The organism is Methanothermobacter sp. (assembly GCF_030055425.1).
In the GTDB taxonomy this organism is placed as follows: domain Archaea; phylum Methanobacteriota; class Methanobacteria; order Methanobacteriales; family Methanothermobacteraceae; genus Methanothermobacter.
Genome location: NZ_JASFYE010000002.1, coordinates 113,672 through 229,014, shown reverse-complemented (window position 1 = coordinate 229,014; position 115,343 = coordinate 113,672). Strand labels below are relative to the sequence as shown.

The 115,343-nt window shown below is 48.4% G+C and carries 107 protein-coding genes, 2 tRNA genes and 1 pseudogene (2 of these 110 running past the window's edge); 46 read left to right on the top strand and 64 right to left on the bottom strand.

All coding sequences use genetic code 11. From position 1 onward, the window contains the following. The 5 genes from QFX39_RS03495 to QFX39_RS03475 all read left to right on the top strand — a co-directional run. A protein-coding gene (locus QFX39_RS03495) for a translation initiation factor IF-6 (protein WP_300477534.1) crosses the window boundary here: on the top strand, nucleotides 1-425 show its 3' portion. 244 nt of this gene lie to the left of the window's left edge; only the last 425 of its 669 coding nucleotides appear in the window; its start codon lies beyond the left edge, outside the window; the stop codon is at nucleotides 423-425. Between the two features lie 3 nt (nucleotides 426-428). Next, nucleotides 429-659 carry a 50S ribosomal protein L18Ae gene (gene rpl18a, locus QFX39_RS03490; RefSeq protein WP_300477532.1) on the top strand — a complete coding sequence of 77 codons (231 nt, stop codon included), beginning with the start codon at nucleotides 429-431 and terminating at the stop codon, nucleotides 657-659. 4 nt (nucleotides 660-663) lie between these two features. Then, complete coding sequence (gene pfdA / locus QFX39_RS03485; RefSeq protein ID WP_300477530.1) at nucleotides 664-1,089, top strand: prefoldin subunit alpha; 426 nt, start codon at nucleotides 664-666, stop codon at nucleotides 1,087-1,089. Beyond that, complete coding sequence (gene ftsY / locus QFX39_RS03480; protein WP_300477528.1) at nucleotides 1,090-2,172, top strand: signal recognition particle-docking protein FtsY; 1,083 nt, start codon at nucleotides 1,090-1,092, stop codon at nucleotides 2,170-2,172. It begins immediately after the preceding gene. 106 nt (nucleotides 2,173-2,278) lie between these two features. Beyond that, a complete protein-coding gene (locus tag QFX39_RS03475; protein ID WP_300477525.1) occupies nucleotides 2,279-3,553 on the top strand; it encodes a GAF domain-containing protein in 1,275 nt (424 codons plus the stop codon). Nucleotides 3,554-3,601: 48 nt separating this feature from the next. Here QFX39_RS03475 and dmpI read toward each other — a convergent pair whose 3' ends face one another. After that, complete coding sequence (gene dmpI, locus QFX39_RS03470; protein ID WP_237778936.1) at nucleotides 3,602-3,787, bottom strand: 4-oxalocrotonate tautomerase DmpI; 186 nt, start codon at nucleotides 3,785-3,787, stop codon at nucleotides 3,602-3,604. 90 nt (nucleotides 3,788-3,877) lie between these two features. Here dmpI and QFX39_RS03465 point away from each other — a divergent pair, with 90 nt between their 5' ends. Beyond that, the gene (locus QFX39_RS03465; protein WP_300477523.1) at nucleotides 3,878-4,330 is read left to right on the top strand and encodes a deoxyuridine 5'-triphosphate nucleotidohydrolase; all 453 of its coding nucleotides are present in this window, start codon (nucleotides 3,878-3,880) and stop codon (nucleotides 4,328-4,330) included. A 5-nt stretch (nucleotides 4,331-4,335) separates the two neighbouring features. On the opposite strand, the gene acs is transcribed toward QFX39_RS03465, so the two are convergent. Beyond that, entirely contained in the window at nucleotides 4,336-6,297 is a 1,962-nt protein-coding gene (gene acs / locus QFX39_RS03460) for an acetate--CoA ligase (protein ID WP_300477521.1), read from the bottom strand. Nucleotides 6,298-6,366: 69 nt separating this feature from the next. Here acs and QFX39_RS03455 point away from each other — a divergent pair, with 69 nt between their 5' ends. Then, complete coding sequence (locus tag QFX39_RS03455) at nucleotides 6,367-7,935, top strand: thiamine pyrophosphate-binding protein (RefSeq protein WP_300477519.1); 1,569 nt, start codon at nucleotides 6,367-6,369, stop codon at nucleotides 7,933-7,935. Nucleotides 7,936-8,000: 65 nt separating this feature from the next. On the opposite strand, the gene QFX39_RS03450 is transcribed toward QFX39_RS03455, so the two are convergent. Continuing rightward, nucleotides 8,001-9,158 (bottom strand): alanine--glyoxylate aminotransferase family protein, encoded by a 1,158-nt coding sequence (locus QFX39_RS03450; RefSeq protein ID WP_300477517.1) that lies wholly within the window; start codon nucleotides 9,156-9,158, stop codon nucleotides 8,001-8,003. Nucleotides 9,159-9,356: 198 nt separating this feature from the next. Between QFX39_RS03450 and QFX39_RS03445 the strand changes: the two genes are divergently transcribed. Together QFX39_RS03445 and QFX39_RS03440 are read left to right on the top strand one after the other, a co-directional pair. Then, nucleotides 9,357-10,055 (top strand): 6-hydroxymethylpterin diphosphokinase MptE-like protein, encoded by a 699-nt coding sequence (locus QFX39_RS03445; protein ID WP_300477516.1) that lies wholly within the window; start codon nucleotides 9,357-9,359, stop codon nucleotides 10,053-10,055. 331 nt (nucleotides 10,056-10,386) lie between these two features. Continuing rightward, nucleotides 10,387-11,511: an ORC1-type DNA replication protein gene (locus QFX39_RS03440; protein WP_300477514.1), complete on the top strand. Its 1,125-nt coding sequence runs from the start codon at nucleotides 10,387-10,389 to the stop codon at nucleotides 11,509-11,511. Here the strand turns inward: QFX39_RS03440 and QFX39_RS03435 are convergent, their stop codons facing one another. Next, on the bottom strand, nucleotides 11,512-11,682 hold the full coding sequence (locus QFX39_RS03435) for a hypothetical protein (protein ID WP_300477513.1): 171 nt from the start codon (nucleotides 11,680-11,682) through the stop codon (nucleotides 11,512-11,514). Nucleotides 11,683-11,805: 123 nt separating this feature from the next. Between QFX39_RS03435 and QFX39_RS03430 the strand changes: the two genes are divergently transcribed. The 14 genes from QFX39_RS03430 to QFX39_RS03365 all read left to right on the top strand — a co-directional run bounded on the left by QFX39_RS03430 (nucleotide 11,806) and on the right by QFX39_RS03365 (nucleotide 24,278). Beyond that, nucleotides 11,806-12,228, top strand: coding sequence for an archease (locus QFX39_RS03430; RefSeq protein ID WP_300477512.1), 423 nt, complete (start codon nucleotides 11,806-11,808; stop codon nucleotides 12,226-12,228). Nucleotides 12,229-12,252: 24 nt separating this feature from the next. Then, complete coding sequence (locus QFX39_RS03425; protein WP_300477577.1) at nucleotides 12,253-13,701, top strand: RtcB family protein; 1,449 nt, start codon at nucleotides 12,253-12,255, stop codon at nucleotides 13,699-13,701. Nucleotides 13,702-13,716: 15 nt separating this feature from the next. Beyond that, nucleotides 13,717-14,502, top strand: coding sequence for an S-methyl-5'-thioadenosine phosphorylase (mtnP, locus tag QFX39_RS03420; protein ID WP_300477511.1), 786 nt, complete (start codon nucleotides 13,717-13,719; stop codon nucleotides 14,500-14,502). Next, the gene (locus QFX39_RS03415) at nucleotides 14,493-15,071 is read left to right on the top strand and encodes a flavodoxin family protein (protein ID WP_300477509.1); all 579 of its coding nucleotides are present in this window, start codon (nucleotides 14,493-14,495) and stop codon (nucleotides 15,069-15,071) included. Before mtnP ends, QFX39_RS03415 begins: the two co-directional genes overlap by 10 nt. A 1-nt stretch (nucleotide 15,072) precedes the next feature. Next, entirely contained in the window at nucleotides 15,073-15,402 is a 330-nt protein-coding gene (locus tag QFX39_RS03410) for a NifB/NifX family molybdenum-iron cluster-binding protein (RefSeq protein ID WP_300477507.1), read from the top strand. Between the two features lie 230 nt (nucleotides 15,403-15,632). Continuing rightward, a complete protein-coding gene (locus QFX39_RS03405) occupies nucleotides 15,633-16,220 on the top strand; it encodes a 30S ribosomal protein S3ae (protein ID WP_013295016.1) in 588 nt (195 codons plus the stop codon). Between the two features lie 19 nt (nucleotides 16,221-16,239). Continuing rightward, nucleotides 16,240-16,923 (top strand): TIGR00297 family protein, encoded by a 684-nt coding sequence (locus tag QFX39_RS03400; RefSeq protein ID WP_300477505.1) that lies wholly within the window; start codon nucleotides 16,240-16,242, stop codon nucleotides 16,921-16,923. 31 nt (nucleotides 16,924-16,954) lie between these two features. Further along, nucleotides 16,955-18,184, top strand: a complete 1,230-nt coding sequence (locus tag QFX39_RS03395; RefSeq protein ID WP_300477504.1) for a 2,3-bisphosphoglycerate-independent phosphoglycerate mutase — start codon at nucleotides 16,955-16,957, stop codon at nucleotides 18,182-18,184. A 1-nt stretch (nucleotide 18,185) separates the two neighbouring features. Beyond that, nucleotides 18,186-19,529 carry a phosphoglucosamine mutase gene (glmM, locus tag QFX39_RS03390; protein ID WP_300477502.1) on the top strand — a complete coding sequence of 448 codons (1,344 nt, stop codon included), beginning with the start codon at nucleotides 18,186-18,188 and terminating at the stop codon, nucleotides 19,527-19,529. Between the two features lie 5 nt (nucleotides 19,530-19,534). Further along, a complete protein-coding gene (gene glmU, locus QFX39_RS03385; RefSeq protein ID WP_300477501.1) occupies nucleotides 19,535-20,800 on the top strand; it encodes a bifunctional sugar-1-phosphate nucleotidylyltransferase/acetyltransferase in 1,266 nt (421 codons plus the stop codon). Nucleotides 20,801-20,840: 40 nt separating this feature from the next. Further along, on the top strand, nucleotides 20,841-21,278 hold the full coding sequence (locus QFX39_RS03380; protein WP_300477576.1) for a gamma carbonic anhydrase family protein: 438 nt from the start codon (nucleotides 20,841-20,843) through the stop codon (nucleotides 21,276-21,278). Nucleotides 21,279-21,325: 47 nt separating this feature from the next. Next, a complete protein-coding gene (gene hisC / locus QFX39_RS03375; RefSeq protein ID WP_300477500.1) occupies nucleotides 21,326-22,426 on the top strand; it encodes a histidinol-phosphate transaminase in 1,101 nt (366 codons plus the stop codon). Between the two features lie 5 nt (nucleotides 22,427-22,431). Beyond that, complete coding sequence (locus tag QFX39_RS03370; protein WP_300477499.1) at nucleotides 22,432-23,127, top strand: anaerobic ribonucleoside-triphosphate reductase activating protein; 696 nt, start codon at nucleotides 22,432-22,434, stop codon at nucleotides 23,125-23,127. 17 nt (nucleotides 23,128-23,144) lie between these two features. After that, the gene (locus tag QFX39_RS03365) at nucleotides 23,145-24,278 is read left to right on the top strand and encodes a tetratricopeptide repeat protein (protein ID WP_300477498.1); all 1,134 of its coding nucleotides are present in this window, start codon (nucleotides 23,145-23,147) and stop codon (nucleotides 24,276-24,278) included. Here QFX39_RS03365 and glmM (QFX39_RS03360) read toward each other — a convergent pair. Beyond that, a complete protein-coding gene (glmM, locus tag QFX39_RS03360; protein WP_300477497.1) occupies nucleotides 24,275-25,681 on the bottom strand; it encodes a phosphoglucosamine mutase in 1,407 nt (468 codons plus the stop codon). The genes QFX39_RS03365 and glmM (QFX39_RS03360) overlap by 4 nt on opposite strands. Before the next feature lie 40 nt (nucleotides 25,682-25,721). Then, nucleotides 25,722-27,125 carry a glycosyltransferase family 39 protein gene (locus QFX39_RS03355; RefSeq protein ID WP_300477496.1) on the bottom strand — a complete coding sequence of 468 codons (1,404 nt, stop codon included), beginning with the start codon at nucleotides 27,123-27,125 and terminating at the stop codon, nucleotides 25,722-25,724. A 47-nt stretch (nucleotides 27,126-27,172) separates the two neighbouring features. On the opposite strand from QFX39_RS03355, the gene QFX39_RS03350 reads away from it, so the two are divergent. Next, a complete protein-coding gene (locus QFX39_RS03350) occupies nucleotides 27,173-27,694 on the top strand; it encodes a carbonic anhydrase (RefSeq protein ID WP_300477494.1) in 522 nt (173 codons plus the stop codon). Nucleotide 27,695: 1 nt separating this feature from the next. Here QFX39_RS03350 and QFX39_RS03345 read toward each other — a convergent pair whose 3' ends face one another. The 6 genes from QFX39_RS03345 to thiC (QFX39_RS03320) all read right to left on the bottom strand — a co-directional run bounded on the left by QFX39_RS03345 (nucleotide 27,696) and on the right by thiC (QFX39_RS03320) (nucleotide 32,724). After that, nucleotides 27,696-28,097 (bottom strand): exodeoxyribonuclease VII large subunit, encoded by a 402-nt coding sequence (locus tag QFX39_RS03345; RefSeq protein WP_300477492.1) that lies wholly within the window; start codon nucleotides 28,095-28,097, stop codon nucleotides 27,696-27,698. 48 nt (nucleotides 28,098-28,145) lie between these two features. Next, nucleotides 28,146-29,801 (bottom strand): ATP-dependent DNA ligase, encoded by a 1,656-nt coding sequence (locus tag QFX39_RS03340; protein WP_300477575.1) that lies wholly within the window; start codon nucleotides 29,799-29,801, stop codon nucleotides 28,146-28,148. 1 nt (nucleotide 29,802) lies between these two features. After that, nucleotides 29,803-30,555, bottom strand: coding sequence for a winged helix-turn-helix domain-containing protein (locus QFX39_RS03335; protein WP_300477491.1), 753 nt, complete (start codon nucleotides 30,553-30,555; stop codon nucleotides 29,803-29,805). Between the two features lie 19 nt (nucleotides 30,556-30,574). Then, the gene (locus QFX39_RS03330; RefSeq protein ID WP_300477490.1) at nucleotides 30,575-31,027 is read right to left on the bottom strand and encodes a ferredoxin-thioredoxin reductase catalytic domain-containing protein; all 453 of its coding nucleotides are present in this window, start codon (nucleotides 31,025-31,027) and stop codon (nucleotides 30,575-30,577) included. Nucleotides 31,028-31,035: 8 nt separating this feature from the next. Next, on the bottom strand, nucleotides 31,036-31,314 hold the full coding sequence (locus QFX39_RS03325) for a glutaredoxin family protein (RefSeq protein ID WP_300477488.1): 279 nt from the start codon (nucleotides 31,312-31,314) through the stop codon (nucleotides 31,036-31,038). A gap of 138 nt (nucleotides 31,315-31,452) precedes the next feature. Further along, nucleotides 31,453-32,724 (bottom strand): phosphomethylpyrimidine synthase, encoded by a 1,272-nt coding sequence (gene thiC, locus QFX39_RS03320; protein ID WP_300477486.1) that lies wholly within the window; start codon nucleotides 32,722-32,724, stop codon nucleotides 31,453-31,455. 46 nt (nucleotides 32,725-32,770) lie between these two features. Here thiC (QFX39_RS03320) and QFX39_RS03315 point away from each other — a divergent pair, with 46 nt between their 5' ends. Then, nucleotides 32,771-33,148 (top strand): CBS domain-containing protein, encoded by a 378-nt coding sequence (locus QFX39_RS03315; protein WP_300477484.1) that lies wholly within the window; start codon nucleotides 32,771-32,773, stop codon nucleotides 33,146-33,148. A gap of 2 nt (nucleotides 33,149-33,150) precedes the next feature. On the opposite strand, the gene QFX39_RS03310 is transcribed toward QFX39_RS03315, so the two are convergent. Beyond that, nucleotides 33,151-33,978: a methanogenesis marker 8 protein gene (locus QFX39_RS03310; RefSeq protein WP_300477482.1), complete on the bottom strand. Its 828-nt coding sequence runs from the start codon at nucleotides 33,976-33,978 to the stop codon at nucleotides 33,151-33,153. A gap of 10 nt (nucleotides 33,979-33,988) precedes the next feature. Next, nucleotides 33,989-34,987 carry a hypothetical protein gene (locus QFX39_RS03305; RefSeq protein WP_300477480.1) on the bottom strand — a complete coding sequence of 333 codons (999 nt, stop codon included), beginning with the start codon at nucleotides 34,985-34,987 and terminating at the stop codon, nucleotides 33,989-33,991. A gap of 139 nt (nucleotides 34,988-35,126) precedes the next feature. On the opposite strand from QFX39_RS03305, the gene QFX39_RS03300 reads away from it, so the two are divergent. From QFX39_RS03300 to QFX39_RS03280, 5 genes are all read left to right on the top strand, one after another. Further along, nucleotides 35,127-35,235, top strand: a tRNA-Met gene (locus QFX39_RS03300). 288 nt (nucleotides 35,236-35,523) lie between these two features. Then, a complete protein-coding gene (locus tag QFX39_RS03295) occupies nucleotides 35,524-36,276 on the top strand; it encodes a HesA/MoeB/ThiF family protein (protein ID WP_300477478.1) in 753 nt (250 codons plus the stop codon). Nucleotides 36,277-36,354: 78 nt separating this feature from the next. Continuing rightward, nucleotides 36,355-37,683 carry a type I glutamate--ammonia ligase gene (glnA, locus tag QFX39_RS03290; RefSeq protein WP_300477477.1) on the top strand — a complete coding sequence of 443 codons (1,329 nt, stop codon included), beginning with the start codon at nucleotides 36,355-36,357 and terminating at the stop codon, nucleotides 37,681-37,683. Nucleotides 37,684-37,745: 62 nt separating this feature from the next. Continuing rightward, complete coding sequence (locus QFX39_RS03285) at nucleotides 37,746-39,428, top strand: DUF128 domain-containing protein (protein ID WP_300477475.1); 1,683 nt, start codon at nucleotides 37,746-37,748, stop codon at nucleotides 39,426-39,428. 96 nt (nucleotides 39,429-39,524) lie between these two features. Then, a complete protein-coding gene (locus tag QFX39_RS03280; RefSeq protein ID WP_238523376.1) occupies nucleotides 39,525-39,809 on the top strand; it encodes a DUF2097 domain-containing protein in 285 nt (94 codons plus the stop codon). 166 nt (nucleotides 39,810-39,975) lie between these two features. On the opposite strand, the gene QFX39_RS03275 is transcribed toward QFX39_RS03280, so the two are convergent. From QFX39_RS03275 to fdhF, 17 genes are all read right to left on the bottom strand, one after another. After that, on the bottom strand, nucleotides 39,976-41,892 hold the full coding sequence (locus QFX39_RS03275; protein WP_300477472.1) for a molybdopterin-dependent oxidoreductase: 1,917 nt from the start codon (nucleotides 41,890-41,892) through the stop codon (nucleotides 39,976-39,978). 10 nt (nucleotides 41,893-41,902) lie between these two features. Beyond that, a complete protein-coding gene (locus QFX39_RS03270) occupies nucleotides 41,903-42,238 on the bottom strand; it encodes a NifB/NifX family molybdenum-iron cluster-binding protein (RefSeq protein ID WP_300477470.1) in 336 nt (111 codons plus the stop codon). Then, a complete protein-coding gene (locus tag QFX39_RS03265; RefSeq protein WP_300477467.1) occupies nucleotides 42,210-43,553 on the bottom strand; it encodes a nitrogenase component 1 in 1,344 nt (447 codons plus the stop codon). The genes QFX39_RS03270 and QFX39_RS03265 overlap by 29 nt, the downstream gene beginning before the upstream one ends. Next, complete coding sequence (gene nifE, locus QFX39_RS03260; RefSeq protein WP_300477466.1) at nucleotides 43,543-44,985, bottom strand: nitrogenase iron-molybdenum cofactor biosynthesis protein NifE; 1,443 nt, start codon at nucleotides 44,983-44,985, stop codon at nucleotides 43,543-43,545. Before nifE ends, QFX39_RS03265 begins: the two co-directional genes overlap by 11 nt. Next, complete coding sequence (locus QFX39_RS03255; protein WP_300477464.1) at nucleotides 44,954-46,333, bottom strand: nitrogenase component 1; 1,380 nt, start codon at nucleotides 46,331-46,333, stop codon at nucleotides 44,954-44,956. Before QFX39_RS03255 ends, nifE begins: the two co-directional genes overlap by 32 nt. Next, nucleotides 46,333-47,745 (bottom strand): nitrogenase subunit alpha, encoded by a 1,413-nt coding sequence (locus QFX39_RS03250; protein ID WP_300477462.1) that lies wholly within the window; start codon nucleotides 47,743-47,745, stop codon nucleotides 46,333-46,335. The genes QFX39_RS03255 and QFX39_RS03250 overlap by 1 nt, the downstream gene beginning before the upstream one ends. A gap of 71 nt (nucleotides 47,746-47,816) precedes the next feature. Further along, the gene (locus QFX39_RS03245) at nucleotides 47,817-48,182 is read right to left on the bottom strand and encodes a P-II family nitrogen regulator (protein ID WP_300477460.1); all 366 of its coding nucleotides are present in this window, start codon (nucleotides 48,180-48,182) and stop codon (nucleotides 47,817-47,819) included. 8 nt (nucleotides 48,183-48,190) lie between these two features. Further along, nucleotides 48,191-48,508, bottom strand: coding sequence for a P-II family nitrogen regulator (locus QFX39_RS03240; RefSeq protein WP_300477458.1), 318 nt, complete (start codon nucleotides 48,506-48,508; stop codon nucleotides 48,191-48,193). A 9-nt stretch (nucleotides 48,509-48,517) separates the two neighbouring features. After that, nucleotides 48,518-49,345 (bottom strand): nitrogenase iron protein, encoded by an 828-nt coding sequence (gene nifH, locus QFX39_RS03235; RefSeq protein ID WP_300477449.1) that lies wholly within the window; start codon nucleotides 49,343-49,345, stop codon nucleotides 48,518-48,520. A 256-nt stretch (nucleotides 49,346-49,601) separates the two neighbouring features. After that, on the bottom strand, nucleotides 49,602-50,900 hold the full coding sequence (locus tag QFX39_RS03230; RefSeq protein WP_300477447.1) for a formylmethanofuran dehydrogenase subunit B: 1,299 nt from the start codon (nucleotides 50,898-50,900) through the stop codon (nucleotides 49,602-49,604). Nucleotides 50,901-50,916: 16 nt separating this feature from the next. Next, nucleotides 50,917-51,729, bottom strand: coding sequence for a tungsten-dependent formylmethanofuran dehydrogenase subunit FwdC (gene fwdC / locus QFX39_RS03225; protein WP_300477445.1), 813 nt, complete (start codon nucleotides 51,727-51,729; stop codon nucleotides 50,917-50,919). Beyond that, on the bottom strand, nucleotides 51,726-53,435 hold the full coding sequence (fwdA, locus tag QFX39_RS03220; protein WP_300477443.1) for a tungsten-dependent formylmethanofuran dehydrogenase subunit FwdA: 1,710 nt from the start codon (nucleotides 53,433-53,435) through the stop codon (nucleotides 51,726-51,728). Before fwdA ends, fwdC begins: the two co-directional genes overlap by 4 nt. A gap of 22 nt (nucleotides 53,436-53,457) precedes the next feature. Continuing rightward, nucleotides 53,458-53,850 (bottom strand): tungsten-dependent formylmethanofuran dehydrogenase subunit FwdD, encoded by a 393-nt coding sequence (gene fwdD, locus QFX39_RS03215; protein ID WP_300477441.1) that lies wholly within the window; start codon nucleotides 53,848-53,850, stop codon nucleotides 53,458-53,460. Next, complete coding sequence (locus QFX39_RS03210; protein ID WP_300477439.1) at nucleotides 53,847-54,095, bottom strand: 4Fe-4S binding protein; 249 nt, start codon at nucleotides 54,093-54,095, stop codon at nucleotides 53,847-53,849. The genes fwdD and QFX39_RS03210 overlap by 4 nt, the downstream gene beginning before the upstream one ends. A 14-nt stretch (nucleotides 54,096-54,109) precedes the next feature. Continuing rightward, complete coding sequence (gene fwdF, locus QFX39_RS03205) at nucleotides 54,110-55,159, bottom strand: tungsten-dependent formylmethanofuran dehydrogenase subunit FwdF (protein WP_300477437.1); 1,050 nt, start codon at nucleotides 55,157-55,159, stop codon at nucleotides 54,110-54,112. Next, nucleotides 55,137-55,613, bottom strand: a complete 477-nt coding sequence (locus QFX39_RS03200; protein WP_300477435.1) for a DUF362 domain-containing protein — start codon at nucleotides 55,611-55,613, stop codon at nucleotides 55,137-55,139. Before QFX39_RS03200 ends, fwdF begins: the two co-directional genes overlap by 23 nt. A 171-nt stretch (nucleotides 55,614-55,784) precedes the next feature. Next, nucleotides 55,785-58,439 (bottom strand): formate dehydrogenase subunit alpha, encoded by a 2,655-nt coding sequence (fdhF, locus tag QFX39_RS03195; RefSeq protein WP_300477434.1) that lies wholly within the window; start codon nucleotides 58,437-58,439, stop codon nucleotides 55,785-55,787. Nucleotides 58,440-58,511: 72 nt separating this feature from the next. Here fdhF and mobB point away from each other — a divergent pair, with 72 nt between their 5' ends. Together mobB and moaA are read left to right on the top strand one after the other, a co-directional pair. Continuing rightward, complete coding sequence (gene mobB, locus QFX39_RS03190) at nucleotides 58,512-59,195, top strand: molybdopterin-guanine dinucleotide biosynthesis protein B (protein WP_300477432.1); 684 nt, start codon at nucleotides 58,512-58,514, stop codon at nucleotides 59,193-59,195. A gap of 14 nt (nucleotides 59,196-59,209) precedes the next feature. Next, entirely contained in the window at nucleotides 59,210-60,127 is a 918-nt protein-coding gene (moaA, locus tag QFX39_RS03185; protein WP_300477431.1) for a GTP 3',8-cyclase MoaA, read from the top strand. On the opposite strand, the gene QFX39_RS03180 is transcribed toward moaA, so the two are convergent. Next, nucleotides 60,118-61,980, bottom strand: a complete 1,863-nt coding sequence (locus QFX39_RS03180) for an NADH-quinone oxidoreductase subunit NuoF (protein ID WP_300477430.1) — start codon at nucleotides 61,978-61,980, stop codon at nucleotides 60,118-60,120. The two genes, moaA and QFX39_RS03180, sit on opposite strands and share 10 nt — an antisense overlap. A 10-nt stretch (nucleotides 61,981-61,990) precedes the next feature. Next, nucleotides 61,991-62,440: an NADH-quinone oxidoreductase subunit NuoE gene (gene nuoE, locus QFX39_RS03175; RefSeq protein WP_300477429.1), complete on the bottom strand. Its 450-nt coding sequence runs from the start codon at nucleotides 62,438-62,440 to the stop codon at nucleotides 61,991-61,993. Nucleotides 62,441-62,569: 129 nt separating this feature from the next. Here nuoE and fdhD point away from each other — a divergent pair, with 129 nt between their 5' ends. Continuing rightward, nucleotides 62,570-63,349: a formate dehydrogenase accessory sulfurtransferase FdhD gene (gene fdhD, locus QFX39_RS03170; RefSeq protein WP_300477428.1), complete on the top strand. Its 780-nt coding sequence runs from the start codon at nucleotides 62,570-62,572 to the stop codon at nucleotides 63,347-63,349. Nucleotides 63,350-63,369: 20 nt separating this feature from the next. Here the strand turns inward: fdhD and hxlB are convergent, their stop codons facing one another. Further along, on the bottom strand, nucleotides 63,370-63,954 hold the full coding sequence (gene hxlB, locus QFX39_RS03165; RefSeq protein ID WP_300477426.1) for a 6-phospho-3-hexuloisomerase: 585 nt from the start codon (nucleotides 63,952-63,954) through the stop codon (nucleotides 63,370-63,372). Between the two features lie 129 nt (nucleotides 63,955-64,083). Between hxlB and QFX39_RS03160 the strand changes: the two genes are divergently transcribed. The 6 genes from QFX39_RS03160 (at nucleotide 64,084) to QFX39_RS03135 (ending at nucleotide 70,762) form a co-directional block, all read left to right on the top strand. Continuing rightward, the gene (locus QFX39_RS03160) at nucleotides 64,084-64,938 is read left to right on the top strand and encodes a LysR family transcriptional regulator (RefSeq protein WP_300477425.1); all 855 of its coding nucleotides are present in this window, start codon (nucleotides 64,084-64,086) and stop codon (nucleotides 64,936-64,938) included. Between the two features lie 72 nt (nucleotides 64,939-65,010). Continuing rightward, complete coding sequence (locus QFX39_RS03155; RefSeq protein ID WP_300477423.1) at nucleotides 65,011-65,940, top strand: carbohydrate kinase family protein; 930 nt, start codon at nucleotides 65,011-65,013, stop codon at nucleotides 65,938-65,940. A gap of 218 nt (nucleotides 65,941-66,158) precedes the next feature. Next, on the top strand, nucleotides 66,159-67,460 hold the full coding sequence (gene thiC, locus QFX39_RS03150; protein WP_300477421.1) for a phosphomethylpyrimidine synthase: 1,302 nt from the start codon (nucleotides 66,159-66,161) through the stop codon (nucleotides 67,458-67,460). Nucleotides 67,461-67,554: 94 nt separating this feature from the next. Beyond that, nucleotides 67,555-69,129 (top strand): lysine--tRNA ligase, encoded by a 1,575-nt coding sequence (lysS, locus tag QFX39_RS03145; RefSeq protein WP_300477419.1) that lies wholly within the window; start codon nucleotides 67,555-67,557, stop codon nucleotides 69,127-69,129. 15 nt (nucleotides 69,130-69,144) lie between these two features. Further along, a complete protein-coding gene (locus tag QFX39_RS03140) occupies nucleotides 69,145-69,654 on the top strand; it encodes a UGSC family (seleno)protein (protein WP_300477418.1) in 510 nt (169 codons plus the stop codon). A 4-nt stretch (nucleotides 69,655-69,658) separates the two neighbouring features. Further along, nucleotides 69,659-70,762, top strand: a complete 1,104-nt coding sequence (locus tag QFX39_RS03135; protein ID WP_300477417.1) for a hypothetical protein — start codon at nucleotides 69,659-69,661, stop codon at nucleotides 70,760-70,762. Between the two features lie 274 nt (nucleotides 70,763-71,036). Here QFX39_RS03135 and nrdD read toward each other — a convergent pair whose 3' ends face one another. From nrdD to QFX39_RS03115, 4 genes are all read right to left on the bottom strand, one after another. Continuing rightward, nucleotides 71,037-73,352: an anaerobic ribonucleoside-triphosphate reductase gene (gene nrdD / locus QFX39_RS03130; RefSeq protein WP_300477415.1), complete on the bottom strand. Its 2,316-nt coding sequence runs from the start codon at nucleotides 73,350-73,352 to the stop codon at nucleotides 71,037-71,039. Between the two features lie 189 nt (nucleotides 73,353-73,541). Then, nucleotides 73,542-74,444, bottom strand: a complete 903-nt coding sequence (locus tag QFX39_RS03125) for a hypothetical protein (protein WP_300477413.1) — start codon at nucleotides 74,442-74,444, stop codon at nucleotides 73,542-73,544. 103 nt (nucleotides 74,445-74,547) lie between these two features. Beyond that, nucleotides 74,548-75,897, bottom strand: a complete 1,350-nt coding sequence (gene purB, locus QFX39_RS03120) for an adenylosuccinate lyase (RefSeq protein ID WP_300477411.1) — start codon at nucleotides 75,895-75,897, stop codon at nucleotides 74,548-74,550. An 11-nt stretch (nucleotides 75,898-75,908) separates the two neighbouring features. Next, nucleotides 75,909-76,067, bottom strand: a complete 159-nt coding sequence (locus QFX39_RS03115) for a preprotein translocase subunit Sec61beta (RefSeq protein ID WP_300477409.1) — start codon at nucleotides 76,065-76,067, stop codon at nucleotides 75,909-75,911. Between the two features lie 123 nt (nucleotides 76,068-76,190). Between QFX39_RS03115 and polC the strand changes: the two genes are divergently transcribed. Continuing rightward, complete coding sequence (gene polC, locus QFX39_RS03110; protein ID WP_300477573.1) at nucleotides 76,191-79,469, top strand: DNA polymerase II large subunit; 3,279 nt, start codon at nucleotides 76,191-76,193, stop codon at nucleotides 79,467-79,469. Here the strand turns inward: polC and QFX39_RS03105 are convergent. After that, nucleotides 79,466-81,838, bottom strand: a complete 2,373-nt coding sequence (locus QFX39_RS03105; RefSeq protein WP_300477406.1) for a heavy metal translocating P-type ATPase — start codon at nucleotides 81,836-81,838, stop codon at nucleotides 79,466-79,468. The genes polC and QFX39_RS03105 overlap by 4 nt on opposite strands. Nucleotides 81,839-81,929: 91 nt before the next feature. Then, nucleotides 81,930-83,138 (bottom strand): amidohydrolase family protein, encoded by a 1,209-nt coding sequence (locus QFX39_RS03100; RefSeq protein WP_300477404.1) that lies wholly within the window; start codon nucleotides 83,136-83,138, stop codon nucleotides 81,930-81,932. A 77-nt stretch (nucleotides 83,139-83,215) separates the two neighbouring features. Here QFX39_RS03100 and QFX39_RS03095 point away from each other — a divergent pair. Together QFX39_RS03095 and QFX39_RS09005 are read left to right on the top strand one after the other, a co-directional pair. After that, nucleotides 83,216-83,407: pseudogene (locus QFX39_RS03095) on the top strand (class III signal peptide-containing protein); the annotation flags it as partial. 152 nt (nucleotides 83,408-83,559) lie between these two features. Continuing rightward, the gene (locus QFX39_RS09005) at nucleotides 83,560-83,799 is read left to right on the top strand and encodes a hypothetical protein (RefSeq protein WP_367185381.1); all 240 of its coding nucleotides are present in this window, start codon (nucleotides 83,560-83,562) and stop codon (nucleotides 83,797-83,799) included. On the opposite strand, the gene QFX39_RS03085 is transcribed toward QFX39_RS09005, so the two are convergent. After that, nucleotides 83,767-84,306 (bottom strand): hypothetical protein, encoded by a 540-nt coding sequence (locus QFX39_RS03085; RefSeq protein ID WP_300477402.1) that lies wholly within the window; start codon nucleotides 84,304-84,306, stop codon nucleotides 83,767-83,769. The two genes, QFX39_RS09005 and QFX39_RS03085, sit on opposite strands and share 33 nt — an antisense overlap. Nucleotides 84,307-84,405: 99 nt before the next feature. Between QFX39_RS03085 and QFX39_RS03080 the strand changes: the two genes are divergently transcribed. Continuing rightward, a complete protein-coding gene (locus tag QFX39_RS03080; protein ID WP_300477400.1) occupies nucleotides 84,406-84,756 on the top strand; it encodes a DUF5518 domain-containing protein in 351 nt (116 codons plus the stop codon). 22 nt (nucleotides 84,757-84,778) lie between these two features. Here QFX39_RS03080 and QFX39_RS03075 read toward each other — a convergent pair whose 3' ends face one another. From QFX39_RS03075 to cfbD, 17 genes are all read right to left on the bottom strand, one after another. After that, nucleotides 84,779-85,183 (bottom strand): DUF126 domain-containing protein, encoded by a 405-nt coding sequence (locus QFX39_RS03075; RefSeq protein WP_300477399.1) that lies wholly within the window; start codon nucleotides 85,181-85,183, stop codon nucleotides 84,779-84,781. 19 nt (nucleotides 85,184-85,202) lie between these two features. Then, nucleotides 85,203-86,450 (bottom strand): tRNA pseudouridine(13) synthase TruD, encoded by a 1,248-nt coding sequence (gene truD / locus QFX39_RS03070; RefSeq protein WP_300477397.1) that lies wholly within the window; start codon nucleotides 86,448-86,450, stop codon nucleotides 85,203-85,205. Nucleotides 86,451-86,496: 46 nt separating this feature from the next. Next, nucleotides 86,497-87,846 carry a coenzyme F390 synthetase gene (gene ftsA / locus QFX39_RS03065; RefSeq protein ID WP_300477395.1) on the bottom strand — a complete coding sequence of 450 codons (1,350 nt, stop codon included), beginning with the start codon at nucleotides 87,844-87,846 and terminating at the stop codon, nucleotides 86,497-86,499. A gap of 71 nt (nucleotides 87,847-87,917) precedes the next feature. Then, nucleotides 87,918-89,642, bottom strand: coding sequence for an ABC transporter ATP-binding protein (locus tag QFX39_RS03060; RefSeq protein WP_300477394.1), 1,725 nt, complete (start codon nucleotides 89,640-89,642; stop codon nucleotides 87,918-87,920). After that, a complete protein-coding gene (locus QFX39_RS03055; RefSeq protein WP_300477393.1) occupies nucleotides 89,643-91,373 on the bottom strand; it encodes an ABC transporter ATP-binding protein in 1,731 nt (576 codons plus the stop codon). A gap of 10 nt (nucleotides 91,374-91,383) precedes the next feature. Next, the gene (locus QFX39_RS03050) at nucleotides 91,384-93,021 is read right to left on the bottom strand and encodes an energy-coupling factor transporter ATPase (protein ID WP_300477392.1); all 1,638 of its coding nucleotides are present in this window, start codon (nucleotides 93,019-93,021) and stop codon (nucleotides 91,384-91,386) included. A 1-nt stretch (nucleotide 93,022) separates the two neighbouring features. Next, nucleotides 93,023-93,808, bottom strand: a complete 786-nt coding sequence (locus QFX39_RS03045) for an energy-coupling factor transporter transmembrane component T (RefSeq protein WP_300477391.1) — start codon at nucleotides 93,806-93,808, stop codon at nucleotides 93,023-93,025. A 53-nt stretch (nucleotides 93,809-93,861) separates the two neighbouring features. Further along, on the bottom strand, nucleotides 93,862-94,401 hold the full coding sequence (locus QFX39_RS03040; RefSeq protein ID WP_300477390.1) for a hypothetical protein: 540 nt from the start codon (nucleotides 94,399-94,401) through the stop codon (nucleotides 93,862-93,864). 17 nt (nucleotides 94,402-94,418) lie between these two features. Beyond that, nucleotides 94,419-95,273: a UbiA prenyltransferase family protein gene (locus tag QFX39_RS03035; RefSeq protein ID WP_300477388.1), complete on the bottom strand. Its 855-nt coding sequence runs from the start codon at nucleotides 95,271-95,273 to the stop codon at nucleotides 94,419-94,421. Then, complete coding sequence (locus QFX39_RS03030; RefSeq protein ID WP_300477571.1) at nucleotides 95,273-96,214, bottom strand: radical SAM protein; 942 nt, start codon at nucleotides 96,212-96,214, stop codon at nucleotides 95,273-95,275. Before QFX39_RS03030 ends, QFX39_RS03035 begins: the two co-directional genes overlap by 1 nt. A gap of 14 nt (nucleotides 96,215-96,228) precedes the next feature. Further along, nucleotides 96,229-97,212 carry a radical SAM protein gene (locus QFX39_RS03025; RefSeq protein WP_300477386.1) on the bottom strand — a complete coding sequence of 328 codons (984 nt, stop codon included), beginning with the start codon at nucleotides 97,210-97,212 and terminating at the stop codon, nucleotides 96,229-96,231. A 373-nt stretch (nucleotides 97,213-97,585) separates the two neighbouring features. After that, nucleotides 97,586-97,657: transfer RNA gene (locus QFX39_RS03020), tRNA-Arg, on the bottom strand. 59 nt (nucleotides 97,658-97,716) lie between these two features. Then, on the bottom strand, nucleotides 97,717-98,109 hold the full coding sequence (locus tag QFX39_RS03015) for a hypothetical protein (protein ID WP_300477385.1): 393 nt from the start codon (nucleotides 98,107-98,109) through the stop codon (nucleotides 97,717-97,719). Next, nucleotides 98,106-99,461 (bottom strand): AIR synthase-related protein, encoded by a 1,356-nt coding sequence (locus QFX39_RS03010; protein ID WP_300477383.1) that lies wholly within the window; start codon nucleotides 99,459-99,461, stop codon nucleotides 98,106-98,108. Before QFX39_RS03010 ends, QFX39_RS03015 begins: the two co-directional genes overlap by 4 nt. Nucleotides 99,462-99,467: 6 nt before the next feature. Then, nucleotides 99,468-100,064: an imidazole glycerol phosphate synthase subunit HisH gene (gene hisH / locus QFX39_RS03005; RefSeq protein WP_300477381.1), complete on the bottom strand. Its 597-nt coding sequence runs from the start codon at nucleotides 100,062-100,064 to the stop codon at nucleotides 99,468-99,470. A 4-nt stretch (nucleotides 100,065-100,068) separates the two neighbouring features. Then, the gene (locus tag QFX39_RS03000; RefSeq protein WP_300477380.1) at nucleotides 100,069-101,073 is read right to left on the bottom strand and encodes a sugar phosphate nucleotidyltransferase; all 1,005 of its coding nucleotides are present in this window, start codon (nucleotides 101,071-101,073) and stop codon (nucleotides 100,069-100,071) included. Further along, the gene (gene cfbD, locus QFX39_RS02995) at nucleotides 101,074-102,153 is read right to left on the bottom strand and encodes a Ni-sirohydrochlorin a,c-diamide reductive cyclase catalytic subunit (protein ID WP_300477379.1); all 1,080 of its coding nucleotides are present in this window, start codon (nucleotides 102,151-102,153) and stop codon (nucleotides 101,074-101,076) included. 133 nt (nucleotides 102,154-102,286) lie between these two features. Between cfbD and sfsA the strand changes: the two genes are divergently transcribed. Further along, nucleotides 102,287-102,985, top strand: coding sequence for a DNA/RNA nuclease SfsA (gene sfsA / locus QFX39_RS02990; protein ID WP_300477378.1), 699 nt, complete (start codon nucleotides 102,287-102,289; stop codon nucleotides 102,983-102,985). 8 nt (nucleotides 102,986-102,993) lie between these two features. Here sfsA and QFX39_RS02985 read toward each other — a convergent pair whose 3' ends face one another. From QFX39_RS02985 to QFX39_RS02970, 4 genes are all read right to left on the bottom strand, one after another. Continuing rightward, nucleotides 102,994-104,004: a potassium channel protein gene (locus tag QFX39_RS02985; protein ID WP_300477377.1), complete on the bottom strand. Its 1,011-nt coding sequence runs from the start codon at nucleotides 104,002-104,004 to the stop codon at nucleotides 102,994-102,996. A 16-nt stretch (nucleotides 104,005-104,020) separates the two neighbouring features. After that, nucleotides 104,021-104,290 carry a hypothetical protein gene (locus QFX39_RS02980; protein ID WP_300477375.1) on the bottom strand — a complete coding sequence of 90 codons (270 nt, stop codon included), beginning with the start codon at nucleotides 104,288-104,290 and terminating at the stop codon, nucleotides 104,021-104,023. A 116-nt stretch (nucleotides 104,291-104,406) separates the two neighbouring features. After that, nucleotides 104,407-107,142 carry a cation-transporting P-type ATPase gene (locus QFX39_RS02975; protein WP_300477374.1) on the bottom strand — a complete coding sequence of 912 codons (2,736 nt, stop codon included), beginning with the start codon at nucleotides 107,140-107,142 and terminating at the stop codon, nucleotides 104,407-104,409. A gap of 137 nt (nucleotides 107,143-107,279) precedes the next feature. After that, nucleotides 107,280-108,470 carry a redox-regulated ATPase YchF gene (locus QFX39_RS02970; protein WP_300477372.1) on the bottom strand — a complete coding sequence of 397 codons (1,191 nt, stop codon included), beginning with the start codon at nucleotides 108,468-108,470 and terminating at the stop codon, nucleotides 107,280-107,282. A 91-nt stretch (nucleotides 108,471-108,561) separates the two neighbouring features. Here QFX39_RS02970 and QFX39_RS02965 point away from each other — a divergent pair, with 91 nt between their 5' ends. Then, complete coding sequence (locus tag QFX39_RS02965; protein WP_300477370.1) at nucleotides 108,562-109,185, top strand: cobalt-precorrin-7 (C(5))-methyltransferase; 624 nt, start codon at nucleotides 108,562-108,564, stop codon at nucleotides 109,183-109,185. Nucleotides 109,186-109,685: 500 nt separating this feature from the next. Further along, the gene (locus QFX39_RS02960) at nucleotides 109,686-113,858 is read left to right on the top strand and encodes an SBBP repeat-containing protein (RefSeq protein ID WP_300477368.1); all 4,173 of its coding nucleotides are present in this window, start codon (nucleotides 109,686-109,688) and stop codon (nucleotides 113,856-113,858) included. A gap of 110 nt (nucleotides 113,859-113,968) precedes the next feature. Here QFX39_RS02960 and QFX39_RS02955 read toward each other — a convergent pair whose 3' ends face one another. Together QFX39_RS02955 and QFX39_RS02950 are read right to left on the bottom strand one after the other, a co-directional pair. After that, nucleotides 113,969-114,994, bottom strand: a complete 1,026-nt coding sequence (locus QFX39_RS02955; RefSeq protein WP_300477366.1) for a H(2)-dependent methylenetetrahydromethanopterin dehydrogenase-related protein — start codon at nucleotides 114,992-114,994, stop codon at nucleotides 113,969-113,971. 260 nt (nucleotides 114,995-115,254) lie between these two features. Then, nucleotides 115,255-115,343, bottom strand: partial view of a TRC40/GET3/ArsA family transport-energizing ATPase gene (locus QFX39_RS02950; protein ID WP_300477364.1) — the end only. It continues 886 nt past the right edge of the window; only the last 89 of its 975 coding nucleotides appear in the window; its start codon lies off the right edge, out of view; the stop codon is at nucleotides 115,255-115,257.

Genomic DNA, 115,343 nt, shown 5'->3' with positions numbered 1-115,343 from the left:
TTATGGCTGCAGGTCTTGAGGTTACCCGCATCCCCGACAGGTTCACAGCAGTTGGTAACCTTGTTCTGGCCAATGATAATGGTGCTGTCGCAAGTCCGCTGCTATCAGAGGATGCCCTGAATGTCATAGGGGATGTTCTTGAGGTTGATGTTAAAGTATCCACAGTTGCAGGCCTCAACATCATAGGATCCCTGGGGGCTGTGACCAACCGCGGAGCACTCCTGCACCCCCACACCTCAGAGGATGAGATGAGGTTTATTGAGGGGGCGTTGGGAGTGGAGGCGGATGTTGGCACCGTCAACCACGGGGTAGCACTGGTAGGTGCCTGCTCAGCAGCCAACTCAAATGGTGTCCTTGTGGGTGAAGAAACCACAGGACCCGAACTTGCAAGGATAGAAGAAGCTTTAGGTTTTCTTGAGGGATGAAAAATGAAAACGAAGATATTTAGGGTTAAAGGAAAGTTCCAGATGGGTGATAAACTTCAGCCATTCACAAAGGAACTCAAGGCAATAAGGGAAGAGGAGATCTACGAAAGACTCTACTCAGAATTCGGAAGTAAACACAGGGTTCCAAGAAGCAAGGTTATGATTGAGGAGATAAAGGAGATATCACCCGAGGAGGTAGAGGACCCGGTGGTCAGGGCGCTGGTCCAGAGGTGATCCCATGGAAGACCAGCAGAAACTTGAGGAGATAGTGAACCAGATCAACATTTACCAGAACCAGGCAGAACTCATCCAGCAGCAGATGGAGGCTGTCCGGGCAACGATCAGTGAACTGGAAATACTTGAAAACACACTGAAGGACATCCAGGAAAAGGAAGGCTCTGAAACCCTTGTACCTGTTGGTGCCGGTTCCTTCATAAAGGCGGAACTCAAGGAGACAAGCGAGGTCATAATGAGTGTCGGTGCTGGTGTTGCCATAAAGAAGAACTTTGAGGACGCCATGAAAACCATCGAGTCACAGAAGAAGGAACTTGAGGCAACACTCCAGAAGATGGGTGAAAACCTCCGTAAGATAACCGACATCATCCTCAAACTATCTCCTCAGGCAGAGGAACTCCTTAAAAGGGTAAGGGGAAGTGAGGAGTAAGTGTTTGAATCTCTGAAGAAAAAATTCACTGAGACAGTTGGGAAGATCACCGAGAAGGTCTCTTCAGGTGCTGAAGCCCCATCTGAGGATGAGAAGGTTTCCCCAGAAGAGGGCGGCCATGAGCCTGTGGCAGCTGCCGAAACCGAGAATACAGAATCTGAGACTCCCATTCCAGAATCAGAGGATGATGAAACTGAAGAACAGAGCGATGAAAAGGGCTCAGGTTTCCTTTCATTTTTCAGGGAAAAGAAAATATCAGAGAAGGACGTTGAGGACGTCCTCTGGGAACTGGAAATGGCCCTCCTTGAAAGTGACGTGGCCCTTGAAGTGGCTGAAAGGATCGTTGAGGAACTCAGGGAGGAGCTGGTTGGTAAGAAGGTTAAGAGGAGTACTGAGATCTCAGACTACACAAGGGAAGCCCTTAAAAAGGCCGTCATGGATGTTCTGAGTGTTGATGGAGTTAAAATCAGAGAACTTGCAGAAAAAAGGAAGCCCCTTGTTATAATGTTTGTGGGTATAAACGGTACAGGTAAGACAACCACCATCGCCAAGGTGGCCAGGTACTTCATGAGGATGGGTCTTGAACCTGTTATGGCTGCAGCAGATACATTCCGTGCAGGGGCGATAGAGCAGATACATGAACACGCAGATAAACTTGGTGTTAAAATTATAAGCCACCGTAAGGGGGCTGACCCTGCTGCAGTGGCCTTCGATGCCGTATCCCATGCGAAGGCCCAGGGTAAGGATGTTGTCCTAATAGACACGGCGGGGCGAATGCAGACAAACGTCAACCTCATGGATGAGATGGCCAAGATAAAGAGGGTTGTGAAGCCTGACCTCATCGTATTTGTTGGTGATGCCCTCACAGGTAACGATGCCATTGAACAGGCCACCAAATTTGATGAAGCCGTGGGCATAGATGCCGTTATACTCACCAAGGCTGATGCCGATGCCCGTGGCGGTGCAGCCCTATCCATCGGTTACATGATCCGTAAGCCCATAATATTCCTAGGTACGGGGCAGGGCTACGATGACATCATGGAATTTCGGCCCGAATGGATGGCCGATCAGCTGTTTACCTGACCTGATTCTCAGTTTACAAGTTATCCTCACATCATCCAAAAATTTTTATACAATGTTATCTATTTTTATACAATGCGATCTCCATTTCCGTGGAGGGGGTTTCCAGATGACTGCAAGGGTACTGCTGGTTGAGGATGAGGCAATAACTGCAATGGACCTCCAGAGGAAACTGGAATTCCAGGGTTACGATGTGACTGGAATCGCACACAGCGGGGAGGCCGCAGTTGAACTTGCAGAGAAACTCCGTCCAGACCTTATTCTCATGGACATAATCCTCAGGGGCCCCATGAGTGGGGTTGAAGCCGCAGAGAGGATAAAGGATCTTGATATACCCGTTGTTTTTCTATCAGCACACTCCGAGGAATCCACGATGGAGAGTGCCAGGGAGGTTCAACCATACGGTTACCTCATAAAGCCATTCGATGAGAAGGAACTCTTTTTCACAATAGAACTGGCCATCCAGAGGCACAGAAGCGAAAGGAAGATAAGAAAACTCAACCGTTCCCTCAGGATGCTCAGTGACTGCAACCAGGCCATAGTCAGGATCAATGATACAGAAGAACTCTTAATGGAAATATGCAGAATCATGGTTGATGTGGGCGGCTACAGAATGGCCTGGATAGGGTTTAAGGAGGATGATGAATTCAGATCCGTCCGGCCGGTTGCAGAGTATGGTTTCCATGAGGGATACCTTGACTCCATACGGGTGAGCTGGGGTGAGGGCAGATACAGTGAGGGACCCACAGGAAGATCCATAAAGGAGGGGAAACCCGTAATCATAAGGGACACAGAGAATGATCCATCATTCGCTCCATGGAGGGATGAGGCCATTGGCAGGGGATACATGTCTGTTATGGGACTTCCCATCAGGGTCATGGACGAAAACATAGGGGCCCTAACCGTTTACTCCTCAGAGAAGGACTCATTCGACCCTGAGGAGGTGGAACTCCTTGCTGAACTTGCAGCTGACATATCCTTCCGCCTTGAATCTGAAAGTGTCCTTGGTGAAATGGAGAAAAGGATATGTGAACTTGAAAGAAATGAGGAGTTGTTGAGGGAAATTTTTGAATCAACCCCTCTGGCCATACTCAACTTCAGGGTTGGAGATGGTATCCATCTTGCTGAACTCAATAGAGCAGCCTCAATCTTAACCGGCCTGGAGACTGCCGGTGGTGAGAGCATTGAGGATGTGCTCAGCGGTCTCCATGAGGATGATTTAAAAGAGATAATCAGGGCAGCTGAGAGGGGTGATGATTCCAGGTGGGAACTTCTTCAGTACCGTAACGGAGATTCTGTGAAGTTTCTGGAATTGAGAACCGTTAAAACCTCAGGGGACACTGTAACGGTATTTTTAATTGATCGTTCTCCAGCTGAAAATTAAAAAATCTTAATTTCTTATCTATCCCCTCATCTGAGAATAAAAAATCTTTCAATCCCTGTCACAGAGGAGTATCCCCCCAACACCAACATCCTCCGGTGGGACCTCCCTTATGAGTACCGTTATTGTTGACTCTGGAAGGCCCATCACCTCACTTGAGACCTCCGTTATGCGTTTTACAAGTTCCCTCTTCTTTTCCCTTGTCAGCTTATTGCAGCTTATCTGAATAACAGGCATGGTACCACCAGATATAACTATGGAGTCTCATCTAATAAGTCTTAAACTGGATGACTTTATATTACATTATCAAACAGAGAGGAATGAGATATGATCGGAGAAAAGGAGTTAATAAGACTTTTTCCGGATTTCAAGGAACTGGTACAGCCGGCTGGGATTGACCTTCGTGTTGATGAGGTTTACCGGCAGGCAGGTCCAGGTTCACTGATTGACGATGAAAAGAATCTACCGCCCCTTGAAAGGCTGGATCCCCCTTTATACACACTGGAACCAGGGAAATCCTATCTTGTGAGTGTTGATAGGAGGATAGAGATACCTGAGGGTTACGCCATGCTTTACCTTCCAAGGTCAACTCTGCTGAGATCCTTTGTATCGGTCCACACCGCAGTTGGGGACCCTGGATTCAGGGGGACGCTCCAGTTCCTTGTCCAGAACTGTGGTGAATATCAGTACAGGATCAAGAGAGGTGAAAGGATAGCTCAGGGAATTGTATTCCCTGTTAAGGGTTCTGGGAGGTACAGTGGAAGCTACCAGGAGGACTGACCGGATTAAATTGTCTGAAGCCTCTCCTCAAGCATCCTCACAGACTCGGGGTTTGAGAGTGTGCTCAGATCACCGGTGTCTTCACCCCTTATAAGGGCCTTTATAACCCTCCTCATTATCTTACCTGAACGTGTTTTTGGCAGGTCCTCAACGAATTCAATGTAACTCGGACTTGCTATTGGCCCTATCTCCCTCCTGACATGCTCCCTCAGAACGCCCTTGAGGCGTGGTACTGGCTTCACGGTGTCCCGGAGTGTCACGAATGCCGCTATCTCCTCACCCTTCAGTATATCCGGTTTTCCGACCACCGCGGCCTCAACAACATCAGGGTGGCTTACAAGGGCCGATTCAACCTCGGCTGTGCTTATCCTGTGACCTGCGACGTTGAGGACATCATCCTCCCTTCCCTGTATCCAGAAGTAGCCGTCATCATCTATCCTTGCAACATCTCCACTGAGGTAAACCCCCGGGAAGGTGCTCCAGTATGCCTCCACATACCTCTCAGGTTCCCTGAAAAGTGTCCTGAACATTGCAGGCCAGGGCGTCCTTATAACCAGGTGCCCCCCGCTTCCACGTATGCTCTCGCCGTTATCATCAACCACATCAGCCACCACTGTGGGAAAGGGCTTTCCTGCAGACCCCGGCTTGAGTGGTGTTACAGGAAGGGGTGTTATCATGTGCATCCCGGTCTCTGTCTGCCACCAGGTGTCCATGATGGGGCATCTGCCACCACCAATAGTCCTGTAGTACCACATCCATGCCTCAGGGTTTATGGGTTCACCCACAGATCCAAGTAATCTGAGGGTGCTGAGGTCATACTTTTCAGGCCACTTGTTCCCGTACTTCATGAAGAGCCTGACGGTTGTGGGGGCAGTGTAGAAGATTGTCACACCGTACCTTTCAATCATGCTCCATATCCTTCCAGGGTCAGGGTAATCAGGGGCCCCCTCATACATAACCGATGTTGAGCCCTCAATGAGGGGGGCGTAGACTATGTAGCTGTGACCTGTTATCCAGCCTATATCCGCTGCGCACCACCAGATGTCCCTTTCCTTTACATCAAAGACAAACCGGTATGTGGAACTCACACCAGCTGCGTAGCCCCCGTGTGTGTGCACCACTCCCTTGGGTTTTCCTGTGGTGCCCGAGGTGTAGAGTATGAAGAGGGAGTCCTCCGGGTCGAGCTCCTCACAGGGGCATTCATCACTCATCCCATCAACTGCATCCTCCCAGAGCACATCCCGCCCCTCAACCATGTTCACTTCCTCCCCGAGCCTGTCAACGACTATGACCCTCTCAAGTGATGGAATGTCATCTGCAACCATGTCCAGGGTCTCCTTGAGCCTTATTAATTTACCCCTCCGGTAGAATGCATCTGCAGTTATTGCAACCTTTGCCTCTGCATCTGCAGCCCTCTCACGGAACGCTTTGGCCCAGAAACCGCTGAATACGACGCTGTGAACGGCCCCTATCCTCGCGCATGCCAGCATCGCAACCGGAAGTTCAGGTATCATGGGAAGGTAGATGCTCACACGGTCCCCCTTCCCGACACCCATACCCTTCAGTGCATTGGCAAGACGGTTAACCTCACGGTAGAGGTCATAGTAGGTGAGCTTTCTGACGCTACCATCCTCACCCTCCCATATATAGGCGACCCTGTTCTTTTCAGGACCCGCTACGTGCCTGTCAAGTGCATTGTAGGTTATATTGAACCTTCCGCCTGTGAACCATCTGGCATGGGGTGGTTCCCATTCAAGGACCCTCTCGTATGGACTGAACCATTCAAGTTCAGATGCCATTTCATCCCAGAACCATTCAGGATCCGACCTGGCCCTCTCAAGGAGCTCATCATAATCCCCTATGCCATGTTGATCCATCCAGATCCTTATATTGCTGTTTCTAACTGTTTCGTCATCTGGATTGAAAATTCGTTCCTCCTTAAGAAGAGAATCTAGCTGCCCGCTCATAATAAACCCCCACTTACAGTAATTTTTCTATTTCATGATTTAAATAGTTGGCAGAATATACTTGAAGTCATGAAGGTGTGCGCAGAGGTCCTCACAGAGATACTTGAGGAGGCAGGTTTCACCCACATATTCGGGCATCCCGGTGAACAGATACTCCCCCTCTATGAGGCCCTCAGAAAATCAGGGATCCAGCATGTTCTCATGAGGCACGAACAGGGGGCTGTACATGCTGCAGACGGCTACGCCCGGGCCTCTGGAAGGCCAGGTGTATGCGTGGCCACCGGCGGCCCCGGGGCCCTGAACCTTGTGATGGGGGTGGCCGCTGCAAACACCGATTCTGTGCCCCTCATAGCCCTAACAGGGGACCTTCCCAGGGGTGAAGGTGGGGGCAGGTTCCAGGAGGCAGACATAGAGGGTGTCTTCAGTCCAGTTGTGAAGAAAAGTAGAACCGCCCTTAATGGGGAGGATGCATCCCTTGCACTCCTTGAGACCCTCGATGCATTTGAGAGGGGAGTCACAGGGGTGATGCACATCAACCTCCCCAAGGATGTGCTTGAGGAGGGGGTGGGGACCATTGAAAAACCCCCCAGCACACCCTTTAAAACACCAGACCTTAGTGATGCCATTGAAGTTCTGAGGTCAGCAGCAAAGCCCCTGGTCCTGGCAGGCGCAGGCATAATCTGGGCAGGAGCCGTTGAGGAGTTCAGGAAATTTATCACTGAAAATCAGCTCCCGGTTGTGACTACCTACAGTGGGAGGGGTGTTCTACCAGAGGACCACCCACTCTGTCTTGGAATGACAGGGACAAGGGGGACCCCTGCAGGAAACTATGCTGCAAGGGAATGTGATGTTCTCCTGGTGCTTGGCTCAAGGCTCTCAGAGAGGACCTCAGCGGCGATGGGTAACCCCCGGATTATACACGTTAATACAGACCCCAATGTCCTGAGGGGTGATTTCAGGCTAAATATGAATGTAAGGGACTTTCTGATGCATGGTATTCATGTGAAACATCCCTTAAGATGGTTAAGGGAACTTCATGACTTCAGTGCAAAAAATCTCCCCCTCTATGATTTACCTCTCGGCGAAGAGAAAACCCTTAAAACCTCCTCAGCCGTCCGCAGCATCCTAGATGCAGCCCCGGATGCGGTTGTGGTCAGTGACGCTGGAAGCCACACAACCTGGGTCACCCTCCACCGGAGGGTTCTCAGGGAACGCAGCCTCCTCTTCTCCGGGGGGTTTGGGCCCATGGGATATGGCCTGCCTGCTGCAGTGGGTGCCAAAATTGCGAGGCCAGATGATGATGTTCTGCTGGTGGCAGGGGACGGGGGTTTCCAGATGACCATGCAGGAACTCGGAACCTTGGCTGAACTGGACCTTGGAATCACCATGTGCATACTGAACAACCGGCAGCTTGATGTTATAAGGCAGTGGCAGGAGATGAAATACGGTGCAAGCTACTCTGTTAAGATGAGGAACCCTGATTTTGTTAAACTTGCAGGTGCTTATGGTATAGGTGCAGAGAGGGTCTATGAAATTGGTGACGTTGCAGGGGCCGTTGAAAGGGGTCTTGATTCAGGAGAACCCTATCTCGTGGAGTTAATGGTTGAAGAGGAGAACATACCGCTTCCAGATCTGTAGATCATTAACTGGAGAAAAAAAGGAATTTTTGGCCTGAAAAAAAGAATTGGGAAAAATAATCCCGTTCAGACATCCTCTGGGAGGTAGGTGTCGGCAACCGCGGCCACCGCCTCTCCCATTTCAACTTCAAAGCCCAGCTCCCTTAGGGTCATCTCCAGGGCTGAGAATGTTGTTATAAGTTCCCTGTGGGTTATGTTACCCATGTGGCCTATCCTGAATATCTTGCCCTTTAGGTGGTCCTGGCCCCCTGCGAGTTCAACGTGGTACTTGTTCCTCATTGTCCCCCTGAGTTCCCCATCTGTGACGCCCTCAGGTAGATTAACGGCCGTCACTGTGGTTGATGATACCAATTCATCAGGGAAGAGTTCAAGGTTGAGGGCCTTTACAGCATTCCTGGTTGCCTCAGCTGCCAGTTTATGCCTCTTTATCCTGTTGCTGAGTCCCTCCTCCATTATCACCTGAAGTGCCTCGTGCATTGCGTATATCAGTGAGACTGCAGGTGTGTAGGGGGTTTCAGGTGGCTCGGCATCCCCGCTCTTCCTGTACTTCTTGAGGTTCAGGTAGTATGTCCTGGGGTTATCCACCGATTCGACAGCGCTCCAGGCGTCGTCACTGAGTGTTATGGCTGCCATGCCAGGAGGGGCTGCAAGGCACTTCTGGGAGCCGGTCACGCAGATGTCTATGCCGTAGCCGTCAACATCAACCTCGTCCCCACCAAGGGATGAGACCGTGTCAACTATGTAGAGGGCGTCGTAATCCGCCATTATCTTACCTATCTCCTTTATTGGGTTTGCAACACCGGTTGATGTCTCATTGTGAACAACGGTGACTGCCTTTATATCGTCATTCTCCTCAAGCATATATCCTATCTCATCGGGGTTGACGGCGCTGCCCCACTCCACATCTATTCTGATTGATTCCCCGCCAAAAGCCTCAACTATCTGTGCAAACCGCTGGCCGAATTTGCCTCCAACAACGTTCAGGATTTTGTCACCGGGTTCGATGATGTTTGCAACCGCCGCCTCCATGGCAGCCGTCCCCGACCCTGTTAGCAGGTAAGATTTATTGTTTGTCCTGAAGACATCGGACATCATCTCAGTTGTTTCAGTGAGTATTTTACCAAACAGTGCGCTCCTGTGGTTAACAATGTTCTCTGACATTGCCTTAAGGACTCTCTGGGCCACCCGTGTTGGCCCGGGGATCATAAGCAGTGTTTCATCCATTCCAAAAAACCTCCAGATTCAAGTGGATTCTGTAACCTGTACTTATTTTTAATCCGTGCATTTAAAAAGATTTACACATGTGATTATATCATGAGGTTCAGGTTGGAGGACCACATGGAGGTCACCGGGCTCTGCCACTGGATGGAACCAGAAAGTCTGATCAAAAGAATCATATATCACCCCCACTAGATTTGTCCCATGGAAATGGAAGTCTGGCTCGAATGGTATGGGAAAATACTTGATGACTTTGGATTCAGGAGGAAGGCCGATGAGGAGTCTGCATCCTACCTGGAATCCTTCCTGAGGGAGCATGGCTGCCCGGGACCCGAAATCCTGAGGGTTCCCTCACTGGACTTCATCGTATTCGGTGCTGGGCCATCACTCAGGAAACACGTTAAAAGATTCAAAGAGGTCAGAGGGAATGTCACCATAGTGGCGGCAGATGGCGCGACAACAGCACTTCTTGAGGAGGGCCTAATTCCCCATATAATCGTGACGGACCTTGACGGTAGAATGGAGGATATAATTGAGGCCAACAGGAGGGGGGCCTCCCTGGTGGTTCATGCCCACGGCAACAACCTTGAGGCGCTCAGGAAGTATCTTCCACGCCTCCAGAACCTTATAGGGACAACCCAGAGTGTTCCCTATGGATGCATATACAATTTTGGGGGCTTCACGGATGGTGACCGGGCCGTTTTCCTTGCAGAGGCCCTCGGTGCAGAAACCGTGATACTTGCCGGTATGGATTTCGGTGAGGTTGTAACCAGGTACTCAAGGCCTGGCATGGGTTCCGAAACAGGAAGGGCTGATCCAGTTAAGAGGCTCAAACTTGAATATGCTGAGAGACTGATAGGGTGGATTGAAAGGAATGGAAGGATTCAGATAGAGAAATGGTAGCTGCTTTATGGAAGCCACACAGGTACCCATGTCAATTGAAATACGAAAGAAAGGACCAGATACTATGTCTGCCAGCATTCTTTACGGTTATAAATCATACGTTTATGAGGGTCTGAATTCATGCTGCTGTGAGGGCCTGCAGTTCATGTAACAACAAGTTCAATCAATAAAGGTGAGTCTAATTATTGATTTTAAATGATCCAGCATATCTTCTTATACTGGCTGATCCAGATAAAACCTTATTAAGTCCTTACCAGATAAATCATTCTGAGGATCCTGATGTGCTCCTGCAAAAAATCTACATGCCCATTTAAAATAAGCTGTGAAGGATATGAAGGATATAAGGGATATACTGCTTCACGATGAAACCATCTTCAGGGACGTGAATGCCTTTGACCCGGACTATGTCCCTGAGAACTACAGGTACAGGGAATCCCAGATGGAGGCCCTTGCAGTCTGCATAAGGCCTGCGCTGAGGAATGGAAGGCCCGTGAATGCCGTCATACTGGGGTCCTGTGCAACAGGTAAGACCACCGCCATAAAGAAGATCTTTGAAATGGTTGAGTCAACATCAGAAAACGTTGTCTGCTGCTATATAAACTGTCAGCTTCACACCACAAGATTCGGCATCTTCTCACAGATCTACAGCAAAATATTCGGGCACCAGCCCCCTGAAACAGGTGTACCTTTCTCCAGGATCTACCAGGCGATAATGCAGCACCTGGCCAGTGAAAACAGGGCACTAGTGGTGGCCCTGGATGATATAAACCACCTCTTTTACAGTAAAAACGCCAACAAGGTCCTTTACGATATACTGAGGGCCCATGAGGTGTTTGAGGGTGTAAGAACCGGTGTATTCGCGGTTTTATCTGACATTGAATTCAGGTACGCCCTTGATAAAAACGTCAACTCCATATTCATACCCCAGGAGATCATATTCCCACCCTACACCCGCGAGGAGATATTCAATATCCTCAGAGATCGTGTGAGGGTGGGCTTCTATCCAGGTGTAATCTCAGATGAACTCATAGAGAGAATAACCGATCACACCGTGGATACCGGGGACCTGCGCTATGGCATAGACCTCCTGAGGGTATGCGGCAACCTTGCAGAGGCCGATGCCTCACCTGTAATAACCGAGGAACACCTTGAAAGAGCTGTGAGGAGCACCGGGCCTGTTAACCTCATGCACACCGTGAGGACACTCAACAGTCAGGAAAGGGAGTTTCTCATCAGTATAATTGAGGCAGAGGATGACGACATAACCGCCGGCAGGCTCTATGAGCTCTTCCATGAGAGGACAGGGGCTAGTTACTCGTCATTCAACAGGACAATTGAGAAGCTGGAATTTCTGAGGCTCATTGACACGAGACTGACAGGTAAGGGTGTTCGTGGTAATTCGAGGATTGTGATCCCCAGATTCAGCAGAGAGGAACTTAAGAGGTGCCTGGACTGATCAGACCCCTGCTGGGCAGTTGGAGTTGGCCCCTGCCGCCACCATGAGAAGGCCCCACACTACGACAGAGATCACAACTGAAATTAAGATGAATGACCTTGCATCAACACCGGCCACCGTCAGCAGCCAGAACCTTCTCCTGATACTGTTTGGTTTCCTGAGACTGTGCATACTATCACTCCACTATCATCTTCGCCGGAGATTTATTTAAAAAAAGAGATAGAGAGCATCTGAAAACTAACCAGTGAATGAAATAATCATTGCCCTCTGAATCAGATAAATGGAGAGTCCCCCATGAAAAGGTTTGAATTCTTTGATGTTACTGCAGATGCAGGATACTGGGCCTATGGCCGTACACCCGAGGAGGTGTTTGAAAATGCCGCCCTTGCAATGTTCGAGATAATGACAGACACATCACTTGTCAAAGCAGAGGAAAGCAGGAGGGTGGAAATAAAATCCGAGGATATGGTTTCGCTACTCTATGACTGGCTTGATGAACTCCTCTTTATACATGACACTGAATTTATTTTATTCAGTAAGTTCAAAGTTAAGATAACTGAAGATGATGATGGTCTGCGGCTCAGTGGTAAAGCCTCAGGAGAGGTGATCAAGGACCACCATGAGAGGCGTGATGAGGTTAAGGCCGTGACCTTTCACATGATGGATATCCTTGAAGAGAATGGCTTGATGAAGGCAAGAGTTATTCTGGACCTGTGATTTATAAGTAGAGAGATGATGCGTATGGATATAAGGGAAGATCTGGTTAAGGTGAGAGAATCCGTCTGGGAAGTTCCAACATCATACAAAAAGGGAATGAGGGTTCCTGGAAGAATATTCCTGAAGGATGAGGCCCTCAGTGACCTTGAGAAGGGGGCGGTTGATCAGGTGGCAAACGTTGCATGCCTCCCCGGGATCCAGAAGTTCTCAATTGGACTTCCAGATATACACTTCGGATACGGGTTCAGCATAGGGGGTGTGGGTGCATTCAGCGCCCGCACAGGAGTCATAAGCCCCGGGGGTGTTGGATTCGACATAAACTGTGGTGTCCGCATGGTCAGGACCAATCTGGACCATGAGGATGTGAGGCCAAAGATAAAGGAACTCATAAACACCCTCTTCACCAACGTACCATCAGGTGTTGGGAGCAAGGGAAAGATAAGGCTCAGGCCCGGTGAAATCGATGAGGTTCTTGAAAACGGGGCCGAATGGGCCGTTGAAAATGGATACGGATGGGATCAGGACCTCAAATTCCTGGAGGAGAACGGCAAAATGGATGATGCCAGTGCAGATAAGGTCAGCGATAAGGCCAAGAAGAGAGGCATACCCCAACTGGGATCCCTTGGATCAGGTAACCACTTCCTGGAGGTCCAGATGATAGATGAAATATTCGACGAGGAGGCAGCCGCCGCCTACGGTGTGAGCCCCGGCAAGGTCGCCGTTATGATACACTCAGGTTCAAGGGGATGCGGCCACCAGGTATGCTCAGACTACCTGAGGCTCATGGACAAGGCATACAGGAGGTACAAGATAAACATACCTGACAGGCAGCTTGCCTGCGCCCCGGTGGACTCTGATGAGGCCATGGATTACTTCCAGGCCATGGCAGCCGCAGCCAACTATGCCTGGGCCAACCGTCAGATGATCGTCCACTGGGTGAGGGAGTCCTTTGAAAGTGTCTTCGGGATGAGTGCAGAGGACATGGAGATGGAGATCGTCTATGACGTTGCACATAACATAGCAAAGAGGGAGGTTCACACTGTAAAGGGACGTGATACAGAGCTCTTCGTCCACCGTAAGGGAGCCACAAGGGCCTTTGGGCCAGGCAGAAAGGAGATTCCCGGCGAATACAGAAAGATCGGTCAGCCAGTCATAATTCCAGGTACCATGGGGACATCATCGTATCTACTCCATGGAACAGAAGTTGCAATGGAGGAAACCTTCGGTTCGACCGCCCACGGGGCAGGAAGAAAGATGAGCCGGGCCGGTGCAAAGAAAACCTACCGTGGAGAGGAGGTTCAGAGGAAACTTGAAAGTGAGGGCATCTATGTGAGGGCAACATCCATGCCAGTGGTTGCAGAGGAGGCCCCCGGTGCCTACAAGGATGTTGACCTGGTGGTCAGGACAGCCCATGAGACCGGCATATCCAGGCTTGTTGCAAGGATGCTTCCACTGGGAGTTGCAAAGGGATAGGCTGGCGGTGAATCAATGATAGGGCTCATCGGAGGCACAGGGGTATACGAGATAGTGGAGCATGGAAGGATAATCGGAAGGGAATCCTTGGAGACACCATACGGCAGAACACCTGAAATATCAGTTTTCAGGCTTCATGACAGGGATGTGGCATTCATGCCTAGGCACTCCCGGGGCCATGAGAGCCCACCCCACATGGTCAACTACAGGGCAAACATCTGGGGCCTGAAGAAGCTGGGTGTCAGGCAGATACTAGCAACAAACGCTGTGGGTTCCCTTGAAGAATCCATAGGGCCCGGGGAATTTGTCGTCCCGGACGACTTCCTGGACTTCACAAAAAGCAGGCCCTCAACATTCTATGATGAGAGGACAGTCCACGTGGACATGACGGAGCCCTACTGCAGGGACCTCCGCTCTGCTCTGGTGAATTCATCAGACGCCGTTGATGGAGGAGTATACGTCTGCACCGAGGGGCCGCGGTTTGAAACAGCCGCCGAGATAAGGATGTTCCAGTCACTCGGGGGCACCGTTGTTGGGATGACCGGAATCCCCGAAGCCGTGCTTGCAAGGGAACTCGAGATGTGCTATGCAAGCATATGCCTGGTCTCAAACTACGCTGCATCCATATCACCCTCAAAGCTCACCATCACAGAGGTTTTTGAGGTTATGGAAGAGAGGAGGGAGGATCTCATAGAAACGCTTGAGGGGGCAATTTTGAAGCTTCCCGGCGAGCCTACCTGTAGCTGTCAGAGTGCCCTCAGCGGCGCTGATGTTAATGAAAATATGGAGGAATGTCCTTGAAGGTTTTAATGATATCTGCAAGTCCAAGGAAGAAAAGTAACACCATGATGGTCCTTGAGCACTGCAGGGATGCGGTGGAGAGTCGTGGTGTTGAATGTGAGATAGTATCCCTCCGGGGGATGAATATAGAGTCCTGCCGGGCCTGCCTCAGCTGTGCAAAGAAGCACCGCTGCAAGATCGACGATGGCCTCAACGGGATAATTGACAGGATAAGGGAGGCCGATGGGTTTATAGTTGCAACCCCTGTCTACTTTGGCACAGCCAGGGGTGACCTCATGTCAGCCCTGCAGCGTATCGGAATGGTTTCAAGGGTATCAGACGGCTTCCTGAGCTGGAAGGTTGGGGGCCCCATCGCAGTTGCAAGGAGGGGAGGCCACACAGCAACGATACAGGAACTCCTCATGTTCTACTTCATAAATGACATGATAGTCCCCGGTTCAACCTACTGGAACATGGTATTTGGATGGGCCCCAGGCGAGGTTGAGGATGATGATGAGGGAATCGAAACCATAAGGCGCTTCGGGGAAAACGTGGCCGAACTCATAAAGAGGATTCACAGCGGGGAGTAATATGAGGGTAGCAGTCGCCTCCTCCAGCGGGGAGGAGGTGGACCTCCACTTTGGAAGGGCATCAAAACTTTTAATATATGATTACAGTGATGGAAAAATGGAATTCGTGGAGGAGAGAACGGTTGATATCTCTGAAGGTGATAAGCATCAGTGGAGAAAGGTTCTCGATTCCATAATGGACTGTGATGTTGTAATAGCGGTCCAGGTGGGCTTGAAAGGGAAGATGGGAATCGATGATGCTGGTTTGAAATTTGTGGCCGATGAGGGGCCGGTTGGTGAGGTCCTGGAAAGGTGGGTGAGGCACTTTGAATTCATGAACTCCCCCATATGAAGATCCCTGACGCACTCCACAAAATTGGACCCCGCACAGCAGGTGAATCCCCGCTTAAGGTGAACCATATACCCTCATGATGTCAAGGTTTAAATACTGCCTCATCATAATTATAGACTATTCATAACTGGCGGTGTAGAAACTTCCTATCATGGTTTAACCAGTTAAGATGAATTTTTTGAATTATATTAAACCAGCTGTTTTTACGGTGTTAAATTTAAGGTGATATAATGGCAAAGGCTCGAAGAAGGAGAGTACGTGATACATGGAAAGAGAAGAAATGGTATGTGATAAAGAGTCCTAAAATGTTTGGAGAAAACGATATAGGGACAACACCATCAAGGGACCCTGATTTCCTCCTCAAGAGGAGGGTTGAGGCAACAATGAGGGAACTGACAGGCGACTTTTCAAAGCAGTACGTCAAACTGAAGTTCCAGATAAACAACGTTGCCGGAAGTGAGGCGACCACCAAATTCATAGGCCACCAGGTCACAACAGACTACGTCAGGAGCATGATAAGGAGGGGTACGAGCAGGGTCGATGCCCCGGTTATAGTTGAAACAAAGGATGGTTACAAACTCAAGGTCCATCCACTGGCCATAACAATCAGGAGGGCCAAGTCCTCACAGCAGAAATACATGAGGCAGAGCATAGAGGAACACGTGAAGGAGATAGCCTCTGAAAAGACCTTCGAGGAATTCGTTGAGGGGATTGTAACAGGAAAGATCGCCTCAGAGATATACCACCAGGCAAAGAAGATATACCCCCTCAAGAGGGTTGAGATAATAAAAACAAGGGTTCTAGAGGAACCAGCCTGAAAAATGGACCGGGACCCCCATGACAGACCTTAACATTGGATACGTGCTTCTGTGCGTATTCATTGGATTTTTAACATACCAGAGAGGTGCGCTTGATGTATGGGGATCCCTCTTCATGGTCCTTATGGGCTTGCTCATAATATTATCTGCCGGTTTTAACTGGTTGATCCTCATTTTTATTTTTCTGATCCTTGGCCTTCTCTCAACAAAGTACAGGCATGAATACAAGAAATACATTGGAGTTTTTGAGGGAACAAGAAGTGCCAAGAATGTCATATCCAACGGAATAGTGCCCTTTGTAATGGCTGCCTTTGGATACTATGATGGATTCTTCGGAGGGTTCATAGGATCCGTTGCAACCGCGACCGCCGATACCATGGCAAGTGAAATCGGTATTCTGCAGACGCCGCGCCTCATAACAACACTCCAGAGGGTGGAACCCGGGACAGATGGGGGTATATCCGTTGCTGGAACCGCCGCGGGGATAGTAGGGGCCGGTATAATTGGTTTATCAGCTTTTCTGCTTGGCGTATGTCCAGATCCATTTAAATCAATGAAAATAGCCGTGATTGCAGGTACTGTGGGCTGCTTCATGGACAGCCTCCTGGGGGCCGTCCTTGAGAGAAGGAAGTACCTCAACAATGAGCATGTTAACCTCCTTGCAACGGTAACAGGGGCAGTTATAGGAATTTTATTAGCATAGAGATCCATAAATCTAGGAAGGTGGGTGAATCATGAAAGGGGTAATAATGATAATAGATGGAATGGCCGACCGCCCCATTGAAAGCCTCGGGGATAAAACACCTCTTGAGGCCGCAGAAACCCCTAATATGGACAGGCTGGCCAGTTCAGGTATCAATGGTATAATGGATCCCATAAGACCAGGGGTCCGTGCAGGAAGCGACACATCACACCTCTCAATACTGGGATATGACCCCTACAGTGTATACACCGGACGGGGCCCATTCGAGGCCGCTGGTGTGGGGCTGGATGTGAGGCCAGGGGACATTGCGTTCAGATGCAACTTTGCAACCGCAGACGATGACCTTGTGATAACCGACAGGAGGGCAGGAAGAATAAGGTCAGGGACATCCCAGATAGCTGAGACCATCAACTCAATGACCCTCGATGGATTTGAGGACGTTGAAATAATCTTCAGGGAGTCAACAGGCCACAGGGCCGTCCTGGTCCTCAGGGGTCCCGGGCTGGGTGATAACGTATCAGATGCAGACCCCAAGACTGAAGGAAAGCCTCCAAAGAAGGTGAAGGCCCTTGATGGATCCCCTGAATCACAGAAAACCGCCGATATACTTAACAGTCTTGTGAGGGAATCCTATGAAATCCTCAGGGACCATCCAGTGAACACCGAAAGAATCAAAAAAGGGGAGGCGCCTGCAAATATAATACTGCCACGGGGTGCGGGTGCTGTTCCTGACGTTGAAAAATTTGAGAAACGCTACGGTCTTAGAGCGGCCTGTATCGCTGAAACGGGCCTCATAAGGGGTATAGGGCACATCACAGGAATGGATGTGATTGATGTTGAAGGGGCCACCGGTGGTACAGACACCGACCTGGAGAGTATAAAGAATGCGATAAAGGATGCCCTTGATGATGAATACGAGTTTCTGCTCATAAACATAGATGGTGCAGACGAGGCTGGTCATGATGGGGACCTTGAGGGTAAGGTTGAGTTCATAGAGAGGGTTGACTCCATCCTCGGTGACCTTATACGCGATGACATCTACTTCATACTCACTGCGGATCATTCAACACCGGTATCCGTAATGGACCACACAGGGGACCCTGTCCCCATCACAATAAACGGGCCAGAGGTCAGGGTTGATGATGTGAGTGTATTCGGTGAGAGGGCCGCATCTGCTGGTGGCCTCTGCAGGATAAGGGGATCTGATGTCATGGACATACTCCTTGACCTCATGAACAGAAAGGAAAAATTCGGGGCTTAAAATGAAGCAAAAAAAGAGATTATTCGGGACATCTGGCATAAGGGGCCGCTTCGGGGAAAAGGTGACGCTTGAACTTGCGGTGGATGTTGGAAGGGCCCTTGCAACCCACCTGGGAGAAGGGAAGGTCGTTGTTGGCTACGACACGAGAACATCCAGCCAGCTCCTTGAAAGTGCCCTGATTGCAGGGATAATCGAGTGTGGCTGTGACGTCATCAGACTTGGAATGGTGCCAACACCCCTTGTTGGTTACGCCACTTCAAGGCTGGGTGCTGAAGCAGGTGTGATGATAACCGCTTCCCACAACCCCGCCCCCTACAATGGCATAAAGCTCTGGAACCCTGATGGAATGGCCTACAGTCCATCACAGGAGCGCGTCATAGAGTCAATCATTCATTCGGGAGAATTTAATAGGAGGAGGTGGGATGGTATCGGATCAGTGAGGGAAGCTGACCTCAGGGATGACTATGCAGATGCCGTCGCTGGGATGGTCCAGATTGAAAGACCCCTCAAGGTTGTAATTGACTGTGGCTGCGGTGCAGCCTCCCACCTATCACCGCTCATATTCAGGATGGCAGGATGCAGTGTTGTGACCCTTAATTCCCAGCCTGATGGGTTTTTCCCTGGACGTGACCCTGAACCTGTCCCTGAGAACCTCTCTGAGCTCATGGATACTGTCAGGTCAACCGGGGCTGATCTGGGGATAGCCCATGATGGTGACGCCGACAGGATGGTCGCGGTGGATGACAGGGGAAGGTTCGCAAGTTTCGATAAACTCCTTGCCCTCATGGCAAGGGAGATAGGGGGCAAGATCATCACAACCGTGGATGCATCCCTCTGTGTGGATGAATGCCTTGGAGACTGCGGCCAGGTCATAAGGACACGGGTGGGTGATGTCCATGTGGCAAACTCCATCGCAGAGGAGGGCGCTGATTTCGGAGGAGAACCATCAGGGACCTGGCTGCACCCTGACTTCTGCATGTGCCCCGATGGAATACTCTCAGCCCTCAGGGTGGCCGAGCTCATCTCACGGAAGGGTCCCCTTTCGGTGCTCCTGGATGAGGTGCCCTCCTACCCAAATATAAGGGATAAGGTTCCATGCCCCGATGATAGGAAGGCACCAGTGATGGAGAGGGTGGCCTCTGAACTCAGCCGTGAATTTGCCGGCGCTACGGAGATCAACACTATAGATGGGGTCCGTATATCAATGGAGGATGGAAGCTGGGTTCTTGTGAGGCCCTCAGGGACAGAGCCATATATAAGGATAACCCTTGAGGGTAAGACCGACGAGGAGGCCCGTCAGATCCATCAGAAGACCCGTGCTTACCTTGAAAATATGATAGGGTGATCAATATGGAGGCTGTTGTCCTGACTGCTGGTGAGGGTACAAGAATGCGGCCACTCACACTTACAAGGCCCAAGACCATGCTGCCGGTTGCAGGCAAACCCATGGTGGAGTACAGTGTGGATTCCCTCAGGGATAACGGTGTCAGTGATATAATCATGATAACCGGTTACCGTGAGGATGTGGTGAGGTCCCACTTCGGTGACGGATCCGAATTTGGGGTCAACATAAGCTACGTGAAACAGGATGAACGCCTTGGAACAGCCCATGCAATAGGCCAGGCTGCAAGTATGGTGAGTGACGAATTCATAGTCCTGAACGGTGACATAATAACCGACCCACAGCTTGTGAGTGATCTGATATCTGCCTACAGTGATATGAAACCCGAAACCCTGATGGTTCTCCGTGAGGTTCCCGACCCGAGTTCATTTGGGGCTGTAAGGCTTGAGGGTGACCGGGTGCGGGAGATAATCGAAAAACCATCCCCTGATGTTGATGCAGGGAACCTCATAAATACCGGTATATATGTGTTCAGTCCAGCGGTCTTTGATTACATAGAACAGACTCCCCTCTCCCCTCGGGGAGAGTACGAGATAACAGATACCATAATGATGCAGGTGAGGGATGACCTCCCAGTAAGGGCCATAGTATCAGAGAGGGAGTGGATAGATGTTGGAAGGCCATGGGAGCTCCTGGATGCCAGCGAAAAGCTCATGAATGGCCTTGAGAGGTCCATTCATGGGGAAGTGGAGGATGGTGTGACCATCCACGGGCCGGTGGTGGTGGGTGATGGAAGCATTATAAGGTCAGGTACCTACATCCAGGGCCCGGTTTACATCGGTAAAGACTGTGATATAGGGCCCAACTGTTACCTCCGTGCCCATACATGTATAGGGGATAAAGTGAGCATCGGTAATGCTGTTGAGATCAAGAATTCCATCATAATGGATGGTACCAACGTCAACCACCTCAGCTATGTGGGCGACTCTGTCATAGGTGCAGACTGCAACATAGCCGCAGGTACCAATATAGCCAATCTGCGTTTTGATGATGGTTCTGTGCATATGAGGGTTAAGGAGGAGTCTGTGGACACGGGCCGCAGGAAGCTTGGAGCAGTTTTCGGGGATGGTGTGAAGACCGGTATAAACTCAAGCTTCAATCCCGGTGTCAAGGTTGGGAAGGGTTCCCGTATCGGTGCCGGCTGCGTCATATACGAGGATGTACCCTCTGATAAACTTGTGATACTCAAACAGGAGTACATTATAAGGGACTGATGGGGGTTTTACTGTGTCTTACCGTGTATTTGAAGGCGCCATGATAATAGGGGATGTTGAGATAGGTGATGGCTCATCTGTATGGTACAATGCTGTTTTGAGGGGTGACATAGAACCCATAAGGATAGGATGCCGTTCAAATATCCAGGATAACTGTGTTGTTCACGCAAGCAGCGGCTACCCTGTGAAGGTGGGGGATTACGTCTCTGTGGGTCACGCCGCGGTTCTCCATGGATGCACCATACAGGACAATGTGCTGGTGGGCATGAACTCAACCATCCTCAACGGGGCCCTTGTGGCTGAAAATTCAATTGTAGGTGCAGGTGCGGTTGTTACCTCAGGTAAAAGTTTCCCGCCCGGAAGTCTCATCATGGGTGTTCCTGCAAGGGCTGTCAGGGAGCTCAATGATGAGGAGATAGAGTCCATAAGGGAGAATGCAGAGAGGTACTTCCACCTGGCGCAGGAATATGAAGACTGAAACCAAACAGGGCCTATAACTGTAAATATAAACTGAAGAGTGATTCTATGTTCAGAGTTCGTCCAGTAATTCATAAAATGGAGCCATATGTACCTGGAAGATCCATAAAGGAGATAGCAGAGAATTATGGCCTCAAAGAGAGTGATATAATCAAGCTGGGGTCCAATGAGAACCCCCTGGGTCCATCACCAGCCGCGGTTAAGGCTATGGCGGGGGAACTCGAATCCGCCCACAGGTACCCTGAATCAAACCTTGAAGATCTTTATGAGGCCATAGCAGATTATGCGGGCGTCGATGGGGATCAGGTCATAGTGGGTGGTGATGGTGCAGATGAGATCATCGATGTCCTGGGTAGAACATTCATTGACCCGGGAGACGCCTTCGTTGTGCCGATGCCATCATACATGTACTATGAATACACCCTCCAGGCACATGATGCAAGGCCTGTTCATGCACGGTGGGATGTTGAGGAGAACCGCCTTGACCTTGAATCGGTCCTTGATGCCATTGATGAATCAGCCCGCCTGGTCTTTCTCTGCACACCCAACAACCCCACAGGGGGTCTTATAGATAAGAAGGATATAAAGGCTGTTGCAGAGTCCACAGACGCCCTTGTGGTTGTTGACGAAGCCTACTTTGAATTTGCAGGTGTCAGCAACGTGGACCTCATATCTGACCATGAGAACATCTTTATAATGAGGACCTTCTCCAAGGTAATGGGTCTTGCAGGCATGAGGATAGGCTACGGTCTTGGAAGTCCCGGTGTTATAGAATACATGCACCGGGTTAAACCTGTATTCAGTCTCACAAGGCTATCCCATGCAGCGGCCCTTGCAACCCTCCATGACAGGGATTACATAGAAAAATCTGCAGAGTACTCCATAAGGAGCAGGGAATACCTTTATGGGGAACTTAAGAATTTTGAAAGCCTCAGGGTATTTGAATCATATGCAAACTACATCCTACTTGATGTGAGGGGTACCGGTAAAACCGCCGCTGAACTTGCAGAGGAGCTCCTCAGGAGGGGGATCATCGTGAGGGACTGTACCTCATTTTCAGGTCTCGATGAGTACTGGATAAGGGTGAGTGTTGGAACCCTTGAGGAGGATAAACGGTTCCTTGAGGTTCTCGCCGAGATCATTCCGTGATTTAAATGAAAATAGGTTCAATGGCAGTTTCAACCCTTGAATATCCAGGTAAACTCTCCCTTGTGATATTCACAGCAGGGTGTAACTTCAGGTGCCCCTACTGCCATAACCCTGAACTCATAGACGGTGGTGTGGAGGCTGATCTCTCAGATATCCTGGAGGATATGGAAAAATACGCCGACTTTGTTGATGCCGTCGTGGTGAGTGGTGGTGAGCCCCTCCTCCAGGTGGATGATGTTGAGGTAGTACTAAGGCACGCACGTTCCCTGGGGCTCCATACAAAACTTGACACCAATGGTTACTCCCCTGGGGCCCTCCGGAGGTTGCTGCCCCTACTTGATTATGTTGCAGTGGATGTGAAGGCCCCCTTCCACCGTTACAGGGAACTTGCCGGCGTCAGATGTGATGGTGTGAGGGAGAGCCTCAGTCTTCTTAGAGGCTCAGATGTTACGGTTGAGTGCCGGACAACCTTTGTGCCGGACCTCATGGACGAGGAGGACCTTAAGATTATCGCAGAGTCCATAGACTGTGACATCTACGTTATCCAGCAGTTCAGAAACAGGGTGGTCCTGGATGAAAAACTGAAGGACCTTGAGCCCCCATCACCACGCATGCTCAGGGACCTTGCCCTCAAGATTAAAAAATATTTCAGGAAGGTTAAGATACGTACCGAGGAGTTCGGAGAGGAAGAAATTCAATAATCGGGGGAGATACCAAATTGCCCATACTATCATTCAGCAGCAGGGACATCGACCTTGTAACCGGGAAAAGGACCATGACCATACGCCGGAAATGGAAGAGACCCCTCAGGGTGGGTGATCGCCTTCACTGCTACTGGAACCTTGTCTCCAAGGACCGAGAGAAGGTATTCGAGGCAGTGGTCACAGACGTTGAAACCGTCAGGTTCGCTGAGCTCAGGAAAAACGATGAACTGGCAAGGGAGGATGGTTTCAGGGATGCCAGGGAACTGGAGGAAGAATTCAAAAGGATGTACCAGGGCGACGTGGATGATGAAACCGAATTCCAGGTTATAAGGTTCAGGAAGCTTCCAGTGGAGGAATGGGAGGGCAAAAAGATCGATGAAAAGGCCATGATAACCAGGAGGGCTGACATACTCTTTGATTCAGGAAAATTCAATAAATCCCGCCTGTGCTACACTGCAGCCCTCCGCATTGACCCTGACGATGTTTACGTGCTCAACAGACTGGCAGACAATCTCACAAGGCTTGGGAGATTCGATGAAGCACTTGAAAACTACAGGAGAGCCATAAGAATAGATCCCGAAAATCCATATATATGGAACAATATGGCCATAACCCTCCTTAACGCCGGTGAAGTGGATGAGGCACTTGAGGCCAGTTCAAGGGCCCTGAAGATAAGGTCCCAGGACCCTGCCCTGCTTTACTGGAGGGGTGTTATGCTCGAGGTGGCTGAAAAACCGGTTGAAGCCCTTGAATTCTATGAGAAGGCAATTGAAAGGGACCCCCGGAATGCTGAATTATGGACAGCAAGGGGAAACCTTCTCTCGGAACTTGGAAGGATGGAGGATGCCCTGGAATCCTACAACAATGCCCTTGAACTGGCCCTTGAAGATGAACAGGACCCCCATCTCTGGAACCGTAAGGGCAACGCCCTCCTTGAGCTTGAAAGATTTGAAGAGGCCGTTGAATGCTACAGAAGGGCCATTGAAATGGATCCAGAGAATGATGTCTACTGGACCAACCTAGGTGTTGCGCTGCTGGAACTTGAAAGATTTGAAGAGGCCCTGGATTCATTCAGCAGGGCCCTCCAGTTAAACCCTGAAAATGAGGATGCTGAGATACTCCTGGAGGAGTGCCTTGAAAACCTCTAGACCTTCCCAAGTTTCTCAATGGCCTCTTCCACCAGGGATATTCCCCATTCAGCCATTTTAGTGGCATTTTCCTGGGTGTCTGACTCTGCAAAGCATCTGAATATTGGTTCTGTACCTGACGGCCTTATTATAACCCAACCATCGTCCCTGAAGATTTTAACACCATCGGTTGTATCTATATCCCTCACACCCGGTTCACTGCTCACCATTTCAGCCACCAGTTTCATGACATCCCCCTTGATTTCATCGGGACATTTTATCTTCTTTTTCTCAGAGTAATATGATGGCAGCTCTGATACAAGTTCAGAGAGGTGCCTTCCTTCATGTGCCATTATCTCAAGGATTTTTGCGGCTGTAAGGGCAGCGTCCCTCCCATATACAAAATCAGGGAATATCAGACCACCATTCTCCTCGCCTCCAAAGAGACCCCCTGTCTCTTTAAGCTTTCTGGCCACAAGGAGGTCCCCCACAGCGGTTGCAATCACCTCACCGTTGTTCTCCTCTGCCACGTCGTATATTGCTGAGGATGTCGCAACTGTCGTAACTATTATTCCGCCACCGTTCTCCTGGAGCATCCTCTTCTCAACAAGGGCAAAGGTCCTATCACCGAGGACGAACTGGCCCTTCTCATCTATACATATTGTTCTATCGGCGTCGCCATCATGGGCTATCCCCAGATCAGCCCCGGTTGACCTGACAGTATCCATGAGCTCAGAGAGGTTCTCAGGGACAGGTTCAGGGTCACGTCCAGGGAAAAACCCATCAGGCTGGGAATTAAGGGTCACAACACTGCAGCCCAGTTTCCTGAGGATGTATGGCATTGTGTAGGATCCAGCACCGCAGCCACAGTCAACCACCACCCTGAAATTTCTCTTTCTGATGGCCTCTGCGTCGACCCTCCTTATAACCTCCTCCTGGTACTCATTTATTATGCCCTGATTGACTGTCAGGTGGCCTATCTCATTCCATGAAGCCCTCTTAAATTTTTTCTGGAAGAATATATCCTCTATTTCCTCCTCCATATAATCCGGGATCCCTATACCGTCAGCGTCAACGAATTTTATGCCATTGTACTCTGGAGGGTTGTGGGAAGCGGTTACGATAACACCCCCATCATAGTAATTCCTCACCGCATACTGGACCGCCGGTGTTGGCAGTATTCCCAGATCAACAACATCGCATCCACTTGATAGGAGGCCTGATATAACTGCATTTTTTATCATGACCGTGGATGTCCTTGTATCCCCTCCAACAGCGATTTTACCATCTACAATGGAACCATATGCTGCTGCAAGTTTAGATGCAAATTCAGGTGTTAAAACTTCATTTGCAAGTCTCCTAACACCAAATGTACCGAAAAGCCTTTTCATTTTTATAACCTCATGTATGATTATTGATCGCAAAGGAGCTCAATAGACTTCCACACATAAACTGCAAGATATTCTAAACTTCCACCCTATACACCACAAAGTCCCTATTTCTGTAGACCTTCCGTGAATACGGGGGTGTTTTTCTGTTTTTAGTGTCAAGAATTATATAACCTACCATATCCATTCTGATGTCATCCTCTGTATACTCAAGGGTGACGGTGTATTTCCTGGCATCAATCGTGCCTCTAGATCCCGGTGCATAGCCACCTGCAGATACCGGTTGCCCTGCAATAGAAACGATTAACGGCTGAATATGGTAATCAGACACGACAACGGTTTTATGGTCCCCATTATATTTGAACCACTGGGCTGCTTCCAATTCAGATTCAGAAACCTCCGGCTTCACGGTGCTTGCAATTCCATAACCGCTGCACAGGGAGTAAACTGAGATGAAAAGAACCAGAACATAAACAGGCCACTTGCTATCAGCCACCTTCATTGAATTGAATATGCTGGCCCCCATTGCTGCTGCAGGGAAGAGTGCAAAGTAAAGTATTCTATCCGATAATACCTTCAATCCCACAGTGTAACCGGCACTCAGAGCCAGGACAAATATGAACCAGCTTGCCATCAGGATATCACTCCTCTCCCTTCTTTTAAGTGCACAGATTAACCCTGTAAGTGCAAGCACTGTGAGCAACGCCCCTAAATGGTTCAGATACCCCCCAATGGAAAGCGGATCTGCTGGTGGTGGCCTGAAGAAAAACCCATATTTAAGTAGAAGAGGCGCATACCAGATCATCGCCAGTATGAAACCTGTTAGGATAATCACCATGAGATTTCCAGGTTTTATGGAGTGCCTGCTGATTCTGGAAGCCAGAGTTGAGATTAAAACCACTGCAAGGACCATTGCGGCGGATAAGAGGTGTGTTAACATCAGAATGCCAAAAATTAGCCCGGTGAAGACTGGATAAATTTTAGAATCATTTTCCATGGAAATACAATAACCATAAACAAAAAAGGGCAAGAATATCATGGCCAGGGCTTCTGGGATGGGCATGATTATTCTTAAGAAGAACAGGCTTGAAATTGAAAGCATTCCGGTCAAAAATCCTGCCAGAGATCCGTAGAACCTTCCTGCAATATAAGAAAATGAAAGGATAATCAGGAATGCCATCACAGGCTGTATAAACCTTGCCACAGTTAAAAAGCCAAGACCGGTGATTTTAACAAGGAGCGTCAGCATTATATGAAAGAGGGGTGGATAACAGATGGGTCTCCCATAAGGGGCACATGTAAGTGGATCCCAGAACACGATGCCCTTCTCCATGTAAAGCATAGAGTTATGTATATGGTAGTAGATATCCCATGTAAGTGGTATGCTGTACTTCAGGGATGGTAGGAGTGCGAGGAGGAAGGCAAAGAGTGGAGGTAGAAGTGTCAATATTACACTGGCGTTCCTCTTGACAATCTCCATGGGTATCCCTTCTATGCTTTTCATGGGTACAGAATGAGTTGGTTATCATGGTTATTAAGGATATCCTCTCTGAAAACAGAAAATTTGTTAAGGAAGAAGGAACCCTTCTGAACGCAAAACCAGCGAAGGGTCTCTGCATCATAACCTGCATGGACTCAAGGCTCACAGGATTCCTTGAGGATGCCCTCGGGATAGGCAGGGGTGATGCAAAGATAATAAGGAACGCAGGTAACATCGTGGATGATGGTGCTGTGAGGTCAGCTGCAGTGGCCATATACGCCCTTGGTGTGCGGGAGATAATCATAGTGGGGCACACAGACTGTGGAATGACACGCCTTGATAGGGACCGCATAGTTTCAGAGATGAGGAAACTTGGCGTTGATGAGGATGTCATTGAAAATTTCAGCCTCAGAACACTGAACCCCATAGCCGATGAGGAGGAAAACGTTATTGAGGGTATCAGGAGGCTGCGTTCATCGCCACTTATACCTGAATCAGTAAAGGTCCATGGCCTTATAATTGACATAGCCACAGGTGAACTGAAACCATTGCACATCGATGAGGAATGAACTAACTCCCAGATGATTTTGGCCTGATGGCCGATGGTTTCTCAACAACTATCTCCAGTGATCCACGGTACTCCTTAACCCTTCCGGTTACCTGGATCCTCATTCCCCTTAAGATTCTAGGACTCATTTCCATACCCTTCGAGACTGATTTAAATGCCACAGCGGTTACTGTCCCTGTCCCATCATTTATTTTTAAAAGTAAAGTTCCAGATTCGAGTTCATGAACCGACTCCACTGTACCCTCAACTGTAATCTCCCTGTCCATCATGGCCCTGTCCACATCTGACACCCTAACGATGGGGGGTGTGAGTGATGCTGAGGATACTATCATTCCAATGAACCCTGCGATTCCAAGTAAAACCGATACCATGATTAGTGCCCTGTCATCCAGTATGAAACCCATGATATTATGTAATATATGTGAATATTTAAATATTACTGGAGTTCCGCATCAGGCCCTGAACATTGACTCTATACGGGAAACCGTATCAATGTCCTCAGGACTCAGATCATCTCTTATGCGTTTTACAACAGGAAAACGAAGAGAGTAACCGCTTTCATACTCAGGGCTGCGGACTATTTCACTGTAGGCCACCTCAAGTATTATCTCCGGTCTGACCCTCAGTTTCCTCCCCTTCCTCTCAATGGCAAGGTTCTCCATCCTGTCTGAGAGTTCCTGGAGGGTTTCATCATCCAGTCCCGTTGCAACATGAGCCACCGTCACAAGTTCCCCTGTATCATCATCCCTTGCAGCCAGAAGGTATGAGCCAATGAGGTGGGCCCTTTTTCCACGGCCATAGGTACCGCCAACCACAATGAGGTCCAGTGTTTCGGGTTCAGCCTTGAATTTAAGCATCTTTTTACCCCTTATACCCGGTATATATGGTGACTCTGTGTCCTTTATCATTATACCCTCATGACCCTCCCTTATTGATTCCCTGAAGAGCCACAGGGCTTCACCAATGTTATCAGGACCCACATCAACCATCCGGCTCGCCTCAATCTCCCCTGGAATCTCAGAAATGATTGATTCAAGGACCCTTCTCCTCTCCCTAAGTGGTTCGTCAATAAGGGGCCTTCCATAATATAGGACGTCGAAGAGGAAGAGGGATAGGGGAACCTTCCTCCTCAATCGTTCTATATCATACTTTCTCCTGACCCGCTGGAGTATGTACTGGAATGAAGCGGGTCTACCCTCAATTGTAACGATGATCTCACCCTCAACTATGTAGTCATCATCCGGGAGCGCCCTTTCAACGCCCTCAAGGATGTCAGGGACCGCCGCAGTTATGTTTTCAAGTCTACGTGTGAAAATGGATATCCCGTCCCCCTTTCTGTGTATCTGGACCCTTATCCCATCATATTTTGTCTCACAGAATGCCCTTCCAAGTTCCTCTATCGCAGATTCTATGCTCTCAGCAAGCTGTGCAAGCATTGGCTTTACAGGCCTTCCAGGTTCAAGATTCAGCCTTTCAAGACCCGAATTACCCTCCTCCATTGCAACGGCAGCCACCATACCCAGGTCATTGGTGAGCATGTGGGCCCTCTCAACAAGTGCAGGGTCGGCTCCTGAGGCCCTGGAAATGGCATCCCTTATGATACCCTCTGCAACCCCCACCCGGAGTTCCTCAAGGACCGTCCTGGTGATGTAACGTGCCTCAAGTGGCTTTGCCTGGGATAGTACCTCAACGAGTATTCCTATCTTCCTTGCCTGGGCCCTTTCACCTGTTACAGATGTCAGTGAGCGCAGTTTATCATAAACAAATTCAACAGTGAGTGGTTGCGAAAAGAAGGTTGTCTGGGTTTTCTTTGAGAAGAGTTTCTCACTTGCGAGTCCTATATCCCCCTCCTCCCTCATTGCATCTTCTATTTCATCAACCGAAACCCCCACGACAGTCGATATTGCTCTCATGAGAAGTTTTATGCCAACCCCGAGTTCCTCCTCACTCCAGATTGGGAAAACCCTTCCAAGCATGAGGAGGGTCACCACCGGTAAAAGATCCCTTTCAACGCTGCTGAAGAGCTCTGCAAGGATATCTGTCTTTTCGAGGCGCTTTGTTGTTGATTCCAGTTTTCTGTAGACCTCTGCAAGTTCAATATAGAGCAATCTATCCAACTCCATCATCTGTAAAGTGTCTGAAGAGGCTCCATGCCCATTCAATTGCCTCATCATCCCTTGAAAAAAGGAACCTTGATGGATCATAGAGGCCATCTGATAGGAAAAGAGATAGGGCCATCGAACCCTCCGTTATTATTAGGCTGAATTTAAGCTTTTCCGGTATGGCGTGAATAGCGGCATTCTGAGGCAAATCATCTTCAATAGAGGCTATAAGATCCTCTGAAAGTATTATCTCAGCCTTCACCCCTGACCTCAGGAGGTCACCATAGAAGGGGTGATATACCCCTGATAGGACCCAGACCCTCTCTGAATTCAGGGCGTTCTTTGCCACCACCTCATATGGTTCTGTGAGGTTCTCAGGCTTTGATTCAAGAATAGTGACCCCTGCAAGGTCTTCTATGCTGGATAGGAGGTGATCTGGTATTGATGATAGATCATGGTCAAGGAAGAATTCCGACAGATCTCCAAGAGCAAGAAGTGACCCTATGATACCCTGCACCTTGAGGGATATTATCCTCCCTGTTGCTGAAAGTTCATACCTGCGGTTGGTCCTTGAGACCATTCTCTTCTCTTCCAGCTGGTATATGGCATGTAGAATCGTTGATGAACTTGATCTTATAACTGACCTCATCTCCGATAGCTCCATGGGACCATCCATGAGAGCAAGCAGGACCTTCAGTCTCACCTCAGAGCCAAAAATGAACCTGAGATCCTCTTTGACTTCACTGTAGCCTTCCAGCAAGGATTCACCTCACCATCTTCTATTCAAGGAAAACATCAAATTTTCCGCTGACACCACATATGGGGCATGGTTCGGGTGGTGCCTTCCTTGCGCAGAGATAACCGCATACACGGCACCGCAGTACCGGGATCTTAAGGTCAAGTTTACCCCCAGGGATTTTCTCCATATTTCTTCTCTCAGGGATTGATTTAAATTCCACATCCTCATCCGCGACGTAAAGGCCACAGTAGCATGTACCATACTCCTCAAGATCCTCGTCCCTGTAATCACAGGGGCATACTATATCACTGTCCTCCTCTGGATTGCCGGATGCAAGACGGCAGGGGCAGGAATCATAACCATACCTTTCACGGTTGGTGAGAATCCCCTGCAGGAGTTCCATAACAAATTCCCTGTCAGGGTTGATTTTATAGCCTGATTTCTCTGCAGATTCCCTGATCTCTCTGTAGAGTGCTTCAAGTTCATCAGCCATGATGATCCCTACCTTAGGGCTGACTTTATTGAGAGTGCATCGAACCCCACAATAACATCCCCATCGTCTATCACAAGTGTAGGGAATGAGAGGGATGGGTTCCACTTCCGGAGCTCATTGATGGCTTTTTCACGTTCATCTCCCTGTAGGAGGTCGACGTATATGTAATCATAGGCCACCCCTAGTTCCTCCAGCAGTTCACGGGTTTTTTTGCACCATCCACATGTACTCAGGGCAAAAAGCCGGATCTTTGCCTTTTCGGTGCCGTTGACATGTTCAAATTTCATTTGACCACCACTGTAATTTCTGTTACTGAACCATATTAACTGTTGGGAATAGAACCGGCACAGTAGATGCAACTGTTCCCGTCCCCTCCTCAGACCGGGGGTGCCACAGACATTCCAGAGCCCCTATTCATAAGTGCTTCAATCACCTCTGAGGATCCTGAGAGCGCAGTATTCCCCGCACATGGTGCACATCTCTGAATCATCCATCGGGCACTGCATCCTGTATTCTGCGGGTTTTCTTGAGTCGAATGCCATTTCAAACTGTTTATTCCAGTCAAAGGATTTCCTTGCATTTGCCATTTCAAGTTCAGATTTCCATGCCCCTGGCAATTTGCTGGCGGCGTCCGCGGCCTGTGCAGCTATCCTGGAAGCCACCACCCCCTCAATAACATCATCCACACCGGGTATGGCGAGGTGTTCCGCGGGTGTTACATAGCAGAGGAAGTCGGCCCCGTTCATTGCCGCGACTGCACCACCTATGGCCGCGCTGATATGGTCATACCCGGGGGCCATGTCGGTGACTATTGGGCCGAGGACATAGAATGGTGCGCCGTCACATACAGACTTCTGTATCTTCATATTTGCTGCGATCTGGTCGAGTGGCATGTGGCCGGGACCCTCAACCATGCACTGTACATCTAAATCCCGGGCCCTTGCAACAAGATCCGCGAGTGTGAGCAGTTCCTGGATCTGGGGTATATCCGATGCATCTGCAAGGCAGCCGGGTCTCAGGCCATCCCCGAGGCTCAGTGTTACATCATACTCATATGCCAGTTCAAGGAGGTAGTCATAGTTGCTGTAGAGGGGGTTTTCCTCCTGGTTGTGAATTATCCATGCAGCCAGGAATGCTCCTCCCCTGCTCACTATACCCATTATCCTGTCTGATCGCTGGACCTTCTCAACTGTCTCAAGGGTTATCCCGGAGTGCACTGTCATGAAGTCAACGCCATCCCTGGCCTGGTTCTCTATTGCCCTGAACATGTCATCCTCGTCCATCTCCACAACCGAGCCGCTGGATCTGAAGGCCTCAACACCTGCCTCGTAGATTGGTACTGTTCCAACGGGTACGTCTACGGCTTCAAGTACGGCCCTTCTAACTTCACGGAGCATTGGGCCCGTGCTGAGGTCCATGACCGCATCTGCACCATATTCCACGGCCACCATTGCCTTTTCAACTTCAAGGTCAATGTCCTCCATCTTTGAGGATGAGCCAATATTTGCATTTACTTTCGTTGAAAGACCATCCCCTATGCCGCATGGTGATGAACTTCTATTAACATTGGATGGTATGACAGCCCTGCCATCTGCAATGCTTTTTATGAGAATCTGAATATCAATGTTCTCCTTTCGGGCTACCTCCTCCATTTCAGGGGTTATATTGCCCTTTCTTGCATTTTCCATCTGAGTCACTTTGATCCCTCAATCTTAATATATGGACATCAATAAAAATAATTTCATGATGAAAAAGCTCCGTGCAAGGGACATAATGCTGCGGGATGTTATTGTGGCTAATCCAGAAGACCTTGTGGCAGCTGCCAACCTCAAGATGGTCCGTGCAAATGTCGGTGGAGTTCCTGTTGTGGAGGAAGGCAGGCTTGTTGGCCTCATAACCCACAGGGATATTCTGCTTGCAGGTGGTGAGGCCCTGAAACTGCGGGTGAAGGATATCATGAGCAAGGACCTTGTTGTTGTCCATGAGGATACCCCAATAAGCAGGATAAGCAGGATAATGGCAGATACGGGTTATCAGAGGTTGCCTGTTGTGAAAGACGATATGCTCGTGGGGCTTATAACTCAGAGCTGCATCATAAAGGCTGTTGCAGACCACCTTTAGAGCTATACAAGGGGTTCAGGTGACAGTGGATTTCTTTCTGAATTTTTATTTCCCGAAGCCCCCATCCTCTTTAATCTGAGTTCAATGAACCTCTTACCCTTTTTTGTGCATGCATATATGGGTATTGAGGAGCCCACCTTCAGCAGCGCCCTTCTATCTGCTATTCGCCTTATGTACTTTGATGCGCAGGATGTTACAACATCACATGTATTGATTATTCTCTCTGCGCCTCTGTAATCTATTCCTGTGAGGTGAACTGCAAAGAGGTATATTTCTTCATCCTGGATTTTCCTTAAATGCTCTGCCTCATCCGGATCCTTGACTGTGACTGCAACCCTTCTGTAACCCATTTCAAGCGCCCTTTCAACACCCTTAAACTGGTCTATCGTTGCCTTTTGAGGGTCAAGGACATTTTTGGGGCCAATTTTTTCTATAACATCCTTTTCAGGGGATGTGCTGATGAAACCTGATATTCTTCCACCTATACCCTGTGCAAGTTCTGGTTCTGTTACAATGACGGTTCCTGCCCCATCGCAGACCATCACGGCCGCGTCCACCTCCCCCTCAGCAAGGAGTGTTGAGATAATCTCTGAGATGCCAAATGATAGAAAATCCCTCATTCTTAATTCACGGTTGGCTGTGCACATGCCAAAATCCTTGATGCGAAATTCAATATTCTGGCGGACCGCCTCAGAAGTGATCTTTTCAATGCCGCGATACTTATGGAACAGGGGGCAGTAGTGGATCAGTGGCTCTGATACATGGACCACCTTACCGTCCCTCACTGTAACCCGGGTTTTGCCCAGGGCCTCTATTACATGTTCACCCACAGAGAACACCTCAACGCTGGGGATATGGAAATCCTTCGGCAGGATCAGGTTTCAGGATCAGTGAAGCATCTGACCTCAGAAGCGCATTTACAGTTGCACTGAATGAGCATAGCGTCCCTATACCACATGCAACCCTCTCATCACCAGATATGATATCCACAGTTATATAATCTTCCATTCTTACATTTTCCCTTACACCCGCCCTGCCCATCCTGTGGAGGATCCTATTGCCCAGGGCCCCCATGGACCTGTCAAGCCAGAAATGTTTGAGTGGGCAGAGGTCACAGTAATTCCTGAAGAGCCTGTTCCACTTACTGCTTCCAAATCCTGCATCGATTTCGGCCCTTATGGTAGCATATGCTATGCAGCACCCCCAGTTCCTTCCGATAACCCTTCCGCCCTCGATGAGGTATGAGTGAACCCTCCTACCCCTCCATTCAAGTCTTCCGGTGATCCCTCTCTCATATTTCTCCATTCCAGTGTTCCGGGATCTCTCTGAGGCAATTTCCTTTCTCAGTGACTCTACCCTTGAAGCCGCTATGTTGATTGCGCAGACCGGGCAGAACCCTGATGCCGCAGATATAATTTCTTCACCACTCTTAGAATAGAGAACAACCTTTATACCTGCCCCCTCCCTTTTAACCTCCACGGACCCCCCCTCCGACCACGTCCTGGAGATGACCCTGGATGCTGTGTTAACAACCCTTCCATACCCTGCCATTTCTGCAACACGCTTCTGGTCCCTTTTATCTGTAAGAAATGGTTTCAGGACATCTGAAAGGTCATCATCAATAAAACCCGCGTTTATCTGTGCATCGAGAACCGCCGGGGCCCATGTTATATCCGAGCCCTCTCCAGCCAGCTCTCCCGATGGGTCCAGTATACGTGCCCTGACTCCCTCAGGGTACTCTGAGGTTTCAACGATGAATCCCTCCTCTGAGAGATGCTTGAATACGAGGTGGCATGCACCACATGCACCCTCTGAAATATCAAGATCCCTGATCTGCATGGCCCTCCCCCACTGCAAGTGACTGATTGTACTTATGTTGCCACCCAGTAATAATGGTTGCATCTTGTGGGCTTTCATGCATCCCAGGTGTTTAACAGAAAAGTTTAAATTAGATGAAAACTGATTTTTTATAAGCTACGCCGGGGTGGCTCAGCTGGTTAGAGCGCACGGCTCATAGGGTATTAAGCAGTGCTCTGACTTTTTCCTGGGATACCGTGAGGTCGCGGGTTCGAATCCCGCCCCCGGCATCTTGAAACCACTTTTTTTATTATACGCGCATGATCACCTCTTTATGGTAGCAATATATCACCAGTCATTTACAGAGTCCAGTTAATTATGCTATTCAGTGCCCTCAGGGCCACATCACCAGTCATTTATCGAATCCACTTAATCCCCTATCCTTATGCGGCAAGCCATACTGAATCCCACCGCTTCAATGCAGTGCCGGGTCATGAGGTGACCGTTAAAACCTGTAAAAATCATTAATATAATTCAGTGACATACCTATACTGTGACAGAATTTAAAGAGGGTTGGAATGCCTAGAAGATATGAGGGTATGGCGTACTGGGAGATGGTCAGCCGGCAGATGGGTCTCATTTCAAAGGCCGAACAGTTAAGGCTCAGGGATTCAACTGTTGCTGTAATTGGATGTGGTGGGATAGGTGGGGCTGCAGTTGAGATGCTTGCAAGGATGGGTATAGGCAGGATCAGGATAATAGACAGCGACGTATTTGACATCTCAAACATCAACAGACAGCTCATGAGCAGTTTTAGCGCCCTTAAACTCCCCAAGGTTGAAGTTGCAGCAGAACGCATCAGGACCGTGAATCCCTTCGCTGATGTGGAGGTATTTCATGAGTGTTTCACCGAAAAAAATGCCTCAACCATAATTGATGGGAGTGACGCCGTGGTGGATGCCCTTGATAACATAACCTCAAGGGTCATGGCATCCAGAAGATGCAGAATCCAGGGCATCCCCTTCATACATGGAGCGATACATGGATCCATGGGCCAGGTGAGTGTCTTCACATCTGATTCTCCATCCTATGAGGAACTTTTCAATCTACCATCTAGGGGCCTTGAACTTACAGGGGATGTTAAGTCTGAGCTTAAAGAACTATCCTCTGAAACTCCGCCAGTCATAGGGCCCGCAGCCAATCTTACCGGGTGTTTACAGGCGGCTGAGGTCTTTAAACTGATAACAGGAAGGGGTGATCTAATCATTGCACCAAGAATGCTGAAATTTGATCTGCTCCTTGGCGAACCATTCAAAATTGTTGAACTATAATAGCCAAAAAATATATAAACCAGTAGAAGGAAAGTTACTTCCGGTGACAGTTAAGCTCATGCCACGGAGGCATAACCCATGTCAGATAAGATTGGAAAAATAATAGCTAAAATGGATGAATGCGGAGTAAAATTCGTCCGCCTTCAGTTTGTGGACATACACGGAAAACCAAAAAACATGGCAATACCCCTGGTAAGGCCAGACCAGATAGAGGACATAATAAAGGACGGTCTCCTCTTTGATGGTTCATCAATTGAGGGATTCGTCGACATAAACGAAAGTGACCTGGTCCTCAAACCAGACCCGGACACCTTCTCAACACTCCCATGGAGGCCAGAGGAAAAAGGTGTCTGCAGATTCATCTGTGACGTATACTGGCCAGAAGGAAAACCATTCGAGGGAGACCCAAGATACGTCCTGAAAAAAGCCCTTGACAAATACTCCCACCTGGGTTACGAATACAACGTCGGACCGGAACCCGAATTCTTCATCCTGGACCAGGACGAAGATGGGAACATAATACCCCACGACTGCGGCGCATACTTCGATGTGGAACCAGTGGACCAGGGTACAGACTTCAGAAGAAAACTCGTGATGGACCTTGAGGCCCTTAACTTCGATGTTGAGGTAAGCCACCACGAGGTCGCCCCAGGGCAGCATGAGATAGACTTCAAATTTGACAAGGCACTTAAAACAGCAGACGCCGTCATAACCTTCAAGCAGGCAATAAAGGCCATAGTGGACAAGATGGGTTACATGGTAACCTTCATGCCAAAACCATTCTTCGGTGAAAACGGTAGCGGTATGCACTGCCACCAGTCACTCTTCAAGGACGGTGAAAACGTATTCTACGACCCTGACACCGAGACACAGCTATCAGAGGAGGCCATGTACTTCATAGGAGGGCTCCTCAAGCATGCCCCGGCACTATCAGCTGTGTGTGCACCTACAGTCAACTCCTACAAGAGGCTCGTGCCTGGCTATGAGGCCCCTGTGTACATCGCATACGGTCTCAAAAACAGGTCAACCCTTGTGAGGATCCCTGCATCCCGTGGTAAGGGGACACGTGTGGAACTGAGGATGCCTGACCCCTCATGCAACCCGTACCTTGCATTTGCAGCCATGCTGGAAGCAGGTATGAACGGTATACAGAACAGGATTGACCCCGGCGAACCGACTGAAATCGATGTATTCGAAAAATCCATCCCTGAACTCAGGGAAATGGGAATCGAAACCCTCCCATCAAGTCTGTGGGAGGCATACCATGCCCTTGAGGAGGACGACGTCATCAAGGGAGCCCTCGGGGACCATGTCTATGAGAAGTTCATGGAGATAAAGCACAAAGAATGGGACGACTACCGGGTGAGGGTCTTCAAGTACGAACTTGAAAGATACCTTGACATCTAACCCTCCTTTTTTTATTAAACTTTAAATAACCCCCTTCCCTATTTTTTATATGGTGTTTGCTGATGGCTGAAGAGACCAACCAGAAGATGATGGAGATTCTGAGGATCCTTGCAGAGCACGACGACGTCCTTGGAGCAAAGATAATAGCATCAGAACTTAAAAAGAAGGGCTACGACCTTGGAGAGCGTGCTGTCAGGTACCACATGCGCATACTTGATGAAAAGGGCCTTACAGAAAGGGTTGGTTACGCCGGAAGAAGGATAACAGAAAAGGGGCTGCAGGAGATAAACCGTGGCCTCGTCTACGACCAGGTGGACTTCATATTCTCAAAGTTCGAGAGTATGATCTACCGTACAAGTTTCAACCCTCATACCCTTGAGGGGAAGGTGGTTGTAAACACATCAAGGATATCCCCTGAATCCATCGAAACCCTGAAACATGTTATGAAAAACGGTTTCTGTTTGAGCCCCCGTGTAAGGCTCGAAGAACACGATGGGGAGTTTGTAATAAGTACCATCTGCGGGACAACTGTTGATGGTCTTCTGCTAATGAACGGAATCCCTGTAATACCCCAGTTTGGGGGGCTTGTGAGGTTCGAGGAGGGCAGGCCAGTGAACTTCAGGGAACTCATAGCATACAAGAAGACATCTATGACGCCTCTTGAGGCATTCACATCCGAGAACATGACCTCAGTTCTGGATGTCATTGAAAACGGAGAGGGGACCGTACCTGCAAACCTCCGCATCATGCCTGGAACCGCACGGGAGGAGGCCATTAAACTCTTCAGGAAACTTGAGGGAGCCGATATATCAGGCGTCCTCAAGGTGGGTGAGCCAGGGGAGGATGTCCTGGGAGTCCCTGTGGCTGATGGAATGGTTGGGGTTGCCATCATAGGCGGGATAACTCCACTCTGCGCAATACAGGAGGCAGGTTACAGTGTCGAGATTAAACTGGCAGAGAACCTCATTGACTTCAGAAACCTGGAGCCCCTCGTAAAACCCGAGGGGAGGTTGATGGCGTCTGCACCTGAAAGGGGTGTCAGGGTCCGATTCCTGCTTTCAAAGGCCTGGAACCTCATAAACAGGGTTGATTTTAACCACAGGGATTTTTCCGGGAGGGTAATTGCAAACATATCCCTGGTTAAAAGAGAGGATCTTGATGAATCCCTCGAGATCATACGTGACGTCCTGGGGAAGCGCCCTGAATTTTCAACCCTGCCACTTATAGGAATCACAGACGAGGGAAAAATGGCTGGAATTGCAACTGTCTGCAGCCTCACCCTGGACGGGATACTCATAAAGAACGGTATCATGTCCACGCCAAAGTATGGGGGCCTCCTTGAGGTTGGAGTTAGGGATCCCCGCTTTGTTGAGCTAACAGCCTACAGCGGATCATCCCTAGACCCCCATGAGATCTATGTTTCAAAGAATATGACCGCAGTTCTTGAAGCCCTTGATGGTCCCGGCAGGGTACTTGCAAGTCTCCGTGAGGTGCCCTACCTTGCAAGGGATCACGCCACAGACCTCATTGAGGATCTATCAGAAGCAGGTTTCAGCATACTGAAAATCGGAAAACCCAGTGAGATAGTCTACAACGCCCGTGTGGAGAAGTACCATGCGGGGATAGTGACCCCTGGAGGCCTGAACCCCCTTGCGGCTGTCCGTGAGGCGGGTATCGATGTAAGGATGAAGGCCGTTGAGGGGCTCATGGATCTTAAGGAATTCATGTATGTTGACGAGGTGTAGCCCCTATAGGACTAAACCCCTGATCCTGGAACTCATACATAACTTGTGTAAAACTTATTTTTATAATGATCATAAGATTATATAATCAGAGGCAAGGTGATTTATTTGAAAAAGGAAAATAGAATTGCAACTTGCGATGAACTCTGCAGGTACATAAGGGAAGAGGTTAAACCAGGGGATACTGTGAGGCTATCCCTCGGCCGCGTATACATTCCTGGAAAGGTTGTGACCAACAACGCGGGCGTCATACAGATAAAGATAGACAGCGACCTCATAAAGGGTCTTACAACGATTGACGTTGAGAAGCTGAAGGAATACCTCATTGAACTGGAGCACGAATGTGAGGGTGGGGTATGCGTAATTGAGGCTGTTGATGAATGAGGTGATTGGATGTTGGCTGTGGTAGAGATAGTTTCACTCATAGTGGCCGGATTTATAATTGTGAGTCTGATGGCCCATCTACTCAACAGAAAACCCGCATGATGTCCCCCTTTTTAATTTTTATTCTAGTCTCATGGTGGAACTGTATTACTCCATGAGTTCATCCTCAATGACGCTTTTTAATTTTTATTCTGGTCTCATGGTAGGGCGTTCCATGGCCCCCGCCTGTCCTTCCATCCTCGATCACGGTATTTATACACCCGCCCCTTGAGAGCCAGGTACCCCTGAATGACAGGGCGCATCCAGGATACACCTTATCAGAGGACCTTACAGTTGCACAGGTTCTGCCCGCACCCGATTCAATGGTTACGGTTTCACCATCTTCAAATCCTGTTTTTAATAGGGTCTCTGGATGTATAAAGACCTCCAGAAGCCTTTCTTCATCATATGGTTCTCTGGATCCTATCCATTCAGAGTTCATTACCGTTAAAAGTCTGAGAGATTTTTCATCCGGGATTCTGACCTCTGAGGGGATTTCTGATGGTAAGATGAACCTTCCACTCTCGGTATAGAATTTAAAATCCTCAAATGGAACCTCTGGAATTTCAGGAGATCTGTATGGTCTTTTTAGAAGATCATGAATCTCTATTCCATGGTAATCAAGGACTGGTGCTGCTATGATTTCAAGCCATTCCATGAGGGATCCCTCCATGCTATCAAGACCCATGAACTCTGACAGTCTCTTAAGAATCCAGAATTCTGACCGGCATTCCCCTGAGGGCCTGACTGCTGCATTTACAGGAGATATATAGGGGTGACCATAACTGCCCACCAGATCGGTTTCCTCAAGGAAGGTTGTTGCTGGGAGAAATATGTCGGCAGCATATGATGTGTCGTTGAGGAAGTGGTCGACCATGACCACAAGATCCATTTTCCTGAGGGCCCCCAGGGTTTTCATTGAATTGGGGCCCAGGTTCACCGGGTTGCCTGCAGTTATGAAGACACATTTCGCCTCAGGTGAATCCAGATTCTCAAGTTCCCTTCCAAAAAGTGGCATGGATATTTTTCTTCTGGTTTCAAGGCAGACCGATTCATCAAAACCGCCGTATTCATCAAATCCGCTGCTAACGCCCCCTCCACTGATCCCTATATTACCGGATATGGCGGCGAGTGCATCTATGAACCTGCAGGTTATGTGGGAGTTGAAGTACCTCTGCAGACCCCACCCAATTATTATGCTGCTCGGGACATCTGAATAGATGAAGGCAAGCTCATACATCATCCTTTCGGGAATCCCTGTGATCCCTGATAGTTCAGAGAGGCTGAAGGCATCGAGGACGTTCAGGTAGGCATCGAAGTTGTCTGCATGGTCCTCAATAAACCCCTGATCGTGGAGTCCCTCATCCATGATGATCTTTGAAAGTGCAATTGCAAGGTACATATCGGTGCCTGGTCTAACCCGGCAGTGGATATCTGCTCTGGCGGCTGTTTCAGTCCTTAGAGGGTCAACTGTGACGATGGTTTTCCCCTTGCGCTGGGCCCTCCTTACTATCCTCCAGAGGTTAAGGTCGGTAACTGCCGGGTTACGTCCCCAGATGAATATGTTTCTGCTGTTGAGGTGGTCGCTTGGTTCATGGGATATCCTTTTCCCGAAATCCATTTTATGGGCAGCTATGGCTGTACCTCCACAGAGTGTTCCCTCAAGGGTTGTTGCCCCCAGAGAATTGAAAAACCTCCGGTTAAGAAGTCTCAGGGCTGTTCTTGCACCAAATCCCTGATAATAGACTATGGATTCTGAACCGTATTCATCCACACATCTGTTCATCACATCAGCTACTGTTTGAAGAGCCTCATCCCAGGATACGGTCCTCCACTGATTTCCATCTCTCATGAGGGGTTTCAGGATCCTTTTAGGGGAGTAGAGCCTCATAATATGATATTTGGCCGTTTTTCTGCATAAAAATCCCCTGCTGTGTGGATGTTTTCTGTTTCCACCTATCGACCTTACAACTCCCCTCTTAACCCTGACTGTGAGACCACATGCGCCTGGACAGTCCCTTGTGCAGGTTGTGAAGACTCTCATGGGAGACCCATTATACTCTGCAGGATATGTTCAGTTCCGTGAGTGATTTCAGTATTGCCGCAGATATTCCATCATCTGATTCAAAGACTATAACACCCCTCCTTTTAGCCTCCTCAAGTGGTTTTTCCCCTATCCTTCTGCATATTACGATTTCACAGTCATCAATAAGGTCCAGGACCCGCCTCCATCTATCGTCGTGCTTTTCTATTTTTCCCCCATCCACCTTCCTTATTTCAGAAAATTTGATTTCATTATCAATCCTCTCAAAAACTATGAAGCCGTCTGCATCTGCGAAGTGTCTGTTAACGTATCTACCGTCATCCGACGCAACAGCTATCCTTATCACATGTATCACCCTCAATTTCATATCCCTCATCATAGTGGCTCTCGAGTATCAGGTTTGTGAGGGAGTCAACAAAGGCTATCCCCCCGGCGTATCCTGCTATTCTTATTCTCTGGGACCCCACCCTATCGTAAACCGGGAATCCAATCCTCATGAGGGGCACTCCAAGTTCCCTGGCTACCCTTGCGCAGTGGGAGTTTCCTATAAGGACGTCGATCTCTCTGCCAGCAAGGTTTTCCCTTAAGCCAAATATATCAACCCCACTCCGTGCCAGAAATCGGGACCCCCATTTACTCTGGAGCTGGCTGATTTTTTCATGGAAGTATCTGCTCCTGGAACCTGTGAAAACGTACGGCTGCATTCCCATCTCAAGTACCAGCGATGTTAATGCAACAGCATATGCTGGGTCTGCAAATATGGCCACTCTCCTTCCTGAGGTGTACTGATGGGAATCTATCATCGCATCCATCAGTCTACCCCGCTCCCTCCTGATGGAGCGGGAAATATCTGAATGGAAAAGATCAAGGAGGACCCCTAAAAATTTATCTGTACCTCCAAGACCTGCAGGGATCTGGAGTTCAATGTTTTTAACCCCGTATTTCTTTTCCAGGAACTCCCCTCCACCGTACCCCCCAAGGTTAAGGGTGGCCATGGAGCTACCTGCACCAGCTATTTCATGGATGGATGTTCCGTGACGTGTTATAAAATACGGGTCACCATCAAATGGTTCGTCAAGGGACTCAGAGTTATCGGTTATCATGAGAAAATCCACGCCGATTCCTTCAAGAATATTCTTTATCTCTGAGGTGTCTGCAGGGCTCATGATACCATTTATGATGTTTATTCTATCAACAGGTTCAGCATGACCCCTGACAAGTGATCTGAGAATGGATTTAACAGCGGCCTCATATCCATCCACGTGTGAACCTCTGAAGCCAGGTGATGAAACCGTTATAATCTCAGACTCTCCTCTTCCCCTGTGTTTATCCACTATTCTATCAATGTCATCTCCTATTGTCTCTGAGAGGCAACCTGAAATTACACCTATAACTTCAGGGCTGTACTGTTCTTCAACCGTCTTCAGGGCCCTTAAAAGGTTTTCTTCTCCACCATATACAACTGTAGCTTCACTCAGGGAACTTGAGGCTATATTCACAGGTTCTCTGAAGTGTCTTGTGAGCTGAAACCTCATATATGTGCTGCAGCCCTGTGAACCATGTATGAGTGGCATTGAGCCCCTGATGCCCAGAAACGCCATGACGGCACCCAGGGGCTGACAGATGGTTCCAGGATTCATTATGGTGCTTCTATGCTCCACCTGACATACCTCCTGGTCCTGATAACCTTTTTTTGCTGGCAATAGTCCATATGGGACTTTCCAGGGTTCTTTTAACCTCCTCGGCAAAATTCAGGAATCCTCCAAAGCCTGAGAATGGTTTTATCCTGTCATGGTTAAATTCACAGAAGGGTATTCCAAGCTTATAGGAGAGATATTTTTCCTTGGCCCCTGAAACAAGCAGATCAGGCCTGTACTTTCGCAGCAGTTCTGAAAGTTCAACTGGATTTGCATCATCAAAGAGTATCAGTTCCCTTCCTGACTTCTCCATTATCTTCAGGTAGTCTTCAGGGAGCCCATTCTGGGTTCCGCTCATTATCACCTCCATTCCAAGGTCCCCGAATGCCCTTATAAGGGACCATGCCTTGTTACCGCCCACGTATATTGCCACCTTTTTACCCTCAAGGGCTCTCCTGTAGCCCCTGATGATTCTATATGTTTTTTCTGCCATTGAGCTGATCCATTTTTCATCGCTGAGACCAAAGAAATCTGAAATTGATAGGAGAGAATCCATGGTCTCTTTTATGCCAAAAAAATTGACATTTATGTAGGGTATCCCGTATTTCCTCTTCATCTCCTCTGCAATGTAACCTGATGACTTGCTGCACTGTACAATGTTAAGCTGCGCTGTGTGGGCTTCTGAGATTTCAGCCACTGTTGAGTCACCGGTTATGGATGAAACCACGCAAATACCCATTTTCTCAAGTAGACCCTTTATCTCCCAGAGGTCCCCTGCAACATTGAACTCACCCACAAGGTTAACCGAGTTTTCCCTGACTTCAGCATCTCCACGCCCTATTATGTGTCTGAGAATAACATCGCAGGCTAGCTGGTGGCCGAGTGACTTGTTGAAGCTTCTGAATCCCTCAGACTGCACCGGTATTACCCATCTTCCTGTTTTGTTTTCTGCTGTTCTGCATACAGCCGCTATGTCGTCCCCTATAACGCCTGAAACACATGTGGAGTAGACGAATATGGCTGAGGGGGAGTGAATTTCACTTATCTCCAGTATACATTCAAGGAGTTTATCCTCCCCCCCAAACACCACATCCTTTTCCTCAAGACCAGTTGAGAATCCCATCCTGTAGAGTTCAGACCCTGAGCTTCTGCTTCCCCTGATGTCCCAGGTGCATGCAGCGCATCCCACAGGTCCATGCACAAGGTGGGCTGCATCCGTTATGGGCATGAGGACAACCCTCGCCCCCCCATAAACACATGACCTCTGGGTTACCATGCCTGGAAGTGATTCACGATTACAGCGTGGCCCTGACCCGCTGCAGCTCCTTGTGAAGTGTTCTTTTCTGGGGGAGAGTGTCTCTATAACCGCTTCAGGGACCTCCTCAACCTTTAGATCACCTGCGGTGCCCGCTGAAAAATTCTCTTTACTGCTGCAGTTTCCAGTGCTGTGGTTCATAGTATTCCCTGAGTACTGTGTTTGTTATTCTGTTTATGAGATTCACTGCCCCCCTGTAGCCTGTGATGGGCACCCTCTGATAGCCCACCCTGTCATATACCGGGTAGCCAACCCTCACAAGGGGTATTCCAAGGTCCTGGGCTATGAGTCTGCCATCTGAGTTTCCTATCATGAGGTCAACAGGTTCCTCTGCGAGTTTCGCCTCAAGTGCCCTGAGATCTGATTTTATCATGACATTTATCCTTTCACCTGCCTCAGATGCCACTGTCTTCATCCTATCAAGGAATAGTTGGTTATCTGTTCCTGTGCAAGTGTGGAGTGGAACCATCCCAAGTTCACAGAGGAACCTTGATATTCCCGCAACCATGTCAGGGTCCCCGTAGACCGCGGCTGTTCTTCCAGAGAGGTACCTTGAACTGAGGTCCGCCATTGAGTCAATCAGGATGCCTCTTTCATCGAGCAGTTCATCATTCACATCACTCTCTGAAATCCTGGCTACCGTGCGAACAAATTCATCTGTATTGCGGACCCCCACTGGTATGGAGTACTCACCCGGTACCCCGAATCGCTTTTCAAGTGTATTCACTGCTTCATCACCATACATGGTCATTGTCACTGTTCCAATACTGCTTGATGAGTCCTCTATTTCAGAAACCCGTGTTCCTCCACGGGGGTAGAATGGCATCTTCTCTGTTTTTGATGGTCTGAGTGGGGAATCAAAGGGATCTGAGGTATCAGTGAGTATGATATGGTCAATGCCCATAAGGCCCAGGATGTGTTTTATCTCCCTTATGTCGCCAGGGTTAACTATACCCGGTATCACGTTGAGCCTATGGTTACAGTCTCCATCCTCCCTGGCGAGGGTCTCTATGAATGATTTTATGGCATTTCCGTATCCCCTGAAGTGGTTTTCAACGAAGCTGGGTGTTGATATGTGGACCAGTTTTGTCTGGAACCTGTCTCCAAGTTCATCCCTCAGTTCAGTCTCAGCGACCCTCATGAAACCATCCACGTCATCCCCTATTATTTCACTTGAGCAGGTGGTTACAATTCCCACAAGGTCGGGTCTGAGTCTCTTCACAAGGTTTTTAACACCGTTTATTATGTTACTTCTACCTCCGAATACGGCAGCGTCCTCATGAAGCGATGTGACGGCTATCTCTGCGGGTTCTCTGAAGTGTCTGTTAAGCCCGTATCTCACAAAGGTGCTGCAGCCCTGGGAGCCGTGAACCAGGGGCAGCCCCCTCCTTATACCCAGTGTTGCGAACATTGCACCGAATGGCTGGCAGGTCACGAGGGGGTTTATCACAAGTTCCCTTCCCCTCTCCATCACGTTTATTTCTGGCATCAGTTAACATCCTCCTCGAATTCAAGCAGATCCCATACAGGATTGTATATTGCCGCGTACATGTCCCTCGCCAGATTAAGGAATCCCTCAAAGCCTATGTATGGCCCGTTTTCATATGAGTGGATGAGTATACAGGGCACTCCAAGTTTATGGGCGAGGTATTTTTCCTTTATTCCTGATAGAATGATGTCTGGCCTGTATTTCTCGATGATCTCCTCGAGTTCCAGTGAGTTGGGGTCGTCCACTATCACTGTGCCCTCCCGGACCCTTTTCTTGATCTTCTCGTAGCCGTCTTCGTGTTCGAACATTGTTGAAACTGCAACCACTTCCATTCCAAGTTCGTCCTCGAGTGGTCTGGGAAGATGCCAGTTTTTCGGGCCTCCTGAGAAAACCCAGACCCTTTTACCCCTGAGTTTATCCCTGAGATACTGAATCTCTGGACCTATTTTTTCCATTCTGTCCTCTATCACCCTCTCTGCCTTCTCTGGTATTCCGAAATACTCCCCTATTGCCATGAGGTTTTTTCTGCAGTATTCCATTCCAAAGAAATCAACCTTCATGTAGGGGACGCCATATCTCTCCTCAAGGAGCTTTGCAATGTAGTTTGCTGATCTCTGACATCTGACCAGACTCAGCTTTGCCCTGTGCATCCACTTTATCTCGTCGTGACAGCAGTCGCCTGTGAATGTGCTCAGGACGTTTATCCCCATCTCCTCAAAGTATTTTTTCAGAACCCAGAGGTCCCCATCGATATTGTACTCCCCTATGAGGTTCACGTCATATTCCGTGGTTCTGGGGGGCTCTGCGGTTCCCACCAGGTCCTCAAAGAGGGTGTAGTTGGCAACCTGATGTCCCTTTGACTGTGTTGGACCCGCAAAGCCCGGAGCGTTTATTGCAACAACATCCTTACCAATCTCCTCTGAGACCTCCCTTGAGATTGCATCAATATCGTCCCCTATGAGACCTGTTGTGCATGTGGCGTAGGTGTAAACCGCATTTACCTCTGGAAATTCCCTGACCGCCTCCAGGATGCACCTTTTGAGTTTGTCCATACCACCAAACACCACATCAGACTCACTCAGATCCGTTCCGGTTATGTATTTGAGGTTGAAGTTTTCTATTGGGAACATGCTTCCATCAGGCATTTTCTGTGATGTGGGGTATCTCTTTGTACCGTAGCCATATGCTGTGCATCCAACAGGTGAATGGATAACGTGAAGCGCATCCTTTATTGCCCCTGTTATCACACCCTTTGCACCTGCAAATGCGCATCCCCTTTCTGTCATACAGCCGGGGATCGTTGTCGTGTTACATGCTGGTATGTCCTCCTGGGGATCCGCCTCCTTCTTTACATAGATGTGCTTTTTTCTATCTGGTATTTCAGCATCGACATCAAACAGTTCAAATGGCATTTTCAATCATCCTTTGATTTATACGGAGAAACTAAAACCGCCCTCTACCATTTCAATCCAAATATAAAGGGTTAAAGCGCTTCAGTCCCTCTATCACCAGTCCTTATCCTCATTGCATCGTCAACCGGGCATACAAAGATCTTTCCGTCCCCAATTTTTCCTGTGTGGTTGACCTTCATTATGGCCTCCACAACCAGCTGGACGTCAGGATCCTCCACGGTTATCTGGATCATCCTCTTGGGAATGTATCTCATTGTTCCCCTCTTCTCATCAATCCCCTCTGGGGGTGTGGGAATGCTGACCTCATCAATTATTGCCCTCTGCTTGCCCCTTCCGAGAACTCTGGTGGCGTTGAATGAGGGGAATCCCAGGGATTCAAGAACATCCCTGGTCTTCTTCATGCTTTTTGGTCTTATTATGGCGATTATTTCCTTCATTCAGACACCTAAAGGCCTTCCTCTCTTGTTCTGACGGTGTAGGCGTTTTCCACTGGGCTTATGAATATTTTACCATCCCCAATTTTTCCTGTGTATCCGCTTTCACTGATAACCGAGACCACCTTCTCTGCATCAGCATCGTCCACAACGATGAGCAGCATGGTCTTGGGTATCTCATCATAGTAAATTTCATCAAAGCGAATGCCCTTCTGCTTACCCCTCCCTATAACCTCCATCTTTGTGAGGGCCGGGAACCCTGCATCATCCAGAGCATCAGCCACCTCTTCGGACTTTTCAGGTCTTATTATTGCCCTTATCATCTTCATTTTTAACACCTAATCCAGAACCCCGTATTTTACAACGAGGTCCTCCATTTCATCCATTGTCATGGGTTCTGGTATCACGAAATCCTTGTTTTCAATTATTTTTCTTGCGAGTTCCCGGTATTCCTGTGACTGGTTGCATTCAGGGTCGAATTCTATGACAGACTTCTTGTTGAATTCTGCCTTCTGTACAATGTTGTCCCTTGGCACGAAGTGTATCATCTGTGTCCCTATTCTATCACAGAATTCTTCAAGGAGTTCCCTTTCGCCGTCAACGTTTCTGCTGTTGCATATTATCCCTCCAAGTCTGACTCCGCTCTGTCTGGCATATTTCACCATGCCCTTGCAGATGTTGTTGGCTGCATAGAGTGCCATCATCTCACCTGATGCAACAATGTATATTTCCTCTGCCTTTCCGTCTCTTACTGGCATTGCAAAGCCCCCGCATACCACATCCCCCAGAACATCAAAGAATACAAAGTCCAGGTCATTTTCATATACCCCATGTCTCTCCATGAGGGTTATGGCGGTTATGACACCCCTGCCTGCGCATCCTACACCGGGTTCTGGACCTCCTGATTCAACACACTTTATACCTCCAAATCCTGTTTCTATAACCTTGTCTGGTGTGCATGCACTCTCTCCAAGTTCACGCAGGGTGTCCATCATTGTTGTCTGCATTTTACCGCCCAGTATCAGGCGTGTACTGTCTGCCTTGGGGTCGCATCCATGGATCATGACGTTCTTTCCATGGAAGTAACTCATCGCCGCTGCAGTGTTCTGCTGTGTTGTGGATTTTCCTATCCCACCCTTACCATATATTGCAATTTTACGTACCATACACCAATCACCATCTCAGACGGAAGTATGCTTCCTTCTTCCGACACTCTACTATTGGAGGATATCATATTTAAATTTTTCGGTGCATGGCTGAAAATTATGTGTTCAACTATCCATAAAAATGAACAGAAACCAGATCAAAAACAGAACAACTGAAATATTTCAATGTGTTTAAGTACCCATAAAATAAGTATCCATAAAAATGAACAGAAACCAGATCAAAAAATTTTAAAATAAATAGAAATGGTGGGCCTGATTACTTTGAGGCCCTGTATTCCTTTACCTTTTCAAGGAGTCTCTCCAGAATCTCCCTGTCTGAGAGGAGCTCTGACTCAACAACCTTCTTCATTTTTATGGGCACACCATCCATTCTGTAAGCTGTGCCCTCCGCTTCAATACCCACAATTGCCGGTGGAATGATTATGTCGGCCAGTTCTGTTGTTGGTGTCCTGTGTGGTTCAACAGCAATAACAGGTATTTCAGCCATTCTCTCGAGGGCCTTCTGTGGGAAATGTGCCCCTGGGTCAGAGGCCACAACCAGCATTGAATCGGCTTCCTTATTCTGGAGAAGGTCGTTGGCACCGGTTTCACCAGGGTTATATCTGGGTTCGCCCGTTGAATAGTCAACACAGAAGGGGAACCCGCTTTCCCATGAACATACCTGGTTGAATCCGTTCACATTGTAATGGCCCCTCATCGGTATAAGGGTCCATTTAGCAAAGTCATTGAGGTCCTGGACCATCATAATTGCTGTGTCTATGTTTCTGTGTTTTCCTAAGCTCTGTGTTATACCCATACCAAAGAAGAGTATACCAAACTGGGCGTTTTTGAGAGCTTCCACTGCCTCTATGATTTTTTCACGTGGAACACCTGCAACTTCATCATAGAGTATCTCATGTCCCATGAGGCATGCTCTCATTGCATCGACAAGCTCGTAATCCCTGTTGAAATCAAGCTTTAAATGTATATCTGCAAGTTTGGCTGTGTCAGAGTACCTTGGATCAACCACAATCACTGTCCTATCTGATTTTCCACGTTCCCTGAAGAAGCCCCTTGCAAAAACATTCCTTGACATGTGCCTTGGGTGAGCATGCATAGGATTACATGCCCAGTAAACAACGACATCAGCCCTGTTTTTGACCTCTCCAAGTGTACATACAGGGTATCCTGTGTCCTGTACCGCAAGTAAGGATGGCCCATGGCAGACAGATGCTGTGTTATCAATCACTGCACCTGCTTCCTCTGCAAGTTCCATCCCCACAGCCTGGGCTTCACATTCTGTGCAGCTCCATCCATACATTAAGGGTCTTTTTGATTCTGCTATGATCTTCGCTGCTTTATCAATTGCTTCATCATAGCTTACCTCAACGAACTCCCCATTCTTTCTTATAAGGGGTTTCGTGTATCTGACTGCGCCCTCAGCATGTACGAATTTGCTATGACCTATACGGCATGCATTGATGGTTCCAACGATTTCATCGTCTTCTACCTTACATATAATATCGTCACAGAGGGTGCCGCAGAATGGGCATGTTACATTTTTAACATATTCCATGAGTATACCTCCCAGATTAGGGAACTATGTGATCGTTACAGCCAACAGCGGCATAAACAGTTCCCTTTGCTCCTTTTATTGCATAGTCTCCTTCAAATTTATAGAAAGCTCCCTCGAATTCTTCTCCATCCACTTCAATGTTCTTTTCAACGCCAAGATACTTGAATCCAGGCAGGAAAGTTTCTATAGCACCCTTAACAATTATGGTGCCTCCGGCCATTTCACCGCCAACTCTTCCCAGTGCATTGCCCTCTATAACTATAAGGCCATTGTTCATGTGTATTCCAGGCATATATGTGACATTACCCTTGACAATTATTTTTCCGCCCCTCATGTATTCCCCGATTTCGTTTCCTGCATTGCCATGAACTATAATTGTGCCTCCATTCATTCCTCTCCAGTCACCACGATAGGATGATCCGACGTAGTCACCTGCATCACCAAGTATCTCCAGTTCACCGCCTGCCATATTCTGACCTGCCCATGGAGCGGCATTGCCTTCGACAGTGATTTTACCGCCTTTCATGCCCGCACCGACATACATGTTAACGTCACCTTTAATCTGTATCTCTCCAGCGGTCATCTCCTGGCCTATCCTTTTTGTACTATGAACGGAGCCATCAATCACTATCTTTATGTCCTCAGGGCTTTCAGCGGATTCTCCCTCAACGTCAAAGAAATCTGATAGATTGACGGTTTTGTTTCCATGCATTATTTCGATGTCTTTGATTTCATCTATTGACAGGCCTGCGAAAACATCTGGTTTTATGTTTGGGGCTTCAAGCGGTACTTCAGGCTGTTCCTTTGGTTTCAGTATTATCTCATTCATAGAACCACCCCTTTGATTGGAGCAGGATTCCTAAGGTAGCCATCCTCAACTGGGTAGTTTGAAAAGTTCACAGAGTAGTATTGTTTAAACTTGGTTTCCACATTGGCAAGAACCTCATTGTAAAGGGATTCCTCAACCTCGGTGTATGACCAGAAGGTTCTTCCATATGGATCTTCAACGACATTTCCATCCTTTACAACTATTTTACCATCCTTAAGGACGTATTCCGCCCTTGAGAAGGCCTCTTCAATCTTTGCGTATTCGTTGGATGGGTCCACGGTCTCCGGGTTGATGTCATATATCGCAATATCTGCGTCAGCACCTACACCCAGATGTCCTTTGAAGTCACTGAGGCCAAGAACCTTGGCAGCTGTGGATCTTGAGATCGCAGCAATCTCGGAGAATGTGTATTCCCTGTCAATTGTGGCTATGCTGCTTCTCTTCTGGGCCCATTTATGGAGTTCCCCTTCGATGAGATTCATTCTGTACTTGTTGCTCATGAGCCATGCTATTATACGTGGATATCTTGTGAAAGGACCTCCATTTGGAGTGTCTGTGGTCATGCATACCTTGCCCGGATCATCGATTAAGAGGAATAACTCCATTCCTATTGCCCACTGAACAGCGGAAACAGGTGCTCTTGCAGAATATATGAATGGTACAACACCTGAACCTGTTTCAAGTTCCACGTCACAGTTTGCCCATTTGAGTCCGTTGAGTGAGTGGAGGTCATATTCCATTGGGCCGTCAGCGGTCATTGTTGTTGTCTCGTCAAGTGTTACCTGTCCAACGTCTATGACTATATGGTCATTTTTGTTCACGTATTCTGCTATGCTGGGGGCCTCTGATTCAAAGTCTCTCCATGTGGTTCCGCCATAACTGTGGAACTGGACGTGAGTTGCATATACCACCGTGTCCCTGTCACCTGTCGCGGGGTTTGCCTTTATATCCTTTGGAAGGTCGAATGAAGCCAGTGTTGTTTCATAATTCCCGGGGTGTCCCAGATCATTGCAGTGCAGGTGTATTGAATGGGGTAGCTGAAGCTTTTCGTTGACCTCAACGAGACCCTTAATTATCTCGGCAGGGGTTATGTCAAAGTAGGGCGCTGGATCATAGATACCGTGAACATTTCCACCCCATCCCCATGCCTCAGTACCAGCGGGGTTGACAATTTTTATTGCATAACCCTTTGTTGCCTTCATGATCCATGAAACATAAGCTGCACATGCGTCTATGTCGCCCTCTTTGAGGTATTCCATGACAAACCAGTTGTTGCCAAGAAGGGGGTACGCTGAATTGTCGAGTATCGGTGTTTCCCGTAGCTCCTCATGTGTGTGCCTTGCCAGTAGTGGCGGCATTGCTGCCTCCATTGCAGTGGTGTAACCCATCCTTGCGTACCTGTAACCTGTCATGAAGGTTGAAGGCACAGAAAATCCACTACCTGCCCTTCCGCCTTTAAATTTCTCAACGTCTTTTTTACTATCCTCTGGCCTCATCATCCTTCCAACATTAACCTTAGCACCTGCGATATGAGAGTGTATCTCGACACCACCAGGCATGACTATTTTGTTGGATGCGTCGATCACCTTGGCGGAGTCACTGACACTTTCAACTATTTTACCATCCCTGACGCAGATATCCATCTTTTCTCCGTCGACATTGTTAAGAGGACAGTAAACAAATCCGTTTTTGATCATGTATTCCATTTGAATCCTCCCGCTGAACTAATTAAATCTGACCTACCTTACCATAGACCTTCATGAGGGTAGGCATGTCAAGAACCTCTTCATCAGTGGGTATAACCTCCACTGGAATGTTTTTAAAGCTGGGTGTTGCTGTTGAATCTGTGTTGGGCTTCACCACGCGGTTGGCCCATGGCCCCATGGGTATGTATATCATTCCCTCAGGAAGAGTTTCTCTGGTCTTAACAGCTTTAACAACAACATCTCCGTATTCAGATATCACCTTTACATTATCTCCTTCCTTAATTCCAAGTTCACTCATCATTTCAGGGTTCATTTCAGCTATTGCAGCTGCGTCCACGTACATCTTAAGATCCTTACCTGATTCTATGGCCTGTCCCTGCCATATTGTCCTTCCTGTGTTGAGTATAGCCATCATTCTAACTCCTCCAGTTTAATTGCATCCACAGGACAACTTTCAACACATGTGCCGCATTTTCCGCAAAGGTCAGGGTTTTTTATGTTTACAACCCCGTCCTCAACTATCATGATGATCTCAACATCATCTGTTGGGCCCTTTCCACCGGCGACTTCCGGGCTTCTGAGGGCGTTCACGGGACATGCGATTACGCAGTTTCCGCATCCATGGCAGAGTTCAGGGTATGCCTTAAGTCCAATTGCCATCTGATTACCTCCATTTATTTGAGTAGTGATTCAAAGGCGTTCTTCCATGCCTTTGATTTTATTGGAGTTGTATTTATCTTGCTCCTCTTAACCTCTATGGCGTTCACAGGGCATGATCTTTCACATGCTCCGCAGTATATGCAGAATCTTTCGTCCTTGTAGAGTTTGGCTGGTTTTTCACCTGGTTTCTCTGGTTTCGGGAATGAGAGAACGTTGCATGGGCATGCCATCACGCAGGTTTCACAGGCCTGGCATGTGTCCTCATCGATTATCAGTTCTCCCTCGAATGGCTTCGTCACTGTTGCAGCATCAACAGGGCAGATCTCCTGGCACCAGCCACAGTTTACACAGAGCTCAGGGTCGATGTAGGATGTTCCTGTAACCTCAGGGACCTTTATCTCGTACTCACCGTATGGGCAGATCCTGCAGACCTGCATTATGGCGTCAACTGGGCAGATCCTCTTACATATTCCACAGTGAACACATTTGTCCTCATCCACGTTGATGTCGGTTGCAACGGTTGGGCTTGCTGAACTTGGTATCTGGTGTTCTATCTCTATGGCGTCAACAGGACACATTTCCTCGCACATACCACAGTATATACAGGTGTCCTTGTCTATTTCGATTTCACCTGTGATGAGGTCCTTCCTTTCTGGAAGTTCCCTTGTTATGGTTATGGCGTCCTGTGGACATGCTGTTTCACATGCCTTGCACTGTATGCATGTTTCATCATCAATTTCGGCTGATTTGAGGATTTTAGGATATTCTGCAAGTTCCTTTATGGATGTTCCATCAATCTGAAGGTCAAGAGCCTGGAATGGGCAGATTGAACTGCACATACCGCAGAGGACACATTTGTTCTCATCGATAAGTATCTTTGATTCATCCTGTTCTGTTCTGACCATTGCACCTGTTGGGTTAACCTCGATTGCACTGACCGGGCATATCTCGCCACACAGTCCACACACAGCGCAGAGGCAATCCTGGAAGATCAACTTTCTGTTTTCTTCGCCGGTCCGCTCCACGGTAATATTCTTACCTTCAATTACTTCGGTCGTTTCCATCAATTTCTACCTCCTTTATTTCTATAGAATCAGTTGGACACATATCAACACATATGAGACACCCGCAGCACCATTCGAAATCCACATGTGCCTTGAGGTCTCGGAGGTTTATGGCCTTCATGAGGCATGTGTCCACACATAGCCCGCACCCAATACATGAGTTCCTGACGTTTCCCTGGAATTCCCTCTGCTGGCATGTCTTCACTATCGTCCTTGTCATCTCTGTGTTCTGTGTAAGGGAGTGGGTGAGAAGAAGGAAATCCCTTGGACACATCTCTGTTATTACCCTTGCAATCTCTATTGACCTCCATGAGAGGTTTCTCCCGTTGAGGTAGTGAGAAACAGTTGATCTGTTTATCTTCAGAGCTCTGGCTATCTCTCTCTGTGAATGGCCCTGTTTTGTTAGGTTTACAGCTGCTATGTATTTGAGTCCAGAAACTATATGTTTCGGCATAGGGTCACCATGTGTGTTAATCACACATTTAGCCGCTATGTATATAATAATTTTCTACAAAAAACAAATAGAAAAATATATATGTGGGTGTGTTGTTAGCACACATCTCTGGTCAGCCAGCAATGGAAAAATAATCAATGAATGTGCTGTTGGGGCACGCCTCATCTTTAGTTAGACGCGAAACACCCTGACCGGGGTGAACTTGAGTTCAGGCATCCCTGAAACAGGGTCCCGGTCTCCGCCTGTGAGGACATTTGCAGGAGCATCTGCAAAGTGGAATGTCATGAATACCACGCCCACCATCACATCATCTGTAACCCTTGCCCTCACCCTGAGGGAGCCCCTCTCTGATGTGACCTCAACGGTATCCCCATCCCTTACACCCAGGGAGGCGGCGTCAGCAGGGTTCATGAGAAGCTCCTCATGGTCTGAGAATGATGCCAGTTCCCTCACCCTTGCAGTCATGGACCTTGTGTGGTACTGGTAGAGATTCCGCCCCGTTACAAGGACCAGCGGATACTCCTCTGAGACCTCCCTGAACTGGTAATCAGGCAGCAGGAATGATGCCCTTCCTGTGGGTGTTGGGAATCCCTCAGAGTGAAGGTATCCTGTTCCAGCGTCATCCTCTGATATGCAGGGCCACTGTATCCCACCAGATTTCAGCCTTTCATGGGAGATACCAGCATATGATGGTACAAGTTCCCTTATCTCATCGAATATCCTGGACGCTGATTCATAATCAAAGTCCTCCCTTCCCATCCTCTCTGCAATCATGGAGATTATCTGCCAGTCAGGGAGCGCATCCCCTGGGGCATCCAGTGCCTTTCTCAGAAGCTGAACCCTTCTCTCGGTGTTGGTGAATGTACCATCCTTCTCTGCAAATGATGCAGCGGGCAGAACCACATCCGCAAGTTCTGCTGTCTCGGTGAGGAATATATCCTGTACCACAAGGAATTCAAGACCCTCAAGGGCCTCCCGGGTCTTTTCAGTGTCAGGTTCACTCAGAAGTGGGTTCTCACCCATTATGTACATGCACCTGATTTTTCCGTCCCTTGCGGCATCAAACATCTCAGGGAGCGTCATCCCTGCAGGGGGGATGGGTGAACCCCATTTCTCAGAGAATTTCCCTGCAGCCTCACCAATTTCCTGATAACCCGGGAGGAGGTCAGGGAGCGCCCCCATATCACAGGCTCCCTGAACGTTGTTCTGGCCCCTCAGCGGGTTGATACCCCCTGATTTTATACCGATGTTACCTGTAAGAAGCGCCAGGTTGCTCAGTGCAAGCACATTACCCGTCCCATTGACGTGCTGGGTGATGCCCATTGAATATATTATGGATGCCGGGGAATTTGAGGCGTACGTTATTGCGGCTCTCCTTATGTCCTCAAGTTTAACACCGGTTACCCTCTCCACCTCATCAAGATCCAGGGCCATGGCGGCATCCCTGAACTCCTCAAATTTCTCTGTGCGGGACCCTATGAATTCACCGTCATGCAGACCCTCCTCCAATATGAAGCGGCACATTGCCATTAAAAGTGGGATGTCAGATCCTGGTCTATTCTGAAGATGGATATCTGCAAGTTCAGATAGCCGGGTTTTCCTTGGATCAACAACAACCAGCTTTGCACCAGACCTCGCGGCCCTGATTACACTGTAGGAGGTTACAGGGTGTGTCTCTGTTGGGTTGGTTCCCACTGCCAGTATACACCTGGAGCCCTCCAGTTCAGATATGGAGTTGGTCATTGCCCCGCTACCAAGGCTCATTCTAAGTGCTGTAAGTGAGGGGGCATGGCAGAGCCTTGCGCAGTGGTCAATGTTCCCTGAACCCATAACGACCCTTGTGAACTTCTGCAGCAGATAGTTCTCCTCATTGGTGCACTTGGCAGATGCCACAGCCGCAAATTCTTCCCCAGCGTATTCAGAGAGCCTTTCAGCCGCAACTGAGATGGCCTCATCCCATTCCACCTCTATAAACTCTCCATCAACATTTATCAATGGTTTTTTGAGTCTCTCAGGGCTGCTTACAAATTTAAGTGCGAACCTCCCCTTCACACATAGCCTTCCCCTGTTAACAGGGCTTTCAGGGGCGCCCCTTGAACTCACAACCCTGTTCCCCCTCACCCCAAGGTAGATCTCGCAGCCGGCGCCGCAGTAGGGGCATACAGTCCTCACCTCGGTGGATGGCCTCTCAGTCCTGGGTAGAAGGGCACCCACCGGGCATGCCTCGACGCATTCGCCACATGAGACACAGCTTGAATCAAGTATATCCCTGTCCATGAAGGTGGCTATCCTTGTGTCATGGCCTCTGTATGCAAAATCAACCGCCTCTGCACCCACTCCCCTGCAGACACGTACACATATGCCGCAGAGGACGCACTTATCGTGGTCCCTCATGAAAAAGGGGTTGGATTCATCCACCTCAATCCCTGAAATCTCAGGCCTCAGCCTCTCAAGGTCCCCCTCAGATACGTTGAGGTAGGATGAGACCTCCTGAAGTCTGCAGTCACCTGATGCAGGGCACGCAAGGCAATCCCTGCTGTGGTCAGCTATTATCAGGGATAGGGTGGTCCTCCTGATCCTGTTTATCCTTTCAGACTCTGATATGAACTCAGCACCATCCTCTGCGGGGGTCTCGCATGCAGTGACCAGACGTCCCTCACTGTTTTCAACCAGACACAGCCTGCAGCCCCCAAATGGTTCAAGACCCTCCCTGAAACAGAGGTTGGGTATGTAGATGCCATTTGCAAGGGCTGCCTGGAGGACCGTCATCCCCCTGGCTGCCTCAACTTCCCTTCCATCGATCCTGAATTTTACAGTCCCCTTCATGTTATCTTCAGCTAATTTTTTATACTGAAAATTTATCCCCACATAAAATAAAGTTTATGAAGAGGTGAAAGTATGAGGATAGTAGGGGTGACAGGCACCAAGGACACCGGCAAAACCGCCCTGGTTGAGAAAATCGTCAGGAAACTCGTGGATGCGGGTTACCGGGTCGCGACCCTCAAGCATACCCATGGGGGATTTGATTTTCCAGGCAAGGACACCGACAGGCACCGGAGGGCCGGTGCAGAGATAGTTGCAGGAACTGGAAGGGAAACCTTCTTCCTTATCAACAGGGAAATGGGCCTCCCTGAGGTTGTGGGTGTCCTTGAGATGCTGGATGACATCGACTTCCTTGTGGTTGAGGGCTTCAAGTCAATGGAGTATGCCAACATATCAACATCCACACCAGGAGAATTCACCCTGAAGGTTGTTGACCCATTCAAAATCGATGAAGTGGATGACCTGATTGAGCTCATAGAAAGAAGAAGCTACGGCCTCCTTCAGGACCTCAACTGCGGTAAGTGCGGCTTTGAATCATGCAGAGAGTTTGCAAAGGCAAAGGTGCAGGGCGAGGCAGATGGTACAGACTGTAAGAGCCAGCCTGATAGGGTTCTCCTCAGGGTAAATGGAAACCCCGTCCCCCTGAACCCCTTCGTCCAGAACTTCATAGCAGGTACTGTTCTCGGCATGGTGGATGCCCTTGATACAGAAAGCCTTAAACATCAAAAGGTTGATCTCATCATAAAAAGACCAGATTAATATCGGGGTAGAGAATGCAGGTCCGTGATAACCACAGAAGACCGCTGGTATCACTGAGAATATCTGTAACGGGGCGCTGCAATGTCAGCTGTATCTACTGCCACCGGGACGGAATCGTGCGTTCAGACGAGGAGATGAGCCCGGAGGATATAGAGAACATATGCAGGGTGGCCTCTGACCTTGGTGTGAAGAAAATAAGGCTTTCAGGTGGCGAGCCCCTCATAAGGGATGATATTGTTGAGATAGTCGAGAGGATAGACAGTATCGGATTCAGGGATATCTCCATAACAACCAACGGGACCCTCCTTGATGACCTCAGTGTCCCCCTGAGGGATGCCGGGCTTGACCGGGTCAATGTCAGCTTCGACACCCTCAACCCTGAAACCTACCGGTTCATAACCAGGAAGGACTACCTTGAGAGGGTTAAGGCGGGGATAGAAGGTGCCGTTATGGCTGGCCTCGACCCTGTCAAGATAAACATGGTGATACTGAGGGGTGTCAATCACCACGAAATATGGGACATGTTTGAGTTCTGTCGCCAGCAGGGTGCTGTACTGCAGATAATAGAACTCCTGAAAACCGACAGCTGCCCTGATAATGGAGTGGAGAGGTACCACTGCGACATAACCCCCATTGAGGCTGAACTGGCAGAGATGGCTGACCGTATAATAACAAGGAAATTCATGCAGGACCGCAAGAAGTACTTCATCGGGGGTGGGGAGGTGGAGGTTGTGAGGCCCATGGACAATACGAGGTTCTGTGCAAACTGCACAAGGCTTAGGGTAACCCCTGATGGGAAGCTGAAGCCATGCCTCCTCCGTAACGACAACCTTGTGGACACCAGGGAAGCACTCAGCTCCGGTGACCTTGAGGGTCTCCGTGAACTCTTTCTTGAGGCCATCAGAAGGAGGTCTCCCTACTATCAGTCCTGATTGGCAGGTGAATATGGCCCTGGCACCCTCAGAACAGCGTCCCTCTTACATGTGTCGAGACAGGAGCCGCACTTGAGGCAGCTCTCCTGATCTATAACATGCACCTCATCCTTTGAACCCTCAATGGCGTCTGCAGGGCATGTCTTCAGGCAGGCCATACAGCCGTCACATTTTTCTGAATCTATGAGGTAGTGCATGAGCTGGCTGCATGATGCTGCAGTGCATTTTCCGTTTATGTGGTCCTGGTATTCGTTTTCAAAGTACCTGAGTGTGGTTAGAACAGGGTTTGGGGATGTCTGGCCCAGGCCACAGAGGGATGCTGCCCTGACGGTCTCTGCTATGTCCCTTAGAATCTCCGGGTCCTCCTCTCTTCCTGAACCCTCAACTATATCATTGAGTATCATGAGCATCTGCCTTGTACCCACACGGCACGGGACACACTTTCCGCATGATTCCCGCTGAGTGAACTCAAGGAAGTACCTTGCAAGTTCAACCATGCATGTATGGTCAGATAAAACCACGAGCCCCCCTGACCCCATTATTGCACCGGCAGATGTCAGTGAATCATAGTCTATTCCTGTGTCAACAAGTTCTGCCGGGAGGCATCCGCCTGATGGTCCTCCTATCTGGACGGCCTTGAGTTCACCGTCCCTTACACCCCCACCAATATCATGGATGACCTCCCTCAGGCTTGTGCCCAGGGGAACCTCTATGAGGCCGGTTCTCCTCACATCCCCCACAAGGGAGAAGGTCTTGGTCCCGGGACTCCCCTCCGTCCCCAGGGTGTTGAAGTACTCTGGGCCATGCTGCATTATCATTGAGACAGCTGCAAGTGTCTCCACATTGTTTATAACTGTTGGTCTCCCCCAGAGGCCGCTTGTTGTTGGGAATGGTGGTCTGGTACGGGGCATTCCCCTTTTACCCTCAATGGATGCTATGAGGGCTGTCTCCTCTCCACATACAAATGCCCCTGCCCCCTCCTTTATCCTTATATCAAGGCTGAACCCAGAGTCCAGGATGTCCTCCCCAAGGAGTCCAAGGTCCCTGAGGTCAGATATTGCGGTTCTAAGTCTTTCAAGGGCAAGGGGGTACTCTGCCCTGCAGTAGATGTAGGCCTCCTCTGCACCCACAGCATATGATGCTATGAGCATCCCCTCCAGGAGGGAGTGGGGGTCCCCCTCTATGAGTGAACGGTTCATGAAGGCACCCGGGTCGCCCTCGTCGGCGTTGCATACCAGGTACTTCACATCGGATTCCTCCTGGCGGCAGAGGCTCCACTTGAGCCAGGTGGGGAATCCTGCTCCCCCACGGCCCCTGAGTCCAGAATCCTTCACCTCTTCAATGATATCCTCAGGTTCCATCTCCAGTGCCCTGAGGAGCCCCCGATATCCTCCTGTCGCCAGGTAATGGTTGATGTTCTCTGGGTCTATGAGGCCGCATCTTCTGAGTATCCTCCTTGACTGTTTCTCCATGAAGTCAATGCTGTAGGAGGGTTCAAATGAGTCGCCACTGAAGGCCACATTAACATGACCAATGGCTGAGGATTCCTCACCATCAGCGAGCTCCTGAATTATCCTCTTTCCAAGTCTCCTGTTCACTGGCCCGTAGATGGCGCCACGGGTATCACCGTTGAACACGGTCACCATGGGTTCAGCGTAGCAGAGGCCCATGCAGCCTGTGTGTACGATGCGACATTCAACTGAGAGTTCAGAAGCCCTCTCAAGCAATACTCTCTCTATTTCATGAGCCCCCGCGGATCTTCCACATGTTGCTGAACCCAGGAATATAACCGGCCCGTCCCTGAAGAGGGACATGTATTCATCCAGTGCCCTTCCTGCAATATCTTCAAACATTTTAAACACTCTAAGACTTTTTTGGGAAAATTTTGCTTACCCTTGATGGCTTTATGCGTGATACAACCTCATCGTTCACCATGGCACATGGCGCCAGGGAGCAGCAGCCAATGCATCCCACCGATTCCAGGGAGTACTCCATATCCTCTGTGACGTCACCCTCACCGATGCCAAGGTGCCTCTCAAGGGCATCCAGGACCTGTTCGGCCCCACTTACATGGCACGCTGTTCCGGTGCAGACCATTATGTGCTTCCTTCCCTTCGGTTTGAACCTGAACTGGGCATAAAAGGTTGCAACCCCGTATACATGTGTTTTACTGACCCCTGTGAAACCAGCAACCTCCTCCAGGGCATGCTCCGGCAGATAGCCGTAGACATTCTGAATATCCTGGAGGATGGGTATGATCTCTGAGGCATGGCCAGTGTAGCCAGAAAATATCCTCTTCAATTCCTTATCCATCAGAAACCTCCACCTAAATGTGAGATCCATTCTAGTGTCGCATTCATATTAATTAGGATGAATGATTAAACATCTGTTTAACTGTTAAACCAGGGTGAATATATGTTTTTAGATGAGAGGTGTGGATGAATGTCACTTTACAGAGAGGTTGAGGCATTCCGTGTGGAGGATGAGATGCGGAGGGTCCCAGAAAGAATCGTGAATGACCTTGAGGTGCGTATCCGAATAAATGGGGGCTTGGAACAGCGCTTCACCACAAGTCCCGCTGCCCTTAGGGAATTCGCAGCAGGCTACCTTCTCGGCGAGGGATTCGTGGACTCGGTGGATGATATAGTATCCATGGATATCACAGAGAACCTCATCGACGTTGAGATAGAATCAGAGGACCTTGAGATAAGGCGTGAGCTTGTGATGGGCTCTGATTGCTTCGGTGGATGGAGGCAGAGGGCTGAGATGGTGGAACCAGTTGACTCAGACCTGAGGGTGAGGGCTGAGGACATATTCCATGCATTCAGGCGAATGGTGAAGGCAGCGACCGTGTGGAGGATGACCGGAGGTACGCATGTTGCCGCCCTTGTGACCGGGGATGAATTCAGGGTATTCGAGGATGTTAGCAGGCATGTGGCGGTTGATAAGGCTCTGGGTTCCGGTGCCATGGACGGTGTTAACTTCTCCAGGAGCTTCATGGTCTACAGTGGCAGAATGCCCGCGGATATGCTGATAAAGGTTGTTCGTGCAGGGGTTCCCATAATAGCATCGAACGCCGCCCCAACATCATCAGGCTATGACGCTGCAAGGAAGACGGGTCTTACGATGCTTGGATTTGTAAGGGGCAGGAGGTTCAACATATACAGCCACCCTGAGAGGATAATACTTGATTCGGGTATTGCCACTGATTCTGAGCTTTAAAGATGTTCGAAACATAGATTTCATTCAAAAACGCTGTGCCTCTCGTTGAGGTCCTCCTCCCTCTTATCAAGCCGGTGCATGAGTTCAGCTATGAGGCCGTCCAGAAAGACAAGTGCTGATATCTCAAACAGTGTACCCAGAGGTGTCCTTGAGTGATGGTTGCCCCGTATCTGCCTCTTCATATAGTTCTTCTCACCATCAATCTTTGTCCTGCCCCTCACGGTTACAGTGAGGTCAGCTATCCCTCCAAGTTCCGATTCTGGATGAGAGGTTACAGCAACTACCATTGCACCCCTCTCCCTGGCTATCCTGGCAGCGTTGACTATGTAGCTTGTCCTCCCTGAACCTGATATTGCAATCAGCGCATCACCCTCATTTATTGCGGGTGTTATGGTCTCACCCACCACGAAGACGTTTATCTCAAGGTGCATGAGTCTCATGGCGAAGGCCTTTGCAACGAGCCCCGACCTCCCCAGTCCAAGCACGAAGACGTTTCCTGCGGATGTGAGGGTTTCTATGAATCTATCAACTGTGTCGGCGTCAATCTCCCTTTCCATCTTCTCCAGATTATCAACTATATCCCTGATGGCCTCTCTCATTATCATTGCAACACCTGTAATCTAATATATGGATCATGAGATATAAGAGTAAAAAATAATTCCAGCCAGCTGCCCCCATGCTATAGGCGGGATGATGTTAGGGGGTGAAAATTCACCCAGATTAGAGGTATCCCCATGGATATTGAACCCCTCCCTGGAATGAAGATCAACGACCATGAAATGGATCACAGGTTCCTTGAGACCCTCCGTGTAATAGGGGAAACCTTCTCCCAGAGGAAGGCCGCAAGGATACTTGGTGTGACACCACAGGTTTTAAACAGAAGGATTCTTAGGGCAGAATCTCTTCTCGGGGTTAAGCTCGTGAAAAGCAGTGGAGCGGGATCAGAACTCACACCGGAGGGTATGGAGATCCTAAGAACCTACATGCGGTACCTGAAAGTCCTCAGTGGTTCAGGGAGACTCATGGTTGCGGCGGGTTATGTTTCATCAAACCTTGCCGAGGTCCTCATTGAGAGGTTCGGGGTGGGGGCATCCCTGTTTTCATGCTGTGATGCTGACCTCTTCCACCTTGCAGAAAGAAGTATGCTTGATGTGATATTCCTTGACGATCCCCTGCAGGCCTACCAGAGGGGCCTGGACTTCGTGCCGGTTGCATACGACCACCTGGTGCTTGTGGGTGGCAATGCAACAACCATGAGGGAACTTGATGGCTCATCATTCATTGGTGTTGAAGGTTCGGCCCAGAGGCTGGCCTGGGAGGTGCTTTCAGATTCCGGTGTCAGCTTTGAAATTGTGAGGGAGGTCAGGTCCCCATACCATGCCCAGAGGATCGTCAAGAGCGACCAGGAACTCATGACATTCCTCAGTGCAAGTCAGTTCAGTGGCTCTGAAATCCTCAAGAATGAGACCAGGCACGTTATAAGTGCCGTTGCCTGTCAGAAAAGTGAAGTGGTCGATGAATTCATGGATTTCATGATGGGGGAGGGCCAGGAGGCTGTGCTGGAGGCGGGTTTTGAACCGCTACACTGATCTGTTTAACGAATAATCAATGATGTTATAAGTCGCCGTGGCAGAGTTTAATTATATTTTCAGGGTGATTCCATGAATGAAGACAGAGACCTTCTTGCTGTTGGACATACCGCCTTTGACTACATAATACAGCTTGATAAATTTCCCGAACCCAACTCATCAACGGCCATAAGGAGGATGAGGAACCTCCATGGTGGAGCGGCGGCCAACGTCGCCCTGGTGGGGTCAAAGCTGGGGCTTAGAACATCACTTGTATCAGCCGTTGGAGGCGACTTTGAGGGATCAGATTACAGAAGACTCCTTGAGGCCAGCGGCATAGATATAAGCTCCATGATTGTGGTGAAATCTGAGACAACACCAACCGCCTTTGTGATGACAGACGCCGACCACAACCAGATAAGCTACTTCTACTGGGGTGCCGCGGCGCAGTTCAGGGAGAGCGAGATCCCGCGCAGAGTAATAGAATCTGCAAGGGCGGTTCACCTTGCAACCGGAGACCCATCCTTTAACTGCAGGTGCGGTGAATTCGCAAGGTCACTGGGAAAGATCATATCCTTCGATCCGGGACAGGACCTCCACATGTACTCCAGAAGCCAGCTTGAGAGGGCCGTGGAAGTATGTGACATCCTCTTTGGCAACCACCACGAGATAGACCGCATATGCTCCAGACTGGAGGTTGATGTTGAGGGTCTCAGAGACATTGGCCCGGATGTTGTGGTTAAGACCTACGGCAGGGATGGAAGTGTTATCTATGCCGATGAGGTGATGGAAATCGATGCAATACCCCGACAGGCAGCAGATCCCACAGGGGCCGGTGACTCCTACAGGGCAGGGTTCATGAGGGCATACCTTGCCGGTGCAGATCTCATGAACTGTGGCAGGTTTGCATCGGCGGTTGCATCCTTCATAGTGGAGGAAGAGGGGACCCAGACAAACATTCCAGATCTGGAATCTGCTGTGAGACGCTTTAAGAGGCACTGGGGCTATGAACCCCCAGTATAATTTAGCAGATATCTCACTAGCAGATAAACTATGAATGCCCTCCTACCCAAGAAAATGAAGGATCCCCTGACATCAGAGACCATGAATTTTTATTAAGGAGATTAAAACCTCATAGTTTTTATAACTGGATTGAACCAATATAAGATGCGCATGAATCTCATTCCAGCTGATCCCGATCATACCCGCACGGGTTAAGGGTCAAACCAGACGGTGATTGTATGACTCAAATGGATGAAGCTAAAAAAGGTGTTATAACAGAAGAAATGAAGGCGGTGGCAGAGGCAGAGAACGTCACCCCAGAATTCATAAGAAGAGGAGTTGCCAGTGGAAGAATAGCCATCCCCAGCAACCTGAACAGGGACGATGTTGCCCCTGTCGGTATAGGTGAGGGCTTAAGGACCAAGGTCAACGCCACCATAGGGACATCCACCGACATCGTGGACTTCGAAATGGAGGAGGAGAAGGCCCGTGTTGCCATTGAAAACAAGGCAGACACCCTCATGGAGCTCTCAGTGGGAGGGGACCTCGACGAGATAAGGAGGCGTATACTGGACCTTTCACCCATACCCGTTGGAAGCGTGCCCGTGTATCAGGCAGCCATCGAGACCATAAGGAAGGAGGGTGCTGCCATCTACATGGACGAGGACGTCATGTTCAGGGCCATTGAGAAGCAGGCAAAGGATGGTATAGACTTCATGGCAATCCACTGCAGTGTCAACAGGGAAACCCTCAGGAGGCTCAAGAGGCAGGGCCGCGAGGGTGGCCTTGTGAGCAGGGGAGGGGCCTTCGTATCAGCCTGGATGGTTGAAAATGGACTGGAAAACCCACTCTATGAGAACTTCGATTACATACTGGAGATAGCCAAGGAACACGACTTTGTCATGTCAATGGCAAACGCAATGAGGGCCGGTGCCATTGCAGACTCAACCGACCGTGCCCAGGTCCAGGAACTCATAGTGCTGGGTGAACTCATCGACAGGGCCAGGGAGGCCGGTGTCCAGACCATCGTTGAGGGCCCGGGCCATATACCCATCAATGAGATAAAGGCCAACGTCATACTCCAGAAGAAACTCTGCCGTGGGGCCCCATTCTACATGCTGGGACCAATAGTCACGGATATAGGGGCTGGCTATGACCACATAGTCTCATCAATAGGGGCCGCTGCATCTGCAGCTGCAGGTGCAGACTTTATATGCTATGTTACACCTGCAGAGCACCTTGCACTCCCCTACCCTGACGATGTTAAGGAGGGGGTAATTGCAACAAGGATCGGGGCCTACGTTGGTGACATGGCCAAGGGAATCCACAGTGGAGAGAAGGACCTTGAAATGGCCAACGCCCGTAAGAAGCTCAACTGGGAGGCCCAGTTCGATGCAGCCATGTGCCCTGCAGAGGCAAGGCGCATAAGGGACGAGCGTCCGCCTGAGGATCCAGACACCTGCACCATGTGCGGTGAGTACTGCGCTGTTAAGATTGTCAACGAGTGGCTTGACAGTGCAGATACCAGGATCTTCGACTGAACCCCCACTCCTTTTTTTAGAGAAGAATTAATATATTTTGAAGTTCACACAATTTTTTACTGCACTTATTCTATCACGCTTACAGGTGATCTTCTTGAAGCACTGGATTGAAAGGATAGCCGATGAACTTAAGGAAAGGGATGTTGATGAGCACGTTGTTGCAAGCGGAACATCCATATCAGGCTCAATACACATAGGAAACTCCTGCGACGTTTTCATAGCAAGCTCAATATCAAAGTCACTTGAAAAGGATGGGTTCAGATCAAGGACCGTCTGGATAGCAGACGACCATGACCCCCTCAGAAAGGTCCCCTATCCCCTCCCAGAAAGTTACGAGAAGTACCTGGGAGTGCCCTACTCCATGATCCCCTGCCCTGAGGGCTGCTGCGAGAGTTTCGTGGAACACTTCCAGAGACCCTTCCTGGATGCCCTTGAAAGGTTCAGGATAAGGGTCGAGCACCACTCAGGGGCCCGGATGTACACCGAGGGGGTCTACAATGACTACATAAGAACCTCCCTGAGGAGGGCCGGCGAGATAAGGGAGATATTCAACAGGTTCAGGGAGAGGCCCCTGAGGGATGACTGGCTCCCCTACAACCCCATCTGTGAGAGGTGCGGCCGTGTGAACACCACAGAGGCATATGACTTCAGCGGGGACACAGTGAGGTACCGCTGCGACTGTGGATTCGATGGGGAGATGGACATAAAGTCAGGGCTCGGTAAACTCACCTGGAGGGTTGAGTGGGCCGCGAGGTGGAAGATCCTGGGTGTCACCTGCGAACCCTTCGGTAAGGACCATGCCGCAAGCGGCGGCTCATATGACGTGAGCAGCATAATCTCAGAGGAGATATTCGATTACCCGGCCCCCTACCCGGTCCCCTATGAGTGGATAACCCTCAGGGGGGAGGCCATGTCCAAGTCAAGGGGCGTATTCTTCACACCAGGCCAGTGGCTTGAGATAGGGCCCCCTGAGAGCCTCAACTACTTCATATTCCGTAGTAAGCCCATGAAACACAAGGACTTCAACCCTGACATGCCATTCCTTGACCTCATGGACCAGTTCGACCGGACAGAGAGGATATATTATGGTATGGAGGAGGCTGCCTCAGAGAAGGAGGAGCAGAAACTCAGGAGGATCTACCGGGTCTCAATGATAGATGGACCTGATCTTCCACTGAGGCCATCCTACCGCTTCATGACCGTGGCCTATCAGATCGCCGGGGACGACCTTGAAAGGCTCTACGGTATCCTCAAAAGGAACTCACAGCTTCCAGATGAGTTCATGGACAAAGAACTAGGGGATTTAACAGAGGAGCAGTTAACCCAGCTGAGGGAACGGGTTGAAAATGTTAAAAACTGGCTCAGACTCTATGCCCCGGACTTCGTGAAGTTCCATGTCCAGGATGAACTCCCGCAGGTTGAACTCTCAGAGCCCCAGAGGAAGTTCCTTGAGGAACTTGCAGGCGTCCTTGAGTCCACGGATATGAGCCCTGAGGAACTCCACGACGAAATGTACAGCATACTGAGAAAGCATGGGCTCAAACCCCAGAAGGCATTCCAGGCCATATATAAGGTTCTGATAGGTAAGAAGATGGGTCCAAGGGCTGCATCATTCCTACTTTCACTTAAAAGGGACTTCGTGGTAAAAAGGCTCCGCTTAAAGGCCTGACAGTATGGTGGTCAGATGAAGGTGAAAATCATTGAAAGGGAGGTTATGGACCCCCTGGCAGATACCAGCATGGAGGAGATCCCGGTTAACAGCATAGGTGATGCCGGGACCATATCACTCTTTGATAACACAAAGCCCGGTGCAGACATCATACTGAGAACTCTGGAATCAGAGCTCAGAGGCTTCAAATTCATCTGGTCAGAAAAACCTGCAGGTGCCCCTGCAGAGGCTGAACAGATAGAGAGGGCTGCCAGGGGTGACCTCTGCATCCTTGCCCTGGGTGACTGTGGCTCCTGCACCACATGGGTGATCCTTGACGCCATCCGCTTGGAGGGTATGGGCGTCCCCACCATCTCCATCTGCTCAGACCGCTTCAGTGAATACGCCAGGAGACTGGCAGCAGCCCACGGCATGCCCGGTCTTCGAATAGTTGAGGTGGAACACCCCATAGCGGGTCTGGAACCCGAAACTGTAAGGAGAAAGGCTGAGAAACTGATACCCTCCATACTGGACCATCTGAGGTGATAGGTTGGTTAAAATCGATAAATCATGCGGATGCCTCATAGAGGACCTCCTGAAAGATGAAAGACTGTGCAGCTCATCCCCCGAGGATATGAAGGTCATGGTCGACCCTGACCCCGAGAGGATCAGCCTGGAGTTCTATGAGAAGAGGATGACCGATGGACTACCCATCATACCACCCACAGAGGGCCGTGTCAGGAAATTCTACAGATACACCCCCCGGAAACCAGAGGACGTTATAGCCACACTCCCCCCGAGGATGGGGATCGCCACCGTTGAGAAGGTGGCTGTGAATGCTGTGATGGCCGGCTGCATACCCCCAATGATGCCGCTCATAGAGGCATGCATCGATGGTGTCGGACGGGACGAATTCAACCTTGCAGGTATAAACGCCACGACACACCCAGTGGCGGTTGCGGTCCTGGTCAACGGCCCCGCTGCAGATGAACTCGGCTTCAACTCAGGTGTGGGATGCCTTGGACCCGGCAACCTTGCCTGTGCCACCCTCGGGCGTGCCCTGAGGCTCTCCCTAATCAACATTGCAGGTGCTGTTCCCGGGGTGGGTGACCATGCCACTATGGGTTCACCTGCAAAGTACAGCTACTGCTTCGCGGAGAATGAGGATGAAAGCCCCTGGGAGCCCCTGCACGTCGAGAGGGGTTTCGGCGCTGAAGAGAGCACGGTGACCGTGATTGGAGTTGAGGCGCCACACAATGTGAATGACCACCGGAGCAGGACCCCCGAGGACCTCCTTGACACCATCGTGCACACCGCCTCGACGGCCGGCTGCAACAACTGTCATGTCCCCGGGGAGCTACTGGTTATAATGAGCCCTGAGCATGCAGAGACCGTCGCATCCCATGGGTGGAGCAGGGAGGATGTTAAAAATTATATACATGAAAATGCAACCGTGGAGGCTCGCCTGGCTGACCGTGGGGGGAGGAAGCTGGATGAGGACCTCATAACCGATGGCATGGTAAATATAACTAGAGGTCCCGAAGATGTCATCCTGGTGGTTGCCGGTGGCCCCGGGAGACACACTATGATAGCCCACGGTTTTGGAGGATCATCAGAGTCCCAGACGGTGCCTGTGAGGTTCAGTGGAGATTAACTGGTATAATTCAGTACAAGACCTTCATTCTACTTACTTTTCTGCCTTTAAACCCGCAATTCTCTTAGGGAACTGTACTTCCATCTGATGAAATACTCAGAAAGGGAAACCATACTTTATCGCCAGACACTGGAAGACTCCAATACAGGGAGCTTCAGGGATAGACTTTAGGTGCTTGATTAAAAAAGAAAGCTCTTCAAGTTACAAGAAAATCAATTAAAAGAAAAATACAACCAGAAATACATTTCTGGATAGATAAATGAGCAGGTCAGGCTCAGATGTTTATTCTCCTTCTATCCAGAAGTTCCTGCTGTTTACCCCTGTTCCAGCCGCCGCTTGAGGACTTGGCCCTTCCGACCTGCTGCACGTAACCTGTGATCCGGTCATACCATTCAACATCATCCCTTTCACCGCAGCGGGCGCAGGAATCCTGAAGCCCCCTCATAAGGGTCTTGCACCTGAGACAGAAGCTAAGGGCGTTGCTGTAGGCCCAGAATCCTATGTCACTACTTCTGCAGATTTTCCTTGTGAGGCCCTCAAGGGCAGCGGGGTCGGGTTTAGCCTCGCCGAGCCAGGCGTTGAATATGTGGCCTCCCGGTGTGAGGGGGTGGTACTTCTCCTCGATCTTTATCTTCTGTACAATATCCACCTCTGCATTCACGGGTGTGTGGCTTGAATTGGTGTAATAGTATGCCCCCCTGGTACCCTGGAGCACCGCCTCCTCAGGGTAGTGCTCATGGTCCAGCATCGCGAACCTGTGGGCAGTGGACTCTGCAGGTGTCTGGAGCACGCTCCACCTCCAGCCTGTCTCCTTCTTGAGTTCAGCTGCGCGTTCATTTATGTGCTCCACAACCCTCAGACCGAACCTGTTGGATTCAGGGTCCTCTATACCGGAGCCCAGGTGGTACTCCAGCATCTCATTGAGTCCTGTGAATCCAAAGCTCATTGTGGCATTCTCTATCCTGTAGTAGCGTTCACCATCTATCTCCTGGGAGAGGAATGGTAGAAGGTGGTAGTCATCCAGACAGTGGAGTGCCTGTTCCCTCCTTATCTTCAGGACCTCCACCGCCATGTCAATGTACTCATCAAGGTACTCGAAGAGTTCATCGTCATCCCTGGACTGGTATGCCACCCTTGGGAGGTTCAGGGTTATGTAGGCAAGGTTACCTGTCCTTAGGCAGTCCTCCTCCCAGTTACCTGTCCAGTTATCTGCGAGGCTTGTCCTGCAGCCCATGTAGTTGGCCATCTCACCCCGGTAATCTGCCAGCATGTTTATGAAGTAGGCTGTCCCGTACTTGGATGCCAGTTCATGTACCAGTCCAAGTTCCTCATGGAATTCACCCTTCAGTGTCTCCCGTCTTATGGTGTAGATGGTGTTGGGGAAGAGGTGGGGTTTGCCGTCCGCGTCCCCCTCAAGGAGCACCTCTGTGAACGCCCTTGTCAGTAGCCTCGCCTCCTCTGCGAAGTCACCGTACACACCAACGTGCTCACCCCTGGGTCCATAGGCAGGTTCGTCCTCAAGGAACTCGGGGACCCCGAACTCAAGGTTTATACTTGTGAATGGCACCTGGCTACCCCTTGCAGCGTAGGCCATGTTGAGGTTGAATATGAACATCTGGACCGCCTGTTTGATCTTCTCATATGGAAGTCCAGATGCGAAGGGTGCCACGAAGACGTTCCAGAGGCTCATTGCCTGGCCGCCTGACATGTTCTGCTGGGATGCCAGCATTATCTCCCCTGCATGGTTCATGAGTGTCTCCAGGTGCTTTGGTGGTCCTGCCACAGATGTATGGTCACCTGTACCGTCAACCCGGAGGCCGTGCCTTATGAAGAGTCTGAGGTCATGCTGTAGACAGTTGAGGGGCCTTGCAGCGAAGAATTCAAGGTCATGTATGTGTATGTCCCCTGACATGTGGGCGTCTGCAAGCCTGGATGGTAGTATGTGGAGGAGTGCGTACTGCTTGAGGGCCTCGTCGGCCACGTACTTGTGCACGGTCTCGGGGTTGTGGATCATGTTGGCGTTGTCCCTGGACCCGTTCTCTATGAGGTTTGTTATGTTGTAGACGGGGATACCGAGACGTGTGTACCTCCTCCTGAGGGTTTCAAGGCCGTGTTCTATGAGTTTGGTGTTCACGACCTCCCTTATCATTGGAGCTGTGAGGTACTCCACGTTGAGTTTCTTGAGTTCCCTCCAGACATCAGATGCGATTTCCCTTGCAACTTCCTCAGAGGCCCCGGCCTCCCTTACAAGGTTCTCCTCAATCTTTTTCTGGTCGAAGGTCTCTATTCTGTCCCTGGATGTTCTCACCCTCATTCTGTTGGCTGCAAGGTACCTGTCTGCCAGTTCCTCATCAACCTTCTTGAGGGCATCATAAACCAGGATCTTTATCTCCTTGGTGGTTATTCCATTGTAAACTGACCTTGCAACCTCTGAGGCCACATTTTCGGAGGTCCATAGGCTGGCCCCCAAGTTCAGGAGGGATTTTACAAGTTTTTCATGGCTGAATTTTTCCCTTATGCCATTATTTTTCAGGACACATGTTTCTGCCTTTGTTGGTATGGCAGCCAGAAGACGTGAATCATCAATCACAGGATCACCATATAGCTCCTTTTAAAGTAATCAGATTGTTAGTTATTATGTTTTTCATCATATAAAAAAAGTGTCATTAGAGCTAAAAATGGTCTTTACCGGCATCGGATACTCTAAAGTGCTCAATTAAAGTATTAAATCCTTTAAATTTTGAAACTGTTCGTATAAAATAAAAAGAAAGGGTTGTTTCTACTCCATTCTTATCTGCACGGCCCCTATCCTTGGTGCCAGGACATTGTAGAACAGTGCTGTCAGTGCATAGACTATGAAGGCATAAAGGAATGCCCCGATGGTCACAATCACCAGTAAAATGAGCCCTGTGACGTAGTCTCCCCCGATGGCTGAAACTATGAATGTTATGACCCCTATGATGAGGCCTATAACAGCAGAAATTGACCCTGTTATGAGTCCAAGTGGTATGGCCTCTATCCTGTCTATGCTCATAAAGCCATCCCCTGTCTCTGTGAGTTTCAGTTTTATCGCTGAGATCTTCCCTGAGAGGAAGTTGTAGAGGAGGAGTACAATGGCTGTTCCTATGAACGCTGCTATGAAGGTCATTATGGGTGTTATGACTATGTTGACGACGGTGCCAAGTGCCGTTGCAGATCCAACTGCGGCCATGCTTGATGCTGCTGATGGTTCAACCGTCCTTGCAATGCTGAGGATTGCGTTGAAGAATACCCACTGAAGGGGGGATACCAGGAGCTGGTATATTAATGTGATGATGGCACTGACTGCTGAGAGTATGAGTGCTGTGTTCACGATGTCAAATGATTCTATCTGCTCCATGTCAATGAAGCTGAGCCTGATACCTCCAAGGCGGGGGGTGAGGCCGTTGTAAATGAATGCCCTCAGGAATGATTCTACTATGCTCAGCAGGAAGGCTCCAACAGGTAAAACAACCAGTCCAACAACTGATATTCCAGTGATCAACCCCTTCAATACTTTCATTTCAGCTGGAAGTGCTGACCCTATTGCACCGGCGAATATCAGGATCAGGAGGGCGAAGAGGAATGCCCATACTGCCCCTATCGATGAGTTCATAATGGTGTAGGGGACAACCCTTACAGATTTTATTTCCTTTGGCTGCATATTATCACCGGCCATATCTATGTGGTCATTACACATATAAAACTTATGAAAACTTTATTTCGGTGTATTAAACACCATCATGCCCCCATGGTCCATGAATGGTTCAGAGCCAGTTCTCTGACTCCTCAAGGACCCGCTGAACGATCCTTGAGGCCGAACCGGTGTAGGTTTCAGGGTTCATTATCTCCTCAAGGTCATCCTCTGTAAGGTGCTCCATGATATCCTTCCTTTCAAGAACCACGTCCCTTAGGTTCATTCCCTTCCGGTTTGCCTCGATGGCGCACTGGCGTACAGCGGCGTATGCTGTCTGCCTACCCATCCCCCTCCTTGTGAGCTCCGCCATGAGCCTCTCAGCCATTATAAGTCCACCTGTGAGCTCAAGGTTTCTTTTTATGTTTTCAGGGTAGAACACCAGGTTGTTGAGCACGTCAAGTGTCAGTTTAAGTATGTAATCTGTGAGTATGCAGGCCTCAGGGAGGATTATCCTCTCAGAGGACGAATTTGTGAGGTCCCTTTCATGCCAGAGGGGGTTGTTCTCGAGTGCAGCCACAACGTAGGACCTTATAACCCTTGCTATACCGCAGATCCTCTCAGCTGTTATGGGATTCATCTTATGGGGCATTGTGCTGCTTCCGACCTGCTTCTCAGGGTCGAATTTTTCACCCACTTCCATTATCTCCGTCCGCTGGAGGTTCCTTATCTCCAGGGCTATCTTATCGAGGGTTGTGGCTATGTTTGCAAGGACCATTATGAACTCTGCATGGTTGTCCCTCTGGACAACCTGGTTGGATATGAGGACAGGTTCAAGTCCAAGGATCTCAGATACCCTCTCATGGACCTCGAGGCCATCCTCGCCTAGGGCGGCTGTTGTGCCAACGGCACCGGTCATCATGCCCACGCAGAGCCTTTTTCTGCAGGCGTCAAGTCTTTCGATATGTCTGTGTATCTCATCTGCCCAGAGGGCGAATTTCATGCCATAGGTTGTTGGGAGGGCATGCTGGCCGTGGGTTCTACCCATGCACACCAGGTCCCTGTTCTCATCTGCCAGTGCCAGGAGTACCCTTAAAACCTCAACCAGTTTATCCCTCAGAACATCTATGGATTCCCTCAGGAGGAGGGAGTTGGAGGTGTCAACAATGTCATTGGATGTTGCACCGAAGTGCACGTATTCCCCTGCATCCCCCTCGCACTGCTCTGCCAGTGCCTTTACAATGGATGCTATGTCGTGTTTTGTCTCCCTTTCGATTTCGTTAACCCTTTCAGGGGTAACGAACTCGGTGCTGGCCTTCCTTGCGATCTCGGCTGCGGCCTCCTCTGGTATGATCCCCAGTTCACCCTCTGCCCTTGCAAGGGCGGCCTCCACGTCGAGCATCCGCTGGAGTTTGTTTTCGGCCTCCCAGATAGCCTTCATTTCAGGGGTCCCGTACCTGAACTCAACAGGATGAATGGCCATTTTAACACTCCTCAACCAGAGAACCTGAGCACCAGGCAGAATACAGCCAGTATTATGCTCATCACGACGACCTGTTCAGGTGTGAGTTTTGGTCCCCTCGTTTCCTCTTCAAAGTACCTTACAAGACCTGCTCCACTTGGTGGAAGTGTCTTTTTATCCTTCTTTGCCATGAAAAATCACCATGAGTATTGATAGATAAACCTATTATATCTCTGACAGTACCATATAATATAAGTTTAAGTTTGCAGTCGGATAACAAGGAGGAAGTGCACCCTGTGGATGCGTGATTGACCATGATTGATTACTTCAATGAACTTGAAAGGGAGACTGAACGCCTATATGAAATTGCAGGAAAGGCCAGGGCTAAGGGCCTTGACGTTAGCACCAAACCTGAGATACCCCTGGCCAAGGACCTTGCTGAACGTGTTGAGGGGCTTGTGGGCCCTGAAGGTATAGCTAAAAGAATAAAGGAACTTGAAAAAGACAGGGGACGTGAAGAGGTTGCTTTCCAGATAGCGGCGGAGATAGCATCCCAGCCCGTCCCTGATGATGACCCTGCTGAAAGGGAGGGGCTTGCAGATCAGGCCCTCAGGACAGCCCTTGCAATACTGACAGAGGGTGTGGTGGCAGCCCCCCTTGAGGGTATAGCGAAGGTCAGGATAAAGGAGAACTTCGACCGTTCAAGGTACCTCGCAGTCTACTTTGCAGGGCCCATAAGGAGTGCCGGGGGTACCGCAGCCGCCCTTTCAGTCCTCATAGCCGATTACATACGCCTCGCCATAAACCTTGACAGGTACAAACCCGTCGATAGGGAGATAGAGAGATACGTGGAGGAGGTTGAACTCTACGAATCAGAGGTTACAAACCTCCAGTACAGCCCCAAACCAGATGAGGTGCGCCTTGCAGCCAGCAACATCCCTGTGGAGGTTACAGGGGAGCCAACAGACAAGGTGGAGGTATCCCACAGGGACCTTGAGAGGGTTGAGACAAACAACATACGCGGAGGGGCCCTCCTCGCCATGGTTGAGGGGGTGATACAGAAGGCCCCAAAGGTACTCAAATACGCCAGGCAGTTAAAACTTGAGGGCTGGGACTGGCTGGAAAAATTCTCAAAGGCCCCCAAGAAGGATGAAGGTGAAGATAAGGTTGTTGTGAAGGCCGACAGCAAATATGTGGAGGATATAATCGGTGGAAGACCCGTTCTGGCTTACCCCTCAAGGAAGGGGGCATTCAGGCTGAGGTATGGGAGGTCACGGAACACTGGGCTTGCAGCCATGGGGGTTCACCCCGCCACCATGGAGCTGCTGGAGTTCCTGGCGGTGGGGACACAGATGAAAATTGAAAGGCCAGGTAAGGGAAACTGCGTTGTCCCGGTGGACACAATAGAGGGCCCCATAGTTAAACTCAGGAACGGTGACGTCATCAGGATTGAGGATGTTGAGACCGCCAGGCGGGTGCGACCCGAGGTTGAGGAGATACTCTTCCTGGGGGACATGCTGGTTGCCTTCGGGGAGTTCCTCAGGAACAACCACGTCCTCATGCCCGCAGGCTGGTGCGAGGAGTGGTGGATCCAGACCCTGCTCTCATCAGAGGATTACCCTGAGAGCGACCCCCTGAACCTCGCCCGCCACAGGTACAGCTGGAATGAGCTCAGGGTTGGGGCTGAAGAGGCCTTCAGGATTTCAGAGGAGTACGGTGTGCCCCTCCATCCACGCTACACCTACTTCTACCATGACGTGACTGTTGAGGAACTCAACAGACTCAGGGAATGGTTAAAAACCGGCAGATTAAATGATGAACTGTCCCTTGACCTTAAACCTGAGAAGCGAATACTGGAGATCCTTGGTGTGCCCCACAGGCAGGAGGAATCAGGGGTTATCATTGGATACGATGATGCCTTCGCACTCCTCAACACCCTCAGGGGGTCCCTTGAAGATTCAGATGACACCCTTGAGGCCCTTAACAGGGTCTCGGGTGTCAGGATAATGAAGAAGGCCCCCACCTACATAGGTACACGTGTTGGTCGGCCAGAGAAGACCAAGGAGCGCAAGATGAGGCCCGCACCCCATGTACTCTTCCCAATAGGAAAGTACGGTGGAAGCCGGCGTAACATACCTGATGCAGCAAAGAGGGGCTCCATTGTTGTTGAGGTGGGGAGGGCCACCTGCCCATCATGCAGGGTCAGTTCAATGCAGTCCATATGTCCCAGCTGTGGTTCAAGGACAGTGATAGGTGAACCCGGGAAGAGAAAGATCAACCTTGCATCCCTCCTTAAAAGGGCCGGTGAAAATGTATCCGTCCGTAAGATGGATGAGATAAAGGGGGTTGAGGGGATGATATCCGCTGATAAATTCCCTGAACCCCTTGAGAAGGGTATACTGAGGGCCAAGAACGACGTATACACATTCAAGGATGCGACAATCCGCCATGACTCCACCGATCTTCCCCTCACACACTTCACCCCCAGGGAGGTTGGCGTACCTGTCAGTAAACTGCGCGAACTCGGATACACCCACGACTGCTACGGGGAGGAACTTGAGAGGGAGGACCAGATACTTGAACTCAAGGTCCAGGACGTGGTCATATCAGAGAACTGCGCCGATTACCTTGTAAGGGTTGCGGGTTTCGTTGATGACCTCCTTGAAAGGTTCTATGGCCTTGAAAGGTTCTACAACGTTAAAACAAGGGATGACCTTGTGGGGCACCTCATAGCTGGTCTAGCCCCCCATACATCTGCCGCTGTTCTTGGAAGGATCATAGGATTCACAGAGGCCTCTGCATGCTACGCCCACCCCTACTTCCATTCAGCCAAGAGGAGGAACTGTGACAGCGACGAGGACTCGGTCATGCTCCTCCTGGACGCCCTCCTCAACTTCTCCAAGTCCTACCTCCCGAGCACCCGTGGGGGTAGCATGGATGCCCCACTCGTTCTCTCAACAAGGATAGACCCAGAGGAGATCGATGATGAATCCCACAACATAGATGCAATGGACATGATACCCCTTGAGGTCTATGAGAAAAGTTTTGAGCATGCTAAACCGACAGATGTGCTTGATGTTATAGATAACGTTGAAAAACGCCTGGGAAAGCCCGAACAGTACAGCAGACTCATGTTCTCCCATAACACCTCCAGCATACATGCCGGGCCCAAGGTGTGCCTCTACAAGTTACTCCCCACCATGAAGGAGAAGGTGGAATCCCAGATAAGCCTAGCAGAGAAGATAAGGGCCGTGGATCAGAGGGCTGTGGTTGAGGGGGTCCTCATGTCCCACTTCCTCCCCGATATGATGGGTAACATCAGGGCATTCTCCAGGCAGAAGGTGAGGTGCACCAAGTGTAACCGCAAGTACCGCCGCATACCCCTCAGCGGGGAGTGCCGGTGCGGCGGTAACCTTGTGCTCACCGTTTCGAAGGGCTCGGTTATAAAGTACCTTGAAATATCAAAGAACCTCGCATCAAGGTACCCCATAGACCCATACCTTATGCAGAGGATAGAGATACTGGAGTACGGTGTGAACTCCCTCTTTGAGAGTGACAGGTCAAGGCAGAGCTCCCTGGACGTATTCCTCTAATTTTCTTTAATCTCCCTCAACCTTCTTGCAGGTGGGGTGTACCCTCTGAGTGAAAGTGACAGTGAAACCACGGTGACTGAGCTCAGGGCCATTGCCAGGCCGGCATACTCTGGCCTGAACACCACCCCCAGAGGGTAAAGGGCGCCGGCAGCCACAGGTATGAGTATCACGTTGTAGGCGAAGGCCCAGAAGAGGTTCTGCTTTATCCTTGAGATGACCTTACCTGCAAGCTGGAGAGCTGCCGCGGTATCAAGCGGGTCATCACCAACAAGGACCACCTCACCTGCCTCCTTTGCAACATCCGTTCCCCCTCCCAGTGCAATCCCGAGATCTGCCTCTGAGAGGGCGGGGGCATCATTTATACCATCACCCACAAAGGCAACTCCCACACCACGTGATCTGAGTTCAGAGACCCTTGATGCCTTATCCTCAGGCAGGACCTCCGCGATGACGGTGCTGATTCCCACTTCCCCTGCCACCTTCTCAGCCGTCCTCCTGTTATCCCCGGTGATCATTGCCGTTCTGATTCCCATCCTTTCAAGTTCCCCTACAGCGGCTGCTGAGCCGGGTTTTATCCTGTCAGAGACCGCTATAACCCCCTTAAACTCGCCGTCAGCTGCAACCATGACCACTGTCTTCCCCTCTGATTCTAATTTCTCGGCATCCCCTGGAATCTCCACACCGAATTCATCCATGAGGGCCCTGTTACCTGCAATCACATGTTGGGAGTTGATTTTACCCTCAAGGCCCTTTCCTGGAATGGCCCTGAAATCTTCAACCTCTGGTATCTCCAGGCCCTCCATCATGGCCCTCTCTGTGACCGCAACTGCGATGGGGTGCCTTGATCTGGCCTCAAGGGCAGCTGCATACTCCAGCACGTCCCCAAAGATGTCCGTGACCTCGGGTTTCCCCTCTGTAAGTGTGCCTGTCTTATCAAAGAGTACGCAGGATATCCTGCCTGCAACCTCAAGTGCCTCGCCCTTCTTTATGAGTATTCCAAGTTCAGCCCCCCTTCCTATACCAACAGTCACCGCAGTTGGTGTTGCAAGTCCAAGGGCGCAGGGGCAGGCCACAACGAGTACCGAGATCAGTACCGTGACCGATATTAGAAGACCGGCCCCCTCAACAAGGTACCAGAATAGAAATGCTGCCAGTGCAACTGTAAGAACAGCTGGAATGAAATAGGACACAGCCCTGTCAGCGATCCTCTGAACCGGTGGCTTTGATGCCTGGGCCTCATCAACCAAGCCTATGATTCTGGAAAGGAATGTATCATCCCCTGTTCGCTCAACCCTGAACCTAAGCACCCCATCGGTGTTTATGGTCCCTGCGATAACCTCAGATCCCCTGGTTTTAAGTACAGGGAGCGGTTCCCCTGTGATCATGGATTCATCCACATATGATTCTCCCTCAAGAACCCGACCATCCGCGGGTATCCTGTCACCAGGCCTCACAACAACCACGTCACCCTCAGCCAGGTCATCAGCCCTGACCTCAACCTCCTTCCCTTCCCTGAGGATGGTGGCGGTGTCGGGCTGGAGTTCCATGAGCCTCCTTATCGCCCCTGATGTCTTTCCCCTGGCCCTTGCCTCAAGGTACCTTCCGAGTGTCAGGAAGGATGCCAGCATCAGGGCTGTCTCATAGAACATGAAACTCGATGGGAGAAGCCCCACGGTACCAAGTAAACTTGAAAGGAAAGCCACCCCTATACCCATGGAGTACATAACATCCATGTCAAGTGTTCCTGATCTCAGGGACCGCAGTGCACCCCTGAATATCGGTTCTGATACATATGCGAATGGTATCACAGAGACCAGGAGCATGAAGAGGCCCTCATTTACCGGTGGGTGTATACCCAGGTACATCATGGCCATGAGAGGCAGTGAAACACCAAAACCCACAGCTATTCTTCTCAGCTTTGGGCCCTGGTCCTCCTGAATCTCATCATCACCCTCGGTTCCCATGAATTCATAGCCGAGGTCCTCGATGATCCTTTTGAAATCCTCTGCTGATGCAAGGGATGGGTTGTAGGCTATGTATGCCTTTTCAGCTGCAAGGTTGACCGTTGCATCACTCACGCCCTCAAGTTCCTTCAGTGCTGATTCTATCCTCTGTACACACATTGCACAGCTCATACCCCCTACAAGAACAGTCAGGTGTTCATTGATGACACTGTAACCCGCTTCCTCTATGGCGGCCTCCAGTGATGGGAGCCCCACAGTTTCAGGGTCATACTCAACAGATACCGTGCCCTCCACAAGGTTAACCAAGGCATCAGATACTCCCTCAAGGTTCTTAAGTGAATCCTCTATCTTGAGGGCGCATGCTGCGCACCCCATTCCGCCTATCCTTATCTTTATCCTTTTCATCCAGGACACCTTCACAGTAAGCAGATATCATTCGCCGGTGGGTGACACCGCTGGGGGTGGTCAAGCACCTCCCCTTCACATTAAGTAGATATCAGTCGTCCGGGGACCTGTAGATTACACCATCCCGTATAACCCACTGAATATTCCCCAGGTCTGAAAGTTTTTCAATCTCCTCAACCGGATCGACACCAGTTATAACAATATCCGCGATCTTACCCCTATCCAGAGTTCCTATACGGTCTTCCCAACCCATGCACTCTGCTGCATGTACAGTTCCAGCCCTCAATGCTTCCAGTGGCTCCATGCCGATTTCTGTGAGATAAGAGAGTTCCATGAGATTCCTGCCATGTTCAATAACCCCTGAATCGGTTCCCATGACCATCCTAACCCCCTTTTCATTGGCTGTTTCCATGTTGTCCCTGTGGACCCTGGCGACTTCAATGGCGTCCTTTCTGCTGTATTCCGGGAGTTCACCGCGCATTGCCCTTCTGCAGTTAAGGCGGGTTACCAGGAATGTTGGTACAAGGTAGACACCCCTTTCAGACATCTCAGCTGCTGTTCTTCCATCGATGTATGTACCATGTTCAACAGAATGCACCCCCGCCCTCAGGGAGTTCCTTATCCCCTGAAGTCCATGTGCATGGACCATCACCCTTTTTCCTCTGAATGATGCCTCCTCCACCACTGCGGCAAGTTCTTTAACCGTGAACTGTGTGTCAGATGGGGAGTCGGTGCTGCTCATAACACCGCCAGTTGCCATGACCTTCACAACATCTGCCCCTGCCCTGAGGACCTCCCGGGTCTTTTTCCGCACATCAGAGACGCCATCACAGATACCTGAGGGGAGACCGGGGTATGTTCGCTCAATGTTCATTCCCGAGCGGGTGTGGAAGTCAAAGTGTCCTCCAGTCACCGATAGGGGTGTGACACTTATCTGCATGCGGGGTGACTGGATCATGTGGGCTTCAGATGCCATTTTAACGCCCATGTCAGCCAGCCCAGCATCCCTTACCGTTGTAACACCCGCGTGGAGCGTTTTCCTCATGTTCTCAAGTGCCCTGTAGAAGTAGAGTGAGAGGGGATCCTCAAGTTTGCTCTCCACCCTGAATCCATCCTCCATGATATGCACATGGAGGTCTATGAAGCCTGGTAGAATGAATCTGTCTGAGGCATCAACCAAATCAACGCCTTTTATGTGCCTCTCAACAGACGCTATTTTTCCGTTGTCGATCAGAATGTATCTTCTCTCATGATCCCCTGATTCAAGGTCTACAAGTTCCCCCTTTACCGCGAACCTCATTGAAACACCTGTTAGAATAATATGAACCTCGGGAAAATTATATATTTTGATTGGAACTTATTAATATATGACAGGATATGACAGGGGGTGATGTTACGGGTCTTGCCTCATTAGTTGTTGATGAAGAAGGGCAGGGTGCAGCCGAGTACATCCTCCTCTTTGGGGGTGTGATCGTCATTTCAATTGTGGCGATACTGATTTACAGGTCATACTTCCAGAGAAGCACCCTGAACTCTGCACAGGATATTCAGGATGTCAGAAAAAATATTAATGGCTCAGATGCCGCTAAAAATGCCAGTGCAAATAATTCAACATCCCCGAAACCTGTTCCCGAACCAAAACCCATAGAACCACCGGGCAAACCCATAAAACCTCCAGTGGTTCCTCCTGTTGAACCTAACCCAACGATATAGGTGTTAAATTGATTAAGGATGAAGCAGGACAGTCATCATCAGAATATATCCTGCTATTTGGGGCCATAATAGTGGTTGCTATCCTGGCGCTTGTGATTTACAGGTCATACTTCCAGAGAAGCACCCTGAACTCTGCACAGGATACCGCTGAGGTTCGAAATAATACTGATGCCGGTGACACTGGAGGGGGTGGTGCTCCACCTGTAAACAACAGTTCAGAGCCGCCTGTGCCGCCATCGGTCCCCTGATCTGCTATCATACCATGTGGTGATGGATGCTGTCATCACCGCCCCTGCAATGTTCATGGAAAGATCCCTCATGGTATCAGAGTAGAGGATGGCGGATGGCTCATAGTAAACCATATAGCCCGTGATCTCATATAAGAGACAGAAGAGAACCGCTGCTGATACAGTAAATGCAAGTTCATCCCACCCATCCAGCTTCTCAAGTGCTCTCTCAAGAACCACGGATGCTGCGAGGGCAGCCAGGGCCCCTGCAATGAAGTGTTCAGCCATATTAACTGCTACAGGGTCGATAAGGGTCACTGAAAATTTCAGTGCAAGCTCAGCTGGAGGGTAGAGTATCGCAGCAATATAAAGTGCTTCTTTTTTAGGGGACCTTTTAGCGAATCCTGAAATAAAGAGGAATATGATAAGTCCGGCTATGAGTTTAAATCTGAGGTAGGGCACCGACCCTGCAATTAGAAATGCTACCGTCCACACTGCAAGAAAAACTGAGAAGTATTTCCTGTCCATTTAATGGTCCCCATGTCCTGGAATAACAGATTATATGCATCCTGTCTCATGCCAAAGATTATATATCGCTGCAAATTTATTATCTCTGGGTGATCAGTAATGGAATTGAGATTCAGCTGGAAGGCAGTTGCTGCAGGCATATTACTAACGGCAGTCCTTGGACCCGTATTCAGATTTGTGATTCCATCATTCACAGGTATACTCTCAATAATCGTGGCGGCATTGGTATGTGGTTACATTGCAGATGGTGAATATCCAGTAGGTGCCCTCAATGGGGCCATCATGGGGGCTGCCGTGGGATTGATAAATATCCTCATTGTTTACCTTAAAACTGGATCAATGAATGCAGCCATCCTCTCAATACTCATCTACGCCCTTGCAGGGGATGTGAGTCTCGGGATACTCGGCGGGGCTTCAGGTGGTGTGCTGAGATCCGCCATTGAATCATGACCCTGTATGGTGGGTGTAACCCCTAGACCCTGATTTTTCCCTCAACCGCGTCCACCTCAACCTCCACTGAATCCTCTAGCATTTGAAAAAGATCGGCCTCTGGCCTGTCAACCATGGGTATACCTGCCATTATGGCTCCAGTGGCGATTATTGGCTCTGCATTTGAGCATATTATGGCTGCTGGCGCCGTACCATTCTTTGACATCTGGAATATGACATAGGATCCAACCGTTGAACCCTTACCACCAGGTATCACAAGGACCTTCCCGCTCATACTCCTGCCATGCAGGGGGTGGCGGGGATCAATAATAGTACCTGTCTGTGGGTCAACACCTCCAAGGAAACTCAGGGGCTTATCTGACATTATCACAGAACCCCTTCCCTTTCCCCTTGAAATGATTCTGCAGCTGATCTCCAAATTAACCATCTCCATAAGATCTAACAGTTCATGCAACGTCCTTCTTCATTATCTCCCTTAAAACAGATGTCGCATAGCATCCCTTCGGTATTGAAAATTCAACTGTGATTCCCTCATGGTTACTGCTGGCCGAAACATCCCATATCCTGAACCTTATGGACCTTCTCATACCATGGCTTCCAAGTTTAGGAACCTTTATGGAGTTAAAGTCTAGGGGTGAAGCACCCTCCTCCTCCAGTATTCTCCTCTCGATCTCCCCAGGTTTTCCATCTGCCAGTGGCACCTTGCTACCGTAGAGTGGCGCTGTGGGGTGTGCCTCAAAGTTGAGGATCATCTCCTCCACCTCCCCTGGATCCGGGTCATGGATTATGTGCTGCTCATTGTCTATGATGATGTCACCCTCAAGGTAACTGTTTATGCCAAGAGCCGCCCTCTCACTGACCGCACGGTTAAAGAGGTAGGACTGGTAGGCATGGACGAACATCCTCTTGAGGGGCTTGGGGAGTGCATGTACCGCGGTTATATAGGATTTTTCAGAGAGTTCTCCCTTTCTGAGGTCCCTGATGAGGACCCTGAGCATCATCCTCTCATATCTTAGAGAGGCAGGCATGAGTTCATATGCACCCTCAAGGTCCCCCATATCATATGCCCGTCTCGCCCTGGATACAAGCTCGGATTCCCCCTCAATTGGGTTTCCAATGTAGGTGTCAACTGCGCCCTTCACATCACCATGCACCAGTGCCCTGCCAACGAGGTGTGTGATTGCCCTGGGGCTTCCGAATCGCTGCCATCCGTAGTAATTTGGAACACCCTTCTCCTGAAGCTCATCCAGGGTCTCCCGGGTCTTCTCAAGGGGGTCACCAGCTTCAGGGTCCCTTATGAGAATCCTGAATCTGTTACCCCTTAGCTGACCCATTCTGAGCTTTTTTTCATTGGATGTAACCTTCAGGAACCTGACATTCCTGATTCGGTCCTCTATTCTCTTAAGGTCCTCGGGGTCTGTGTTGCTGACGCATATCCACTGCCTGGTTACCGCGTTTCTGTCCTTCATCCCTGCGAATCCCATTCTCCTCCGGTCAAGGTGCAGTTCCCTTGCAATGTCCAGAAGGACATCCAGGGTTGTCCTGTCCTCTTTCTCCATCCATATCCAGGTGTTGGGTCCGCTCCCGCTTGGCTCTGTGAGCGGTAATTCCTCAACCTGGAAGTCCCTGTTATGCACCCGGATCCTTCCACCGATCCCCTCTGTTGATGTGACGTAGGTTTCTGCGTTAAGCATGCTTGTACCTCAAAGCTGAAGACGGTATCAACCTCAAATATCGCCGTTATCTTCTATCAACGATACGTTTTGGTCTTCCCTTGACCCTGTAGAATTCAAGTTCCCCTGGCCCTGTGAAGTTGAAAAGTATCTCAAAAAGACCCTCTGTATATGCTTCGTAGAGCTCTCTCTTATATTTGAAGAATGCCTTTATAAAGTTCTCCTTTATTAGGTCCAAGGCACAGTTTTCAGGGTCCTCACACTCCAGAGACACCCTCATTGTTATTGGCCCCTCATCCTCGTCACCATAGAGGAAAGCCTCGTATTCACCTGTTAGATAATCCATATTCTCCCTCTGGAAAACTGCAGCCTCAACATCAACCCTGTTGAACGGGTGCCCTGCCACCCAGAAGGTCTCAGCCTCCCTTTCAGGGTTCATTATCCTCATATGGGTCCTTCCACATTTGCACCTATCCCTTGAGATTACAACCGTGGTGTCCTCGGTGTCATAGTTGAGGAGGAGGGTCCCTGTTTTCTCACCCACGGGCAGGAGTGTTGTGAGGACTATTCTGCCGCACTCCCCATCATCAACAAAGTCCCTCATGGCTGGATCATAAACGTCCAGGTGCACCAGGTCCTCAGGGACATGCAGGCCCTCCTTGATGTGGCATTCTCCGCACATGGTCCCCTCTGTGCTTCCATAGGTGTTGTAGACTTCCACGCCCCATATTTCCTCCACGTACTCCCTTGATTCGGGTGCGAAGCTTTCACCACCCACAACCAGTCTCCTTATACTTGACTCCCGGGGGTCAAGGCCCTGTTCCTTCATGCGCCTCGCAAGCCTCAGGAGTTTGAATATGCTTGCAACTATGCCCGTGGGACGGTAGCTCTCTATTATCCTCACAGGAAAGGTGCATTTGCCCTCGGGGATTATGGTCATCCCTATCTTCTGCGCTGCGAGGGTCATGGTATTTGCACCCACGTTCATGCCATAGGAGGCACATACAACCACCCTGTCGCCCCTCTCAAATCCCTGGGATACGAATGACCTTGCGTACTTCTCGGCGTACCTCTGCCAGTCCCCCCATGTTAGGAAGAAGGACTTAGGCCTTCCACTGGTACCGCTGGTCTCATGTATGGTGTATATATCCTCCCATGGGGCGCATCTGAATTCGAAGTCATCCCTTTCAGGGGGCTGGTTTTCCCTGACTGTTTCACCGGTTATTATCGGGAGCTCCCTGAGGTCCTCATGGCTCCTTATATCCGAGGGTTTGATCTTGTTTTTCCTGAACCATTTACTGTAGAATGGGGAGTTCTCGTAGGCATAGTTCACTGTATACCTTATCCTTTCCTCCACGAGGGCGTCCAGGTCCCCCCGTTCCATTGTCTCTATTTCAGGGTTGAAGTAGTTCCCCATGACAACCCACCATTATTTATCTTGAATACGCAAACATAAGTAGCTGTGGGGTCTCATAAAGTTCCACTACTTTAAATTTTCCATGCTTCTGCAGATTCCTGGATCTCCCATAAATACCTATAAAGTCCATTTTGTTTCATTAACTCATTATGTTTACCCTTTTCAGCGATTTTACCATCTTTAATGACTATTATCTGGTCTGCTGATCTTATTGTGGAAAGTCTGTGAGCGATCATAAGAACTGTTCGGTTCCTGATCAATTCTCCGAGTGCCTCCTGTATCGATTTTTCGTTTCCAGGATCCACATAAACAGTTGCCTCATCCAGAATAAGAATTGGTGAATCCTTAAGAATTGCTCTGGCTATCGCTATCCTCTGTCTTTCCCCGCCACTTAACCTTGCCCCTTTTTCCCCTATGACAGTATCATATCCCCGGGGGAGTTGAATTATAAATTCATGGCACCTGGCAGCCTTGGCAGCCTTTATGACTTCATCATCACTTGCATCATTCCTTCCAATTCTTATATTCTCCTTAACGGTGTTATTGAAAAGTATGACATCTTGAAAGACTATGGAAACACATGAAAAGAGCGTCTCCATATCCATATCCCGCAGATCATAGCCTCCAATCTTCACCTTACCTGAGGTAGGGTCCCAGAATCGGAGGATGAGATTTGTAATGGTTGTCTTACCAGCGCCTGATGGGCCCACAAGTGCCGTTATACTGTTCTCAGGAACTCTGAAACTGATGTTATCGAGTATTTTTTTCTCCTCATAGTAAAAGGTAACATTTTCAAATTCGATATCAAATTTTTCAGGTTCTCTGCTTTCACATGATTCTGGAAGGGTTTTCATCTCTAAAAGTTTGATTATGTGATTCATTGCTTTACCAACTGAATGTTTCATGTGGAGGTAACCATAAAGATAATGTGCGAGAGCCTCTGAGAGTGCAGGTGCGGCTATTAAACAGAATACGAGGATTTCAGAGTTCAGTGCCCCCCTGAAATAAAGATATAATGATGCTGGCATGATGAATCCTATCAGTAAACTTGAAGATATAAGGAGGATTATATTAGGAATTACTGTAGCCGATACAGTGTTTATGTTCCTATCCCTAAAATCCTCTACACTTTTTCTCAACTTATTAAGGCTAGAAAATTCCTGATTGAAAATTTTTATGGCTGGCATGCATTCTATGAATTCAACTATCCGTGAATTCAGTCTGAAAAGTGACCTTTCTCGTTCCCTTTTGACCTTTTCAGAAATTTTATCAGAATATCTAAAGGCCATCCAAATCAGAGGAATCGCTGAAATGGAAGCCAGTGCAATCCTCCAATCCAAAATAAAAAAAATGATTATGATAAAAATAAATGATGCCTTTGAGGTAATTAGGTATGGTGCCATATATGTTATGAAATATTCCACCCTGCTCACATATTCGCTAAGTGTTGTATTAAACTCTCCCGTGGTTTTTTTTGTGAAAATCCCCAGTGATATTTTTGTTAATTTATTTCCAAGTTTCATTCTGAGATCATAGGAAATTTTAAGGCCTTGCTGCATTGATCTGAGAAACAGATAGTGGTCAATGCTGTTTATGATTACGTAGCTAACCACCATAAGTAAGTATATGGTTAAAATCCTTGGAATATTAAGAACGGGCTTTAAAAACTCTACTATAATTAAATAAAGAAAAGCTAGAGGGGCAGTTTTGATAATGCCATAAATTGACATTAAAATAAGTGTGAACTTTAACTGATTCTTATTTTTTCCCACAAGGTGAAATAATCTACTATACATTCATCTCACCTTTTTAATACTCCAGTTCATCGATGACATATAATCATGCCACATTTCCCTGAAAAGACCGTCTTTAGTTATCAATTCATCAAAATGTCCCCTTTCAACTATTTTTCCTTCTTTAATGACAAGTATATTTTCCACTTCACGTATTGTATGAAGTTTATGAGTTATCACAATGACAGTTTTATTAGAGGTTAACTTACTTACAGCTTCCTGTATTATCGCCTCGTTTTCCGGATCAAGAAATGCCGTGGCTTCATCAATTATAACGATAGGTGCATCCTTTAAAAATGCCCTTGCAATTGAAATTCTCTGTTTTTCTCCACCACTCAATTTCACGCCACTTTCACCTACACAAGTTAAATAACCATTAGGAAGTTTTTCTATGAATTTATGACACCCAGCGACCTTTGAAGCCACAATTACATCATCAACAGATGCATCAGGATTTCCCATCTTGATATTCTCCAGTATCGTATCATTGAAGAGGTATGGTTCCTGTAGAACCATTGAAACATGTGATAGAAGATCCTTTACTGACATATCCTTTATGTCGCATCCTCCAACGAGAATCTCACCATCGTCGACATCCCAGAATCTACATATCAACCTTGCTATCGTGGTTTTACCCGCCCCAGAAGGTCCAACGATGGCACATCTTGTTCCGTTCGGTACATGAAAGCTTATACCCTTCAGCACAGCATTTCCGGTTTCATAGGCAAAATAAACATTCCTGAATGTTATATCAAAGTATTCAACATTTTCATTTCCATTATCAATCATCTCATCTGCATTTAACACCTTCCTGATCCTATTTACGCATTCCTTTTCCTCAACACCGTACCTTAAAAAGTCATATATGCGCATAAAGAGGCTTCCTAAAACTGGACCGAGTATGAGAAACATTAAAAATGTATCCTTAGAAATAATTTCTAGGTTATATAGCAAAAGACCCGCCGGAATTATAAATATTGGGGTGGATGTTATCAGAGCCTGGTAAATCGTGAAGGGAAGGGCCCTTTCTCTTGACCATTCAATCATACTTTCCCTCCAGCAAGCCATGGTGTTTAGATAGCGCCTGAATGAATTGGGTGTTTGATTGAAGGCCTTAATCACCTTAATACCCTCTACGTATTCCAAAATTGTTGAATTAATTTCTGCCTGAGCCCTAAGATACGCGTCGATCATATCTTTCCATTTCTGATCTTTTGTCATGATCACAGCCATTGCAAGGGTCACTGGTAGTATAGAAGCCATTGCCATCCTCCAATCCATTAAGAAGAGTATCAATGCAAGGGATAAAGGTACAAATACTGTACTTATCATCTCTGGAAGGTGGTGGGCTAAAAAAAGCTCAAGAATTTCTACATTCTCATTCATTACTGTTTCCAGTTCACCAGTATTCTTATCATTGAAATATCCCATTGGCAAATTGAAAAATTTCCTTCCCAGATCAATTCTGGTGTCTGCAAGGATTTCATATGCTGCAGCATGTGATACATTGTATGCAGATACAAGGATAGCTGACATTGCCAAGTAGATAATTGGTATTAAAGCCATTAGCATCCATACCCTCCGATGGTTGCAGGATCCACTGAATATCTCAATGAAAATAAGGTATATCACAAGGAATGGGACTACTGCCAGAGCAGAAGCGATTACATGCAATGAACATGCTATGAAAAGTTTAACTCTCCTTTTTCCAGCCAGTTTAATGAGCCCCAGCACCTCCTATCCCTCACCCACATTTCTTTAATCTGATCTCATGCACCCTGAGAAGAGGCGGATTTATACCTGCCATCCGACTTATCTCGGAAATAGGTGGAGGTTTCAGGTCGGCTTCCTTAAGGAATTCCACATTTGCAAAGACATTCCGTGTGTATGAATCCATCACTATCTTCCCCTTTTTCATTACAAGCAGCCTCTGGCAGTACTCTGCAGCTACTCTCATATCATGTGTAATGAGGAGAATCGTCTTTCCTTTCGTTCTCAGGCCCATGAGAAAATCCATGAACCCCTTTACATGATCCCAGTCCTGCCCAGTCGTTGGTTCATCTATAATAAGTATTTCAGGATCCATTGAAAGTACTGTGGCAGTTGCTACTCTCTGCAACTCCCCCCTACTAAGGGTTAGTGGATGTTTATCCTCAAACTTCTCAAGATCCATCTTTTTTAGCAGGGCAGAAACCAGATCCCCCCTATTTTCAGCTCCATATTTAACCTCAGATTTTACAGAACTGCAGAAAATTTGATGTTCTGGGTTCTGAAAAAGAAACCCAATTTTTCCATGAACTTTTCGTGGGTTTCCATCTACAAATTCGTCTAGAATCCTAATTTTTCCTTTCGAAGGTCTTAAAATGCCCGTTAGCATCATTGCGAGGGTTGTTTTTCCTGAACCATTCGGACCGATTAGCCCTACAACCTCTCCCCTATTGATATGCATATTGATATTATCTAGAATTTTCCTACCATCCTTCTGGAAGAAGAGATTCCTCACCTCAATTACCGGTTTTCCCCGAGGAGTCTGACAATCATATCTCTGAACCTGGATATCATGGAGTTTATTTTTCAGACACTCCGTAGCATCATATATCGATAGAGGAACTTTCTGCTCTCTAAGCTTCATACCGACCTCAACAACTTGGGGAGCTCTTAATTTTAGTTCAAAAAATTTTTTAGATCTGAATACATTCTCTGGCTTTCCAGAAACTCTGACTCGGCCTTCATCCAGAATAATCAACCTGTCCATAAGGGGGGCTACCTCATCAAGGTTATGTTCCGCAATTATTACAGTCATGCCTTTAGAATTCAATTTTCTTAGGGTTTCAAGAACCATGTGTCTTCCCTTTGCATCAAGTTCCGATGTTGGCTCATCCAATAATAGGATTTCAGGTTTAACTGATAAGACAGATGCTATGGCCAGCTTCTGTTTTTCTCCGCCAGATAAATCATGAGGGTAACGATATCTGATTTCGGCTATATCCACAGCGTTTAGTGCAAAATCTACACATTCCTCTATTTTGTCAGGGGAATAACCTAAGTTCTCAGCTACAAAGGCAACTTCATCCTCAACGGTTACACTAAAAATCTGAAGTTCTGGATTCTGGAACACCATACCCACATGAGATGTGAGTGTTTCTATTCCATTTTCCTCTGTATCGAGTCCCCAGACTCTGACTGAACCCCGCCTTTCACCTTTAACTGCATGGGGGATTATCCCTCTTAAAGCATAAAGGAGAGTAGATTTTCCACAGCCTGATTTTCCCGTGATTCCAACAAATTCCCCTTTTTTTACTGTAAAGTTTATTCTCCGAAGTGCGGGTTTATCTGAACCTGCGTAACGAAATGAAAAATTTTTTATTTGGATTGCGTCCATTTCAGGACCACCACCTGTCGAGTAGCGCTATAAAAAGAATCGTGATTGAAAACAAGGTGAATATTAAATCCCGGAAACGGAATTGAAGGGTCTTAAAGGAGGTCCTTTTTTTGCTGTGTCCAAATGCTTTAATTTCCAGTGAAAGTGCCATCTTCTTTGCTGTTAAAACTGATATTATGATGAGAGACTCCAAAAGCAAAAGAAGATCCTTCAATTCAAGCCTACCCTTTCTAAGTCGCTGAGCATTTCTCATGGTGTTGAAGTTTTGGATGCTCATGGGTAAAAAACGGATGGACATTGTAATAACCAGAATCAACCACTCTGGAAATTTCATCCTTTTTAACATTAGTATTATTTCAGTTGGGTGTGTCGTGATAGGAAGTAGGAGTGACGAAATTACTATTGCTGTCATTCTCATGGAAAAGATAATTCCATACTTTAGTCCTTCAAGTGTGATGGGTAGAGCACCTATTACTGGCAGATCATATGGAATTATATTAAAAAGAACTGTTTTGGTTCCAGTGTATCCGGGTTTCTCTGTAAAGAATAGAGATTGAGTTAAAGTACCGATTACAATCATTGCAACTATGACAATGAGTAATACTTTAAAATTTTTAAGGGGAATCCTTGCGGTTAACCAGCAAATTATAGAAACCGTTATTAAAGATGCCAGAATCCATACGGAAGATGTTATTATGCTCGCAGTTAAAACTATGAGGGAGAATAAAAATTTTGTAAAGGGATTCAATTTGTGGATTATTGAATCTGAGTTTATATACTCAATCATTGAATAACCCTATTTTTCTGATTTAATTGAATTTTCAGGTCTGAAATTGAACTTTATATTGCTGTCACAGTATTCTTAACTCTGTTGCCTACACCGTGGCCTATAAATCCTCCTATTGCATAGGTTATGACAGGCACAATAATCATGAATAACATGAGCCAGAGGGGTAAAATCATGCCATAAATAAAAACACTTATTGTTATGAACATCAACCTTGTTACCAAACCATACAGTGTCATGCCAAGGACATTGATTCTTAAATTTGCTGCATATGGTGTTGAAAACTGTAAAATCGTCTCAAGTACTAGCGCACTGACCAGATAATCAAATGCCGTGAGGGTCCCCACAAAAGCGCCTGCTATAAATATTTCGACGATAGTCCGAATTATTCCAAGGTTTAAGACAGTGTACCTCCTACCAATAACAATGGCTGCCGTGATCAGTATAATCCCATCAATAATTCCATAGATTATATTTCCCAGAATAGGACCTAAAATCCAGATAAGATCTACAGATAGCAGTAGAACCGAGAATGCTGCCAGCATAGCAATTTCCCTATTGGTAAAGTGAAAGCTTCGATATTTTTCAGACATTCTTCCACCTCTTGACATTAGATACAGGAACCTACTATCAAAGATGTATAAAGCAATATTTCACCCATGAATAATGAATATACAATCCAGAACCCTTCTAGTCTACAGAATTTCATAGGATCCTTTAAAACAAGAAAAGAAGTCCATAATATAGAGACTATAGCCACAGTAGCCAAAGGCAAATAGAAAATACTCAAGCCCACTCTCCATAATAACAGAGTAAGTAAACTTGCCAGTGAAAAAAGTACAAAACTAATGATGGCCGAGTATTCGGGTCCTATTTGTATAGGTAATGTTTGAAAACCAATCTTTTTATCTGCTTCAATGTCAGGAAAAGTCCCAAGTATATTATCACTCATATGAACCAAGCTTGATATAAATATAACAAGTAAAATTAACATGGATATGGCCTTATTTATAGCTGTTCCAATTAACACGCATGAAGCCACAGCCAAACCAAAACAAATATTCCCATAAATGCCTCTTCTCTTTAATTGATTGTATACTGTAGCAAAAAAAGCCGCAACAGCTGTTGTTATTAAACAATAAATGTTTATGTAGAATGCAACTAAAAACCCGGCCATATAAAAGATCATTGCATAAACAAAAGCCAGATTTTTATTTATCAACCCTGATGGAATAGGCCACTCAGGATGGTATATTTTGTCAAACTCTGAATCAAAAAGGTCATTTAACACCTGGCCACCACACCAAATTAAAATAGGTATTATTATTGCATTTGATATTTCATGAAAATTAATACTGGATGAAGATAAAGCCAGCCCACACATCCCCGCACTGGCTGGGATAGGAAAAAGTTGTGGTCTAGGAAGGGTAATTAATTCCCTGATAATACGTCTTTTATTTGACACTAAATCACCTTCTCATGAGATAATGTACATAGAGGGTCGCTTCCAAGTAAATCACCTGTACAATAGGCTCTGCTTCGGCAACCACCACATTTATCTTTATATTTGCATATTTTACAACCTCCCCTTCTGTAATTCCGGATCTTATTCATAATTTCACTATTCCATAGAACTTCAAAATCTTTATTGAGTACATTGCCCAATGAAATAGGTATATTGGTGCATGGTACCATTTCTCCGTTAGGTAAGATGCCAAAAAAGCTTTTTGCAGCTTCACATCCCTTAGCATTACTGTCCCATCTAACCCATTGGGGATAAAACATTATAACATTGATATCCGGTTTTTCATCTTTTAAATATTCGTATACTTTCTCTAAAAAATGATCTGTTTCTTGCGCTTCAAGTTGCAGATATTTGCGGTCTTCAGCTCTTCCTATAAGATTAAGTCCTTCAAAGGTAATTGATGAGAGACCAAGATCTTCAGCCATTTTAATGAGCTCTATTGAATATTCAAAATTTTTTTTATGTACACAAACCCCCATATCAACATCTATTCCATGTTTTATGCAGCTTTTAATGGATTCTAGAGCATCAGAAAAGGAATTATCTCTAAATTGGTTATGGATTGTAGGGTGTGGTGAATCTAAACTAATGCTTATACAATCAATTCCTGTATATTTCAGTTTTTCCACAATTTTTTTATTAATCATGGTTCCATTTGTTAAAATACTGGTGCAAAACCTCTTTACACTATCTTCAAGTATTTTGAATATATCTTTTCTTAAAAAAGGTTCTCCGCCTCCCAATACCAATTTTTCGAGTTTTATGGTTTCTAATAATTCTATTATATCCATTATGGGTTTAAGTGGTTCAATTTTGGAATCTATACTTTTTGAATCCATATAACAGTATTTACAAGTTATATTACACGATTTAGTAACCATAAGTACGCAGTTCATTATTCTAGCCTCCAGCACTGAGGATCTCTTCCTAAATAGAATCCATGGGCATGAGCGGCTCCTCTGCAACCACCACAAAGATTTTTAAATTGACACGAATTACATCCTTCAAAAAGATTCCTATTACGTAAATTCCTAAAAACCTCCGATTTTTTCCAGAGAGATTTTAAAGAATGGTCCTTTAAACTGCCACAAATGATATCTAATCTAGGACAAGGGGATACTGTTAAATCAGGGTTAATAGAAACAGCAGCTACACCTGCAGTACATCCTCCACATATATTGTCTTTATCAATATAGTTTTTCCGACAAAAAATAAGCCAGAGTGGATCATTAGATCCTATTCTGAGACATTTAAGGTCCTTATAGTCGTAAAGTATTTTAAAGGTATGAAAAAGGTCCTCTTTTGTGATTTCTAGGTTTGCTAATTCTCTTTTATTATAGTTTGATAATGTCATGCGTTCAATTATGCAGCGATTTACCCCTTTTTCTATAGCAAGTTCAATATAATCACGTACATTGAATAAATTACTTTTAAGCAGAGTCATTCTCATCGAAGTATAAACACCGTTGTCTACAAGATTTTCTATTGCACTTACAGCCATTTTGAATGTCCCGGGCCCCCGTAATGGGTCATTTATTTCTGGAAAAGCCCCATCAAGACTTATCGTGACTTTAGCATCCACCGATTTTAATTTCACTGTAGTTTCATTATCAAGGAGAGTGCCATTAGACGTTATGTGAATGCCAAGTTGGAGTTCACTGGCATATTCTAATATCTCATGAAATTCTGGGTGAATTAGTGGTTCCCCTCCACTAAATATAACATGTCTTGAACCTAATTCCTTTGATTGTCTTAAAACATCCTTTATAGCATCAAAGTCAACATGTTCCCGTTTATATCGATTTGCATAACAATAACAACACTTCAAATTGCAGTGCCCAGTTATGTGAAATACCAATAGAAAGGGGATATATTCCATTTATAGCCCCCAATACCCAATTAATAATTCCAATTCTTCAAAAATAAATAAACAAATAACTATCTCAATGGTTATGGAAACATCCCATTTCCAAAAATTCTTCATAGTCCATCCTTCAACCTCCTTTTAAGCTATAATATTAATTATTCTAAGAATAATATAATATTTACTATTTAATTTTTAGTAATATTTTTATTCATTAATTAGAGTTGTAAGTATTAATTTTACTGTATTTAATGAGCCTAATAAGCGATGACCTAGGATCATCAAAATAGTGGCTTTTTCAAGTATAAAAGAGAGGTTATAGAAAAAATATATTATAAAAAACCAAAGCCATGACTAAAACCTATCTCATGAAAGTTTACTGAGTAGATGCCCTGACCGGGACTTGAACCCGGGTAATAGGATCCGCAGTCCTACGTGATATCCGCTACACTATCAGGGCAAAATGAAACCAATAAAAAGATTGGGCAATCAACTATTAATATTTTTCCATGCCAGCAATCATCTCCACACATAAAGCCTGAAGAGCACAGTGCCCCGGCAGGCCACAGCGGTATCTATGTTTTCTGCATCCCCCATTAAACCGCGGGAGGCAACTGTAACCTCTCCAGAACCATTATCCATGGTCAGATTGTAGTTCATCCCCTCAAGGGTCATGTTGAGGAACCCTGATGCAGCTGTAGCATTAGAGGACTCTGCAAGTTCCTCAAGCAGCGGTTTATCTGCAGGGTAGGATGCCATTGCATCAAGGACATCTGAAGCTTCCAGGGTGTCATCCACAGGAGCTGTGCCGGTGTTGAGAACTGATGCCGTAAGTATGAAGACCACTGCAAGTCCAAGGACCGCATCCAGGGTTGATATGTAGCCCCCATCATCCATATGGACACCATTCACTTCCCTATGAGTTTAACAATCATATCCTTCTTCTCTATGGCCCTCCTTGCGGCCTCCTCAACCTTTCTCTTCATCTCCTCAAAGTCATGGGGTGTTTCATCGCCAACCATCTTCTTTATCTGTGTGTAGGCGGCCTCACGGAAGAGGGGTCTGAGCTCCTTCATCTCACCATCCCCTATGAGGATGGGAACACCTGAATCGGTGACCATTCCCACCTCGGCTATGGGGACACCTGCACCTTCAACTGCCCTCATGACATCATGGGAGACATCCTCAGGTGCTATTATCATGAGGGAGTCAATTGAAACCCCCAGGGGGTCAATTTCAAGTTCTTCGAGCATTTCAAGTACCCTTGGGTTTACCATTGACCTCACAGCCTCTGCATCGAATTCAAGGCCCACGCCGGTGGTTGATGATATCTCATGGGCATCGCCCCTGAGCCCGCCATTTGTGACGTCGGTCATTGCATGGATCACTTCAAGGAGCCCTGCCTCCATTATGGCCCCGGATGCCCTTATGAAGTTCACATCAAGGGTCTCCCATACAACATCAAAGAGCCCATGGTAGATGGCAGCTGTGGTGATGGTGCCCCCTCCTGAGCCCTCTGTAAGGAGTATAATATCGCCTGGCTCGGCCCTCTTCCTGGCCGTTGGTGGTGTCCCTGAAACCCCAATGGCTCCCACCGCACTCACGAGCCTGTCGCCGAGGACCATGTCGCCACCGACCCTCAATGTGCTCCCTGCAACCACGGGGACATCCACCAGTTCAGAGACCGCCGCTACACCCGCTGTGAAGTCAAAGAGTTTGCCAACATCCCCATCATCTGCAAGGTGCAGGTCACTTATGAGTGCAACTGGCCTGGATCCCATGACGCAGACATCCCTGAGGGCGGCCCTTGCAACATGGAAGCCCCCCAGGAAGGGGTACTCGCTGAGCCTCGAGTGGATTCCGTCAACGGCGGTTGTTATGTAGACCTCTCCCTTAGCGGTGTCAGTCCTTACAACCCCACCATCATCCTGGGCCTCGGGATTTATGAATGCCCCGGTTTCTGTGCTTGATACTATATCGGCGATTTTTCTGTGGACAAAGAAGTCCCCCTCTCCACGGGATCCCACACCCATCTCGCCCATTCCAACACCGGCGAGGGGATATGATATTATCTCCCTCAATCCATCGTCCAGACCATCCGTCCCAAGTGTATTTTTAACCTCATATATCACGGCATCTGCCATCCTCAGGGACCTCTCGGTGTCGATATTCTTGAATTCCCGTATCCTATCTGCCAGGATGCTTCGCAGGGATTCCTCGTCCATGTGGTCTATGTTGCGCCTTACAAATCCCTCTATGTCCATTAAAATTTACCCCCTGATTATTTCCCTGAAGTTTCTCAGGATATCAAGTCCCGCCTCACCGCTCTTTTCAGGGTGGAACTGGGTTGCATATACGTTATCTGCCTCAATGGCCGCTGTCATCTCAATACCATACTCGGTTGTTGCCGCAACAACATCTTCTGCCGGTTCTGCATGGTATGAGTGGACGAAGTAGAAGTACTCGTCCTCCACGCCTTCAAGGAGTGGGGAGTCCCTCCTGGGGATCAGCTGGTTCCAGCCCATATGTGGCACCTTGTTTCCAGGTGGTATCCTCACCACCCTTCCTGGTATCACATCAAGTCCCCTGACGCCAGGTGATTCCTGGCTCTCGGATAGGAGGACCTGGAGTCCCAGGCATATGCCCAGGAAGGGTTTACCCTCCTCTATGTTCCTGATTATTGGGTCCCTTAAATTCTCAAGTTTATCCATTGCACTTCCAAAGGCCCCCACCCCTGGAAGCACGAGGGCATCTGAGTCATTGAGGGATTCTGGACTTGATGTTACCTGAACATGGGCACCTATCTTTCTGAAGGCGTTGGAGATGCTGCGGAGGTTCCCGCTCCCGTAATCTATGATGACTATCAATGGATCACCTGGTGTAGTAGTCCCTCACCCTGACGGTGTCATCGAGGTGGGGCGTTGATACCTCATGGAGTACCGTGTTCTCCATTGCCACAATGGAGTGTTTCTCACCGGGTTCAATTCTGATGGTGTCGTTCTTGCTGAAGTACTCCTTCCTGTCCTGGAATTCAATGTAGCCTGAGCCTGATATTATGTACATGGTCTCATCCTTTTTCTCATGGTAGTGGAAGGATGTCCTGTAGCCCTCCCTTATGAACAGCTCCTTTGTGAGGTACTTCTCTGTGTTTATGAGGACCTTCTCATAGCCCCAGGGCTTGTCCTCCCTGTTACGGTACTCCTTACGTATCTCCTCCAGCTCCTTGGAGGTGTCTATTGCCATCCAGAAGAGGCCGTCCTCCCGGTAGTAGCCGAGTTTGTTTTCACTGGCCATGAGCGGGAAGAGTGTTTTCTCAATATCACCTGACTCGAAGTCCCCGAAGTCCAGCTGCCCCTTGGAGAAGTACACACCTGCATTTATGTAATAGTCAAGGAGTGGTTTCTCCCTGAAGCTGATTATTTTGTCTCCGCTGAGTTCCACTATACCGTAGGGTGACTGCATCTTGGTTATAAAGATGGTGAGGGGGTAATCGGACATCTCCCCAAGGTGTATCATTTTCCTTATGTTCAGGTCCGCCACCACATCCCCGTTGCGTATTATGCACTGTTTATCTCCATCGATGGCCTCCATACCCAGCCTTATTGCGTTGAGTGTTCCCAGGGGTTTCTCCTCCCTCACATATTCCAGTTTAAGGCCCTTGTACTCATCACCATACCTCTCCTCTATCTTATCCCCAAGGAACCCTGTGAGGAGATAGGTCCTCTTTATACCTGCATTTTTAAGGTCAAAGAGCTGTTTATCCAGGATTGTGTAGCCCTCTTTTATTTCTATGAGTGGTTTGGGTATCTTCTCGGTTAAAGGTCTCAGTCTCTTTCCAAATCCTCCGCAGAGTATCATTCCAACGGTTTCAGCCAATTAAATCACCTTTTCAATGTTTCTCCGCAGGGCATCTCCAAAGTCTGATGCGACGGTGGTGCTCTGTCCCAGCGTCCTTGCATGTGCATCCAGTTCAGCCACCACATGGGTGTATCCTAACTTCCTTAGTGGTTCCACGAGCCTTGGCCCGTCTGTAACGGCGACGGACTCAAGTTCAAGTTCCTCAACCGGCAGGGCATGGGGGACACCTGATACGACTGCAAATTCTATCTCCTCATCCCTCAGTATCTCCGCCGCCCTTTTGCCTGTTACCGGGTATTCATCGAGGCCCCCTGTTATGTAATCAACACGGTTGCCTGCATCCTCTATTTCCGCGAGTATGTTAGCTGCATGTCTGCGTATCCTTGGAAGACCCGTGTTCCTGTCAAGATTTGCAATTATAAGAGGGTGGTTATCAGGGTTTACTGAGTGAAATGGAAGTGTCAGGGGATCTGCAAATAGGTATGATGTCTCCTTCTTGGCGTTAAGCACAAATGCAACTTTTTCACCATCTTTTATGGCCTCACTGACCCTTAATGCCACCTCATCCTTATCATCACCATATGAGGGGCGTATGTAGTCGCCCTGTGCCATTCCCCTCGTCTTCTCAATCTCAGTTGCAAGTCTGAGCATCTCTATCTGCCTTTCGGCCTCCTCATGGGGGATTATTCCCTGCTCTGCAGCCGCCTCAAGGACTATTATGGCCCCCTCGGTGTTGTCACCCTCACCGAATCCCCCATGGGATTCAACCGTCAGGACCCTTGCAGGTATGTCTGCCCTCTGGACCGCCTCCCTGAGGTCCTCGCCTATTATCATGCTGGCACAGGTTCCAACAACACCCACAAGTTCAGGTGAAAACATTTCATATGCCTTTCTGAGTGTCTCTGCCAGTTTATCTGAGGCCCCGAATATGAAGTCCTGCTCTGACATTGCAGTGGTCAGCACCCTGACCCCGTCGGTTTCAAGGAGCCTTCCTGTTCTGAAGCAGCACCCATGGGGGCCGTGGAGGATTATAACGTCAGCATCGAGGTCTCTGAGTGTGTAGAGTGATGCTGCTATTGGGCTGGGTCTTGGATGCAAATTCTCTCACCTCATAGTTCATATCGGGGAGTGATTGATATCCATCAGCACACGAATTCACTAACCCCACAGTTCATATCCATGGACTGATTGATATTCATTTAAGTCAAATTAGTATATAAGGATGGTTACCATGATCATAGATAACCCTCTGATGGGAATATACCTTGAAAGACCCAACAGGTTCACCATGGTTGTTGATGTGGGTGGTGAAAGGGGGCTGGCCCACCTCAAGGATCCCGGTAGACTAAAGGAGCTTCTTATACCTGGAAATGATGTTATCGTTAGGAAAGCCGCCCGAAAAGAAAGGAAAACCGGGTTTGATGTCATAGCACTCAGAAGGGGGGACGAGTGGGTCCTTGTGAATTCCGGTTTCCACAGTGACATCGCAGCCAGCCTTATAGAATCGGAGCTTGTTGACGAATTCCATGGTTTCAGGGTGAAAAAAAGGGAGTACAGATTCGGAAAAAGCAGAATTGACTTCCTTCTCACATCAGAAAGTGAAGAAATGCTTGTTGAGGTTAAGGGCTGTACCCTTGTAAATGGTGAGATGGCACTCTTCCCTGATGCCCCCACAGTAAGGGGAAGGAGGCATGTTGAGGAGCTTGCATCCGCGCTCTCAATGGGCTATAAAAGCAGCGTCCTTTTTCTGGTTTTTGGTGAAAATGCACGTTTTTTCTCTCCGAATATTGAAATGGACCCTGAATTTTCATATGCACTGAAAGAAGCCCATGGTAAAGGTTTGAATGTGATAGCATATTCCTTCCGGACTGTTCTTGACGATTCTGTGCGTGTTGAGCCCCTGAGGCGGATCCCTGTTATATGGCCATAATTCCGTGATTATGACCCGATGTATTCCATCAGGCGATCTATCTCATGGGTTTTCCCTATCCCCAGAATTATATCACCCTCTTTGAATACGTAATCCCTGGGTGGGTCTATTATGAGTTCATCGCCCCGCCCCACGCCAATTACTATCACGCCTGTCCGCTCATGGATGTCCGCTTCAAGAACCGATACACCCTCAATGGGGCTTTCAGGGGGTACTGGAACTTCGACCATCCTCCTTGTGGATCCCTCTGCAAGGACATCCTGTACAAACATGGCCTCATAGCCATCGTCTATGCTTTTTGACATGAGCCTGCCGGATATAACAAATGGTGAGATCACCTGGTCGGCCCCTGCCATCCGGATCTGCTCGATGTTCTCATAGCGTTCGGCCTCGGCTATTATCCTCACACTGGAGTCAATTTTCCTTATCCCCAGTATACAGTGTATTGTCTCTGAATCAGACTCCATGTCAACTATAACTGCCCTTGAACCCTTTACATTGGCCTTTTCAAGGTCAGATATCCTTGTTGGGTCTCCATGCACGAAATTGGCACCATTCTTGAGGACAGTCTTCCTGACGCCCTCATCCTCTGCGAGCACAAAGACCTCGCTTCCACCGAGTTCCCTCAGGCACTCCAGTGTGCTCTCACTCCACCCGCATATAACCACATGTTTTGATTTAACCACGTCTATCAGCCCCATAAGCCTCATCTGCTGTCTCTTTATCAGGAATTCAAGGAGTGTCTCAACTGCGATGGCAAATGTCCCTATACCCAGGACTATGAGGGTCACGGTGAAGTACATCCCCAGTGGTGTTGATGGGCTGTAGTCCCCATAACCCACGGTCCCTATGGTCACGAAGGTCCAGTAGAATGATACCGTCCATGATTCACCCTCAATGAAGTGGAATCCAAGGGTTCCGTAGGCGATGACCGCTGCTGCAAGGAGGAATATCCGCGCAGCCGGGACCCTCATAAGCCGGGGAAGGTGTTTCCTTATTATCTCAACTATGAGCACCATTTCAATTACCCTTCCCTTATGGGGACCCCCGCCTTGTGAAGAATATGTATGCCAGAACCACAGCAACAATCAGAACAATCACAATAGCTGCAAGCAGCCACCAGCCGCCGGAGCCCCCCTCATCGTCATCGTCAAGATCTGTTTTGAGCTTCTTTGATGAACCCTTAAATCCGCTGAATCCGCCCCTCTTGATTGTGGGTTTCATGGAATCTGAGTCGTGTGCAGCGCATGCTTCAAGGGCGCCGGCAAGAAATACCATCAAAAGCATAAGTGCAATCCATCTCATTCAGGCACCTCCTCTGCAATACGTTTCTAATTTGCATTATTAAAAAATTTCTGAAAGAGTCCTGCTAGTCGGCTCATGATATGGTTACCGGTCTTCTCTGAGGAAAAAATATCTGATCAACCAAGCCTCCTCTGAATTAACTTCCTCGCCTCATCTGTAAGAAAAACCAGTGGAGCAAAGAGGATGATCATCAGCCATTCAACCGGTTTCAGTGGCTGTGTCCCGAAAACCGGCTGCATTGGGGGCAGATATATGACCATCAGCATCACAATGACTGCGAATATCATGCCGGCGGGTATCCACCTGTTCCTCAGAAGCCCCACCTTCAGTGCTGAGGAGCGGGTGGTCTGTGATGAGAGGAGATTGCCCATCTGGGCCATCACTATACCTGCAAAGACAACAGTTGTTGCCCTCATGTAGAGGGGGTCATCTGCGGGGAGGCTCTGGCCTGGCACCCATCCTCCCCCTGAGAGCACAAGGAAGTATGCCATCATCACAAGAAATGCCTCAATGGATCCTGTGAACAGGTACCCCCTGAGGAGGACCTCAAGGTTAAGTAGTCTCTCCCTAACCGGTCTTGGTGGCCTCTGCATCACATCAGATTCGGGTGGGGATCTTCCCAGGGCAAGGGCGGGCAGTGTATCGGTACCGAGGTCTATTGCAAGTATCTGCATTATTGTTATGGGTAGGGGTATTCCAAAGAGCACCATAAGGACAAATGGGACTATCTCTGCGGTTTCATGTGAAAATATGTAGGTTATGAATTTTCTTATGTTCTCATATACCGTCCGGCCCTCCCTCACCGCAGTTACAATGCTTGCAAAGTTGTCATCGGCGAGTACTATGTCAGCGGCCTCCTTTGCAACGTCGGTGCCGCTACCCATTGCAACGCCAATATCCGCCTTCCTGAGGGCAGGGGCATCATTCACCCCATCACCTGTCATTGCAACTATCTCCTCGGCGCCCTCAAGGACCGACGCTATCCTCATCTTGTGTTCTGGGACTGCCCGGGCAAATATTATGTTCTCCTCCTCAGAAAGTATCCTTAAAAGTTCAGGGTCTTCCATTTCATCAAGTTCCCTTCCCTTTATCACCCTGTAGCTGTCGCACTCTATGATACCAAGTTCCTTTGCTATGGCCGCGGCTGTTAACCCGTAATCCCCGGTTATCATTATTATCCTTATACCTGCAGTTCTGCACTGCCTCACAGCCTCCTTCACACCCTCCCTGGGCGGGTCATGCATTGCAGCCATTCCAACCAGTGTCAGTTCCCTTTCAACATTCTCTGGCGTGTAATCCTCAAGGTCCTCCGGGAGTTCCCTGTAGGCGAATGCGAGTACCCTGAGGCCCTCAGAGGCCATTCTGTCATGTATCTCTATGATCTTCCTTTTTTCATCATCGTCCAGTGTTCTGGGTCTCCCATCCACTGATATCCTCTCTGATAAATCTATTATCTTTTTTGGGGCCCCCTTGACGTAGGCCACCCTTTTACCTGATTTTTGATGGATGGAGGTCATTGACTTTCGCTTTGAATCAAAGGGGAGCTCCATTATTCGGGGCATACTCTCAAGTTCCCCCTCAAGGTCAAAGCCTATCTTCTCTGCAGCCACGAGGAGTGCGCCCTCTGTTGTGTCCCCAATCACGTGCCAGCCCTTTTCGTCTCTAACAAGTTTTGAATCGTTGCAGAATGACGCCGCCCTCATTAGGAGTCTTATCTCCCTTACCTCCCGGTGGGTTACGGGGTTTCCGTTGCAGAGGAATTCCCCCTCTGGCCTGTAGCCTGAACCTGTGACCTCCACGACCCTGTAGGGTATCCAGATCTTCCTTACTGTCATCTCACCCCTTGTGAGGGTCCCGGTCTTATCTGTGCAGATTATTGTTGTGGATCCCAGTGTCTCCACACTGGAGAGTCTCTTCACAAGGGCGTTCTCCCTGGCCATCTTCCTTGCTGATGCCGCAAGCGCCAGTGTTACGCTTGGTAGAAGGCCCTCCGGTACATTTGCAACCATGAGCCCTATTGCAAAGATCAGCGCAGTCTCGAGGGGGAGTTTAACAATGTAGAGGTTGACTGCAAAAAGAACGATGCCCATTGAAACTGCCAGAATGCTTATGATACTGGCAGCCCGGGATATCTGCCTCTGGAGGGGGCTTGGCTCCTCTCGCACTTCCTGTGTAAGGGATGCTATCCTGCTGAATTCTGTATCCCCTCCTGTTGCAAATACTATGGCCCTTCCTGTCCCTGATACCACCTGTGTACCTGCAAATACGATGTTATCGATATCTATGTAATTATCGAATTTTTCAACTGGATGCGACACCTTTCTGACCGGTTTTGATTCGCCTGTGAGGGTGGATGCGTCAATCTTGAGCTGGCTTGATTCAACAAGCCTTGCATCTGCCGGAACCGTGTCACCCTCCTCGAGAAGGATCAGATCCCCAGGAACCACCTCAGCCGCAGGGATAACAGTTTCATCTGAACCCCTCAGAACCTTAACCATAACCGGCAGAATATCCCTTAGGGCCTCTGCAGCCTTCTCTGCCTCATATTCCTGCCAGAAACTGAAGACCGCGTTTATGATTATTACAAGTACAATCGCAACTGCAAGCTGGGTGTTGCCTGTGATGAGTGACAGGGCAGCTGATACCCAGAGCAGGATCGCCAGTACATTGTAAAGGTTGGAAAGAAAGAGAAGTATGTGTGGTTTACCCCTGACCTCCTCAAGTTCGTTGGGGCCATATTTCTCAAGGCGCCTTTCAGCCTCAGGGGGGTCAAGGCCAGAGGGTGAAGTCTCAAGACTCCTGAAAACCTCTTCCTCATGGAGTTCATGTATACCCCCCATTGCCCTCACCATGAATTACACTTGAAACTTACCACTTAATTTAATAACTTTCAGTAATATCATGATTTCCTGCAGCATACTTCATAGCAGCAAATAACACCCACTTTACACTTGAAACTTACCACCCCTGTTATTAACTTTATGTAATACTATCTGCTGCATATTATGCTTATTATGTCACCGTCCTCAAGTTCATGGTCCGCGGCAATCCTCATTCCCTTCCTTGCATCCACCGCGTGCATGAAGGAGTCTCCGATCTCGGTGTGTATCAGGTAGGCGAGGTCCCTGGGGCCTGAACCACGGGGCACCAGGAGTGCGTCAGGGAGAACGTTACCCCTCTGATCCATGTAGTGGTGTTCATCCTCAACCGGAAAGACAACTATCATATCAAGAAGATCAAATACCGCCCTGTTGATTGCCTCCTGGACACCGGTGCTTCCATAGACCTCAAGGACGTTTTCACGGATATACTCAAGGGCCAACCTCTGCCTGTCGGTGAGTCCAGACTCATCAACGATCTCAAAGTCCCCTGCACCTGGAATGTAATTAATAAGTCCGGCCTCGGATGCCCTTCTGAGGGCAAGTTCAGCCTCTGCAGATGCCGGCACCACGTGTGGGTAGGAATCCATGAGGCGTTCAATGTTTTTACGCGCCTCTGGAATGTCGGCCTTGTTTGCAACTATCAGCATGGGTTTCGCTATCCTGAGGAGTTCATCGAGAAATTCCAGGAGTTCATCCTTACCCCATGAGTAGATATCTGCCTCCACCTTCCTTGAGGCCTCGATGATATCCTCAGGAGTTATACCTGTACCTGAAAGCTGTTCATGGATTATGCGATTCATATCAAGCTTCTCTGATACCGCCTTCCTTAAAAGGCGTTCCCAGTTCTTCTCAAGGATGCCATAGAGCCACATGGTTATTTCTTCCTCAAGGAACTGCACATCCTCCAGAGGGTCATGGCTCCCTGGCTCAACAGGCCTTCCCTCCTCGTCTGTTGAACCTGATGCGTCTATTACATGCAGAAATGCCCTGGCCTGTCTGAGGTCATCCAGGAACTTATTTCCAAGGCCCCTTCCCTCATGGGCCCCCGGGACAAGCCCTGCCACATCGATGAGTTCCACCGGGATCAGTCTCGTGCCATCAATGCATCGTGAGTTTCTAGGGTTGCACTGAACTCCAAGCTCCTGGCAGGGGCACCTGCAGGATGCATAGGCAACTGCATGATTGGCGTCGATTGTGGTGAATGGGTATGATGCCACCTCTGCCTCAGAGAGTGTGGCTGCGTTGAAGAAGGATGATTTTCCAACGTTGGGTTTTCCTGTGACTGCAATCTGAATCATTGTTACCACATTAATAGATGGTCATGAAACAATTATATATGTTGGTTCTGACCAAGATCCGGTTTACTGAATGCACTGGTTGTGAATTGTCATGGTGCTCTATATAGTGGGAATAGGTCCCGGTTCATCTGATTACATCACACCTGCCGCGGCTGCTGCTGTGGAAGATTCCGATACTGTATTTGGGAGCAGAAGGGCCCTTGAACTGTTTCCTGATGCGAATGAAGCTGTCGTGCTGGGTGCTGGGGATATGGATGAAAAGCTTGAAATGGCAGCCGAGCTTGCAGTTTCAGGTAAGGTTTCGGTGCTCTCAACAGGTGACCCGGGATTTTCAGGTGTTCTGAAACCAGTTAAGAGGATAATATCAGAAAAGAAGCTTGACGTTGAAGTCCAGGTTATCCCTGGTGTGAGTTCCGTCCAGCTCTGCGCTGCGAGGCTCCTTATCCCCTGGGATGATGCTGACATAGTCACGTTTCACGGTCGCGCTGAGGAGGATCTACTGGACATCCTTGATAACGGGAGGCCAACAATACTCCTTCCCTCAAGGACTCCCTCTGAGACCGCCAGGTTCCTTATTGAAAGTGGTGTGGATCCAGAAAGATGTGCTGCTGTCTGTGAAAGGCTCAGCTATCCCGATGAGAGGGTTGTTAAACTGAAACTTGAGGAATTGATGGTATCTGAATTCAGTTACATGTCAGTCATTGTTGTATTCTGAAGAGCCCGATGGATTTCTTCTTATGCTAAACCTGATAAAAGTACTGAAGTTTCCTATTTATTTAATGAATTGTCTGCTGGATAAAAACTGATCCCGGTGCAGAATGACCCCACTTTTCTGCACTTACTGATCACAGATAACTGTAAACCCTCCACAGTTTAGATCCATGTCCATTCAGTTCATGTTACTCCAGCAAATCTGAGGTCATCATAACTCCATTTTATTTAGATTTCAGTAGGAAATATATTTAAAAGTCAATAATAGGGCTGAAATTCTTGAAAAAAACAAATGAACACCTCTTTATTATAATTTAAATTAGATAATACATATAAGTATTCTTTTAACAAAAATCTAACCTTTAAACTTATATTTCAATGTTTAATGTATTCTAATAGTTTAAAATGAATGTATTTCAGTATAGAAATCTTTTTTCAGTTTTAAAATTAAATAGTAAACTATATTCATTGTAACTGAAATATAAACTGTAATGTTTTAGGGAGGTGATAATCATTGATCCATATAAAAAGTTTTCTGCTCTGATCTGCGGGCTCCTCCTCATGCTCGTCCTTCAGGGCTCAGCCTTTGCTGAATCAAATTACACCATGGACTACTCAACCTACCTCGGTGGTGATGTGGTTGATGAGGCCCGTGACGTTTACGTTGATGAATCAGGCTATATCTATGTAACCGGTTCAACGCACGTCAGCGGATCCAAAAACGTTTTCGTGGCCAGGTTCAACACATCAAGAAAGATCATATACTACACAACCTTCGGCGGAGCTGGAGACGACTGGGGACACAGGATAATCGCAGATGCAGATGGATACGCCTATGTTGCAGGCGAAATAAGTAGGGATGGTGTTGAGGCTAAGGATGCATTCGTGGCACGGATAGACCCCCTTGGCAAAATCGACGGGATTACATATATTGGTGGATCCAGGTATGACGTTGCAAAGGGTCTTGCAATGGACGGGTCGGGGACCCTCTATGTGAGCGGATACACAATCTCAGAGGACCTTCAGGTGACAGATGACGCCTACCAGAAAATCAATAAGGGTGGTTATGATGCATTCATCGCCAAACTTGATCATGACCTTAACATTCTTTACCTGAGCTACCTTGGAGGATCCTGGGATGACTACTGCCAGGGACTTGCCCTTGACAACAACGGAAACATCTACATTGCAGGGTACACCTACTCTGATGATTTTCCGGTAACCTTCGATGCGGTTTCACAGTATAAGAGGGGCACGAATGATATCTTCATATCAAGATTCACCCCACAGATGAGCTTTGACCACTCAACCTACCTTGGAGGCTCAGGACAGGACATGTGCCACGCCATTACCTCCTATGGTGGTCTCATATACGTTGCAGGTAAAACAAACTCCACGGACTTCCCCATAACCCCCATGACTGCATACCAGAGGACAAAGAAGGGCCTTTCTGATGGATTCATCGCTGCATTCGATGGCGAGGAAGTGACATACTCAACCTACTTCGGTGGAAGCGGTGATGACGCAGTATATGGAATTGCAGCGGATAAGTATGGAAACCTTTACCTGACAGGTACAACATCCTCAGCTGACTTCCCCCTGACACAGGGAGCACTTGACAGGTCACTGAACGGTGTGGATGCCTTCATCACAAAATTCAGCATCCCGCGAAGCGTTCTCTACAGTTCCTATCTCGGGGGTATAGAAGCGGATCATGGCTATGCTGTTGCTGTTGACCCCTACCAGAACATCTATATTGCCGGGAAGACCTGGTCAAACAATTTCCCTGTAACATCGGATGCCATCAAAATGAAACTCACAGGACTATCGGATGGTTTCCTCACAAGGTTCACACCCTTCTTCATAAGTAACCTCAGTGTAACACCGGTGAATGGAACAGCGCCCCTATCAATTACAGTTAACGGTAAAATCACCAACTACGGGGATGCCAGCGGATGGTACCGCCTCGGGCTCTACGTTAACGGATACGAGGTCTTATGGCAGTGGATAGAGGTGGCCTCAAAAGCAACAAGGGACTTCAGCTTCGAATACCTTCTCAGGAACAGCAGAACATATTCTGTCACCGTGAACAACTTCCAGCCATTCACTGTGAGGGCATTCAGCGGCCCGCTCATAATCCCTGAAAATCTCACAGTACTGCCACGTGCCGGCACAGAACCTCTCAGGGTTAACGTGACCGCTGATATTGTGAACTACGGTGATCTACCTGACACATACACCGCTGGCCTCTACATCGATGGAATTCTCGTTGATAGCAAAAATGTGACTGTTGATGCAAAATCAAGGGTCAGGGTATCCTTCAACAGCACCCTTGCCGCAGGTATGCATGAAATAACCATCAATGACCTTGATCCCCTCACCGTCAATGTGATGGAGGGTGAAAAGTTCCTTGTGGACGGTTTCAGGCTGACACCGGAAAGTGGTCTTGCACCGCTGAATGTCATGGTCACCGCGAATATCACCAACATAGACTCAAGGACAAGGAGTTACACGGCCATAATCTATGTCAATGGAGTGGATGTCCATGAACAGACATTCGATGTTCCCGCAGGAAGCACGGTACCGTTCTCTGCCATGATAACACTCCCCGAAAGTGGAATTTACACCATAGCACTCAACAACGCCACTTCAGGCACAGTCAGGGCCCTCAGTGCAGCCAGCTTCACCCTCACCAATGTGACAGTAACGCCACCGGAGGGTAAGTCACCCCTCAATGTCACGGTGAACGCCACAGTAAGGAACCAGGGAGACCTTCCAGGTGATTTCACAGTTACAGTCTACCTTGACGGTGTCGCATGGGATAGCCAAACGGTTACCGTCCCTGGAAGGTCAAGTGTTAAGGTTTCAATTAAGAACCAGATCGTTGTTCCCGGGGAGTACAATCTCCGTGTTAACTCCGGTGAAGAGGTTAAAATCAGGGTTCTTGACCCTGAACCTGTGTTCGGGGGCTTCGCTGTTACCCCTGTAACAGGCGTGGGTACATTGAACGTTACGGCACTCCTCAATGTGACAAACCCCTATGATATGGTCATAGGGTTCACAGCAAGGCTCCATGTCAACAACCAAACCGTGCAGGAGAACACGGTCAGCCTAAACCCCGGTGAAACAAAGGAAATATCAATGAAAACAACACTGTTACCCGGAAACTACAGTGTTGGAATCAATGGATTCACAGGGAATGTCAGGGTTCTTAAACCGGCGAATATAACCGCCTCAGATTTAACCGTCACCCCAGCATCAGGATTCAGTCCCCTTGACCTTGCAGCATCCGCTAAACTCCGAAATACTGGGGAGGTTGATGGGGAGTACACCGCAACCCTCTACATAAATGGTGCAGCTGTTGATACAAGAACCGTGACAGTTCCCGCAGGCGGAACATCTCAGGTCAGGTTCAACCACACCCTTAATGCTCCGGGACCCTACCTTGCCGGTGTAGGGGCACTTGCACCCGTAACCGTGAGGGTACTCAATGAACCATTAGTCTCAAACCTCAACGTAACTCCAATTTCAGGTGTTTCACCGCTCATATTCAACGTGACAGCGAGAATCAGCACCACTGAGACTGGAAGCGGCAACTACACCGCAAGACTCTACATAGACGGAGTGAATGTTCAGAATAAGACCGTGCAGCTTACCGGACCCGGTGCCTCCACAGTACTCTTCAGGGTGGAACTCAGTGACCCTGGAACCCATGATGTCACGGTTAATGACCTTGCACCTGTGACCGTGAGGGTCCTGAGACCTGCCACATTCGTAGTGGACAACCTGGTGGTTTCACCACACGAGGGTGTTATTCCCCTGACAGTTGAAGCATCTGCAAGGGTCTCCAATGTGGGTGAAGTTTCAGGCAACTACACCGCAAGGCTCTACATAGACGGGGTACCGGTTGCATCAAGGACCGTGAACGTGGCTGCCGGTGGAGAGACCACCGTGACATTCAGATACACCATAACACAGCGGGGCAACCACACAGTTACCGTTGACACGCTACCGGCTGCAAACGTCAATGCACTGAAACCGGCCACACTTGAAATAGGGTCACTCAATGTGACACCATCCAGTGCCGTGGGATCAGCCACCGTCGAGGTTGAGGCAGAAATCCAGAACACCGGTGACATTGAAGGTGACTTTAAAATTCCAGTTTACCTCAACGGCAATCTCATAGGTACCTACACGGTGAGGGTGGGGCCCCATGAGGGTGCGGTGCTAAGATTCCAGAGATACGTCTCATCCCCAGGTACGTACACATTCAGCATCAACAACCTGAAAACCGCCACAGTTTACGTGAACCCCGCGAAAAGGACCTACAGATTCACATTCAAAAACACCGGAAGTTACACTGCAACGGTGACCTACTATGTCACAGTCTACTCATCAGGCGGGTCGAAACTTGCATACAGGACCTACAAATTTACACTGAAACCCGGAGGATCCTACACTGCAACCATAGGATACTACCCGTACGATGCAAGAATCGTTACAACAAGGAAAATCTACAACCCAAGCAGGTACACAAGGACCATAAGGTTATCTGAGACCTTCAGGGCGGATACACTGTCAGCAACCCTCAGCCACACAAAGACAATCAGGGGTTACAGTTACGTGTACATAACCAGGACGTTCAGGACGGTTGATATGCGAATAACCGTGACCTGATTATTATTTCTTTTTTTATTTGAAAAGCAATTAATTCTTAAATATCCGAATATAACCTGATTTTATCTCTTGAAAGAAATTACCCCTTAAAATAGTTAAAAATAAAGATTTTATTCGAACATCTTCCTCATGCACCTCCTTATGGTACCCTCTGCTGCCTTTCCACCCATGAGGTTCTTGAGTTCCTTTGCAAGGGCCTGGGCTGCAACGAGATCCGTGTGCCTGATCTCACCCTTATTTATCCACCTGGTAACCTCATCATCAAGGTCAGAGAGTGTGTTGATTGCAGCATCCAGTTCCTCCTGCTCCTCAAGGAGGTGCATTGACCTTGCACTCCTCACAAGGAGCTCAGGGTTCATGGCCTTGAGCATTCCATTCACGCCTGATGTTTCAACAAGGGATGCTATTGTCTGGAGTGTCATGAGGATCTGCTTCTCAACCATCTCCACAGGCGCCTTGATTATCTGGGTACCAACGTAGTAGTAGTCAAGGACACCTGAAAGTGTTACGGCAGTTACAAGGGACCCCATATCAGCAACTGCACTTGATACGTCTGCAGGTACAACGTATGCTGTCTTACCACAGCTTTCTGCAAGTTCAACACACCTTGAGATCTGTTCATCGGTGGCTATGTCAAGTTCACTGCTTGAGTGTCCGCCTATGACGTAGTGGCCGTGCTGTGGTGTCCCGGGGACAGCTGCAGGGTGCATTGATGCTATACCCAGGTCCTGACGGTCCCTTCGAAGTTCCCTTTCAAGGACATAGTATAGGACCACCGGGGATACAGTACAGGTGTTTGCTATCACAGCCCCCTCTGGAAGGTGCTTTGTTATGTCCTTGGCTATATCGAAGGTCTTTTTACCAAATGGTGTGAAGAGAACTGCTATTTCTGCTTCGCTGGCTGCCTCAGCATCGTTATCTGTCACTGTTACACCTGCATCCTCAACCACCTTCCAGTGTGCGTCATCCAGCATTTCCCTTGCTGGCTCTGCTAGCACAACGTCATGACCTGCCTCTGCAAATTCAATTGCCATCCTGCTTCCGCCGTAGGGTGCCTCACCCCCGTATTTTTCAGGCAAGTTCAGCTGGTCCACATAAAGTTTCTGATTACCCGCGCCATAAACTGCAACTTTCATAGTGCTCACCTAACGTTAATATATTGTTAAGTAATTTGAAGGAATATTATAAATTTTGGCATTTGATTCTTTAAAAAAAATAAGACCTAATATCACCTTAAAATGAACCTAATGATCCAATATAACCTTAAAATCAAATAAATCATGGATTAAAAATTTTATGGATTTTTAAAGCCTTCAGACAGGTTTTATGTAAAAATAATGGTGTTTGAAGTTAATTATTTTTTAATATTATAAGCCCCGAACATATTATATTCCAATCAGGCTGGCTCGGGTTCACCATAGAGCTGCCTGGCGATCTTCTCAAGGGTTTCCATACCCTTGGCCTCCTCCTTGAGGAGTGGAACCT

Coding starts and splice junctions, on each gene's coding strand:
- QFX39_RS03250 (WP_300477462.1), bottom strand. CDS start 47,745: ATGCCATTTGAACTGTTTGATGTCGATGCTGAAATACCAGATAGAAAA.
- QFX39_RS03445 (WP_300477516.1), top strand. CDS start 9,357: ATGGAAATGGAAGTCTGGCTCGAATGGTATGGGAAAATACTTGATGAC.
- QFX39_RS03425 (WP_300477577.1), top strand. CDS start 12,253: ATGGATATAAGGGAAGATCTGGTTAAGGTGAGAGAATCCGTCTGGGAA.
- nuoE (WP_300477429.1), bottom strand. CDS start 62,440: ATGGATAAGGAATTGAAGAGGATATTTTCTGGCTACACTGGCCATGCC.
- QFX39_RS02980 (WP_300477375.1), bottom strand. CDS start 104,290: ATGAGATGGATTGCACTTATGCTTTTGATGGTATTTCTTGCCGGCGCC.
- QFX39_RS03240 (WP_300477458.1), bottom strand. CDS start 48,508: ATGAAGATGATAAGGGCAATAATAAGACCTGAAAAGTCCGAAGAGGTG.
- QFX39_RS03155 (WP_300477423.1), top strand. CDS start 65,011: ATGAATGAAGACAGAGACCTTCTTGCTGTTGGACATACCGCCTTTGAC.
- QFX39_RS03115 (WP_300477409.1), bottom strand. CDS start 76,067: ATGGCAAAGAAGGATAAAAAGACACTTCCACCAAGTGGAGCAGGTCTT.
- fdhF (WP_300477434.1), bottom strand. CDS start 58,439: ATGAAGGGGACTGTAAAATTCAGGATCGATGGAAGGGAAGTTGAGGCA.
- QFX39_RS03050 (WP_300477392.1), bottom strand. CDS start 93,021: ATGGACGCAATCCAAATAAAAAATTTTTCATTTCGTTACGCAGGTTCA.
- QFX39_RS03255 (WP_300477464.1), bottom strand. CDS start 46,333: ATGCCAGAAATAAACGTGATGGAGAGGGGAAGGGAACTTGTGATAAAC.
- QFX39_RS03060 (WP_300477394.1), bottom strand. CDS start 89,642: ATGTATAGTAGATTATTTCACCTTGTGGGAAAAAATAAGAATCAGTTA.
- sfsA (WP_300477378.1), top strand. CDS start 102,287: ATGATCATAGATAACCCTCTGATGGGAATATACCTTGAAAGACCCAAC.
- QFX39_RS02975 (WP_300477374.1), bottom strand. CDS start 107,142: ATGGTGAGGGCAATGGGGGGTATACATGAACTCCATGAGGAAGAGGTT.
- QFX39_RS03275 (WP_300477472.1), bottom strand. CDS start 41,892: ATGAGAGTCTTCACAACCTGCACAAGGGACTGTCCAGGCGCATGTGGT.
- moaA (WP_300477431.1), top strand. CDS start 59,210: ATGCAGGTCCGTGATAACCACAGAAGACCGCTGGTATCACTGAGAATA.
- QFX39_RS03350 (WP_300477494.1), top strand. CDS start 27,173: ATGGTTATTAAGGATATCCTCTCTGAAAACAGAAAATTTGTTAAGGAA.
- QFX39_RS03380 (WP_300477576.1), top strand. CDS start 20,841: ATGATAATAGGGGATGTTGAGATAGGTGATGGCTCATCTGTATGGTAC.
- QFX39_RS03025 (WP_300477386.1), bottom strand. CDS start 97,212: ATGGAATATATCCCCTTTCTATTGGTATTTCACATAACTGGGCACTGC.
- dmpI (WP_237778936.1), bottom strand. CDS start 3,787: ATGCCTGTTATTCAGATAAGCTGCAATAAGCTGACAAGGGAAAAGAAG.
- QFX39_RS03305 (WP_300477480.1), bottom strand. CDS start 34,987: ATGCAGATCAGGGATCTTGATATTTCAGAGGGTGCATGTGGTGCATGC.
- nifH (WP_300477449.1), bottom strand. CDS start 49,345: ATGGTACGTAAAATTGCAATATATGGTAAGGGTGGGATAGGAAAATCC.
- fwdA (WP_300477443.1), bottom strand. CDS start 53,435: ATGGAATACATGATCAAAAACGGATTTGTTTACTGTCCTCTTAACAAT.
- QFX39_RS03405 (WP_013295016.1), top strand. CDS start 15,633: ATGGCAAAGGCTCGAAGAAGGAGAGTACGTGATACATGGAAAGAGAAG.
- QFX39_RS03410 (WP_300477507.1), top strand. CDS start 15,073: ATGAGGGTAGCAGTCGCCTCCTCCAGCGGGGAGGAGGTGGACCTCCAC.
- purB (WP_300477411.1), bottom strand. CDS start 75,897: ATGGCCATTCATCCTGTTGAGTTCAGGTACGGGACCCCTGAAATGAAG.
- QFX39_RS03430 (WP_300477512.1), top strand. CDS start 11,806: ATGAAAAGGTTTGAATTCTTTGATGTTACTGCAGATGCAGGATACTGG.
- polC (WP_300477573.1), top strand. CDS start 76,191: ATGATTGATTACTTCAATGAACTTGAAAGGGAGACTGAACGCCTATAT.
- QFX39_RS03140 (WP_300477418.1), top strand. CDS start 69,145: ATGAAGGTGAAAATCATTGAAAGGGAGGTTATGGACCCCCTGGCAGAT.
- QFX39_RS02985 (WP_300477377.1), bottom strand. CDS start 104,004: ATGGTGCTCATAGTTGAGATAATAAGGAAACACCTTCCCCGGCTTATG.
- QFX39_RS03200 (WP_300477435.1), bottom strand. CDS start 55,613: ATGCCGAAACATATAGTTTCTGGACTCAAATACATAGCAGCTGTAAAC.
- ftsA (WP_300477395.1), bottom strand. CDS start 87,846: ATGGGGAACTACTTCAACCCTGAAATAGAGACAATGGAACGGGGGGAC.
- QFX39_RS03450 (WP_300477517.1), bottom strand. CDS start 9,158: ATGGATGAAACACTGCTTATGATCCCCGGGCCAACACGGGTGGCCCAG.
- mobB (WP_300477432.1), top strand. CDS start 58,512: ATGAGGATAGTAGGGGTGACAGGCACCAAGGACACCGGCAAAACCGCC.
- mtnP (WP_300477511.1), top strand. CDS start 13,717: ATGATAGGGCTCATCGGAGGCACAGGGGTATACGAGATAGTGGAGCAT.
- fdhD (WP_300477428.1), top strand. CDS start 62,570: ATGTCACTTTACAGAGAGGTTGAGGCATTCCGTGTGGAGGATGAGATG.
- QFX39_RS03105 (WP_300477406.1), bottom strand. CDS start 81,838: ATGAAAAGGATAAAGATAAGGATAGGCGGAATGGGGTGCGCAGCATGC.
- fwdF (WP_300477437.1), bottom strand. CDS start 55,159: ATGGAAACGACCGAAGTAATTGAAGGTAAGAATATTACCGTGGAGCGG.
- QFX39_RS03370 (WP_300477499.1), top strand. CDS start 22,432: ATGAAAATAGGTTCAATGGCAGTTTCAACCCTTGAATATCCAGGTAAA.
- thiC (WP_300477421.1), top strand. CDS start 66,159: ATGACTCAAATGGATGAAGCTAAAAAAGGTGTTATAACAGAAGAAATG.
- QFX39_RS03295 (WP_300477478.1), top strand. CDS start 35,524: ATGCCTAGAAGATATGAGGGTATGGCGTACTGGGAGATGGTCAGCCGG.
- QFX39_RS03045 (WP_300477391.1), bottom strand. CDS start 93,808: ATGATTGAGTATATAAACTCAGATTCAATAATCCACAAATTGAATCCC.
- QFX39_RS03125 (WP_300477413.1), bottom strand. CDS start 74,444: ATGCAGCCAAAGGAAATAAAATCTGTAAGGGTTGTCCCCTACACCATT.
- glmU (WP_300477501.1), top strand. CDS start 19,535: ATGGAGGCTGTTGTCCTGACTGCTGGTGAGGGTACAAGAATGCGGCCA.
- QFX39_RS03075 (WP_300477399.1), bottom strand. CDS start 85,183: ATGGTTAATTTGGAGATCAGCTGCAGAATCATTTCAAGGGGAAAGGGA.
- QFX39_RS03325 (WP_300477488.1), bottom strand. CDS start 31,314: ATGAAATTTGAACATGTCAACGGCACCGAAAAGGCAAAGATCCGGCTT.
- hxlB (WP_300477426.1), bottom strand. CDS start 63,954: ATGATAATGAGAGAGGCCATCAGGGATATAGTTGATAATCTGGAGAAG.
- QFX39_RS03040 (WP_300477390.1), bottom strand. CDS start 94,401: ATGTCTGAAAAATATCGAAGCTTTCACTTTACCAATAGGGAAATTGCT.
- QFX39_RS03465 (WP_300477523.1), top strand. CDS start 3,878: ATGATCGGAGAAAAGGAGTTAATAAGACTTTTTCCGGATTTCAAGGAA.
- truD (WP_300477397.1), bottom strand. CDS start 86,450: ATGCTTAACGCAGAAACCTACGTCACATCAACAGAGGGGATCGGTGGA.
- QFX39_RS02955 (WP_300477366.1), bottom strand. CDS start 114,994: ATGAAAGTTGCAGTTTATGGCGCGGGTAATCAGAAACTTTATGTGGAC.
- QFX39_RS03245 (WP_300477460.1), bottom strand. CDS start 48,182: ATGAAGGAAATAATCGCCATAATAAGACCAAAAAGCATGAAGAAGACC.
- QFX39_RS03435 (WP_300477513.1), bottom strand. CDS start 11,682: ATGCACAGTCTCAGGAAACCAAACAGTATCAGGAGAAGGTTCTGGCTG.
- hisC (WP_300477500.1), top strand. CDS start 21,326: ATGTTCAGAGTTCGTCCAGTAATTCATAAAATGGAGCCATATGTACCT.
- QFX39_RS03395 (WP_300477504.1), top strand. CDS start 16,955: ATGAAAGGGGTAATAATGATAATAGATGGAATGGCCGACCGCCCCATT.
- QFX39_RS03315 (WP_300477484.1), top strand. CDS start 32,771: ATGATGAAAAAGCTCCGTGCAAGGGACATAATGCTGCGGGATGTTATT.
- QFX39_RS02965 (WP_300477370.1), top strand. CDS start 108,562: ATGGTGCTCTATATAGTGGGAATAGGTCCCGGTTCATCTGATTACATC.
- QFX39_RS03010 (WP_300477383.1), bottom strand. CDS start 99,461: ATGGACATAGAGGGATTTGTAAGGCGCAACATAGACCACATGGACGAG.
- fwdC (WP_300477445.1), bottom strand. CDS start 51,729: ATGAATGAGATAATACTGAAACCAAAGGAACAGCCTGAAGTACCGCTT.
- QFX39_RS03400 (WP_300477505.1), top strand. CDS start 16,240: ATGACAGACCTTAACATTGGATACGTGCTTCTGTGCGTATTCATTGGA.
- rpl18a (WP_300477532.1), top strand. CDS start 429: ATGAAAACGAAGATATTTAGGGTTAAAGGAAAGTTCCAGATGGGTGAT.
- QFX39_RS03160 (WP_300477425.1), top strand. CDS start 64,084: ATGGATATTGAACCCCTCCCTGGAATGAAGATCAACGACCATGAAATG.
- QFX39_RS03285 (WP_300477475.1), top strand. CDS start 37,746: ATGGCTGAAGAGACCAACCAGAAGATGATGGAGATTCTGAGGATCCTT.
- pfdA (WP_300477530.1), top strand. CDS start 664: ATGGAAGACCAGCAGAAACTTGAGGAGATAGTGAACCAGATCAACATT.
- QFX39_RS03030 (WP_300477571.1), bottom strand. CDS start 96,214: ATGGTTACTAAATCGTGTAATATAACTTGTAAATACTGTTATATGGAT.
- QFX39_RS03455 (WP_300477519.1), top strand. CDS start 6,367: ATGAAGGTGTGCGCAGAGGTCCTCACAGAGATACTTGAGGAGGCAGGT.
- QFX39_RS03230 (WP_300477447.1), bottom strand. CDS start 50,900: ATGGAATATGTTAAAAATGTAACATGCCCATTCTGCGGCACCCTCTGT.
- QFX39_RS03180 (WP_300477430.1), bottom strand. CDS start 61,980: ATGTTTGAAGATATTGCAGGAAGGGCACTGGATGAATACATGTCCCTC.
- QFX39_RS03330 (WP_300477490.1), bottom strand. CDS start 31,027: ATGGCTGATGAACTTGAAGCACTCTACAGAGAGATCAGGGAATCTGCA.
- nifE (WP_300477466.1), bottom strand. CDS start 44,985: ATGAACCACAGCACTGGAAACTGCAGCAGTAAAGAGAATTTTTCAGCG.
- QFX39_RS03440 (WP_300477514.1), top strand. CDS start 10,387: ATGAAGGATATAAGGGATATACTGCTTCACGATGAAACCATCTTCAGG.
- QFX39_RS03475 (WP_300477525.1), top strand. CDS start 2,279: ATGACTGCAAGGGTACTGCTGGTTGAGGATGAGGCAATAACTGCAATG.
- QFX39_RS03210 (WP_300477439.1), bottom strand. CDS start 54,095: ATGGCAATTGGACTTAAGGCATACCCTGAACTCTGCCATGGATGCGGA.
- QFX39_RS02970 (WP_300477372.1), bottom strand. CDS start 108,470: ATGATTCAGATTGCAGTCACAGGAAAACCCAACGTTGGAAAATCATCC.
- glnA (WP_300477477.1), top strand. CDS start 36,355: ATGTCAGATAAGATTGGAAAAATAATAGCTAAAATGGATGAATGCGGA.
- QFX39_RS03415 (WP_300477509.1), top strand. CDS start 14,493: ATGTCCTTGAAGGTTTTAATGATATCTGCAAGTCCAAGGAAGAAAAGT.
- QFX39_RS03085 (WP_300477402.1), bottom strand. CDS start 84,306: ATGGACAGGAAATACTTCTCAGTTTTTCTTGCAGTGTGGACGGTAGCA.
- QFX39_RS03100 (WP_300477404.1), bottom strand. CDS start 83,138: ATGAGGTTCGCGGTAAAGGGGGAACTTGTAGACCTTGAATCAGGGGAT.
- fwdD (WP_300477441.1), bottom strand. CDS start 53,850: ATGATGGCTATACTCAACACAGGAAGGACAATATGGCAGGGACAGGCC.
- QFX39_RS03080 (WP_300477400.1), top strand. CDS start 84,406: ATGGAATTGAGATTCAGCTGGAAGGCAGTTGCTGCAGGCATATTACTA.
- QFX39_RS03345 (WP_300477492.1), bottom strand. CDS start 28,097: ATGGGTTTCATACTGGATGACAGGGCACTAATCATGGTATCGGTTTTA.
- QFX39_RS03355 (WP_300477496.1), bottom strand. CDS start 27,125: ATGGAGATTGTCAAGAGGAACGCCAGTGTAATATTGACACTTCTACCT.
- glmM (WP_300477502.1), top strand. CDS start 18,186: ATGAAGCAAAAAAAGAGATTATTCGGGACATCTGGCATAAGGGGCCGC.
- acs (WP_300477521.1), bottom strand. CDS start 6,297: ATGAGCGGGCAGCTAGATTCTCTTCTTAAGGAGGAACGAATTTTCAAT.